Raw genomic sequence first — 106,239 nt, 5'->3', positions numbered from 1 at the left:
AAGGCTGGTGAAAAAGTCACTCATTTCTCTTCTCCCGTAGGTGGTTGATGGTGGAAGCCAGGACAGCCGATTCAGGTCAATGCGAGAGGACGTGGTGGTGTGAGTGGCACGGACGCGGTTTTCGGGGTGGGAGTCCCCGTGAGCCACGGCTTCGAGCCGGCCGTGTCGCTCATCGCAGGCGTACACTCGTACTCCCACCCAGCATACCGTTCGGTATGTCGGTAGACGTGGACGAGCCGTCCCGGGATGAAAACGGTGAGGAGCCGTGCGTCCCCGAGGAGGTGCTCGAGGCGATCGACGACCTCGCGGAAGGGAACACTGCTACCAAGGCTGATATCGAAGCCGTCCTGAAATTCTAGTCTCTATCTTCGTTGCGCTGTGGCATTTGTTCTGTTAGATGAATCTGAGGAGACACACCCAATCATCTTAACTTACTTACACTTCGGGCAGTTCATATCGGCTAGCTACCACCCCTTACACTCGCCACACACCATCCCCTCATCGTCGCGCCACCGTTTCTCCACCGTCTCCCCACACGCCTCACACTCGGTTCCCTCCGGCGACCAGTCGTAGGTCGGCTTCGCTGGCTCGACGGTCTCGGGTTCGGGTTCCTCGTCCGCCTTCGACTCGACGGTCTCCGGTTCTGGCTCGTCGTCCGGGTCTTCGCGCTCCTCGCCCGTGAACTCCGTGAGCGATCGGTCCATACCCCTACTCACTCGCGAAGCCATTAGAATCCCACCGGAACTCGAAGCGCGCCCCCCCGGAGTCGCTCTCGGTGAGCGAGAGGGTCCAGCCGTGGGCGATGGCGACTTCGTGGACGATGGCGAGGCCGAGGCCGATGCCCTCGGAGGAGGTGGTGTAGCCGTAGTCGAGGACGCGCTCGCGGAGGTCGTCGGGGATGCCGGGGCCGTCGTCGGCGACGTAGAAGCCGTCGGGGAGGGTGCCGACCTCGACGCGGGGTTCGGGGCCGGCGTGGCGGACGGCGTTCGAGAAGAGGTTGCCGAACAGCGACCGGAGGCGGGCGGGGTCCCCCTCGACGGTGGGGAGGTCGGCCACCACGTCGAGATACGCGCCCTCGATGTTCTGGTCGGCCCAGGCCTCGCGCACGAGCACGTCGAGCGAGCAGGGGACGCGCGCGGCCTCGCCCCCCTGGGCGAGCGCGAGCAGGCCGTCGATGAGGTCGCCGAGGCGTTCGAGCGCGGCGTCGGCGGCGATGACGTGCTCGACGGCCTCCTCGGGGTCCTCGTCGGTGACCGCGGCGTGTTTCGCGAGGGTGAGCCGGCCGCGGGCGACGGCGAGCGGATTGCGGAAGTCGTGGGCGATGATGCCGATGATGCGGGCCAGCCGGTCGTTCTGGCGGGCGAGTTCGTCCGTGCGCTCGCGGAGGTCGGCCTCGGTTTCGAGGGCGTCGATGGCGTAGCCGATGGTCTCGGCGAGCTCGGTGAGGACGGCGCGCTCGCGCGCGTCGAAGGCGTTCGGGCGGTCGGCGTAGATGGCGAGCAGGCTGTAGAGTTCGTCGTCGTGGAGGATGGGGAGGACGATGACGGAGCGGTAGCCGTACTCGTCGACGGCGTCGGTCCACGGCGCGAAGCGGGGGTCGGTCTGGAGGTCCGAGGCGACCTGCACGCGCCGGGTGCGGTAGGCGCGCCCGCCCGGCCCCTGTCCCCTGGGCGACTCGTCGAGCCGGATGGTGACGCGGTCGAGATACCCCGCGTCGTCGCCGGCGGAGACGCGGGGGACGAGCTTCTCTCCCGTGGCGTCGGCCTCGCCGAACCACGCGAATTGGTAGGGCTCCGAGTCGGTGAGCAGCTCACAGACGCGGCGTTCGAGCGCCTCGCGCGACTCCGCGTAGACGACGACCTGCTGGACCCGGCGGATGAGGTCGGTGATCCGCGAGAGGTCGGCGGCGTGGCCCCGCGCGCGGTTGGAGCGCACCGCGTCGTGCAGGCGCTCGACGAGCGCGTCGAGCCTCTCGGGGCCGTCCTGCCGGAGATACCCCGTCACACCGAGGCCGACGAGCGTCTCCGCGAGCGCCTCCGACCCCCGGCTGGTGAAACAGATGATGGGGATGTCCGCGTCCCGCTCGCGGACGGCGGCGACGAGCGTGCGGCAGTCGAACGCGTCGTCGTGGCCGGTGACGACGGCGTCGAACCGCTCGCGGTCGAGCAGCTCGATGGCGTCCGCTTCCGCTGCGACGTGGACGATGTCGAGGTCGGGGTAGCGTGCCGCGAGCTGCGTGTGCACTGGCTCACCGTCCGCCGTCCCGTCGACGTGAAGCACACGCACGTCCATTGAAATACGTAGACGCGCAGGAGGCTTAAGCAGGGTTGCTTCGACGGACAGCTACAAGTCACCCCACCTGTAACTCCGGGTATGGCAGAGGGAACGGCCAGCGGCGGGCTCCTCGAGAGCATCGTTCAGCTCCCGGTGGAGTTCGCGAAGATCGCAGCACAGAGCCCCGAGCAGGCGGCCCTGCTCGCCTCGGGGAGCATCATCATCGGCGTCGCCGTCGCCTACTTCGGCTACCTCCTCGCGGGTGCGACCCTCGAGGGGTTCGTCAGTCTCTTCCCGGCGAGCGAAGGGCCGCCCCAGCGAGGTCGATAGCCGACTCCAGCTCGGGGCCGAGCGGCGACCCCACGACGATGCCGTCCGCGTGTTCGAGCAGCTCCTCTACGCGCGCTTCGACCGCGTCCGGCGTGCCCGCAATCGAGAACGCGTCGAGCATCGCGTCCGTCACCAGCCCGAACGCCGCCCGGAAGGCCCCTCCCGAGATCTGCTCACCGATGGCCGACGCCCGCTCCGGGTCGACGCCGTGGCGGTCTAAGACGGGGGGTGCCGCCCCGCTCGCGATGAACGCGACGGGAGGCCGGGCCGCCTCCCGCGCCGCCTCGGCGTCCTCGGCGATGCTCACGCTCGCGTAGGCCACCAGCTCGAACGTTCCTCGCGAGTCGGGACGCTCCTCTAACCCGATATCGACCTGCTCGCGCGCCCACGCCAGGTCGTCCGGGTGTGAGCCATTAAAGAGGAGGCCGTCGGCGTGTTTCGCCGCCATCCGGCACATGTGCGGGCCTTCGCCCCCCACGTAGACGGGGATCTCGGAGTCGATCTCGTAGTTCAGCCCCGCGTCCACGGCCTCGAACGTGCCGTCGTGGCTCACGCGCTCGCCCGCCCAGAACCGCTGGGCAACCTTGAACGTCTCCAGCACGCGACTCAGCCCCTGCTCCCGGTCGATACCGAGGTTCCGCAGCGTCGAGGGGTCCCCCGGTCCGATGCCGAAGACGGCCCGGCCCCCGGAGGTCTCCTGCAGCGTCGCCACGCGGGACGCGAGCGCGACGGGATGCGTCTCGTAGGGGTTGGCGACCCCCGGGCCGACCCGAACCGAATCCGTGGCCCCCGCGATGCGGTCGAGCGCGACGAACGGGTCACGGTTGTTGTAGTGCGACGAGGCGAACACCGTGTCGAACCCCGCCTCCTCCGCTTTCTTGCCTAACGACTCGATTCGGTCGACCGGGTGTTCCGGCGTCAGCTCGATTCCTAGCATGGTGATCTTGTTTTCGTGTCTGGTTCGTTGTTTCTCGCCGTTCAGGGCTTCTCGCTGCTGTGACCGGGTGGGACGCTCTCTTTTGATTTGCTTTCGGGGCCGCACACACCTGCAAAGCCCTCTTTTGATTTGCTTTCGGGGCCGCACACACCTGCAAAGCCCTCTTTTGATTTGCTTTCGGGGCCGCACACACCTGCAAAGCCCTCTTTTGATTTGCTTTCGGGGCCGCACACACCTGCAAAGCCCTCTTTTGATTTGCTTTCGGGGCCGCACACACCTGCAAAGCCCTCGGGTGCTCGCGGTCGCTGCACGGGATATCCGCTTCGCGGATAGGGCCCGTGCAGACGACTCCCCTCCGGCGCGAGCCCCCTCGCCCTTTGCGATTCCGCCAGGGGCCGCACCGCACAGCACCGCAACCGCACCGCGCCAGCCCTTCCCCGAGGCCGCGCGCCCTCACTGCCGTTCGGGACGCGCGACCGGCCGTGTGGTTCGCTCATCTCACTCGCCAAACTCCCAGGCGCGGAGCGCCTGCCGGACGAGGTCGTCTTCCTCGCTCCGGAAGAGCTCGTTCGAGCCCTCGTGGTCGCCGAACTCGAAGCCGCGGACGACGACGGCGGGGGTCCCCCCGTCACCCTCGCCCGCGACGAGGTTCGCGGCGCCGGCGAGTTCGTCGACGACGGACTGGACGGTGACGCCGAGTTCTCTCCCATCTCTATCGTGCTCCCCGCGCCAGTCGCGCGAGGCGGGCATCCCGGCCCAGCCGAGGGCGACCCCGCGCTGGCCGTGGCGGAAGGGGCGCCCCGAGGTGTCGGTGACGATGACCGGGATGCCCAGCGCCTCGGAGAGGCGTTCGGCCGACGCGCCGGGATTCTCGGGCAGCAGGAGCAGGTCGTGGCCCGGGACGTTCGAGCGGTCGATCCCCGCGTTGACGGTGGTGTGGCCGAACCGCGTCACCGCGAGGATGAACGGGGCCTCGATGACCAGCTCCTCGCTCTCCTCCAAGACGGCCTGGGCGAACCGCGGGTCCTTCTCCTCGCCCGTGAGCTCCGCCAAGCGGGCCGCGATGGCCTCCGCCCGGTCGCTCGCCGGGAAGTCGGCGAGGTCTGCCGCCCGGCCCTCCGCCTTGGAGACGACGGTGGAGGCGACACACAGCACGTCCCCCGCCTCGAAGTCCGCGCGCTCGGCGATGAGGGCGGCGAGGTCGTCTCCCGCCCGAATCTCGGGGAGGTCCGGAACGGCGAACAGTTCCATACCCGAGTTCGCGCCCGCGAGGTGAAAAAGTCGCGCGTTACCGGAGATTCGTCGCGTGGGGGTCAGTCGCTCACGACGGGCGTCACGTCGATGGCCCCCTCGGCGACCTCGACGACCAGAATCGAGGTGTCGGGAGCCGGTTCCGCACCGGTCGCGCTCCCCGGGTTGAGCACGCGGTAGCCGCCCAACTCCCGGTCCGTCCGCTGGTGGGTGTGACCCGACACGCCGACCGTGAGCCGGTCGGGGTCCGCGTGCTCCGCGACCGTCTCCGCGACGCGGTCGTCGTACCCCTCCAGGTCGCCGGTGCCGTGGGTGACGACGAACCGGACGCCCTCGACGTCGAGGACGGCGACCTCCGGCAACCCCAGCTCGGGGTCGAGATTCCCCCGAACGGCGGTGAGCGCGGGCGCGAGGTCCCGGATCTCGTCGTACGCCTCCTGTGAGTCGAAATCTCCCGCGTGGATGACGTGGTCTGCCTCCCGGAGCTCCCCGCGTACCCACGTCGGGACCTCTGCGGCTCGCGACGGAATGTGGGTGTCGCTGACGATGACGACGCGCATACTTCCTCTCCGAGGCGACCCCCCAAAGTTTCCCCGGCGAGGGCGTAGGGAGACCATGATTCCGGTCGCCACCGTCTTCCTGCGCGAGGGTACGGAGGTGCTGCTCCTCAGGCGAAGCGACGAAGTCGGCTCCTATCCCGGGAGGTGGGGCGCGGTCTCGGGTCACGTCGCCGACCACGGCGACCCCGAGTCGGCCGCCCGCGCCGAGATTCGCGAGGAGACCGGTCTCGAGGACGCCCGCCTCGTCCGCGCGGGCGAGCCCTTCACCGTCGAGGAGTGGCAGGTCCACCCGTTCTTATTCGAGGTCGCGGGGCGGGAAATCCAGCCGAACTGGGAGACCGACGCGTGGGCGTGGGTCCACCCCACCGAGATGCTCCGGCGCGAGACCGTCCCCGACCTCTGGAAATCGTACGAGCGGGTCGCCCCCACCGTCGACACCGTGCAGGAGGACACGGACCACGGCTCCACCTATCTCTCCGTGCGCGCGCTGGAGTGTCTGCGCGACCGCGCGGCCGTCGCGCCCGAGACGGTCCCCGCCCTCGCCCGCGATCTCCTCCAAGCGAGGCCGAGCATGCGCGTCATCGAGAACCGCGTGAACCGCGTCATGCAGGAGGGGGGGACCGAGAAAGCCGCCCGGAACGGTATCGAGCGGTCGCTCGCCGCCGATTCGAAGGCCGCGCACAACGCGGCCGCGATGCTCCCCGAGCGCGTGCTCACGCTCTCGCGGTCCGGTACGGTGCTCGCCGCGCTCCGGGCGGCAGAACCGCACGTCTTCGTCGCCGAGTCCCGGCCCGCACGTGAGGGGGTGACCGTGGCCGAGGAACTCGCCGAGTCGATGCCCGTCACCCTCCACACCGACGCTGCCATCGCGCACGTGCTCGCCACCGAGGGGGTCGACGCCGTCCTCGTCGGGGCCGACGCGGTGCTCGCCGACGGCTCCGTGGTGAACAAGACGGGCACGCGAGGGGCAGCGCTCGCCGCGACCCACGAGGGGATCCCCGTCTACGTCGTCTGCGCGCGGGACAAGATCGCCGCGGACGAGACGGCGCACCTGGAATCCGGGCCCGACGAGGAGATTCATGACTCCCTCGACGTGCTGAATCCGACGTTCGACGTGACACCTCCCGAGGCGATTTCGGCCGTCGTCACGGAGGACGGGGCGCTCTCCGAAACGGATGTTCGGGCGGCCGCCCGCGAGCACGCGGCGCTCGCCGACTGGGACTGATTTCCCTCGCGGCGAACCGAACGGCCTTTTTCGGTCGCCCGGCTATCATCCTCCGGTGGCCGTGAGGAGATGTTACCCCCTCTGAGCCCCTTGTGATGAGGATTTCACACCGAGCCACCACCTCTCTGGCACCACGCGCGCCCAGCCGCGCCGTTCTCTTGTCGCTCGCTCGCGTACCCAACCTGTGAAGCGACGGCGCTATCTCGTCTCCCTCGGCGCAGTCGCCCCGCTCGCGGGCTGTGCGGGCTATCAGGGTGCCTCGACGCCGACCCCGGATTCGACCTCCATTGCGGAACAGGGGTTCCCCGCCACGGTCTGCGAGGAGCCGTTGCTCCCCGAACTGATCCGGGCTATCGCCTCTCCGTCGTTCGCCTCGGGCGGTGAGCTCGACCCGGACGAGCGCCTCGTCGTCGTGGAATCGGGGGGTGTCACCCGTGGCTACCCGCGCTCGATTCTCCGCGTCCACGAGGCCGTGAACGCGCCCGATGGATTGCTCGTCACCTTCTGTCCGCTCTGTAACAGCGGCGTCGTCGCGAGCCGCGTCGTCGAGGGCGAGGAAGCCACCTTTGGCGTCTCCGGCCAGCTGTGGAAACCCCCGGACGCCTACACCGCGGCGCGGGTCGCCGACGGGGACGCCTTCGCCGTGGGAGAGGGTGACGTGCGCGATACGGGGAATCTCGTGCTCTACGACCTCAATACAGAATCCAGATGGTCACAGCTGCTGGCCCGGGCCATCTGCGGCCCGCTCGACGGCACGAGACTGGATCTCCACCCCTCCACCGTGGTCACGTGGGCCGAGTGGCAGGCCGAGTACGACGGGGTCGTGCTCCAACCCCCGAGCGAGGCGGAGTTGCTGTAGGCGGTGGCGGTGCGGTGGCGGTGCGGAGGCGGTGCTGGGGCGGTGGCGGTGCGGAGGCGGTGCTGGGGCGGTGGCGGTGCGGAGGCGGTGGCGGTGCGGAGGCGGTGGCGGTGCGGAGGCGGTGGCGGTGCGGAGGCGGTGGCGGTGCGGAGGCGGTGGCGGTGCGGAGGCGGTGGCGGTGCGGAGGCGGTGGCGGTGCGGAGGCGGTGGCGGCGCGGAGGCGGTGGCGGTGCGGAGGCGGTGGCGGTGCGGAGGCGGTGGCGGCGCGGTGCTGGGGCGGTGGGCCGGGAGCGCATCCCGAGCGTGAGCGAGGGGGCGCGACCTCGGGGAAAGGCTGGTCTGTTGCGGTTGCGGTGCGGAGGGGCGGACCCGTCGCCGTACCGAATCAGCCCGGCGGGCTGATTCGGCCTTTTTGGTGGAGATTTTTCGAGGAGAGGTCCCCACAGCGCGCCGGAGGCGCGCGAGGAGACCCGACGAAGAAAAAGGTCCTCTAGAAGAACTTGAACAGGTCGTCCCGCTGCTGCGCGTGGAGATGCTCGCGGACGGCGTCGTTGAGCGGCTGAATCGAGCCGCGTTTCGCCGAGATGGGGGCGATGGTCTCGCGCCACTGCTTCCAGGGGGGATAGAGCCCCAACCGGTCACAGAGGGCGTTCAGGCGCTCGTCCTCGTCGTCCACCTTGTCCATCTTGTTGACGGCGACGACCGTGGGGATGTCCAGCTCCTGGAGGAAGCCGAACATCTCCACGTCGTGGGGGATCTCCTCCTCGTTGGTGTGGCGGTCGATGATGTCGATGACGGCTTTCCCGTCGACGACGAGGATGCCGACGAGGATCTTGTCGGCGTGCTCCTCGACGTAGCGGACCACGTCGGTTTTGATCTGCTCGCGGACGGCCTCGGGGACGCCGGACATGAACCCGAAGCCGGGGAGGTCGGTGACCATGAAGTCCTCGGCGGTCCAGTCGAAGTGGTTGGGCTTCTTCGTCACGCCGGGTTTCCCGCCGGTGGTGACCTTGTGGCCGGTGATCTCGCGCATCAGCGTCGACTTGCCGACGTTGGACCGCCCGACGAGGACGACCTCGGCGTCGCGGTTGGGGCGGTTCTCGAACATACCCGCCCTTGCTCGTCGGCTCGGATAAGGGGTGCGCTCTCCGCCTCCGCGCCTTCGAGTGACGCCCGCCGTGCCGGGAATCGAACGGCGACGACGAGAACGCCCAAAGACACTAGATATGTTAGTCCGTACGTCAACCCGAACATCGCGAGGATACCAGTCATGAACGAACCCATCCGGCTCGACCCGGACGGCCCGGCGCTCCCGGCGGACAGCACCCTCGACAGGGAGGAGTACCTGGAGATGCACACCGCGGTCGGTGACCCGCACCGATTCCGCATCATGCGCGTGCTGAATCAGGCCGCCGAGCAGGGCGCACGTCTCAGCGCGATCCAGCTCGCCGACGCGGTGGAGCTTCCCTCGAACAAGCTCCACTACCACCTCGACAAGCTCGTCCGCGTCGGGCTCGTCCGCCGGGAGAAGGCCCCTACCCGCGACGACGAGGGATACAGCAGCTACTACACCCCCTCCGCGATGGGCCGCAAAATCCTCTCACACGGCATCGAGGAGTTGATGCGCCGCGAGTGGGAATTCAGCCGCCGATACGCGGAGCCGTCCCCCGCGGAAAACACCGAATAGACGCTTCTTCTTACCGACCGTCTCGCACCGTCACCCGTAGATCCGAGTCTCGGGGTGCGCGTCGTGCCACGCGAACCAGAAGGCGACGACGGCGGGCAGGGGGTCGAGCGTCGTCCCCGCGTGGGGGCCGTCGAGCGCCTCGCCGGTTCGCGGGGACCACCGGGACCCGTCGGCCCGCAGCACCTCGCCATCGACCGAGAACCGGGGGACGCGCCCGCCGACGCGGGGGTCGAACGCCCGGAGCGCGCCGTCCGCGACGGTGACGAGCACGGCCGTCTCGCCCACCCGGTCGGTGATGATTTCCTCGCGCTCGACGACGGGCCGGGGGTAGGCGACGGCCTCCCCGCCCGACGCGAACCCCAGCACCTCCGTCTTCGGGTGGAGCGGGCCCTCCGGCTCCCGGTCCGAGAGCCCCACGCGGTCGCTGGTGACGTAGCCCCCGTACGGGAAGTCGGTGTAGTCGCGGAGCGCGACGCTTCCCCGCCCGACGACGGTCCTCGAAAATGGTGGAGGAAGCAGGACGACGGTGTCCGGGTGGGCCTCGCGCCACTCGCGCCAGGTCGTCAGGCTCGACGGCCGGAGCGTGAGCCGCGTCCCCGTCAGGGGCCCCCGAATCGCCACCGCGTGGAGCTGTGACCACAGCGAGTCCGTCTCGGCGTCGTACATGACGAGGTTGTCCTGGTGGAGGAGCCCCGTGACGCCGAAGGTGAGTTTCCGGCCGTCGATTTCGCGATCCGCGACCACCGCGGAGCCACACAGCGGGCAGAACGTCACCAGCAGGTCGTCGTTGACGATTTCGTGCCAGTCGAGCACCCGGAGGGGGTAGGCGCGCGGCTCCCCGTCCACGACGAGTCCAATCACGCGGTCGAAGGTCGCCAGCCGGGGGTTGATCTCGCGCACCCCGAACTCCGTGCGCGTGGTGAGTGAGACGCCGGACCAGTCGCGGGAGAATGCGGGCTCGGTGATGGCGGGCAGAGCGTCCCGGTTCGCCGCGCGCACGAGGTCCTCCTCGGGAACCGGAAGCGAGAGTGCCGGCTCCGGGTCGGTATCGTCGGAGGGGGGCCCCTGATAGCCGACACAGCCCGTGAGGGCACACAGCGCGAGGAACGCCCGGCGATGCATGGGTCGGATACGCACGCCGCGGGAAAGCAGCCACCCCGTCCGGGTGGGGGGAACGCACAGGCGCTTTGTGGGCGCTCCTCGAAGGGTGGATATGGACAAACAGGCCCTCCGCGAGCAGGTGTGGGACGCGCTGGAGGAGACGGGTGAGGCCCGGTTCCCGTTCCCGCCACACGGGCGGATTCCGAACTTCAACGGGGCGCGGGAGGCGGCCGAACGACTCGCTGAGACGGAGGCGTGGCAGGCCGCCGAGGCGGTCAAATCGAACCCCGACGCCCCACAGCTCCCGGTTCGGCGTGCGGCGCTCCACGCGGGCAAGACGGTGTACATGGCCGTCCCGCGACTCAGAGACGAGAAGTGCTTCCTCGAGCTGGACCCGGCTCGACTCGAACGCGAGGGTGTCGACCTCGACAAGGCGGCGACCATCGGCGGGTCGTCGGAGTTCGGGGTGCCGGTCCTCCCGAGCGAGATGCCCCACATCGACCTGATTCTCGCGGGGAGCGTCGCGGTTTCTGAGGCGGGAGGCCGTATCGGGAAGGGCGAAGGCTACTCCGACATGGAGTGGGCCGTGCTCGCCGCGTTCGAGAACGTGAGCGAGGCGACGACGGTGGCGACGACGGTCCACGAGCTGCAACTGCGAGAGGGAATCGAGACGGACGCCCACGACGTACCCCTCGACCTCGTCGTCACGCCCGAGCGGGTCGTCCGGACGGGCGCGAACCGGGCGGAGCGCCCGCGGGGCATCGACTGGGACGCGCTCTCGGCGGAACGTATCGCGGAGATTCCGATTTTAGAACGGTTGCGGCAGTCGTAGGTCAGCGTAGTGCTGGTGCCGGCCGGTGTGGTCGTTGTGCTCGCGGTGTGTGTCGCCGACCTCCACCGATAGCGCCTCGGCGAACCCCGGCCCGTCCGTGACGAACGTGTGGTACTCCCCGTTCTCGCCGCAGGGGTCCGCGTCCGGGGGGAGGTCGGCCCGGAAATCGGGGGAGAGCTCGCGCCCGAGGAACGCGGGCCCCAGACTGTCGTCGACGACGCAGGCGACGGCGCGGTACTCCGCGACGAACTCGTCGAACAGGGCCTCTGTATCGCGGCCCCACAGCGGCCACACGCCCTCGACGCCGCACCGAGCGAGCAGCCCCTCCCGGTACTCGCGGATCGGCTCGACGAACAGGTCGGCGTAGGCGATGCGGTCGATGTCGTGCTCGCCGAAGGCGTCGGCGAGCCCCTGCTCGTAGGCGTCGTTCGAGGGGTTCTCCGGCAGGTCGACGAACGCGACCCGAAGCCCGAGCGCGTCGGCCTGTGCGCGGATCAGCTCGGGCAGGAGCCGGTGGCCTCGCGTTCGACCGCCCGCGAGCACACAGAGCAGCAGGGGGTCCTCCAGCTCACGGAGGGCGAGCGCCGCGTCCTTCCCGCCGGACCACGCGAGAGCGTCCATACTTCTCCTCGGCGGAGGAGGCCGGTAACGCTTTCCCACGGCCCGCCGTCGGGCGAGTGTGCGACTCGTTCAGGTCATCATCCCCGCGGGGAAACGGGAGGCGGTCCTCCGCACGCTCGACGACGAGGGCATCGACTACGTCGTCACCGACGAGACGAGCGGCCGCGAGTACGTCGGCGTGGCCTACTTCCCCCTCCCCACCAACGCCGTGGAGCCGGTGCTGGCGAGCCTCCGCGAGGTCGGGCTCGATGACCAGGCGTACACCGTCGTGTTGAGCGCCGAGACCGTCGTCTCCCGGCGGTTCGAGGCGCTGAAACAGGAGTACGAGGAGAGCGACGACAACGGCACCCGCATCGCCCGCGAAGAGCTGAAAGCCCGCGCGGAGGACCTCGCCTCGTCGCTCCAGACGTACACGGCGATGACGGTCATCAGCGCGGTCATCGCCGCCGCCGGCCTGCTGCTCGACTCACCCGCCACGGTCGTCGGCTCGATGGTCATCGCGCCGCTCATCGGCCCCGCGATGGCCGCCGCGGTCGGCACCGTCGTCGACGACAGCGACCTCTTCGCACGGGGGGTCAAACTCCAGGCGTTCGGGATGAGCCTCGCCGTCCTCGCGGCCGCGGCGTTCGGCCTCCTCGTGCAAGTGCTGAACCTCGTCCCGCCCGGTATCGACCCGACCTCGATCGAGCAGGTCAGAGAGCGGCTCTCTCCGGATTTCCTCTCGCTGGCCGTGGCGCTCGGCTCCGGAACGGCGGGGGCGCTCTCGCTCACGACCGGCGTGTCGACGGCGCTCGTGGGCGTCATGATCGCCGTGGCGCTCGTCCCGCCCGCGGCCGCGGTGGGGCTCTCGCTCGCCTTCCAGCAGCCCGGCTCCGCCGTCTCCGCCGGCGTCCTGGCGGTCGTCAACGGCCTCTCCATCAACCTCGCGGCGCTCGTCGTCCTCTGGTGGCAGGGCTACCGCCCCGAGCACTTCTTCCGGACCGACGCGGCCCGCGCGGCGACGGTCAAGCGCGTCGGCGTCCTCGTCGCTGCCATCGCCGTCCTCTCGCTTTTTTTGGGTGGGGTCACCTACGACTCCTTCCAGACGGCCCGGACCGAACAGCAGGTACAGGCCGCCATCACGGACGTGATGGGTGAGGAGACCTACGCGGACCTCGTCGTCCTCGACACGGAGGTCCGGACGCGCGCGGTCGAACACCTCCCGCTGCTCAACCGCGCGGACGCGGTGGTCGTCACCGTCGGCGTCCCGCCCGGCGGGACCACGGACGGCCTCGCCGCCGCCCTCGCCGACCGCATCGAGGCCACGACCGGGCAGGACCTCGACGTGCAGGTCCGGTACGTCGCCGTCGAGCGCGCCTCGTAGCTCAAAGGCCCGTTTGAGCGTACGCCGCGGTTATGCTCTCATCGCACCTCTTACTGTCATGAACCGATTGCCGGTCATCCTCGCCGCACTGCTGGTCCTGCTCGCCGGCTGTTCGAGCGCCGTCCCCGTCCAGAACGCCTCCGCCGGCGACGGCGAGCCCCAGAACACCATCACCGTCGGCGCGGCCGGGCAGGTCACCGCCGCGCCCGACCTCGCCATCGTGAACGTGGCCGTCGAGCACACCGCCGACACCGCCGAGGCCGCGCGCGAGGGCGCCGCGACCGACGCGAACCGGATGCGTGCCGCGCTCCGTGACGCCGGTATCCCGGACGACGCCGTGACCACCTCGGGCTTCTCGCTGCACGTGCAGTACGACTACTCCAGAGAGACCCGCGAGGTCATCGGCTACCAGGCCGTCCACAGCTACCGCATCGAGGTGACCCCCGACCGCGCTGGTGAGGTCATCGACCTCGCGGTCGGCAACGGTGCCACCTCGGTGTACGGCGTCCAGTTCGGCCTCTCGGAGGAGCGCCAGCAGGAGCTCCGCGCCGAGGCGCTTTCCACCGCGATGGAGAACGCCCGCAGTGACGCGGACACCATCGCCGACGCCGCCGGCGTCGGTATCGTCGGCGTCTCCGCCGTCTCGACGTCGAACGCGCCCGTCTACACCCCGTCCCCGGTATTCGCCGAAGCCCGCGCTGCCGACGCGGCCGGTGCGCCCACCCAGATCGAGGCCGGTGACGTGACCGTCCGCGCGACGGTGCAGGTCACCTACGAGACGAACTGAGCGCAGAACGCGAACCGCGGCTAGTTCTCGAACGGCAGCTCGGGCTCGTAGCCCGACACGTCGACGGCGAGCGTGACCAGTTCGTCGACGCCCTCGCCCGTCTCGACGCTCATGTAGTGGTCCGCCTCCACGTCGCGCGACACGTCGCTTTTGTTGCAGACGGTGAGGACGGGGACGTCGAACTTCTCGACGACCTCGTCGCGCAGCTCCAGCTGGTCGGCGAGCGGGTAGCCGCAGTTCCCGCTGGGGTCGACGAGGAACAGCACCACGTCGGCGAGATGCGTCAACGCCGAGACGGCCTGGTTCTCGATGGCGTTGCGCTCCTCCGCGGGCCGGTCGAGGAGCCCGGGGGTGTCCACGAGCTGATACCGGATGTGGTCCACCTCGATGTGGCCCACGCGGAGCTGTTTCGTCGTGAACGGGTAGGAGGCGATCTCGTTGCGCGCGTTCGTCACCCGGTTCACGAACGAGGACTTCCCGACGTTCGGGTAGCCGGCGACGACGATAGTCGGCTCGTCCGGTCGGATATCGGGGAGCTTTCGGAGTTCCTCGCGGGCGTCCGCGAGCCGCAGGAGGTTCTCCTCCACGTCCTCGGTCACGTCCGCGAGCCGGGCGAACGCCTGCTGGCGGAGCTTCTTCGCCGTGTCCGGGTCCGCGTGGATGACGCGGCCGTGGTAGTCGTTCTTGATCTTCTCACACTGGCGGGAGGCCCACATGACCTCCGAGAGATGCTGACGGAGCGTGTCGACGTTCAGGTCCTCGTTGACGACGATGGCGTCCGCGAGCTCGCGGTAGAAGGGGTCGATATCGTCGAAGTCGGGCCAGGAGGTGACCACGTTCGAGAGGTTGTCCGAGAGGATGTTGGCCGCGGTCTGGAGCATCGACTCCTGGGCGTCCACGCCCTGCTTGGCGTGGCCCGCGCGGGCGGCCCGTGAGAAGGCCTTGTCGATGAGCTCCTCCGACCGGGGCACGGTGGGGAGGTTCTCGAAAATCATTACCGGCGCTATGTGACCGGTACATAAAAGCGCGTTCGTCCGCGTTTCACGCCCGCTCGCCCACGCTGCCGGCGGGTCAACCGTTTTGTGTCCTGCGTCCCCACGCACCACTATGACCGAGATCGACGCCGACGCGCTGCTCCCGAACGACCGCGTGAAACGGGCCGTCCTCGACGGGGAGATCACCCAGCTCACCCGCGGCGCGGGGACCCGCTACGCGGCGGAGGGTGACACCTTCGAACTCGGCGACGAGGCGTTCCGCATCACGAGCGTCACGGAGCGCACCCTCGGGGAGTTCACCGACGCGGACGCACGACGTGAGGGCTCCGAGTCGCTCGAGGCGTACAAAGCACGGATGAAACGCGTCCATCGAGGAGAGTTCGAGTGGGACGATACGGCTGAAGTCAGGACGTATCGGTTCGAACCGGCCGACTAACTCAGCGCCGCGCTTCCAGCTCCGCGCGCAGGTCGTCGAGGTCCATCCCCTTCATCGACAGCAGGACGAGCAGGTGATAGACCAGATCGGCGGACTCGGCGGCCAGCTCCTCCGTGTCGTCGTCCTTCGCCGCGAGGATGACCTCCGTGGTCTCCTCGCCTAACTTCTCGAGGACGTAGTTCTCCCCCTTCTCGTGGGTGAACAGCCGGGTGGTGTAGGAGTCCTCGGGCAGGTCGGCCTTCCGGGATTCGATGACGTCGAAGAGTTCGTCGAGCACGTCCATACCCACTCTCACCGGGGCTATCCCATAACCTCGCGGATATCCCGGAGCTTCGCGTACTCCGCGGGGTCGCTCCGGCCGACGGTGAACGCCTCCTCTTCGATCTCGATGGGGGCGTTCGTGCGCGCGGCGAGTGCGAGGCCGTCGGAGGGGCGGATGTCGACGACGGCGTCGTTCCGCGGCGTGTTCAGATGCAGGTCGGCGACGTAGGTCCCCTCCTCGAGCCCGGTGACGACGACGCGGTCGACGCGGCCGCCGAGCTCCTCGACGATGTCGAGCAGCACGTCGTGGGTGAGCGGGCGGCCGATGTCGATGGCGTCCATCCCCTGGGCGATGGAGCGGGCCTCCTCGAACCCGATGAAGATGGGGAGGACGTCCGTCTCACCCTCGGGGGCGAGTACCACCACCGGGACGGGTCCGTCGGGGGTGTCGGCCAGCCGAACCGCGTCGATGGATGCGTTCATACCCGTACGAGGGGCGCGAGGGAGAAAAGTGGCGACCTCTCAGGCGTGGACCTGCTCGAAGAAGGCGAGGTCGTGGATCCGGTAGTCGTCGGTGAGCTCCGGGTGGAAGGAGGTGGCGACGACGGGGCCGTCTCTGACCGCGACGGGGCGGTCGTCCCACTCGGCGAGCACCTCGACCCCTTCGCCCACGCTGTCGATGAGCGGCGCGCGGATGAAGACGGCCGGGAAGGGGTCGTCCAGTCCCGTCACCTCCAGCGGGGCCTCGAAGGAGTCGACCTGTCGCCCGAAGGCGTTCCGGTCGACCGTCACGTCCACCAGTCCGAGCGGGGAGACCCGGTCGTCCTTCGCGTCCGTGGAGGCGACGATGAGCCCCGCACAGGTGGCCAGCACGGGCTTGTTCGCGGCGACGTGCGCCTCGATTTCGGGGGCGATGCCCTCACGTTCGAGCAGGCGTGAGATGGTCGTCGACTCCCCGCCCGGCATGAGCAGCACGTCGCAGTCGGGCACCAGCCCGGACTCGCGGATCTCGATCACGTCCGCGTCCTCGCCGTGGCTCGCGGCGGCGCGACGGATGGCATCGGCGTGTTCGGAGACGTCGCCCTGCACGGCGATGACGCCGGCTCGCAGTGTCATACCGGAGAGAGGGGAGTGGGACCGAAAAAGGTCGCGGGACGTGTCGGCCCAGTGGCTCACGGACCGCGAAAACGGTGAGAAATTCGATTACGCGACGGCGTTCAGCACCTGCACGAGGACGCCGAACAGGATGCCGAAGGCGATGACCGTCTTGGGGTCGATGGTGGGCGCGTTGCGGTCCTCCGAGTCGAAGTAGCGGACCAGCCCGGCGCTGGACATCAGTCCGCCGGAGTTCTGTCCTTTGCTCATACGTCCCTTTCTCCCGGCTCACTCCCTAAGCCTTTCGACCGCGTCTCTTCGTTTCCGGTGCAAAAGTGGGAAACCCTTATGCGCCGCGCTTGGCTAAAATCGGATAGACATGCCTGTCACGCTCAAGGACTTCTACGCCGATTGGTGTGGCCCGTGCAAGACGCAGGACCCCATCCTCGAGGAGATCGCCGACGACTACCCCGACGTTGCCTTCGAGAAGGTGAACGTCGACGAGGAGCAGGACGTGGCCAACGAGTATCAGGTCCGCTCGCTCCCCACGCTCATCATCGAGAACGACGACGGCATCGTCAGCCGCTTCGTCGGCGTCACCCAGCGTGACGACATCGAGGGCGCGCTGCAGGAAGCCGGCGCATAATCCCGAGTTCTCGCCGTTTTTCACCGAGCGCGTAGCGGCGGCGCCGTCACTCGATGTGGATGCCCAAATCGTGCAGCCCGTCGTTGTTCGCCGCGACGTTGATGAGAAGCGGTGTGAGCGCCTCCACCTCCGCGGCGTTGGCGATGCCGCCTACGTCCAGCGCCCGGAGCCCCTCGATCTCGCCGGCGAGGGTCACGACGATGCTCTTCGCGTCCGCGTCGTCGCCGAAGACGAAGGTGTCCCACTCGAAGGTGGCATCCAGGTTGGCGAGTTTGCCGGCCGCGAGGTTGTGGAACGCGCCGACGACCGGGATGCCGTCGGGCGCCGCACCGGCCGCGAGCGCGGCCACGGAGCCGGCTTTCGGGCGGTTGTAGTGGAAGCCGTCGTCGTCGCGTTTCATCCCGACGGCCGGCGTGACGAGGATACAGTCGTCGAGCTTGTCGGCGACGGACTCGATGGTGTCGACGAGGTGGTACGCGGGGACGGCGAGGACGACCACGTCCGCGCGGTCCGCGGCCATCTCGTTCGTGAACCCCGTCACCTTCCGGTCGACGCCGCGGCTGTCGAGTTCGGTCTCGTACTCCTCGGCCTTGGCGCGGGCCTTCTCCGGGTCGCGCGAGCCGACGATGACCTCGTGGTCGGTGTCGTACGCCCAGCGCAGCGCCAGTCCCTCACCGATATCGCCGGTTCCGCCGAGTAACGCGATTCGCATACCCTCCCCTCGAAGCCCGGCCGCCTAAGCGTTCCGTGACCGGAGGCGCTTGCCGAACACCGCCCAGCCGTCGCGGTAGGAGAGCCACCACGCGACCACCGTGGCCAGCGGGACGAGCGAGGCGACGAGCGCCAGGTCGGGCCCCGTCGTCACCGCCATCGCCCCCACGATGGCGAGGATCCACAGCCCCAGCAGCGTCGTGACGAAATCCGCGTGCCCTGTCATTGGTATTCGGTAACACACCACGAGGTGAAAAAGCTTCTGTGCCCCCCGACGTGGGGCGCTCTCGCGACCCCCGGACTACTCCAGCTACTCCAGGATGTCGGGCAGGTCGTTCACGCTGTCGATGACCGCGACCGCCCCCGCCCGGTCGTACTTCTTCGTTCCCGCCTCGCCGGTGAGCCCGCCGGTGAGCACGCCGACACCGTAGTACTCTCTGTCGGGGTCGGCCTCGTTCGCGTTCACTGCGGTCTCGATGTCGTCCAGCGTGTCGCCGACGAAGACGACCGAGTCCGCGTCGAACCGCTCCGCGAGCGTCGTCAGCGCCCGTGGGTGGGGTTTCCCCTCCTCCCAGTCGTCCATCGTGAAGCGGTGCTCCTCGGAGATATCCAGCCCCACCCGGTCGAGCGCGATGAGCGCCTCCTCGCGCGGGCGACCCGTGACGACGCCCACGTCCCACGCCCGCAGTTTCTCGACCGTCTCGGGTTCGAGGATGACCGGCTCGTCGTGGATGAACCCCGCCGTCTCCATGTCGGGCTCGCTCCCTTCGAGTTCGCGGTAGAGCTCACTGCCGAGATAGAGCTGCTGGAACACCTCCCGCAGGCGCTCGCGGTCCCACGCGGCGTGGACGCGCTCGCGGGCCGCGGGGCCGAGTTGGTCGGCGACGACGGCGCGGGCACCTTCCAGTCCCCCGCCGGAGGCCGCGACGAGGTTCGTGAACTGCGCTACGTCCTCAGCCAGGCCCTCGCGCCGGGCGAGCAGGAACAGCGCCGCGGCGTAGGTGAGCTCCCAGTCGTTGTTGAACCCGCCCGCGTCCTTGAACGGCTGAATCTCGGCTTTCGAGATGGTCTCGCCGTACACGTGGTCGATGCTCTCGACGATGGCCCGTCGGTACGAGTCGGCCACGTCGACGAGCACGCCGTCGATGTCGAGGACGACCGCATCTACTCTCATTACTCCCCCCTCGTCACCGTGGCAGTAAAGAGCGTTTCATCCGGCAGCGTTTCCGGGGTCACGGGAACCGAGGCGGGGTCCCCCCCGAGCGTGGTGAAGTGAAAGACCGCCCCGACGCGCCGCGCGACCTCGAGGACGGGTCGGTGGAGCTCAGGCGGGAGGTTCCGGGCGAACACCGCGTCCGCGCCCTCGTACCGGGCGATATCTGGGTCGGTGATGTCGTCGACGACGAACGCCACCCCCTCCGGGACCGCCCGGGGGGAGAGATCCGTCGCGAGGACGTCGACGCCCCGCTCGGCGAGCCCTCCCGCCACGTCCGGGCGATTGCCCACGCCGACCTCGACCACGCGGTCGTAGCGCGCGAGCCGGTCGACGAGTCCCGTACTGTTCACGTCGGGATGTTTATCAACGGCGCTGTCTAAGGGTTTCGCATGCACGTTGATATCGTGCCGGTGGGGGACGTGCCGGCCGCCGTGAAGCGCGAAGCTTCCTCCGGTCTGCGGTCGGTCTACGACTGCGAGGTGACGATTCACGACGCCCAGTCCGTCCCCGACGGCTCCTTCGACCCCTCACGGAACCAGTACCGGGCGGAGGAGTTCATCGAACTCGCCTCCCGCATCGGGAGCGGCGAGAAGAACATCGCCATCACACCGCACGACCTCTACTACCGCCGGCGCAACTACGTCTTCGGTCTCGCGTACCTCTCCGGCAACGGCAGCGTCATCTCCACCTATCGGCTCCAGACCTCCTCCGACGGTGGCATCTCGAACAAGCCCGCCGCGGAGATCTTCTCCGACCGCGTCCGCAAGGAGGTGGTCCACGAGATCGGCCACACCCTCGGGCTGGAACACTGCGACAACAGCCGGTGTGTGATGAGCTTCTCCCCCACCGTCCGCGAGGTCGACACGAAGGAGGAGAACCTCTGTGGCAGCTGCCAGCGCACCGTTCTCTGAAGCGTGACCGGCTGGATCCCCGACGACGACTGGCGCACCATCGTCGCCCACACACCCATCGTCTCCGTCGACCTGCTGGTCCGCATCGACGAGGGTCTCCTGTTCGGCAAGCGCGAGAACGAACCCCTCAAGGGTGCGTGGTTCCTCCCCGGCGGTCGCGTCCACAAAGGTGAGACGCGCACCGAGGCGGTCCACCGCGTCGCCCGCGAGGAACTCGGTCTCGATGTCGAGATCGTCGAGTCGCTCGGCGCGTTCGAGCACATCTACGACACCGCGGACGTCGACGTCGCGGACGGCAAACACTACCTCGCCAACGGCTACGTCGTCGACGTGGTCGGCGGCGAGCTCCGGGTAGATGATCAGCACGCCGACCTCCGGGTGTTCGCGTCGCCACCCGAACCGGTCCACGAGTACCTGAAGAACTACCTGCACGCGGCCGACTCGCTCCCTGAGTGGCCCTGAGTTCTCCTTACCCCACCGGCTCCACGGTCTCCAGCCCGTGGAGCGCGACGAACTTCTCGAGCTCCTCCTTTCGTTCGCCGATGGCCTCGGGCTCGTGTGCGTCCGAGCCGAGGGTGAAGGCGATGTCGTATTCGGAGAGGACCGCCATGAACGCGGGGCTCGGGTGGAACTCCCCGTAGTCGCGGGTGACGCGCCCGGCGTTGATCTCCGGGATCGTCCGCGATTCCTCGAACGCTTTCGCGACGCGGTGGTACTGCTCGTCGGTCGCGAACCCGCGGAGCGCGGGGTTGCGCTCGATGAGATCGGGGTGGGCGGCGATGTCGAACAGCTCCGAGTCCACGAGCGCCACGAGCTTGTCGAAGTACTCGCTCACGAGCTCGCGGCGCTCGGCCTCGGATTTCTTCGCGAAGTAGCGTTCGAAGTGGACGTTCACGTCCTCGAGGGTGTGGACGCTGCCGATGGTGTAGTCGAACCCCACCTCGTCGAGGAAGGTCCCGATCTCGCTCTCGTCGCGGGGGTCGTAGTCCATCTCGACCGCGTCGAACACGCGGATGTCGTAGCGCTCGCGGACGCGCTCGATGCCCGCGCGCCGGCGCTCGTAGGTCAGATCGAGGTTGAACCCCATCGCCGCGGTCCACGTGCGGTCCTCCTCGCGCGGGGAGACGTTGCAGTGGTCGGCGAAGCCGATGCCCTCGAGGCCGGCCTGTTCGGCCGCGCGGACCATCCAGCCGAGGAACTCACCGTCCGAGTAGTTGGAGTGGGTGTGGTAATCGAAACGCACTGGTCGTCCATCGTGTGGTGGGATTAAAGGCTCTCTCCCGGTGTGTGACTCGATGACTCGGGTCACCGATGGCCCGCTCAGGTGTCGAACAGCCCTTTCACGTCCTCCTCCTTCGACGTGCGGCGCTGGACGTGCTGTTCGAGCCGCTGGAGGACGACGCCGTGGGCGCCACCGATGTAGTCCAAGAGGAGGGTGACGAACGGGCTGGAGACGGTGTCGTCGGCGAGGTCAGCCTCGGCGTACTCGACGGCCAGCGTGACCGTCTCCTCGTGCGGGTGGCCGTGGGCGAGCGCACGGGCCGCGATGCCGGCCGCGGGGAACCGGAGGTCGTCGAGCCGCGGAACCTCGCCCGCGACCTCGACCAGGGGTGGCTCCCCCTCCTCCCCTTCCCCCTCTCCCTCCCCCTCCTCGCGGAGCGAGGGATTCGTTTCCAGTCGAGCGAGATACTCCCTGATTTCGTCGGCGTTGACCCCCGCATCGTCGGCGCGCGCCCTGGCCTCGGTGAGGTACTCCGCCGCGCTCTCGGCGAGGTTCCGGGCTCCTTCAGAGTTCCCCCCGCCGGCGTGGTGGACCGCGGCGGCGTACTGGATGAGTCCCTGCAGGAGCGTCCGCTCCTCGCCCTCGCAGTCGAGCCAGCGTTCCTCCCACGCGTCGTGGGCGGCGTGGTGGTAGCCGGCGTTGAACACCGCGGCGCCGGCGCGGAGGTGGTCCATGCTCCCCCTTCGGGCGACGCGGGGTAAAACACGGCGAACCTTTTTCGTGTGGGACGGTGCATCACGGGTAATGCAGTACTACGAGGACGTCGAGGTCGGCGAGACCAAGGAGTTCGGCGCGTACGAGGTCACGAAAGAGGAGATCATCGAGTTCGCGGAGAAGTACGACCCGCAGCCGTTCCACGTGGATGAGGAGGCGGCCGAGGAGTCGATGTTCGGGGGGCTCATCGCCTCCGGGTGGCACACGGCCGCGATGACGATGCGGATGCTCGTGGAGCACACCACCCGCGATGCGGCGTCCACGGGCGCGATGGGGGTGGACGAACTGCGGTGGAAGAAGCCCGTTCGGCCGGGAGACACGCTCCACGTCGAGGTCGAGATCCTCGACAAGGAGCCGTTTCGTGAGGGGATGGGGCTGGTCCACTCGGGCACCTACGTCACCCGCGACGACGGTACCGAGGTGATGTCGTTCATCGGACTCGTGCTCTACGAGACGCGGGAGTAGGCGCGCTCGACGGCACGGCGGCGCTCCCGGCAGCGGTCGGCGAGCTCCGCGTAGGTCGCGAGCAACGGGTGGGCCACTGCGAGGTCCTGATAGCAGTAGGTCTGGACGTCGGGGAAGTCCTCACGCAGGCCCAGGTCGCTGTGCCGGTCGCGGATCTCGGCCTGTCGGTCGCGCGCCCACCCGTCCAGCTTCCCTTCGAGAACCTGCAACCGGGCGCGGTAGGCCTCCAGCGTGCCGTAGCGCTTCTCCGTGAACTCACCCGTGTACTCCGCGAGCTCGTCGAGCACGCGCTCGGCACGCGCGACGGTCTCGGCGAGCGACTCTCGCTCGGCGTCGACGGTGGCGATGAGTCGCCCCCGCTCGCGGTGGGACTCGCGAACCGCGGTCACGAGTCCCCGTTTGACCGTCTCGGTGAGTCCACCGTCGGTGAGCCCGCTCGCGAGTTCGGGGCCGAACTCGGCGGCGAGGCTCTCCTCGTAGCTGTCGCCGTAGTCCTCGTCGTAGTGCGGGACGGCCATCACGGTGGTCTCGTAGGCGTCCCGGACCGCGGCGGCGCTGGCGACGGGGCGGGTGTCGAGCACGAGCGGGCCGGTCTCTGGCGCGCCGTCGGTCGGCAGGTCGGCCACGCGGCGGGCGAAGGCGGCGAACGCCTCCCGCTCGTCGACGAGCCGGCGGCGTTCACGGCGGAGGGCCGAGTCAGCGGCCTCGAGGTGGGTCATTGGGCTTGGTAGGCCGTCGCGGCGAGGCGTTCGTCCGTGGCGAGCAGGTCGTCGAGCATGGCGTCGCCCGCCCAGTCCGCGATTGCGCGGCCGTGGGGCTTCCCGTCGCGCGCGGCGACGTAGGCCTCCTCCAGTCCCGCGCGGTCCGCCAGCGGGACGAGCGAGACGGTCGTTCCCGCCGTCCCCACGTCCACGATGAGATACGACTGCGGGAACGAGCAGATGGCCGGAGCGATGACCTCCTGGAGCGAGCCGTGGGTGCCGACCGCGGGCCAGTGGAGATGGCCCGACAGGACCAGCTCCACCGCGCCGTCGGTGAGCACGTCCCGGACTTCTCGTGCGTTGCGGACCTGATAGAGGTCCGCGTCGAGCAGTCGCTCGCCGTGTGCGGACGGGTGGGTGAGACAGTGATGGAGGAGAACGACGGGGTTCTCCAGTTCGGGCAGCGTCTCCGCGAGCCACGTCAGTTGGGCGTCGGAGACCACGCCCTCGTGGGTGTCGCGGAGTCGGCCATCCGGCGCACTCGCGGTGTTCACGCCGACGATGTCGAGGCCACCGACGCGTTCGACGAACGGGAGCGACCCCGCGGCGTAGCGCCACGCGAATCGCTCCGGGGAGGGCGCGTCGTACGGGTCCCACTTGGGCTTCGGCACGTCGTGGTTCCCCGGAACCCCGAGATAGGGTGCATCGAGGTCCCCCAGCAGCTCGTCCACGGCGTCGAACTCCGCGGGTCTCCCATCCTTCGTCAGGTCGCCCGCGAGGAGCACCGCGTCCACCCCGCGCTCGTTCGCGTCCGCGACCGCCGATCGGAGCCGCGATTCGGTCCGGTGGTAACACTTCCACGTCCCCTCGGCCTCCGTCGTGAGGTGCGAATCGGCGAACACGGCGACCGTCGTCCGCTCGTCGACCCGTGGCCGGTCGAACTCCGCGAGGAGCAGTCCCGCCGCCCCACACGACCGCGAACCGAGCGTGAATCCAGTCGTCATCGACACTCGCATCTCCTCTCGAATCCCGCATAAACATATCGGATATATTATATATTCCTCTCGAAAGCGGTCCGTTCGGGTATGGAGGGCTCGGGAGATGCCGACCGCTCGCTGTGCTCGCGGTGTGGTCTCGACAGAACCGTCCTGACGGAGTCCTCGCGAGCGATAGCGAGCGAGGGCCCGTCAGGGCGCTGAACGAGGAGTGACCTGACAAAGTCAGGTCACGACTGAAATGAACGTCCTGACGGAGATTTGAATCCACTCGCTGACGCTCGTTATTCAAATCTCCGTGCGTCGTTTCAACACGACGCCGACCGCTCGCTCCGCTCGCGGTGTGGTCCTGAACAGAACCGTCCTGACGGAGTCCTCGCGAGCGATAGCGAGCGAGGGCCCGTCAGGGCGCTGAACGAGGAGTGACCTGACGAAGTCAGGCCACGACGAAGTGAAGCGTCCTGACGGAGATTTGAACTCCGGTCCCTGGCTCCGCAAGCCAAGAGGATAGTCCACTACCCTACCAGGACTCAATCATTCCTACCCCGCAGGTATGTAAAGGGCTTGCGATTCGGCTCGCTGCCTGTGATATCCACCCTCGTACTTATGAGGCCACACGCAGAATGAAAATCAGATGTCTGTGGGTAACGCGATGGACGGCGACGCCGACGTTCGTGACCGCCTCGAGGGGTCGCTGAACGTCCTCGTCTACAGCTCCGGGATGGATACCGGCGCGAGCCAGGCGTATCTGGAGGAGCTGGTTCCGGACGAGCCGCTTCGCGTCCTCGGCGTCAACTACCTTCGGCGGCCCGAGGAGTGGCTGGAGCAGTGGCGCACCCACGTCCCGAACGCGGAGGAGTTCGCGTTCGTCGCGGTCTCGGACGGTCCCGCTCCGGAGGTCGACGTGCCCGCGTTCGCCCGGAACCCGAACGACCTCACCGGACTGGGGATCACGCTCGGCGAGCAGCTCGGTGACTGGTCGGGGGGTAACGTGACCCCGTTCCTCGATTTCCACTCGCTGACCGCGGCGCTGCAGTACGTCGACTTCCAGCGGGTCTACCGGTTCGTCCACGTGATGACCGCGCGGAGCGCGGCGCTCGATGCGCTCTCCTATTATCATATCGACCCCGAGGCGCACGACGAGCAGACCGTCGCGACGCTCACCTCGCTGTTCGACGCGGCGGTGCGGTACGACGACGGCGAGTGGCACGTCCGCACCCGATAGTTCAAGTAGGAAGCCGGGACCACGCGCCGTATGCGACAGGTGACGAAACCGGCCGATAGCGGCGTCCTCTCCGGACAACGACAACCATTAAGCGTGGGGCAACCTTGCCACGGATAGCAATGGGAGCCATCGAGGACACGTATGCGGATATCGAGGACCCCGACGTTTCTTTAGAGGAGTTCCGCGACGCCGTCGAACAGAAGGTGGAACAGATGGGCGGGCTGGCCGACGAAGAGACCGCGGCCATGCTGCTCGCCCACGAGCTCTCGGAGGGGGAGGTGAACGGCATCGCCGACATCGAACCCGGGATGGACGACGTGAAGTTCCTCGGCAAGGTGCTGAGCGTCGGCGACATCCGGACCTTCGAGCGCGACGAGGGCGAGGGGAAGGTCTGTAACATCGAGGTCGCGGACGAGACGGGCCGCGTCCGCGTCGCGCTGTGGGACGAGGACGCGGAGGCCGCCGTGAACGAGCTCGAACCCGGTGTCGTCCTTCGAATCTCTGGTCGCGCGAAGGACGGCTTCAACGGCCTCGAGGTGAGCGCCGACCGCGTGGAGGGCGACGAGGACGCCGAGATCGACGTGGAGATCGGCGACGCGGAGAGCGTCGAGGGGCTCTCACTCGGCCAGTCGGACGTGAACCTCACCGGGCGCGTGCTCGGTACGGATTCCGTCCGCACCTTCTCGCGTGACGACGGGTCAGAGGGGAAGGTCGCCAACTTCTCGCTCGGCGATTCGACCGGTCGCGTGCGGGTCACGCTCTGGGACGAGCAGGCCGACACCGTCGAATCGCTGGAGGAGGGCCAGTCCGTCGAGGTCATCGACGGCTACGTCCGCGAGCGCGACGGGAGTCTCGAACTCCACGTCGGCAATCGCGGAGCGGTCGAGGTCGTCGACATCGACGTGGAGTACGTCCCCGAGACGACGGACATCGCGGCCCTCGAGATCGGCATGACGGTCGACATCGCGGGCGTCATCCGGTCTGCGGACCCCAAACGTACCTTCGACCGCGACGACGGCTCGGAGGGGCAGGTCCGCAACATTCGCGTGCAGGACAAGACGGGCGACATCCGGGTGGCGATGTGGGGTGACCTCGCGGACAAGGAGCTCCACCCCGGCGACGAGGTGCTCTGTGCGGACGTGGAGATCAAGGACGGCTGGCAGGACGACCTCGAGGCCTCTGCGGGCTGGCGCTCCACCGTGACGGTGCTCGACGGCGGCGCGAGCGCGTCCGCTGGCGCCGGCGGCGAGGCGGACGAGACCGGCGGCTCCAGCGCGCAGGGGCTCGGCGCGTTCGCGGACGGCTCGGCGCCCGAGACGGGCAGCGACGACGCCGATACCGAGGAGCCGGCCGACGGTACCGAAATCGAGTTCACCGGCACGGTCGTCCAGACGGGCGACCCCGTGATGCTCGACAACGGCGAGGAGGCCGTCACCGTCGAGACCAGCGAGACGGTGCATCTCGGTCAGGAGATCACCGTCCGTGGCGAGCGCGTCGACGGGACGATCCGCGCCACCGACGTGTTCTGATCGGCACCCGTGGCTTCGGAGCGCCTCTCGTTCCAAGTGACGCCTTGACAAGAGTTAAGACCGTCTCGCACTCGCATGGTGCTATGAGCGTTGAGCTACCGTTCGCCCCGGTAGACACCATCATCCGTCGGAACGCGGGGAACCTCCGAGTGAGTGCCGACGCGGCCGAGGAGCTGGCCCGGCGGATCCAACAGCGGGGCGCGGCGCTGGCGGTCGACGCGGCGGAGCAGGCCACCGCCGACGGGCGCAAGACCCTGATGGCGGCGGACTTCGACGCCCCCGATGTCGACAAGGACGACCTCGAACTCCCCATCGCCCCGGTCGACCGCATCGCGCGACTCGATATCGACGACCGGTATCGGGTGTCGATGGACGCCCGGGTCGCGCTGGCGGCGGTGCTGGAAGAGTACGCGGACACGGTGGCCGCGGCGGCCGCGATCCTCGCCCGCCACGCGGCCCGGCGCACCGTGAAAGCAGAGGACATCGAGACCTACTTCGAACTCCAACCGTACTTCGAATGAGGTTCGGCTACCGCGAGGCCTGTTTGCGACACGACACCGGCCCCCGCCACCCGGAGACTGCGGACCGACTCCGGGCCATCCGCCAGGGCCTCTCCAAACAGCACGGCGTGGCCTACGAGGAGGGGACGCTCGCCTCGCGGGAGGCCGTCGAGGGCGTCCACGACCCCGAGTACGTCGCCGAGATCGAGTCGTTCTGTGCCGACGGCGGCGGCGAGTTGGACGCCGACACCGTCGCCGTCGAGGCCACCTGGGAGGCTGCCCTCGCCTCGGCGGGCCTCGCGCAGTGGGCTGCCGAGAGCGCCCTCGACGGTGCGGACGGCCGCGACACCCCCTTCTCCATCGGGCGCCCGCCGGGCCACCACGCCACCGGCGACAAGGCGATGGGGTTCTGCTTCTTCAACAACGCGGCCGTCGCCGCCGACTCGGCGCTCGACCGTGACGACGTGGAGCGCGTCGCCATCTTCGACTGGGACGTCCACCACGGCAACGGCACGCAGGACATCTTCTACGACCGCGGGGACGTGTTCTACGCATCCATCCACGAGCGCGGGCTGTTCCCCGGCACCGGGAACCTCAAACAGACCGGGACGGGGGAGGCGCAGGGGACCACGCTCAACGTCCCGTTCCCCGGCGGCTGTGGCGACGCGGAGTACCTCGACGCCGTCCAGACCGCCGTCGTCCCCGCACTCGAGCGGTACGACCCCGACCTCCTCATCGTGAGTGCGGGGTTCGACGCCCACCGGAAGGACCCCATCTCCCGGATGCGCGTCTCCACGGAGGGGTACGGCGCGATGACCGAGGAGTTCCGCGACCTCGCCGAGCGGGTCGACGCCGGCCTCGCGTTCGTCCTCGAAGGCGGGTACGGGCTGGAGGCGCTCGCCGAATCGGTCAGAATGGTCCACGAGGTGTTCGACGGCCGGGAGGCGCTCCGGCCCGAGGAGGCACCGAGCGAGCGCGGTGCCTCAGTCGTCGCGGACGTGCGCGAGACTCACGGCCTCGGCGAGACGTAGCGCGCGAGCTCGACGCCGAACGCGTCCGCCAACTCTCCTACCTCGTCCCCGGCGAGCACGTCGTACCCCTCTTCGCGCAGACACGTCGCCACCGTCGAGCCCAGTGCGACGGTGTAGAGGTCGTCGCTCGCGAGGAACGCCTCGGGGGTCCGGTGGTCGCGCTCGCGTTCCACGACGTACCGCCCGTCGGCGTCGATGTAGGGGCCGTACTCCTCCCCGTCGGCGTACTTCTCGTAGAACCCCGTCGCGTGCCCGCGGACGTGGACGGGCGGGCCGTCGTGACGCTCCACCGCGGGCCGGCGCGCGACCTCACACTCGAGAACGAGCACCGCGTGGGTCTCGTCGGCCCACCGCGCCGACCGGAGCACGTCGAACCCTCGCCGGTCGAGCTCCCCCTCGATGCCCGCGAGGGACCTGTCGAGCTGCGGGTAGAGCTGGTCCTCGACGATGTCGGGTGTCTCGAAGCGCACCGCGACGGGGTGGGTCCCCCGTGCATCGAACTCGGCTCGCACGTCTGCAGCAGTGAGCGGCTCCGGCTCCCACGGCTCGAACAGGTCGACACTCGGCTCGTCGAGGAGGGCTCTCGCGTAGTGGGTCACCCGCGCGACGTTCTCGGTCGAGAGGGAGGCCGCGACGTTCCGTTCGGGGTCGGTCGGGTCGATGACGACGAGCGCGTCGTCGAACGTCTTCTGCCCATGGTCCTCGGGGTCGTACTCGACGGGCGGGTGCCACTCGCTCGCCGCCTCGACGAACGCCCGGAAGCCGCCGTGTTCGAGCACCAGCAGCTCGACGAGATAGCCCGCGAAGCCCGCCGTCTTCAGGTCCGACCCGTACGCGCCGATCCCCTTCAGGAAAGCCTTCGCCACGCGCACGTCGTCCGCCAGCGCGGGGGTGAGCCGCGCCTCCAGATACTCGGTGTGGAACGGCGTGCGGTCCACGGCCGACCGGATATCCGAGGCTGTCGGCACGTCGTAACAGGGCACCAGATCCACGTCGAACCCCTCGAACGTCCCCTTCACGTACGGGTGTTCCGCGTACTCCTCGTGGCCGTCGGGGAGCACCGCGTGGCCCACCTCGAGCCCGTACTCCTGTAGCTGTGCGCGCTCGAGCGTCTCGGGGAACCGCACGAACACGTCGATGTCGCGGTCGCCCGCGAGCCACGTTCCTCGGGCCGTCGAGCCGACGGTGACCACCTCGGCCGCGACGGGGAGCTCGTCGACCGCCCCCTTGGTCCGGGCGACGACCCGCTCGCGGACCGCCTCCAGCCGCTCCCGCTCCGCCTCGTCCGGGACGACCCGCGCCCGTATCTCGTCCGTGACCGCCTCGAACGAACTCATTACCTCCCATCCGGGGGAGCGTCGGGAAAGCGTATCGGATGGGACTCGCCACTGGGTGGCGTACCGAGTCAGAAACGAAAGCCCTATGAATCAAATCGCACTACGACAGGACAGAGCCGCCGTAGCTCAGTTGGTAGAGCACCTCGCTGTTAAGGTGTCCGGGCGTCGGCCCACACCGCAGTCACGAGGTTGTCCCAGGTTCGAGCCCTGGCGGTGGCGCTTCTCGAATTCTCACTCAGGTAGCGAGGCGTTTCATCGCTGAGGGCTCGCTGTAATCGGTTAACGCCACGGGCTCGAGCCGACGAGAGGAAGTCCACGAGCGCAGCGAGTGGAAGCGTCTCGGCCCGTTCGAGCCCTGGCGGTGGCGCTTCTCGAATTCTCACTCAGGTAGCGAGGCGTCTCCTCCCGCGCAACACTCTTCCCGTCGACCCGAGAAGCCAGCTCGATGGCCGCCACGCTCTCGGAACCGCAGGTGCTCGCGCACACGAAACGACGGCTGTTCCCCGACACGGAGGGGTACGCCGTCTGCGACACGCAGTTCGCCCGCGAGACGTGGCTGGAGGGGGTCCCCGTCGACCCCGCAATTCAGGAGGTGCTCGCCCCGTTCAACCACGTCCGCGTGGGGTCGGGGTATCCGGACCTCGTCGGCGTGCGGGCGCTCGATTCGGACCTGCTCGCGGTCGAGCGGTTCGGCGACGACCCGCCGCTCGTCGCCGTGGAGGCGAAGGGGTACGCGCAGGGGGGTGTCGACGTCGAACGCGCCGTCGTGCAGGCGTACGACCGCCTCGGGGAGGCGAACGCCGTCTACGCGGCGGTCCCCGCGAGCGCGGTCACGCAGGGCACGCGGACGCTCGCTCGCGAGCTCAACGTCGGGCTGCTGGCGGTGGATCCCGGTGGGACGGTCGACCCCCTCGAACGCCCGCGGGTGGTCGGCAACCGCACCTCCACGGAGGGGCAGGCGATTCGCGTGCAGGCGAGCGCGCAGGGCGTCACCGAGCAGTCGTTCTCGCTGAACCACCCGAAGAACTACCTGGGGTATCCGCTGGCGTGCTACGCCGAGGGGGAGACGGACGCGCTCGTCGCGGAGCACGTCGTCGGCGCGGTGGCCGGCGCTCGGACGGGCGCGGTGATGCTCGGGCTGGTCGAGGACGGCGCGGGGCGCGAGCGGCTCACCGGCCTCGGCGCGGAGGTCGTCCGCTTCGCGCTCGCGGAGTACGGGGACGTGGACGCCGCGCTGGGGGCGTTCGACGACTGGCACGGTTCCCCGGCGCGGTTCACGTCGCTCGCACCGCGGTGGGCCCAGCTCGCCCGCCGCGTGGTCTACGAGCACCCCGCCGTCGCGCTCATCGCTCACGAGCTCCAGCGGTTCCACGACGACCACGGTCGCGGGGCCTCACTCCCCGAGCTGGTCACCTACCTCTACCACCAGCACCCCACGTTCGCCGTGGAGCTGTTCCTCCGGCGCGACGCCGACGTTCGCTCGCGGGCGTTCGACGCCGAGGACTCGCTCCGGCCCGAGGTCCTGCAGGAGGGCTCCGTCTACCACTCTCCGACGGTGTTCCAGCTGAAGGCGATACTCTACCACGTCGGGCTGGTGACGAGCCGGGGGTCGGAGCCGAGCACTCTCACCCCGAGCGAGGACAGCTGGGCGCTGGCGGACCCCCTGCGCCGGTTCCGGCCGTGTTGACCCGATAGACTGATTGTTCTCGGCAGAAAATCGCCCGATAGAGGGCCCTTAGCTCAGTCTGGTGAGAGCGCTCGGCTCATAACCGAGTGGTCACTGGTTCGAATCCGGTAGGGCCCATCGTTCACGCGAGCACAGCGAGCGGTGAACGTTGCCGCCGACGGATCCGAATGAGGGAGCGAAGTCGGATTCCTCCCACCCGTAAACGGGTGGGCTTCCTCCTCGCAGTCATGTGAGAAGGCGTCTACTCCTCGTCCTGCTGGCGGAGCTGTTTCAGTTTCGCCACCGCGTCGTCGTCGCTCGCGGCACGGGTGGTCTTCGGTGCCGGCTCCCCCTCGCCGTCCTCGTCCGCCTCACCCGCGTCGTCCCCGAACGCGATGTCGGTGGAGCCACAGAGGGGACACGCCTCGGTGCCGGGATCGACATCCGTCCCGCAGATGGCACAGACGCCGGATTCGGGCGTTGCGGTCTCCTCGCCTGCCTCCGGCTCGGCCGGCTGCGCGTCGGTGTCGCTTCCGAACCCGAACAGTCGCTTGAGTCGGTTCCAGAGGCCCATCTATCGGTAGTGTTTGAACAGCAGTCGGCGCACGTCGTCCTTCGTCCGCGCGGGCTTCGTCCCGCCGTCGGGGAGCGTCACCTCGTAGGGGGCGTCGCCACCGGATTTTGCCCACTTGTCGTCGTGGGTCTTGAGGAGGTTCATCATCGCCTGCAGCCGGTTCGGGCCGCCGTCGTTCTCCGAGGCGTTCGACGCCTCCTCGGGGTCGGGCTCGGCCTCGGCGTCTCCCGACTCCGGTTCGACCGCGTCCTCGACGATGTCCGTCGGTTCGTCGCTCGTCGGTGTCGCCGCGGCGTCCGCGCTCGCCTCCGGGGAGACGTCCGCCTCCTCGGGCGGGGTGTAGGTGTCGAGGAGATATTCGAGGGCGTCGACGGTTCGGACGGTCGCGTACTTCCCGGCGATAGCCGATTCCAGCTCCGCGCGGACCGATTCCAGCCGGTCGGCCTGTGACTCGGTGAGGTCGATAGATGGCATCTACCCACGGGTAGGCGCGACAGGAAATAATCCCTCCGCCGGTCAGTCGGCGCGCGAGCCGACGCCGTCACCGCGCTCGTGGGCGACGCCGGTCGCGGGGAGGCGGGCGGCGCAGGTTCCACAGAAGGCGTAGCCGGGTTCGTTCGTCGTCCCGCACTCCTCGCAGGCGACGGGTCCGGTGGCGCTTCCCCCCGAGGAACGCTTGCGCAGGTAGATGGCGAACAGGACGAGATGGGCGACGAACAGCCCGGCGAGGACGGCCACCGTCCCCAGCGGCAGCGAATCTATCATCGATCTTCCGTTGTTCCGCTCGTATCGTAAAAACACCGAAACCGGTGTGGGGAGTGGTCACATGGCACTCGGAACCGACCTTCTGTCCCTACGCGGCCAACGGATTTATCCGTCCGGCGACACTACGTCGAGACACCTACTCGCCTTCCTTTCGGGCGTGGTGATCCATCCATGCAACAGTTTACCCGTTCCCACGAGCGTAGCGAGACGCCAGCAGAGACCGACGCCCGCGACGAGGAGACGCTGTCGTGTCCCGAGTGCGGTGGCGATCTCACCACCGACGAGGCCCACGGCGAGACCGTCTGTGCGGACTGCGGGCTGGTCGTCGACGAGGACTCCATCGATCGCGGGCCGGAGTGGCGCGCGTTCGACTCCCGCGAGAAGGACGAGAAGTCGCGTGTCGGCGCCCCGACGACGAAGATGATGCACGACAAGGGGCTCTCCACGAACATCGGCTGGCAGGACAAAGACGCCTACGGCAACTCCCTCAACAGCTCCCAGCGCCAGAAGATGCAGCGACTGCGGACCTGGAACGAGCGTTTTCGCACCCGTGACTCGAAGGAGCGCAACCTCAAGCAGGCGCTCGGCGAGATCGACCGCATGGCCTCGGCGCTGGGCCTCCCGGACAACGTCCGGGAGACCGCCTCCGTCATCTACCGCCGCGCGCTGAGCGAGGACCTCCTGCCCGGCCGCTCCATCGAGGGGATCGCAACCGCGAGCCTCTACGCCGCCGCGCGGCTCGGGAACGTCCCCCGCTCACTGGACGAGGTGGCCGCCGTCTCGCGCGTGGAGGCGGAGCGGTTCAAGCGGGCGTACCGCTACATCGTCAGGGAGCTCTCGCTCGAGATCGAGCCGGCGGACCCCACGCAGTACATCCCGCGGTTCGCCTCGGAGCTCGGCGTCTCGCCGGAGACGGAACGTCACGCCCGCGAGCTCGTCGAGAGCGCGAAACGGGGGACCGTCATCTCGGGGAAATCCCCCGTGAGCATCGCCGCCGCGGCCCTCTACGCCGCTGGCCTGCTCACGAACGCCGAGGTGACCCAGAGCGAGGTCTCCGCGGTCGCCGACGTGAGCGAGGTCACCATCCGGAACCGGTATACGGAACTCCTGGAGGCCTCGGATTCCGGCTTCGGCGAGCAGGACGCCCGTGCGGTCTCCGCCTGAGCCGCCCGCCTCAGGTCGTGAACTCCCCGCCGTCGAACTCCTCTAGCACCCACTCCAGCTCCTCGATTGCCCGGAGCACGGCCACTTCCGCCTCGTCTTCGAGCGCCGAGACGGGTGGGTCGTGCCGGTCGTACTCCGCCTCCAGCGCCTCGATGCGCTCGCGGATCTCGGATTCAGTTCGCATACCCGTGCCAGTTCCTGCCAGGCCTTGATTGTATCGCCGCAACGCCGAAACCCCTCGCGGTCCAAGGAGGCCCATGAGCGACCAGCAATCCGACGACGCGGCGTGGCGCGAGAAGCTCACCGACGAGGAGTACCGCGTCCTCCGCGAGAAGGGGACGGAGGCGAAGTTCACGGGCGAGTACATCGGGAAGAACGACGCGGGCACTTACGCGTGTGCCGGCTGCGGCGCGGAGCTGTTCGACTCGGACACCAAGTTCGACACCGAGGGGAGCGGCTGGCCCTCTTTCTACGACGCCAAGCCAGAGGCCATCGACTTCGAGCGCGACACCTCTCACGGGATGGTCCGCACGGAGGTGCTGTGTGCGAACTGCGGCGGCCATCTCGGGCACGTGTTCGACGACGGGCCGGACCCGACCGGGAAGCGGTACTGCATCAACAGTGTGGCGTTGGAGTTTGAGGAAAGCGAGGACGACTGAAAGGAGTCCTCGAAAGAGCGAGCGGTGAGCGTAGCGAGCCGTGAGCAGCGAGTCCTCGGAGTCGGGCGAGTGACAAAGAGGGATGACGCCTACAAGTGGCGCAACAAGTATGCGCCACGAGCGTGTAGAGTCGCGTATGGCAACGGAGAACTCCCCGGAAGAGACAAAAGTGAGCGACAGCGGTGTCGTCACGGTTCCGGCGTCGGTTCGACGACGGCTCGACATCGAGCCCGGTGACAAGCTCCGCTGGAGTGTCGACGAGGAGGGGAGTCTCACCGTCGAGGTCGTTCGGCAGCGGTACGGGGCGTTCGAGGACTTCGAGCCAGTGTCGATGGGTGGCGACGGGCTCGAAACGCACGATCTCGCCGGATACGAGGAGGACTCCGCGTTTTCCGAGGAGTCGTAGATCCAGCTACGCTCGTCGATACTGGGGTTCTCATCGGCGCTGCCGATGCTGACGACCAGCATCACGCCGCCGGAATCGGTATCGTCCGAGCTATCGACCGTGGCGACCTGCCGACTGGTCGCATTCCGAACTACGTCGTTCTGGAAACACTGAACTGGATCCACGAGCGCAAGGAACACGACACCGCTGTCGACTTCTACCGTCGGCTCACGGCGTCCGCTGGCTTCGAAATCGTCCACTGTACCCAGAAGGATTATCACCGGGCCGTCGAGCTGTTCGAAACCTACGACACGCCCGCGTTTGGTGACGCGACCATCGCCGCGTACATGGAACGAATCCGGTGTCGAGTATCTCTATTCGTTCGACGATGATTTCGACCGATTCGACTGGGTGACGAGACTCGACACCCCCGACAACCCCTTTGCCTAATTCTCCGATCGCCTGATAACGGCCGTTTCGACGGTCACGTCCACACGACCAACTCACAGCGCGTCGGCCAGCGCGAACAGCGGCTCCACGTCGCTCCGGGCGTAGTCGGTGAGCAGCCGCTCCAGTTCGCGGAAGGTGAGCGTCCCCCTCGCGTCCACCTCGGCGAGGGCGAGATAGCGCTCGCCGAATTGGGGAATATCGCCGTTTTTCACCTCCTCGGAGCCGAAGTCCCGCGAGCGTCGCCAGTCGTCGGGCTCCATCCCGTGGTCGTAGTCGGCCCAGTGGGTCGCGGTGACGGGCACGTCCACGCGGGCGCAGGCCTGCTCGAAGGAGGGTTTCCCGCCCCAGCGCGCGACGGCGCGGGTCCGCAGGTCGTCGTGCTCCAGCGAGTCGAGGAAGCGCTCGACGCGGTCGGGAACCGCCGAATCTCCCACGGCCTCGGCCGCGCGGGCGGCGCGCCCCCGGAGGTGGAGCAGGTCGAACCGGTCGCCGTTGAAGGTGACGAGGGTGTCCGCGTCGCGCGAGGCACACCACTCCAGCACGCGCTCGATGAGGTCGAGTTCCGACTCGGGGGAGGTGCCGTCGCGGAAGAGCACGGTCGTCTCGACCCCCTCGGCGTCGTGGCCGAGCGCCACGGCGAGCAGCTCGAAGTCGTCGGAGTCCTCGAAGTCGGGCCACTCGTCGGGGGCGAGATGGGGGCTCACCGTCTCGATGTCGAGGGCGAGGCGCATACTGCCTCCAGCGCCCGGTGGGAAATAAATCACCACGAGGTGAGCGCGGCGTCCCCGTGGGCGACGCGGAGCACGCCGAGGAAGCCGACGGCGGCGGTGAAGGCCGTGAGCGCGCCGACGTAGAACACCCACGCCATCCCCACGTCGGTCATGAGGAATCCGCCCAAAAGGGGGGCGACGACGGAGCCGGGTCGCCAGACGAGCTCGCGGATGCCGAAGGAGGCGGCGACACCGCCGCCCTCCGCGTCCGCGCCCTCGTCCGCGAACAGCGCCATGCTCGCGGGCTCGCGGAAGGCGTCGGCCACGCCCAGCAGGGCGTTACAGGCGACGAGCGGGAGGAACGCCGGCGTCAGCGTCCCGAACCCGGCGACGAGGGTCGAGCCGCCGAGGGCGACGACGGGGGCCGTCCCCGCCAGCCACTCTGCGCCGGGGAGCCCCGGCGGGAGGCCCAGCGCCGTCCCGATGCCGGTGGTGAACGGGACGACGAGGGCGACGACTCCATACGAAAGCCCGCCGCCGAAGACGAACAGCGCGCGGCCGAAGCGGTCGGAGAGCCGCCCGGTGTGTGGCTGACAGAGCATGTTCGCGGCCTTCTCGGCGGTGAGGACGACGGCGACGGCGACGGCCCCGTAGGCCAACCCGCCCTTGGCGGCGGTGACGCCGGCGAAGATGGGGACCCACGTCCGGACGAGGGTGACGCTGACGGCGTACTGCGCGCGGAAGACGGTGAGCGCGCGGATGCGGTCGGAGAGCGCGAGGGCCGTAAATGGGAACCCGGAGATCCGCTCTTCGTCGCGCTGGACGAACAGCGTGACCCCGAGGAGGGCGAGCGCGAAGAGGGCGACGAGGACGGTGTAGAGCGTCTCGAACCCGTACGCCTCGTAGAGCACCCCGGCAGAGAGCCCCCCGCCGATGCCCGCGGCGAAGCGCGCGGCGTTGGCCTTCCCGATGCGGTTCGCGCGCTCGGCGGGCCCGGAGAGGTCGCCGACGAGCGAGAGGGTGATGAGCGAGGTGCCCGTCGCCCCGGCCCCCTGGAGCGCGCGGGCGGCGACGAAGGCGACCCCCGGCGCGAGCAGGACGAGGCCTGCGCCGTCACCGATGTAGTAGAAGACGGCGTACGAGAGCAGGGCGAGCGCGAGCGAGACCTGCAGGACGCGCTTCTTGTCGCCCGCGTCACCCCACCAGGCGAGGGGGACGACGACGAGCGCCTGCGCGAGGGTGAACCCGGTCGTGAACATCCCCAGGAGGAAGGCGTCGGGGTTGAACAGGTCGATGTATCTCGGCAGGAGCGTGGCGAGGGTGACGAGGCCGAACCCCCCCGCGAAGCGCGTCAGGTAGAGGGCGAGGAACTGGAGCCGCCGTTTCACACCCTCACTCCACGAACGAGCGGAAAGAGGCTACCGACTCGCCGTCGACTCAATCCGATAACCCTCTTTAGGAGGGGGGTCGAACCCCCGGGCATGTCAGGCAAACTCGGCCGTCGCGCGTTCATGCGTGCGGGGGCAGGCGCGGTCGCCGCTGCGGCCGCGAGCGCGAGCGTCACCGCACAGGAGACTGTCGACTACGGCGGCTGGTTCGAGAACGTCTCGAACTACGACGGCACCACGGAGGATATGACCGGCCAGTCGCAGGTCACGATCGAGGTCGGAGCCCAGGGCAACGGCGGGGCGTTCGCGTTCTCGCCGCCCGCGGTCCGCGTCGACCCCGGGACGACGGTCCAGTGGGAGTGGACGGGCAACGGCGGCACTCACAACGTCGTCGAGGCGTCGGAGTCCGGCGGGCACTACGAGTCCGAACTCATGAGCGAGGCCGGGTCGACGTTCACGCTCACCTTCGAGAGCGAGGGCATCTCGAAGTACTACTGCTCGCCGCACCGGAGCCTCGGGATGAAGGGGGCCGTCGTCGTCGGCTCCACGGAGGGTGACACCGCGGTCTCGGGTGCCGAGTCCGTCCCCGGCGGCGCGACACAGGGGACGCCGAGCGGGAACGGTGAGGGCGACGGAAACGGCGATGGTGGCGGAAACGGCGAGGGCGACGGAAACGCCGAGGAGACGCCCTCGGGGCCGACGTTCGACACCGAGACCCTCTCGCTGTTCCTCGTCGCCGCCGTCATCGCCGCGCTCTCCCCGCTGTTCTTCCTGCTGTTCATGGCGAAGCAGTACCGTCCCGACGAGGAGTGAGTCCCCCCGGCTCTCGCCCCCCGTGAGCGCACGACCGCCCGGACGCTTATGCTCGCCGCGTCGTAAGGACGGCCATGTCACTCTCGCTCGACCCCGAACAGCTCGACCGGTACTCCAGACACATCATCATGGACGAGGTCGGCCCCGAGGGGCAGGCGAAGCTCCTCGACGCGCGGGTGCTCTGTCTCGGGGCCGGCGGGCTCGGCTCGCCGGTCATCCAGTATCTCGCCGCGGCGGGGGTCGGCACCCTCGGCATCGCCGACGACGACGTGGTCGAGCGCTCGAACCTCCAGCGACAGGTCATCCACGGTGACGCGGACATCGGCCGACCGAAGGTGGAGTCGGCGAAGGAGTTCGTCGAACGCCAGAACCCCGATATCACGGTCGAGACACACGAGACGCGCGTGACGGCGGCGAACGTCGAGGAGCTCATCGCCGACTACGACCTGGTCGTCGACGGCACGGACAACTTCGCCACCCGCTATCTCGTCAACGACGCGTGCACGCTCGCCGGCGTCCCGTTCTGTCACGGCGCAATCCTCCGGTTCGAGGGCCAGATCGCCACCTTCGACGGGGAGGGGCCCTGCTACCGCTGTATCTTCCCGGAGGCCCCCGAGCCCGGCACGGTCCCCGACTGCGCCACGGCGGGCGTGCTGGGCGTGCTCCCCGGGACTGTGGGGTGTATCCAGGCGACGGAGGCCGTGAAACTCGTCCTGGAGTACGGCGAGCCGCTCACCGGCCGGATGCTCTTCTTCGACGCCGGCGACATGAGCTTCCGCGAGATTCCCGTCGAGCAGCGCGAGGACTGCCCCGTCTGCACCGAGGGCGGAATCAGTTCCATCCACGAGGTGGAGTACAGCCACACCTGCTCGATCAGCTGAGCTCGACGGGTTCCGGGACGAACGCGTTTCCGTCCCACATCCACGCGCCGAGCCACGGCTCCGGGCCGTCGAGCGCGAGAATCAGATACACGTGGTCGGGCCACGTCGCCAGCCGTTCGTCCGTCTCGGAGGGGGCGCGCGGCCCCCGGGGATGGGAGTGGTAGAACCCTACTACCTCCTCCCCCGCGTCCTCGATGGCTCTGAGAAGCGAGAGCTGTTCTGCGGGGGCCAGCTCGTATCTCGTCTCGGGAGTCGCCGCGACGTTCTCTGCCCGTTTTACGGTCGTCACCTCTCTCCCCTCCCCACCGAGCACCCCGCACACCTCTTCGGGGGCGCCCTCGCGGGCGTGGGCGACGATGTCGTCGTATACGGCTCGCGAGAGCTTCATAACTCCGCGAGGGGGCGAGCCACGTCTCGGGGGGCGGCGTCGTACACGTCTGGGTGGACCAGCCCCGCGAGGTACTCCATCGTGTCGACGACGCGGGGCCCCGGCCGGTTCACGTAGTGGTGGCCGTCCATCGCGTAGACGCGACCCTCTTTCACGGCCGTGAGGTCGTTCCAGCCATCGAGTTCGGTGAGGTCCCCGAGGTTCTCCCGGGTCTGGTCGAGGCCGAAACCGCACGGGGCGACGACGAGCACCTCGGGGTCGTACTCGCGTATCTCGGACCACTCGCGTGGCGTCGAGTGGTCCCGCGGGTCGGCGAGGCCGTACTCGCCACCGGCACCCGCCACGAGCTCGGGAACCCAGTGGCCCGCGACCATCACGGGGTTCGTCCAGTCGAGGACCGCCACACGCGGGCGCTCGATCGGGGCGCGCTCCTGGACGCGCTCGACGCGCTCGCGCAGGCCGGTGATGAGTTGGTCCGCGCGTTCCTCGCGGTCGAGCGCTCGTGCCACCGCGCGGATGTCGTCGTAGATGTCGCCCAGCGAGTGGGGATCGGTCGTGACGACCTCACAGTCGAGGCCGAGTTCGCGGACCGCGTCGGTGACGACGGCGGAGTCGACCGCACACACGTCACAGACGCCCTGCGAGACGACCACGTCCGGGTCCGCGGCGACGAGCGCCTCACGGTCCAGCTCGTAGACGCCGCCGTCGCTCGCGGCCTCCAGCACCTGCGCGTCGATCTCTCCCGAGGAGGCCCCGGCGTCCACCCGCGACCGGACGACGGCGGGCTGCTCGGCCGCCTCCGGCGGGAAGTCGCACTCGTGGGAGACGGCGACCGGCTCCACGCCGAGCGCGTAGACGATTTCGGTGGCCGACGGGAGCAGCGAGACGACGTTCATACCTCCTCATCGTGCGGGGGGTGCCTAACGATGGCGAACTGACGAGCATTTACGCCCCCGCTTCTATGTCCCGGTATGCAGCAGACGACGGCGGGCACCTACCGCGTGCTGGCGAGCCCCCGCGACCCCGACGAGTGGCTCCTCCTCGACACCGCGAGCGTCGACCCCACCTACGTCCCGGCCGGCGACGAGGACCTCCCCGAGCTCCACCCCGGCAACCGTGTCCACGCCGAGTTGGTCTGGGACGACGACACGCCACGCTTCTCCGAGCTCGACATCGAAACCGAGACCCGCTTTTTCTTCACCCGGACGGGCGCGTCGATGTTCGAGGTCGCGCTCGACTGCTGGTACGAGGCCGAAGCGGCGAACGAGCCGATGAACGCACAGGTCACCTACTCCACCGACAACGAGCCCAACGGCGTGGTCTACACCTTCGCGGACCAGCCCGGCCAGCGCGACCTGCTCGACGAGTTCCGCGACGGCGTGAACCCCCTCGAACCGCTCGTCGCGCGGGCCGCCGAGAACGCGGACCCTCCGTTCGACGTGTTCGTCATCGACCACACCGGCCACCCGTTCCTCGTCGTCTACATCGTGCTCGACCCCGACGGCATCCTCGCGGACACCGTGCGCGACACCTATTTCTGAGCGCTCTTCGCTCTCGGAGTATGCACCTCACCTACACGAACCGCGTGCGGTTCGCCGAAACGGACAAGCAGGGAATCGTCTTCTACGGCAACTACGTCACCTACCAGGACGAGGCCGTCAACGGCTATCTTCGGGAGGTCTACCCCTACGATTCGTTCGAGGGCTGGGACATCCACGTCGTCAACGTCGATCTGAGCTACCGCACGACCGCCAGCTTCGAGGACGAGCTGGAGAACCGCGTGGGGGTGGCCGAGATCGGCGAGAGCTCCATCACCTTCGAGTACGAGTGCTCGCGCGACGGGCAGGTCGTCGCCGAGGGGACGGTCACCCACGTCGCGGTGGACGAGGAGGGCCGCCCGACGCGCGTCCCCGACGACTTCCGGGCCGCGGTCGACGCCTTCGAATCCGACGGCGAATGAGCGACGAAAACTGGGTTTCTGGCGTTTCTATCGTGGAAATAACGCCGAATCGAGACAACTGATAAGAGGGTCGCCGGCGTACTCACGGTATCTGTCCACGCTGGACACAGGTGACCTCACATGACAATCGAACCGGTACGACCCCGCGGGGGACACGCATGAGTCAGCCGGCAGGCACGGGGACGGAGCAGGCCCTCCGGACGGACGACCTCTTCCGCGCGCTGGCGAACCAGCCGCGGCGCGTCGTCCTCTTCCATCTCCACCAGCATGGCGCGGCGACCATGGACGACCTCCTCGACGTCGTGCTCGACCTCATCGACATCGAGCGCGAGGTCGGGACTACCGGCGAACTGGCCCGAACCCGCATGCGCACCGCGCTCATAGCCTATCATCTCCCACTCCTCGAGCGCTACGGGCTCGTCGCCTACGACCGCATCCACGATGTCATCGAACTCGGCGTCGCCCCGGACGATCTGGGCGCGTGGCTCGATCTGGCCGTCCGCCGTGAACTCCGCTGGCGCGACCCCGAACCGGAGTCGGAGAAGGAGTCGGGTGAGGAGATCACCGTCCTCATCGTCGACGACGACCCCCACACCGTCGACCTCCTCGAACACTTCATCCCCGAGCGCCACGCCGACCTCGGCGTCGTCACCGCGACGAACGCCCCCGACGCCTTCTCCATCATGAAAGGCGGCGACGTGGACTGCGTCGTCTCCGACTACTGGATGCCCGCCATCGACGGCATCGAGTTCCTCCGGGCCGTCCGCGACGACTACCCGGAGATGCCCTTCATCCTCTTTACGAACAAGGGGAGCGAGGAGGTCGCCAGCCAGGCCATCGCGAACAACGTCACCGCCTACGTCCCCAAGGGCACCGGCCCCGAGCAGTACGACCGCCTCGCCCAGCAGATCCGCCGCGCCGTCACCCGGGGCAACCGTTAATTCCCTCTCTTCCCTTTTCGGGGTATGACCCTCGATTCGATGGCCGACGAACTGATGGCCCACGGGATCTACGTCGAACACCAGGACGTCCACGAGGGCGACCTCCACATCGAATACGAGACCACCCGTCCGGGCGAGGGCGTCCCCCGCCGCGAAGCCGGCCGCGTCTGTCAGTACCTCCGCGACGCCGACTGGGAGCCACAGGACGTCCACGGCTGGGTGGTCGATACTGACGGAAACGAACGCGGGAGCTGGCACGCGAAAGCCGGCTGGTTCGTGGCGCTCGAAGAGGAGCTGATCTCGGAGACGGACTTTTCGACGCTGTTGATCTCCTCGATTCGGTAGCACTATCGGGGTGTTTATGATTATTGACTATCTTCTGAAAACAGAAAACAGGTAGTCGTTTATCGTGTCAATCTACGCCTTCGGTGATGAGTCTGGAAATTTCCGTGCTGTCCTGAACGGCACGGATGGAGAAGTGTTCTCCATCGGTGTTGTTCTCGGCGACCTGAACGACTGTGGTGGGTGTGCAAAACGGGCCGTTCGTCGGGAGAGGTCGATGGACGAAGCGAAGTGGACATCCATGACCTCGGTACAGAAGCGTCGGGCAATCGAGTGTCTCAACGAACCGGACCGCAATGTTCGTCTCGGGTATCTCGTGTTAACACAGGAGCGAATAAACGCGCTCTCGAACAGTCACGAACTGTATCATGGCAGTAATCTCGACACACACGCCGACGTGACGTGTCTCGGCGTTGGGTATGCACATGTGCTTGAAACGTTGACCGAGACGCCCTCGCGGGTTCGCTTCACGTTCGACCAGTTCTACAGTCCCTCTCAGTCGAAAGCAATTAAACGAGTGCTCGACGACGAGGTCGAACTTTTTGACTCGAAATACGGGTCTTCGCACTCTGTTCGGGGTGTCCAATCTGCTGACTGCGTGGCCGGTGCGGTCTCAGAGAAGTATCGCGGCGGAACTGATTGGGAACGAGAATTTGACTCCAGTCGAGCGATTGACTGCACCGAATCGTTCTGTGAAGCGTTGGACAGATGGCTCTCGGGGTTATGAAATCCGAACCGTGGTTGGCCTCCCACCCACTCGCCTGAGGATGACGTGAGGCAAGGTGCTTTTAACACCAACGCAGGGTCATCGACCGTCCACGGCTTTATCGGTATTGTACTAGTCGTCGTGCTTGTATTAGAATCTTGTGGGAATTGTGGGAAATCCGGTAACCCAGCATGACAACCGTCTCTGGCAACCCTACGTTCCTCGCCGCTCAACACGTCGGTTTCGGGTCGAGGCCCAGCCCCTCCAGCGTCGCCGCGTACTCCTCGTAGATGAGCGCGATCGTCTCCTCGGCGGCCTCCCTCGCGCGGTCGTAGTCGTCGTCGCTCTCGCAGACGGCGTCCAGCGTCTCGACGCCGAGTGCGACGATCTCCTCGGTGTCCGCGCGGAGCTCGCGGAACACGTCGGCCGTGGACTCCTTCGCGTTGTTGACGAAGAAGTTCACCGTCTGGAGGAGGGTGCCGTCGGCGGCGAGCGCCCGCCCGATGAGGCCGGCGCCGACGCGTTCGGGGGTGCCCGAGAGTCCGCGGAGGTGGTCGTGGAGGGGGCCGGCCTCCGCCTCGATGTCCGCGCCGAGGATGCCGACGACGCGGGTGTAGTGGTCGCGTTCGGTCGCGGCGACCTGCTCGAACGCCTCGCGCGCGGTGTCGTCGTCCTCGTCGTCGGCCCACGCCTCGAACGTCGCGGCCGCGCGGGCCTCCGCGCGGGCAGCGGCGGCGAGCACTTCCTCACGGTTCAGCGTCGCTTCGGTCTCGGCGACCAGCGCCTTCCCCGACCCGAGTCGCTGGAGCTCCACCTGTTTCGACGCCCGGACCGCCTCGAGTACGTTCGCTCCGTCCATACGTGGTGAAGGTGTCGACGGGTCAAGGGTTTTCCCCGCGCTCGCCCAAAGAGGGGTATGGAACACACCCCCGAGGCCCTCCAGCGCGCCATCGACGCGGGCGAGCCGGTGTCGATACTCGACGTGCGGAACCGCGAGGAGTGCGAGGCGTGGGCCATCGAGGGGCCCGGCGTGGAGCGCACCCAGGTCCCGTACATGGAGTTCGTGGCGGCGAAAGCCAACGGCTCCGTCGGGGCGCTCGTCGACGGGGAGGACTACGTCGTCGTCTGCGCGGAGGGGGTGGCGAGCGCGGAGGTCGCGGAGAGCCTCCGGGAGGCCGGTATCCCCGCGGCGAACCTCGACGGCGGGATGGAGGCCTGGGGACGGCTCTACGACGCCCGGGAGTTCACGGCCGGCGAGGCCGCGGTCGTCCAGTACCGCCGGCCCGCGACGGGCTGTCTCGCCTACCTCGTCGTCTCGGGCGGGGAGGCGGCCGTGGTCGACCCGCTGCGCGCGTTCGCGGACCGCTACGCCACGGATGCCGAGGAACGGGGAGCCGACCTGAGATACGCCATCGACACGCACGTCCACGCGGACCACCTGAGCGGCCTTCGTGAGAGCGAGGCCACCCGGATCATGTCCCGGCAGGCCGTCGACCGCGGGGTCTCGTTCCCGGTCGAGACCGTCGGCGACGGCGACCGCCTCCCGCTCGGCGACACCGACCTCGAAATCGTGGCCACGCCCGGTCACACGACGGGCATGATTTCGATTCGCGTGGGGAACGCCCTGCTCTGTGGCGACACGCTGTTCGTCGAGGGGGTGCCGCGCCCCGACCTCGAACCGGGGGCAGACCCCGAGGCCGCGGCCCGAGAACTCTATCACACCGTCGTCGACCGGCTCGGCGACTTCGTCCCCGAGACGCGGGTCTGTCCGGGCCACTACACACCCGGCGACCCGCCGTCGCGCGACGGCAGCTACACCGCGGCGCTCGGGCCGCTGCGTGCCCGCATCGAGGGGTTCGGCTCGGCCGAGGCGTTCGCCGAGCGCGTCGCTCGCGCGACCGGCGACCCCCCGGCGAACGTCGAGCGCATCCTCGCGTCCAACCTCGGGACCGAGGAGATAGACGACGACACGGCTTTCACGCTCGAACTCGGTCCGAACAACTGTGCCGCGAGCCTCTGACGTCCGGGATTTCCTCCTCTCCGAGCACCGCGAGTTCGTGACGACGACCCTCGCGTGTGCCGATTCGGTCGCTGCGGGCTGGGACGGCGAGTCGACCACCGACCGCGCGCAGGTCGTCCCGCCGTTCGAGACGCTTCTGGAGCGAAGTGGTGTCCTCCCGGCCGCGCCATCGGTGCTCGCGGGGTGTGTCGCGGCCGCAGGGGAGCGACTGGGTGCCCAGCCGGTGGCCGCACCGCCTTACGTCGTCGTGACGGGCGAGGGGTTGCTCCTGCGCGCGACCCTCGATGAAAAACGGTTGCTCGTGCGGGTGCGGGCGTTCACGCTCGAGCGCGACCCCCCGCGCTACGTGCGCGGGCCGGAAGCCCCCGAGGATGCCCTCGAAATCACAGTCCGGTGAACTTCCCACGGTCGTAGATATCCAGCTCGGAGACCATCGACGGGGACTGCTTGGCGGCGAAGACGATGGACTCCGCGACCTCCTCCGGCTCGACGGCCTCGCCGGGCTCGAACAGCTCCTCGAACGGCGCGCCGGAGAAGTCGCTGTCGCCGCCGACGGTGAACTCCGTGCGGACCGCGGCGGGGTTGATGACGGTGACGCCCATGTCGGTGCCGACCTGCGCGGAGACGGACTTCGCGAAGCCGCGGGTCCACCACTTCGTCGCAGCATAGACGGGATTGAACGGCCGGGGGAACTTCCCCGCGAAACTGCCGAGGAAGATGAGCGCGCCCGACGACTCCCGGAGATGCGGAATCGCGGCGCGCGTCGCGTAGAACATCCCGTCGCAGTTGACGCTCATCATCGTCCGGTACTCCTCCGTCGTCATCGACTCCACGTCCGCGCCCTGCGCCAGCCCGGCGTTGTTGACGAGGACGTCGAGCCCGCCGAACTGCTCGACCGTGGCCTCGACGAGCGCCGCCACCGCGGCCTCGTCGGTCACGTCCGTCGGGACGACCTCGATGACGGTGTCGTAGCGCGCTTCGAGCTCGTCTTTCAACTCGTTCAGGCGGTCCTCGCGTCGCGCCGCGACCGCGACGTTCGCCCCCTCCTTCGCGAGCTGCGTGGCGGTGGCCGCACCGATCCCTGCGCTCGCGCCCGTGACGATCGCCGACTTGCCGTCGAGTGACTCCATGGCCGGGAGTCTCCTTCGGAGTACGTCGCTCTTTCGGCGGTTACAGTTCTTCGAGGTCCGCCAGGATCTCCTCGGCGTGGCCCTCCGGCGAGACACCCTCGTACGCGAGCACGATTTCCCCATCGGAAACGACGTAGGTGTTCCTGAAGACGCCCTCCACGACGTTCCCGAAGACGTTCTTCTCGCCGTAGGAGTCGTACTTCGATGACACCTCACCGGACTCGTCCGACAGGAGGTCGATGGGGAGGTCGTACTTCTCCTGGAACGCTTTCAGATCCGAGACGGGGTCGTCGCTGATTCCGAACACGTCGATATCGCGCGCCTCGTACTCGCTCCACGCGTCCCGGAAGGCACACGCCTCCTTGGTACAGCCGGGAGTGTCCGCGCGGGGATAGAAGTAGACGACGACGGTGCCCTCCGTGGGGAGCGAGACGGGCTCGCCGTCCTGATTCGGGAGGTCGAACTGCGGGGCCTTCGTGCCAGTGTCGAGCATGGTCGCTGGGTCGGTCGGCCGGAAGAAAGCGGTGACGGTCGCGGTCTCAGTCGTCGCTGACGCCGAGGTCACCGTCGGTGTCGTAAACGGTGACGCGGCCGAGGTCGACGTGTTCCGAGAAGACGTACGCCCCGCCGACGAGCAGCACGAGGCCGATGGCCAGCGCTGGGAACGCCGGCAGCCCGTAGCCGCTGGCGAGGAACAGCAGCGTCGCGATGAGCCCCGCGAGCACCGCGTAGGGTATCTGCGTGTTCACGTGGTCGACGTGGTCGCTGGCGGCGAACATCGACGAGAGCACTGTCGTGTCCGAGATGGGCGAGCAGTGGTCTCCGAACAGCGCGCCGGTGAGGATGGCCCCGATGGCCGACGGGAGCGGCGCGCCGAGATTGAACGCGAGCGGGATGGCGACGGGGAAGAGGATGCCCATCGTCCCCCACGACGTTCCGATGGAGAAGGAGATAACGACCGCGGCCACGAAGATGATAGCCGGAAGCATCGCGGCGCTGATGACCCCCTCGGCGATACCGACGATGAACGGCCCGACCCCCATCGCCTGCGACACCGCGCCGATGGACCACGCGAGCGAGAGCACCGCGACCGGGAACATCACCATCTTGAACCCCTCGAAGATGGCGTCCGAGATGGGCTCGAGGCCGATGCGGGCGTGGCCGACGAGGATGGTGAGGATGGTCGCCGCCCCCGTGAACGACGCCCAGAGGATGGCGTTCGCCGTCGACGCGTTCGAGATGGCGTCGACGAGCGCGTTCGAGAGCGCGCCGAGGCTGTCGGCCCCGAACACCGCATCCAGCGTGAGTCCACCGGTGTACAGCAGGCTGAACGCCGTCATCCCGACCAGCGCGACGATGGGGGCGGCGAAGTACCACCACTCGGGGTCGACGTGTTCCGGGGTGACGATGTCGTCCTCCTGCGTCTCGATGAGCGGATCGGCGTCGTCACGCAGCACCTTCCCGGTCTCCTCTGCCCGCCGTTCGGCGGTCTGCATCGGGCCGAAATCCCAGTCCGTGAGGATGACGACGAACACCAGCGCCATCGCCAGCAGGCTGTAGAACCGGAACGGGATGGACTGGAGGAACATCACGAACGGGTCGGCAGTGATGCCGAGCGCCTCGAACTGCTGCTGGATGAGTCCGACCTCGAAGCCCAACCACGTCGAGACGACGGCGACGGAGGCCGTCGGCGACGTGGTCGAGTCGAGGATGTACGCCAGTTTCTCCCGGGAGATGTCGAACTGGTCCGTGATGGGACGCATCACCGACCCCGTAATCATCGTGGAGGCGTAGGAGTCGACGAAGATGAGCATCCCAAGCCCGGCGGTCCCCAACTCGGCCCCTTTCCGGGTGCGAATCCGATCGGCGATGCGAGTCGCCAGCGCGGACATCCCGCCCGAGAGGAATATCATCCCGAGCATGGCCCCCACGAGGAAGGTGAAGAGGAGGAGCTTCATGTTCCACGTCGCGGTCACGTTGCTCACCACGAACTCGAGGGCTCTAGCTGCCCCGGCCACCGGGTTGTAGCCGACGATGATGGTCGCCCCCAGCCAGATGCCCGCGAACAGCGAGAGGAGCACCTGCCGGGTCGTCAGCGTCAATCCGATCGCGACGAGCGCGGGAAGCAGACTGATCAGCCCGTACGTCTCTGGTCCTGCCATACCGGATGGGCCTTGTGGCAACCACCGGAAAGAAGGTTGTGATTTCAAATACAGTCCGGGGTTTTTTACGATGATGTTCAACTTCTGTCTCGGTATGCTAATTGAACGTTCAGGACCAGTGGTGAGAGCGCGGATATCGCCATCGCACACCGGCGGACGCCCCTGCTCTGCTCTCGCCGGCGCCGAGTTACCAACGTAAGGGGGAACTAAGTATCGTGCTTGGGATGTACGCCCATGCGACTCGCTGACAAAACAGTGTTCGTCACGGGTGCCGGCTCCGGCATCGGACGGGCCACGGCGGAGCGGTGTGCCGAGGAGGGGGCGACGGTGCTCGTCACCGACATCGACCCTGATGGAGGAACGGAGACGGTCGACCGCATCGAAGCGTCGGGCGGGGAGGCCCACTTCCACGAACTCGACGTGACGGACGCCGAGGCGTTCGACGCGGCCATCGAGGCCACCGTCGACGAGTACGGCCTCGACGTGGTCGTGAACAACGCGGGCATCGGCCACCCGCCGGCCCTGACGGAAGACACCGAGCCGTCCACCTTCGAGTACGTGCTGGACGTGAACGTGAAGGGCGTCTGGAACGGCTGTCAGGCGGCGCTGCCCCACCTCAAAGAGCAGGAATCGGGCAACATCGTCAACGTCGGCTCGCTCGCGTCGGTGTACGGACTCCCCTACCAGGCGGCTTACTCGCTGTCGAAGGGCGCGGTGCTGAACTTCACCCGCGCGGTCGCCGCGGAGGCCGGCCGGAACGGGGTCCGCTGTAACGCCGTGCTCCCCGCGTTCGCGGATACCCCACTCGGTCGGCAGTTCTTCGAGACGCGGTCGGACCCGGAGAAGGCGAAAGAGGAGATGCTGAAGCGGTACCCCCTCGGCAGACTCGCCCAGCCGGAAGAGGTCGCCGACGCGATTCTCTTCCTCGCCTCGGACGAGGCGTCGTTCATCACGGGCGAGGGGCTGACGGTGGACGGCGGCTTTTCGACCTCGTAGCGCCGTTCCCCGGTCAGGCGAACGCCTGCCAGCCGAAGTACGCGCCGAGTGCCAGCACGGCCACGCCGAGCACGCGGAGGAGCCACAGCCACGTCGCCGGGGCGGTCCCATCCGTCCCGTACTCCCCGCGCCGGTCGCTCGGCAGTCGGCCGGCCGTCTGCACTCGAATCACGGCCTCGGGGGCGGCGATGAGCACCAGTCCGAAGCCGATGCCGAGGACGGCGGCCAGCAGCGTCCGGAGGTCCATCAGCCGCGCAGGCGCTCGATGCGCTTCTCGACGGGCGGGTGCGTGGAGAACAGCTTCGCGAGCCCGCTCCCCTCACCGAAGATACACAGCGCGTTCACCTGCTCGTCGACCGCGGAGTCGTTCGCCCGCCGGTTCCCACTCGAGATCTTTTCGAGGGCGCGAGCCAGCGGGTCGCCCCCGCCGATGGCCCGCTTCGCGTCGCTGTCGGCGACGTACTCCCGGTAGCGCGAGATGGCGAGGACGAACACCATCACGAGCAGCTGGACGACCTGCCCCACGACGATGGCGAGAAAGAAGTCCGCGAGCTCGTTGTCCCCCGTCAGAAGAACGACCCACTGCGCGGCGATGGCGACGATGGAGGCGATCCCCTGCCCGAGCACCATCGCCACCACGTCGCGGTTGGCGATGTGCGCGAGCTCGTGGGCGAGCACCCCGTCGAGCTCGTCGTCGTCGAGCAGCTGGATGAGCTCCTCCGAGACGACGACGACGCCCGCCCCCTTCCGCCCGACGGCGAAGGCGTTTGGGACGCCCATCCGGGCCACCTTCAGGGTGGGCTTGTCGATGCCCATCCCCGCCGAGAGCTGTTCCACCCGCTCGTGGATGCGGGGGTAGCGCGCCTCGGGCATGTCCTCCGCGCCGACGCTCCGGAGCGCGGCCCACTTGCCGACCTTGTACTGGACGCCGACGAACAGGACGCTCCCGACGAGGACGAGCGGGAGAACGCCCGTGCCGAACACCGCCATGATGCCGACGGCGGCCACCGCGTAGAACGCGAACAGGATGGAGCCGACGACGGCCATCCGTGCTTTCAGCCCGAGATGTCTCATCGCGCGGTACTACTGGGTCAGGACACTAAGGTCCGACGGCCGCGGCTGGGGGTCACGTTCGCGACCGGAACCTTCGGATGCTCGCGCGTCACCCGAATCGGGCAGGAGTCCGGCGCCTGCTCGTCGTCCTCGGGGAGCATGTACTGGTGCCACTCGCGGTCACCGTCGACCCCCCAGTCCCCGAGGTGTGGGTGGGGTGGGTGGCCGTCGTAGCCGCGCAGGCGGTCCTGGATGACCTCGCGGGCCCGCTGGCCGAACTCGGTCTCGGCGGTGACGCCGACGGTCTCGAACAGCGTCCGGGGCTGGAACGTGATCTCGAGGCCGACGGGGCAGTACCGCGACTTGCGCTGTTCATAAAAGGGCGCGCGGCAGGTGGGGAACATCGGTTCGCCGGCGTAGGAGAACTCCCACGTCTCCGTGTCGGGGTCGGTGGGGATGTCCGCGGGCCACGGTTCGGGGTCGTGGACGTGGAGGAACTGGAGGATGTGCCAGAGCGCCTCGTGCCACTCGCGTTCGGAGAGCGGAACCGCCGAGGGAGCGAAGAAGGTGACGAGGGAGGCCCGGTCGGCGTGGTCCTCGTAGGTGGCGAGGTACTCCTGGAGGGTCTCGCCGAGCTGGAGCAGGTGCTCGGGGTCGTCCATCGAGGGGCAGACCGTAAAGAGGGGTTCACCCGCGCGCAGCGACTCCGCCGCGAAGAAACAGGGGAACGGAGTCTCGTTTCGCCGGCCGAGGATGCCCCCCTCGAACGTCTCCCAGTGGCGCTGGACCCAGCCGGGGGCGCCGGGGACCCGCGCTTCGAACGTCCGCTGGTCCATCAGGACCTGTAGCCCGGGTTCGTTCATACCACAGATGAGGACTCCCGGAAAATGAACCCTCCCCTTCCGGTCGAATCCACAGGGCTTTACCGGGGGAGCGAACACTCACACCCATGACTGCGGGCGGCATCGTCGGGGAGTATCTCGCGCTGAAGGAGGAATCCGAAGCGGACCTCCTGGCGATGCAGATGGGTGATTTCTACGAGTTCTTCCACGAGGACGCCGAGACGGTGGGCCGCGAACTCGACTTGAAGGTCTCCGAACGCTCCTCGGGCGGCGAGCTGTACAAGATGGCCGGGGTTCCCGTCGCCGATTTGACCCCCTACCTGAAGGCACTCGTCGAACGCGGCTACCGGGTCGCGGTGGCCGACCAGCACGAGATCGAGGGGGGCCACGAACGCCGCATCTCGCGGGTCGTCACCCCCGGCACGCTCGTCGACCCCTCCGGCGACGACGCCCAGTATCTCGCGTCGGTGGTCGGCTCGGGCGACACCGTGGGCCTCGCCTTCCTCGACATCACCACCGGGCGGTTCCAGGTCACCTCGCTGTCGGGCCCCGATTCGATGTCGCGGGCGCTCACCGAACTCTACCGCTTCGCCCCCACCGAACTCCTCCCCGGCCCTGACCTCCGAAACGACGACGACTTCCTCGGCCGGGTGCGCGAGCGGGTCGACACGAAACTCACCCTCCACGGCGCCGAGGCGTTCGCCCCCGGCCGCGCCCGACACACCCTGCAATCCCAGTTCGGGGAGGCCGCCGAGTCGGTGGGTCTCGACAGCGAGGTCGCGGTCCAGGCCGCGGGTGCGGCGCTCGCGTACGTCGAGGACACCGGCGTGGGGGCGCTCGCCTCCGTCACCCGCCTGCAGGCCTACTCGGCCGACGACCACGTCTCCGTCGACGCCACGACGCAACGGAACCTCGAACTCACGGAGACGATGACGGGCCAGGGCGTCTCGCTCTTCTCGACTATCGACCACACCGCGACGAGCGCCGGGCGACGGCTGCTGAAGGAGTGGCTCGGGCGCCCCATCCGCCAGCGCGGAGAGCTCACCCGCCGGCAGTCGGCCATCGCCGCCTTCGCCGAGGACGCGATGGCCCGCGAGGGGCTGCGCGACCTCCTGGCCGACGCGTACGACCTCGAACGCCTCGCCTCCCGCGCGGTCTCGGGGAGTGCTGACGCCGACGCCCTCCTTCGCGTCCGGGATACCCTCGCGCTCGTCCCGGAACTCACCGACGCCGTGGCGAACGCCCACCGGCTCTCCGACTCGCCGATCACGGACCTGCTCGACCGCCTCGACCGCGAGCGGGCCGCGGAGCTCCACGACGCGCTCGCCGACGCGTTGGCGGAGGACCCTCCGAACACCCTCACCGAGGGCGGCCTGATCCGGAAGGGGTTCGACGACGAGCTCGACGACCTCATCGAGCGCCACGAGTCCGCCGTCGAGTGGATCGACACCCTCGCGGAGCGGGAGTCCTCGAAATACGGCGTCTCCCGGCTCTCCGTCGACCGGAACAAGACGGACGGCTACTACATCCAGGTGGGGAAATCGCAGGCGGATTCGGTGCCGGAACACTACGAGGAGATCAAGACGCTGAAGAACTCCAAGCGGTTCGTCACCGACGAACTCGCGGCGAAGGAACGGGAGATCCTCCGGCTCGAAGAGCGGCGCGGTGACCTGGAGTACGAGGTCTTCCGTGGGCTTCGCGAGCGGGTCGCCGCGAACGCCGACATCCTCCAGGACATCGGGCGCGTCCTCGCCGAGATCGACACCCTCTGTTCGCTCGCAGTCCACGCGGTGCGCAACGACTGGTGTCGCCCCGAGCTCTCGGAGGGGGACGAACTCGTCGTCGAACAGGGCCGTCACCCCGTCGTCGAACAGTCCACGGAGTTCGTCCCGAACGACCTGCGGCTCGACAGCGAGCGACGATTCCTCATCGTCACCGGGCCGAACATGTCGGGGAAATCCACCTACATGCGACAGGCCGCGCTCATCACCCTGCTCGCGCAGGTGGGGAGCTACGTCCCCGCGCGCTCCGCGCGGGTGGGGCTCGTCGACGGCATCTTCACCCGCGTCGGCGCGCTCGACGAACTCGCACAGGGCCGCTCGACGTTCATGGTCGAGATGCAGGAGCTCTCGAATATCCTCCACAGCGCCACCGAGGACTCGCTCGTCATCCTCGACGAGGTGGGGCGAGGGACGGCGACGTACGACGGCATCTCCATCGCGTGGGCCGCGACGGAGTACCTCCACAACGAGATCCGCGCGAAGACGCTGTTCGCGACCCACTACCACGAGCTCACGGGGCTGGCCGACCACCTCCCCCGCGTCGAGAACGTCCACGTCGACGTGAACGAGGACGGGGGTGAGGTGACGTTCCTCCGGACCGTGGTCGAGGGCGCGACCGACCGCTCGTACGGGGTCCACGTCGCGGACCTCGCCGGGGTCCCGGGTCCGGTCGTCTCCCGCGCACGCGACGTGCTCGACCGGCTGCGCGAGGAGAAGGCCATCGAGGCGAAAGGCGGCTCCGGCGAGAGCGTCCAGACCACCTTCGACCTCGGGTCGGGGTCGTTCACGAGCGCGGCGGACGGCGGTGAGCGAAGCGACGAGGCCGCCCCCGCGCTGGACCCCGACACGGAGGCCGTCCTCGACGAACTCCGGGCGACGGACGTGAACTCGGTTCCGCCGGTGGAACTCATGGCGAAGGTGCAGGAGTGGCAACAACAGCTGGGCGAGTGATGCCACGCAACACAGTTTTCTCCCCCCGCGACGAGCCACGCGCATGGACCACATCCCCGGCGACGTAGAGGAAGTGGAGGTCGAAGACGGCGTCTACCTCGCCCAGCTCGCCATCGGCGAGGAGATGAGCATCCAGCACCTCCGGATGGCCCCCGGCGCGCGTGTCCCCGAACACAGCCACCACCACGAGCAGGTGGGGTTCGTCTATCAGGGCGAACAGACGTTCGTGCTGGAGGACGGCGCGATTCCCGTGGGCGAAGGCGGCTCCTACTGGCTCAAGAGCCACGAAGTCCACGCGGCCGAAAATCGAGGAGAGGAGGAGCTGCTGGCCATCGACGTGTTCTCCCCGCCACGCCCGAATCCAAGTTGGCTTGACTAGGCTGAGTGGTCGGTTTTTGAATCCTGTTTTTAGATGCGTGTGGGCCTGCTACCGGGTCCGCCACGAACACGTAGAAAGCCCCCGTCGCCTCGTGGCCTGCGGCTCGCTGCGCGCTTCGCTCCCTTCGGTCGCTCCAGTGCTTACGTCGCCTCGGCTCACGACGCGACGGCCCCTTTCAGTCCCACCCCCACGATGGCTTCTCGACCGGCCGACCCACGGTGGCTGGCCGGCCAGCCGACTCGGGAGGGACTTTCTACGTGTTGTTCGTAACCGTTGTCACCGTCAAACAGCAAATCGGGACTTTCTACGTGGTGTTGGCGGACCCGGTAGCAGTCTTCGACTCGGGAACTCCTGCCCTGTCTCACAACAAATCATCTCACAATTCTCAAAAAGCAGGCCGAAAAAACGGGTATCTCGAACGCTTATCACCCACCCGACTGTGTTCCCGGGTAGCATGCGCGCAGCACGTCTACACGAGCACGGTGGGCCGGAGGTACTGACTGCAGAGGAGGCCGAGCGACCCGAACCCGATCGAGGAGAAATCCTCGTCGAGGTGGCCGCGGCGGGCGTCAACCCCGTGGACACGTACTTCCGGGAGGGATCGTATCCGGTCGTCGACCTGCCGTTCACGCCGGGGGTCGACGTCTCGGGCACCGTCGCGGCCGTCGGCGAGGGCGTCGAGGGGTTCGAGGTCGGCGACCGCGTGATGGGCACCGGTATCGGGAGCATGAACGACCAGGGGGCCTATGCCGAATACGCAACGGTCCCCACCGACCGCGTGGTCACCATTCCCGACGCCGTGTCGCTCCAGGAGGCCGGGGCGGCCGGCGTCGCGGCGCTCACCGCGTGGCGCGCGCTCATCGAGCACGCGTCGCTCGACCCCGCGGAGTACGTCCTGATCCACGGCGGGTCCGGTGGCGTCGGCCACGCGGCGGTCCAGCTCGCCGCCGCGGTGAACGCCCGCGTCATCACCACCGCGGCCCCGAGGTACCACGACCGGCTCTCCGAGTTGGGCGCGGAGACGGTCATCGACTACAACGAGGAAGACCTCGCAGGGGCCATCACCGAGGCCTCGAACGGCGGTGTCGACGTGATTCTCGACCACCGGCTGGACGACTACCTCCAGCTGGACGCCGACGTGGCCGCGGACGGCGCGCGCGTCGTCGGCATCGGGGAGAACAGCCCCGACCCCGGCTTCACCAACGACGGGGCCGCCCGCTCGAAGGACGTGAACTACCAGTTCATGAGTATGTTCAACACGCCCGACATGCGCGTCGGGCTGCACGGCATCGCCCACCTCATGGCGACTGACGGGATGGGGATCGAGATCGCCGAGTCCTACGCGCTCGACGACGCCGCGCAGGCCCAGCGCGACGTGCTGTCGGAGAGCTTCTTCGGGAAGCTCGTCATCGAACCCTAGAACCGGTCGGCGCGGAAGCGGTCGACCGGGTGGTCGGTCTCTCCATCCACCGCTAAATCGGCGAGGATCTCGCCGACGACGGGGGCGAACTTGAACCCGTGGCCGCTGAACCCGCAGGCGACGAGGACGTTCTCTTTCTGGGGATGCCGGTCGATGATGAAGTGCCCGTCCGGGGTGTTCGTGTAGAGACACGTCGAGAGCCGCAGCACCGGGCCGTTTGCGTCGGGCAGACAGTCCCCGAGGAACGCGCGGAAGGCGTCCTCGTCCGCGCGGCGGGGCTCGCGGGCCATCGTCTCGGGGTCGACCGTCTCGTCGAAGTGGTGGTGGATGCCGACCTTGATGCCGGGGGCGTCGAACCGGGGGAAGCCGTAGTCGGGGTTCGCGTGCTCGTGGTCGACGATGAACACCGGGAACGTCTCGGGGGTGAAATTCTCAGGTCGCGACGGCTGGAACCACCCCATCACCTGCCGCTGGGGCTCGAGCACGTCCGCGAACGCCGGGAGGAGCTTCGGGGCCCACGCACCGCCGGCGACGACCAGCGTTCCGGCGGTGTAGCTGCCGCGGTCCGTCTCGACGCGCACTCCCGTCTCGGTGGCTTCCCACCCGGTCACCCGCTCGCGGGCCCGCACCGTCGCCCCCGCGCGGTGGGCCGCGTCGACGTGCGCGATGGTGCACTGCTCGGCCGCGAGGAACCCCCCGTCGGGCTGGTAGACCGCCTCGTACTCTTCGGGGAGGTCGAACCCGGGGAACCGCTCGTGGAGCGCGGCGCTGTCGTACGTCTCGTGGTCGAGGCCGTGGGTCTCGCAGGCCGCACGGGCGCCGGCGACCAGCTCCGAGTCGGGGGGCCCGGCCGCGACCGACCCCGTCCGATACAGGAGCTGTTGCCCGTGGTCGGCCTCGAGTTCGCCCCACAGCTCGTAGGCCCGGTCGAGCAGCGGGAGGTACGCGGGGCTCTCGTGGTACGCCTTCCGTATCATCCGGGTCTCGCCGTGTGAGGAGCCCATCGCGTTCGGCACGTCGTACCGCTCCAGTCCGAGCACGTCGAGGCCGCGGCGCGCGAGATGATAGGTCGCGGCGCTCCCCATCCCCCCGACCCCCACCACGATGGCGTCGTACGCGTGATTCGGCATGGCTGTCGATTGCCAGTGTCACGCATAAGCATACCGGGTACACGGGCGGCGAGGGTTTTTCTCCCCGGCGGGAGAGGGGACGGTGATGATCGTTCAGTACGCAGTCGTGCCCATCCGTCCCGACGCCCGCGAGGAAGCCATCGACGCCCTCTCCGACCTCGGTGAGGCCTCTCGCGAGGAGGACGGGGTCATCGAGTACCGCGTGAACGCCGACATCGACGACGAGAACACGGTCCGCATCTTCGAGGTGTACGAGGACCAGGAGGCGGTGGACGCCCACATGACGAGCGACCACTTCGAGGCGTTCCAGGCGCAGGTGCCCGAGTTCGCCGGCGGGGAGGTGACGCTCATGAAGTACGAGGTGAGCGACGCCACCCAGCTCATGTAGCCCGGGGATTCATACCCCGCCACCGCTTCCCACCGGTGATGAGTGTCGACTGGGGTGGGGTTCGTGAGTGAGCCGATGACCGCCGTCGTGAGCCAGAAGGCCGTGCTCTTCTCGAACGACGAGGTGCTGCTGGTCCGCGACCCCGACGGGACGTGGGAGTTCCCCGGCGGCCGCATCGACCGAGGGGAAGCCCCCATCGACGCGCTCCACCGCGAGCTCGCGGAGGAGACGGGGCTGGACGCCGAGATCGGCCGCCCGGTCCACACCGCCATCCGGCGACACGAACGGAAACGCGCGAAGTTCTTCGTCTACTACCGTGGGCGGGTCGACGACCGGTCGGTCGCGCTCTCGGAGGAGCACGACGCCTACCGGTGGGTCACTCCCGACGAGGCCGAGCCGCTCCTCTCTGAGCGGCACGCCACGGCGCTCTCCGAGGCGCTCTCCCGGACACTCGGGGAGTAGCCGACTCAGGGCGTGATGACCGCCCGCCCTTCGATCTCGCCGTGTTCGAGCGCCTCCGCGACCTCGTTGATTTCCTCTAAGGGATAGCGGCTCGTTCGCAGTTCCACGTCACCGCGGTCGACGAGCGCGACGAGCTCCTGCAGCTCGGTGTAGCGTCCGACGAGCGTCCCGCGGTAGGCGAACTCCCCGTCGACGAGCGTCTGGGAGGGCTGGTGGACGTGGCCGCCGTAGCCGACGACGTGGTGGTCGCCGCCGGGAGCGGCGATCTCGGGGCCGAGCGCCGTCGTCTCGTCCGCGCCGACGAAGTCGATGATCTGCTGGGCGCCGCGGCCGTCCGTGAGCGCCTCGACCTCTGCGGGGATGTCGTCGCTCGCGGGGTCGAACGCCTCCCGGGCGCCGAGTTCGCGCGCGAGGTCACGGGCGCTCGATTTCAGGTCGAGCGCGACGATGTCGGCCGCGCTCATCGCGTCGAGACACTGGATGCCGATGTGGCCGAGCCCCCCGACGCCGATGACGACGGCGGTGTCACCGGGGTTCAGCTCCCGGGTGGCCTTCTTCACCGCGTGGTAGGCCGTGATGCCCGCGTCGGCGTGCGGCGCGATGTCGGCGGGGTCCACCTCCCCGGGGAGGGGGATGACCGCCCGGTCGTTCGTCTTCAGATACTCCGCGAAGCCGCCGTCGTGGGTGAGCCCCGGGAACGCGACGTTCTCGCAGTACATGTCCTCCCCCTGCCGGCAGGGGCGACACGTCCCACAGGTCATCACCGGGTGGCAGATGACCCGGTCGCCCGTGGAGACGGTGGTCACCTCTTCGCCCACCTCGACGACGGTGCCCGCGTTCTCGTGGCCGAGGGTCAACGGGAGCTGTTGGGGGACGTAGTCCGTCCACATCCCCTCGACGACGTGGTTGTCGGTCTGACACCAGCCCGCGCCCTCGATCTCGACGATGACGTCGTGAGAGCCCGTCGCCGTCGGCTTGTCTACGTCGTCGATGCTGAGCGCCTCGCTCATGTCGTCTGTGTACTCGTGGAGTCTCGCGGCACGCATGGTAACGTGACACACTCGGGGGAGCGAGCACAAAAAACCGGCTGGTTGTCTGAAAATAAACAACTCTCGAGTTTCGAAGAAACTGATAAGTTGGTGTGTTCCTCGTTACCACACATCATGTATAATCATGATGGAGAGGATATCTTCGTGATAGACTCCCACACGCACCTCTGGGACGCGTCGACAGAGAACATCACTCACGAGGGTGGCGAGCAGTTCATCCAGTGTTTCTACGACTACCACACCGGGTTCACTCCCGAGGAGCACCAGTGGACGCTCGAGGAGTATCGCAAGTACAGCGCCGAACGGATGACCCAGGACCTCTTTTCGAACGCCGCAGTCGACATGGCGATCTTCCAGCCGACGTATCTCTCGGATTTCTACGCGAACGGGTTCAACACCATCGAGGACAACGCCGAACTCGCGAACCAGTACCCCGGACGGTTCGTCCTGAACGGGCGGTTCGACCCCCGTGACGGGGAAGCGGGGAAGGAGGAACTCCGACGCCAGAAGGAGAAACACGACATCTCCGGTGTGAAACTCTACACGGCGGAGTGGAACGGCGACTCGAAGGGCTGGCGACTCGACTCCGACGCCGCCTTCGAGTTCCTCGAACTCTGTTCGGAGCTGGGGATCGAGAACATCCACCCGCACAAGGGGCCGACCATCCGCCCGCTGAACCGCGACGCGTTCGACGTGGCCGACGTGGACGACGCGGCCACCTCGTTTCCGGAGCTCAACTTCGTCGTCGAACACGTCGGGCTCCCGCGGCTCGACGACTTCTGCTGGATCGCCGCACAGGAGCCGAACGTCTACGGTGGGCTCGCGGTCGCCGCACCGCTGGCCGTCCACCGTCCCCGGAAGTTCGGGGAGATCATGGGTGAACTACTGTTCTGGCTCGGCGAGGACCGCCTGCTGTTCGGCTCCGACTACGCGCTGTGGGACCCCGACTGGCTCGTCGAGACGGTGATGAACGCCGAACTCACCCAGGAGCAGCGCGACGAGTACGGCGTCGAGCTGTCGACCGACGTGATGAAGAAGATCATGGGGGAGAACGCGGCGGAGCTGTACGACATCGATATCGAAGCGAAGAAACAGGAGTTCCAGTCGGACGACATCACGGCGGAGTTCGGGCTGGAATCGCACTACGGGGCTGGAACTGCCCCCGCTGACGACTGATGGCGACGCGCCACCAGTCCCCCGACTCGCTCACCGTCGCGGCCGTGCGGGACCGGCTCGACCGCGTGACGGACCCCGAACTCGACGAGTCCATCGTCGCACTCGAGTACGTCGACGAGATCTCCATCGACGGCAGTCACGTCAGCGTCGTGTTCACGCTCCCGACGGCGTGGTGCTCCCCGGCGTTCGCGTGGATGATGGCGACGGACGCCCGCGACGAGGTGGAGGCGCTCCCCGGGGTCGAGCGCGCGACCGTGACCCTGCGCGAGCACATGCACGAGGACGAGATCACCGAGGGTGTCACCGAGCGCAAACGGTTCGGCGAGGTGTTCCCCGACGCGGACGGTGGGGTGGCGAGCATCCGCGCCACGCTGGACGCGAAGGCCCGGCTCGCCCGCCAGTACGACGCCGTGGAGGCCCTGCTGGAGGCGGGGCTCACGGGTGAGCAGGTCGCCGCGCTCACCCGAGAGGACTGCCGACTCGAGGACGGTGCGGTCTTCGTTCGCGACGGAAGCGTCGGCATCCCCATCGACCCGGCCCCCGTCGAGGCGTACCTCGAGAAGGCGCGCGTCACCGGCCTGCTCGACGACGGCCAGGACGCGCTGTTCCGGACGCCGGAGGGTGAGCCCATCCCCGCCGAGTCGTTCGAACTGGTCCACCGCCGGGCGCGGCTCGCCAGCGTCAACATGAGCGGGCAGGGGAGCGTCTGTGACGCGCTCAACCGGGCGCGCCACGCGCCCGGCCGTCCCCCGCTCTCCTGAGCCACAGTCCCGGTCTCAGATCCCACGCAGGCCATCGGGCCCCGGCGGTGGCCCACCGCTTCCTCCCGTGTCTTCAGGCTCGCCGTGCCCCTCCTTCGAGAGCCCGTGCCGTCCCCGTTTCCGGAACGCCGCCGGGTCCCAGCCACACTCCGGACACTCCCCCTCCTGGTAGTCGATGTCGATACCACAGCCGAGACACTCGCCGGTCATGCCCATAGCTACCGTGGAACGTACGTGGACTAAAACGCTCCCCCGCCCTACCGGCCCCAACCCCTTTCGCCCCGCGTCCCCTTCCCCGCCCATGGACGACTCGCCAACCGTCGCGGAGTTCGTCGACTACTGTGAGCTCAACGCGGGGCTGCTCGCGGGCCGCGCGGAGACCATCGGCGAGGAGGCAGCAGCCCTGCTCGACGACCTCGACGAGGAGCTGGCAGCCGCCCGCGAGGGGCTCGACGAGCAGCGTAGCGCGGCGAGCACGGAGACCCCGCCCTCACCGGATATCCCTGCGAACGAGGACCGCGAGGCGGTCGATTCGGTGGCCGACCTGGAGTCGGAGCTGGGGGAGAAACAGGCGCTCGTCGCGGCGAAGCAGGCGCGGATGGCGGCGTTTCAGGACCTCGCCGAAGCGTACACCGACCTCGCGGGTGAGGTGGCGGGGCTCGACGACCCGAGCGCCGCGCTCGAACGCATCGTCGAGTTCGAGAAAGCGCACGACGCGCCGACGTACTTCGACGAGCGGGAGACCCTGCTGGAGGCGGTCGCCCGCGAGTCCGAGTAGCCGTGCCCCGAGCGCGGGATTCATAGCGTTCCCGACGAACTCCTATCCAGATGACGGACATCCGGCAGCTCGACGCCGCGACGGTGGACCGCATCGCGGCCGGTGAGGTCGTCGAGCGACCCGCCTCCGCCGTGAAGGAACTGGTGGAGAACAGCATCGACGCCGACGCCTCGCGGGTCACCGTCGCCGTCGAAGACGGTGGGCGCGAGGGGATCACCGTCCGCGACGACGGCGAGGGGATGACCGAGAGCGAGGTCCGGCTGGCCGTGCAACAGCACACCACCTCCAAGATCCGGGATATCGAGGATCTGGAATCCGGGGTCGGAACCCTCGGCTTCCGGGGCGAAGCGCTCCACGCCATCGGTTCCGTGGCGAAGCTGACCGTCACCACGCGCAAGCGCGGGACGGACACGGGCACGGAACTCCGCATGGAGGGCGGCGAGGTCGTCTCGGTGGAGCCCGCGGGCTGCCCGGAGGGGACCCGCATCGACATCGAGGAGCTGTTCTACAACGTCCCTGCGCGACGGAAGTACCTCAAACAGGCGAGCACGGAGTTCTCGCATGTAAATAGCATCGTGACGGGCTACGCGCTCGCCAACCCCGACGTGGCGGTGACGCTGGAACACGACGGGCGCGAGACGTTCGCGACGACCGGGCAGGGCGATTTGCGCTCGGCCGTCATGGCCGTCTACGGGCGGGAGGTCGCGGCGAACATGATCAGCGTTCCGCCGGCGGTGGAACGAGACGGAGGCGGCCCCGCCGCCGGAGCCGCCGAGTTCTCGGGAGAGGGGGTTCTGGATGGTGGTTCCGCGAGCGATGCGAGCGGAACGTCGGTGAGCGGTCCGCTCACCGGTATCTCGGGCCTCGTCTCCCACCCCGAGACGAACCGCGCGGGCCGTGAGTACATGAACACCTTCGTCAACGGCCGGTACGTCACCGCGCGGGCCGTCCGCGAGGCCATCGTCGACGCCTACGGGGGACAGCTCGCGCCCGACCGGTTCCCCTTCGCCGTCCTCGACCTCTCGCTCGACCCGGCGACCGTCGACGTGAACGTCCACCCCCGGAAGCTCGAGGTGCGGTTCGCCGACGAGGAGCAGGTGAAAACCCAGGTCGAGAAGGCCATCGAGTCCGCGCTCTTAGAAGAGGGGCTGATCCGCAGCTCCGCCCCCCGTGGCCGGTCGCAGGCCGCCCAGACCGAGATCGCGCCGGAGCGTTCGGAGTCCGGGGACGACTCCCCCGACGCTAGCCCCGACACCGCGAGCGACCCTGAGTCGCGGTCGGCCGCGAGCCAGTCGCGGGATTCGAGCGAGAGTACTGATTCGAGCGAGAGTACTGACTCCACCCCGCGCACGCGGGAGCGCGCTCGCGAACGCTCGGGCGCAGCGAGCGAGGTGACGAGCGACACCCAGAGCGAGTCGACGGACGACGAACCGACCGAATCCCGCGCCCCGACGTGGGCCACCGACCCCGACCGCAAGTTCCGAACCGAGCCCGAGCAGGCGACGCTCACCGACGAGGCTCCCGAGCCGGCGTACGACCGCCTGCCCGCGATGCGGGTGCTCGGCCAGCTCCACGACACCTACATCGTCGCGGAGACCGCGGATGGGCTCGTCCTCATCGACCAGCACGCGGCGGACGAGCGGGTGAACTACGAACGTCTCCGCGAGAAGTTCGCGGGGAGCGTGACGACGCAGGCGCTCGCCGAACCGGTGGAGCTCTCGCTCACCGCGCGAGAGGCGGAGCTGTTCCGCGAGGCGGGCGAGGCGCTCTCCCGGCTGGGGTTCCACGCGTCGCTCACGGACGACCGGACGGTCCGTGTCTCCACCGTTCCGGCGCTGCTCGCCGACGCTGCCGGCCCCGAACTCATCCGCGACCTCGTGGGAGATTTCGCCGATGGGGACCCCGGCGACACCGTCGCGGCGCACGCCGACGAGCTGCTCGGCGACCTGGCGTGTTACCCCTCGATTAAAGGAAACACCTCGCTGACGGAGGGGAGCGTGGTGGACCTGCTGGCCGCGCTCGACGACTGTGAGAACCCCTACGCCTGCCCGCACGGGCGGCCCGTCGTCATCGAACTCGCGCGCGGCGAACTGGAGGACCGATTCGAGCGGGACTATCCGGGGCATTCGGGTCGCCGGCCCGAGTGACTAAGCCGCTGCCTCGCGCAGGAAGGGTATGCTCGCCACGTTCGGAGAGACGGTCCTCCAGCTCTCCTCGCCCCGTGACCGACTCGCCGCGGCCCACCGGCTCCGGGTCGCCGCCACCGGCCCCGAGAGCAACGCGGCTATCGCGGCCCGCGCGCTCGGCACCGACGCCCGCTGGTACTCCGTCCTCCCCGACTCTTCCCTCGGAGAGCGGGTCGTCCGGGAGCTGCGGGGGTACGACATCGACACCCGCGTGACCTACCGCGCGGGACGACAGGGGCTCAGCTTCGTCGAGCCGGGGGCGGCCCCCCGTGAGCCGGAACGCGTCGAGGACCGGGCGGGGAGCGCGCTCGCCCGCGCCGAGGAGGGGGACCTCACCTTCGAGTCGCTGGAGGCGGCGACGGGCGCGTACGTCACCGGCGCGACGCCCGGCATCTCCACGCCGCTCGCGGCCGCGACCGCACGGTTCCTGAAGGGTGCGCACGACGCCGGCGCGCACACCGCGTTCGGCCTCCACTACCGCCCCGAGCGCTGGGCGCCCGAGGAGGCCCGCGAGACGCTCTCGGGGCTGTTCCCCGCCGTGGACACCTTCATCGCGCACCGCGCGGACGTGGCGACGGTGTTCGACCGCGACGGCCCGCCGGCGGAGGCCGCGAACGCGCTGGCCGCGGCTCACGGCTTCGACACCGTCGTCCTCGTCGGTCGGGGTGACGTGACCGCGCTCGCCGCGTCCACACTGTACGAGGCCTCGATTCCGGAGGGGGAGGTCGTCGACACCACCGGCGCGGACGACGCGCTGGCGGGGGCGTTCCTCGCCGCGCGACTGCAGGGGGCCGGCGTGGAACGCGCGCTCCGGCACGCCGCCGCCGCGTGCGCGCTCGCCCGGTCGCTCGCGGCCCCGGTCCCGGACCTCTCGCGCGCCAGCGTCGAACGGGTCGCACGCGAGCTAGAATAACTCGGGTATCTGATACCAGGTGTGTCGGCCCCGCTGTTCGTGGCCGTCAGGTGTGTCGGCCCCGCTGTTCGTGGCCGTCAGGTGTGTCGGCCACGCTGTTCGTGACCGTCAGGTGTGTCGGCCACGCTGTTCGTGACCGTCAGGTGTGTCGGCCACGCTGTTCGTGGCCGTCCATGCGTCGCCCGCACTCACCGCACCAAGGGCTAAACCCCTCGCCCGTCTCGGCTCCGGTATGCACGTAGTCATCATCGGCGCGTACGGGAGCGCGGGCGTCACCGTGGCCGGGGACCTCGCGGACGAGGAGGGTGTCGAACTCACGCTCATCGACGACGGCGAACCGGGTGGCGGGCTCTGTATCCTCGACGGATGTATGCCCTCGAAGGAGGTGCTCTCCGCGGGTGCCCACCGCTTCCAGGCACGCCACGACGACCGTATCGAGGGGACGCCGTCCGTGGACCTCGAACGGGTCGTCGCCACGAAGGACGAGCATATCCACTCCTTCGCGGCCCACCGGCGGAGCGCGGTCCACGACCTCGCGGAGCGCGAGAACGTGGAGTTCATCCACGACCGGGCGCGGTTCGTGGACGACCACACCGTCGCGGTCAGCGACCGGGTCATCGAGGCCGACTACGTCGTCGTCGCCACCGGCTCCGTCCACAACGTCCCCGATTTACCAGGAATCGACGAGGTGGACTACTGGACGAGCGACGACGTGCTCGACGCGACGGCGTTCCCGGACTCGGGCATCGTGATGGGGTTCGGCTACATCGGCGCGGAGCTCGCCCCCTACATCGCCGAGGCCGGTGACTGTTCGCTCACCGTCATCGAGCACGACGACCGCCCGCTCGACGAGGCCGACCCCGCCTTCGGCGACGCCCTCCTCGACATCTACGAGGACAGCTTCGACCTCGAGGTCCTCACGAACACCTACGAACGGCGGCTCGAATCGACCGACGAGGGGGTCAGACTCACCGTCGAACGCGAGGACGGCCGCGAGGAGACCATCGAGGCCGAGGCGCTGTTCCTGTTCACGGGTCGACGGCCGAACGTGGACGGACTGGGGTTCGAACACACTCCCATCACGCCCGAGGGGGAGTGGGTCCGCGACACGATGCAGGCCGAGGCCGACGACCGGACCTTCGTCGTCGGCGACGTGAACGGCAAGGAGCCCATCCTCCACGTCGCGAAAGAACAGGGGTTCTGTGCGGCCGACAACATCCTCGCGCACGCTCGCGGCGACCCCCTCACCGAGTACGAGAACGTCCACCACCACGTCGTCTTCTCCGGGCTGGCGCTGTACCCCTACGCGCGGGTGGGCCACTCCGCGGCCTCCGCCGAAGCCGAGGGGCTGGAGTTCGTCCACGTCTCCCGGCAGGCCGCGGACGACGGCGTGTTCAAGACGAAGGCGCACCCCGAGGGGCTGGCGTCGCTCGTCGTCGGCACGGACGGGACGGTGCTGGGGTATCAGGGGCTCCACTACCACGCGGACGTGATGGCGAAGACGATGCAGGTCGTCGTCGAGCTGGGGCTGGACGTGCGCGAGCTCCCCGACCGGGCGTACCACCCGACGACCCCCGAGATCCTCGACGGACTGTTCCGGGACGCCAGCGCGGCGCTGGAGTAGTCGGTCCGTTGTCGGGTTCCTCAAAAACTAATTAACCGTCGGGTGGTTCTACCAGCGTATGCGACCCGCCCCGATTCTCGTCGTCCTGTTGCTCCTCGTCGCGGGCGTCGGCCCGGTCACCGCCCAGGAGTCACCGGTGACGCTCACCGTCTCCGTCGTCGACCAGCAGGGGTCGGCCGTCGGTAACGCGGAGATCACCGCGAGCTGGAGCGACGGCGAGACCACGGCCACGACCGCGAGCAACGGGAAGGCGTTCGTCGACGTCCCCGAGGGCGCCGACGTGACGCTCACCATCAGACACCCCTCCTACACCCGGAACAAACCCGTCATCGTCCAGAACGCCCAGACCGAGAGCGTCACGGTCCGCGTCGCGGAAAAGGGCTCCGTCACCATGCGACTCACCGACACGGACGGGGCCGTGGCGAACGCGAACGTCGTCCTCGCGCGCGACGGCGTCGGCATCGCCACCGGCACCACCGACAGCTCCGGCACGTTCGAGACGGGCGTCATCGAGCAGGGGGCGTACACCGTCCGGTTCGAGAAGCCGGGCTACTACACGAACCGCACCACCGTCGACGTCACGGGTGATATCATCCGGCGCTACGAGATGCGTCGCGGCAGCGTGACCGTCCAGTTCCGCATCGTCGACGACCACTTCACGCCCGCACAGCCCGTCTCCGACGCGCGCGTCGAGGTCTCGGACGTGGGCTCCCAGCGAACCACCTCGGGCACCGTCACGTTCACCGTCCCCGTCAACACCGAGCATCAGGTGACGGCGACGAAGGACGGCTACACGACGGCGACCACGTCGCTCTCCGTCGGCGAATCCGACTTCCAGCGTACTCTCACCATCCAGCGCGAGGCCTCGCTCACCGTCTCGCCCGCGAACCAGCGGGTGGTCGTGGGTGAGACCGTGCTGGTCACGGTTACGAACGCCTACGGCGAGCCCGTCACCGGCGCGACGGTCCTCGTGAACGGGAACGAACGCGCCAGCACCAACTCGCAGGGCGAAGCCCGCGTCACCATCCAGCAGGCGGGTGACCGGACCATCGTCGCCGAGGCGAACGGCGTCCAGTCCGCTGGAGTGACGGTCACCGGTATCGAGGTGCAGGAGGACACCCCCACCCCCGAACCGGAGCCGACGCCGACGGCGACCCCGACGGCCGAACCGGAGTCGACACCGACCGACACCGAACCCGAGGAGGGGCCCGCGGTGCCCCTGCCCGGCTTCGGCCCGCTCGTCGCCATCATCGCCCTGCTCGCGGTGGCGCTCCTCCTCGGGCGCCGCTGACCCGCGGATACTTTTTAACCGTCTGACACCCTACCGTGGGTATGGACCTCACGGACCCCGTCACGCTGTTCGTCCTCCTCGGGTTCGTGGTCTTTTCGATCCAGCAGTGGCTCCAGTGGCAGTCGCGGCAGGCGTGGTTCGACCGCGTCTGGCTCGAACACGCGGACGAGTCGCCGGAACGTGAGGAGTAAAGTCGTTCCCGGACACACCCCCGCACATGTCGGAGTCGGAGCGTCCCAGTGCGCGCGCCCTCCTCAGACGGACCCTCGCGCTCGAACGCGACGTGCTCGTGCTCTCGGCGGCGATGTTCGCGTTCTCGCTCGGCTTCCAGGCGACCGGGCGGTACATGCCCCGGTATCTCTCGATTCTCGGGGCGAGCGGGCTCGCCGTGGGGCTCTACGGCTCGCTCGGCAACCTGCTCGGGGCGGTCTACCCCTACCCGGGCGGCGCGCTCTCCGATCGCATCGGCTCCCGGCGGGCGCTCACGCTGTTCGGGCTGGCCTCCACCCTCGGCTTTCTCGTCTGGCTCGCGGCCCCCGCGTTCGGCACCGTCTCGCTCCCGCTCGCCGGCACTGTCCCAATCGGGATTTTCCTCGGCCTCCTCCTGGTGCAGTCGTGGAAGTCGCTCGGGCTGGGGGCCACCTTCGCCGTCGTGAAGCAGGCCGTCCCCCCCGAGCGGCTCGCGGCGGGGTTCGCAGCCACCGAGACCGTCCGCCGGCTCGCCTTCCTCCTCGGCCCGCTCTTCGCCGCGGCGGCCATCGGCGCGTTCGTCTTCGAGACGGGGTTCCGGCTCGTGCTCGCGGGCGCGGCCGTCGCCGCGCTCGTCGGCACCGTCGCCCAGCACGTCCTCTACACGCCCTCGGACCGGCTCGGGAAGTCGTTCGCCGGAGTCGCGAGCGTCGTCGAGGACCTGCGGTCGCTCCCCGAGGAACTCCCTCCGCTGCTCGCCGGCGACACGCTCGTCCGGTTCGGCAACGGGATGGTCCACGTGTTCGTCGTGCTCGTCGTCACCGAGGCGAAGCCCGTGAGCGCCACCCTCCCGGTCGTCGGCACCCTCTCGCCGGACGCCTTCTTCGGCGTCCTCCTCGCGGTGGAGATGGCCGTCGCGCTCGTCTCGATGGTCCCCGTCGCCCGCCTCGCGGATGCGTGGGGGCAGAAACCCGTCGTGGCGCTGGGGTTCCTCGTCTACGCCACCTTCCCCGCGCTGCTCGTGCTCGCGCCCGCCTCCGCGGGGGTGTACCTCGCGCTGTTCGCCTTCTCCGGGCTCCGGTTCGCGGGGCTGCCGGCGCACAAGGCGCTCATCGTCGGCCCGGCGAGAGCGAACGAGGGGGGCCGCGTCACGGGCTCGTACTACCTCGCGCGCAACACGATCGTGATCCCGAGCGCCGCCCTTGGGGGCGTCCTCTACGAGCTGAGCCCGACGCTCGCCTTCTCGACGGCGACGGTGGTCGGCCTCCTCGGGGTGGTGGTCTTCGCCGTCTTCGGAAAACGGTTCGAGACCTAGCCCAGCCGCTCGTACAGCGCCTCGGCGGTCTCCGCGGTCACCAGCTCCGCGCTCTCGTCCTCCCCATCGAAACAGGCGAACCGCTGTGTCGGCGCCGTCTCCCGAACGTCGACGAGCCCCTCGCTCAGTTCCCCGCCGACGCCGAAGTGGACCGTCTCCCCGTCGGCGACGGCGACGTCCTCGTTCCCCATCGCGTAGGGGGTCGCCCCCGCGACCGGTCGCTCCAGCGCGGTCGCGAGCGCGCGGACGCTCGCCCGCAGGTCCTCGCGGGCGGCCTCGTTCCGGAGCGCCGCGAGATGATGGACCGCACCCGGCCCCTGCCCCACGTCGTGGGGGTAGCGCACGGCCCGCTGCATGAACGAGACGGAGTGGCCGACGGCCTCGCGCAGCGGCTCCCCGGTCGCGAGCCGGGCCGCGATGGCCGCGGAGAGCGTACAGCCGGAGCCGTGGGTCGCGTCGGTGTCGACCCGCGGGTGCTCGGCGGTTTCGATGTACTCCGCCGTGACGAGGGTGTCCCGTACCGTCTCACCCTCGACGTGCCCGCCCTTCACGAGCGCGGCGTCGGCGCCCATCACGAGCAGGCGCTGGCCGGCCAGTCTAGCCCCGGCCTCGTCCGTGGGTTCCACGTCGGTGAGGACGGCCGCCTCGTCGGCGTTCGGGGTGACAAGCGTCGCCTCCGCGACGAGCGCCTCGTAGGCCTCCTCCGCCTCGGGAGAGAGGAGGCGGTCGCCCGACGTGGCGACCATCACGGGGTCCACGACCACCGGAACCTCGCGGTCGCGGACGAACGCGGTGACGAGCTCCACCACCTCGCGGGTGGCGAGCATCCCCGTCTTGACCGCGCGCACGTCGAAATCCGCGATAACCGCCTCCAGCTGGGCCTCGATCTCCTCCGTGGGAAGCACGTGCGAGGAGCTCACTCCGGTCGTGTTCTGGGCGGTGACCGCGGTGACGGCGCTCGTCCCGAACGCGCCGTGGGCCTCCATCGTCTTCAGGTCGGCCTGAATCCCCGCGCCGCCTCCCGAGTCCGAGCCGGCGATGGTGAGCGCGACGGGGCGCTCCTCGGGGAGGGGCTCACGCATCGGCACCACCTCGCAGGGCAGAGAGCGCGGGCCAGAACGGGTCCGCTCCGGGGTGGGGCGTCGCCTCGCCGTCCATCACGAGCCCGCTCCCCGCCTCGACGGTGCCGACCTCGGCGGCGGGGATCCCCTCGCTTGCGAGGGCCGCGAGCACGTCGTCGGCGCCCTCGGGGCGAACGGTGACGAGGAGCGTCCCCTCCGAACTCGCCGCGAAGGGGTCGATACCGAGGTGCTCGCACACCTCGTGCACCCCGGGGAGGACGGGAAACCGTTCCGTCTCCACGTCGATGCGGACCCCGGCGGAGTCGGCCATCTCCCAGAGCCCGCCCGTGATGCCCGCCTCCGTGGCGTCGTGCATCGCGGTGACGGGGCCGGCAGCGGCCGCGACGAGGGCGTCCCGGACGGGCGAGCAGTCCGCGAACCGCTCCTGCGCGGCCTCGACGACCGAGTCGGGGAGGTCCTCGCGGAGCGCCTCCGCACAGAGAACCCCCACCGTCGCGACGGACTCGATGGCCGGCCCCTTCGTGGCGAGTACGCGGTCACCGGGCCGGGCGCCGTCCGGTCTGACGACGGCATCGTGGTCGCCGACGGCGAGACAGGTCCCCCCGCCGAGCATCGGGTACGAACAGCCCTCGTAGCGCGCGGTGTGGCCGGTGGCGATGCTCACGCCGAATCTCTGGGCCTCCTCGGAGAAGACGCGCTGGATGGTCTCGAACTCCTCGTCCGGGGTGCCGGGCGGGAGGTTGAAATCCACCGCGAGATGACTGGGCGGGATACCCGACACCGCGGCGTCGGACAGCAGGATGTGGACGCCGAACCAGGCCGCGCGTTCGAGTCCCAGCTCGCGGAGGACGTAGACGGGGTCCGTCGCCAGCACGACGGCTTGCCCCCCGATATCGAGGACGCCGAAGTCGACGCCGTGGCGGGGGCCGATACGCACGTCCTCCCGACTCGCACCGGTGTACGGCTCGATGTGGCGGTGGAAGAACGCCGAATCCACCTTGCCGTGATCGCTCATACTCGGTTATACGACCGAGTGATGATAGGGTTGGCCCTTCTACTCGGTTCGCGCGCGTCGCTCCCACCGCGGGCCCGCGCGTCGCGCGAGCACCCAGCCGACCGCCCCCGCGGCGGCCGCGAGGGCGACGGCCGCGACCGAGAGCTCGAACTCGGCGAGGGGGTAGGCGATGGCGAGCACCACCAGGGGGAGGAGGACGGCCATCATGGCGACCGTGAACAGCGCGAAAATGGGCGTGTCGAACAGCAGCTCGGTGGGGCGTAAGCCGGCGACGTAGGCGGTGACGCCGAAGACGTAGAGGGACAGGGGGAGGTAGACGAGTCCCCCGACGAGGAGCGTTCCCGACCCGAACACCCACGCACCGAGCGCGAGGTAGAAGAGGCCGGTGGGGGTGGCGAGGAGGAGATACCCCAGCAGCTTCGCGCGGAAGACGCGCGGCAGCGACACCGGATACCGGAGGTAGAACGTCTCGTCTTCGAACTGGCAGAGCCAGTTGTAGGTGGTAAAGGCGCCGAGTGCGAGCACCGCCGAGAGCGAGAGCCCCGGCGAGGGGCGCACGGGGACGATGTTCGGGATGTATCTGAGCAGCACGGCGATGACGCCGAAGACGAGCCCCTGTGAGAAGACGACCTTCCACAGCCCACCGGACGAGCGGGCCACGTCGAGCAGCGACTTGGCGAGGCTCCCGTGGTCGTCGAGGCCCCCGAGCCGTCGATGGAGGGCCCGGAACTGGTTGTCCGCGGTGCGGACGGGGACGTGGCGGTCGAACTCGAAGCGCCACGCGCCGAGCGCGCCGAGCGCGAGGGGGAGGAGTAGCGACCCTGCGAACGCCGGCAGCGAGGGCGACTCGTAGAGCCCGAAGGGGGTCAGCCCGACGACGATGTCGGGATACAGGACGCCGACGGCGAGCACGGCGAGGGCGAACCCGAGCGCGAGCAGCCGGGAGTCGGTCGCCAGCCCCACGAGCGCGAGCGAGAGGCCGACGCCGAGGGCGAACGCGAGCCACGCCGTGACGAGAAGCAGGGGGATCGCCGACACCGGCATCGTCCCCAGCAGCGCGAGCGGGAGCGTCCCCACGACGAGGGGGGCGATGAAGAGAATTGCATAATAGGCCACGTCCTTCACGATGAACACCAGGAGAAGGCGGCGCTCGGAGACGGGGAGGGTGCGCGCGGCGTAGATGAGCAGCGTGGTGTCGCCGAGGAGGTTCTCGAGGGCGTCGCGGCCGACGAGGCCGATGCTCCCGACCTGCAGGCCGACGAGCAGGACGACGACGTGTAACCCCCCCAGGAGCGCGGTCTCCGAGGCGCCCGCGTAGGCGAAGAACGCCGCGGTGCCGGCCGCGAGCAGGGTCAGGAACGCCGGAAAGAGGGCGAACCGCGTTCCACCGAAGAGCCGGGAGTGGAGCCGCCACTCCTCGCGGACGAGCTGGTCGAACAGGAACCGGTAGGAGACGCTCATGCCTCCGCGGGGTCCTCGGTCATCGCGTCGGTCTCGACGGTGTCGAAGAAGCGGTCGAGGAGGCTCTCACCGTCGAGTTCGCGGGGGTCGAGCTCCGCGAGCAGGCGACCGCGGGAGACGATACCGACCTGGGTACACACCTCCTGGGCGGTGGCGATGAAGTGCGTGGAGAGGAAGACGGTGTTGCCGGCGTCGGCGTAGGTGCGGAAGAAGCGCTTCGCGCGCTCCTGCATGATCGGGTCCAGATTGGTGAGCGGTTCGTCGATGAAGACGACCGGGGGTTCATGCAGGAACGCCTGCGTGATCATCACCTTCTGGCGCTCGCCCTGCGAGAGGTCCGTACAGAGGGTGTCGAGTTTCGCCTCGAAGGAGAGGCGGTCGGCCCACTGCGCGACGCGCTCGTCGACCGTCTCGTCCGAAAGCTCGCGGGCCGCCGCGACGAAGTCGAAGTACTCGCGGACGGTGAGAAACGAGGGCGGGCGGCCGTTCTCGGGGAGAATCCCCACCTGCTCGCGCGCCTGCACGGGGTTGGCGACGGGGTCGACGCCCGCCACCCGCGCGGTGCCGGAATCGGGCTCCAGCTGCCCGGTGAGGACGTTGATGGTGGTGGATTTTCCCGCGCCGTTGGGGCCGAGGAAGCCGAACAGCTCTCCTCGGGGAACGGTCAGGGTGAGATCGTCGAGCGCCACGACCTCGCCGTACCCCTTGCGCAGCCCTGCGGTCTCGATGGCGGGTGGCCTGTCGGTCATCGCTCCGGAGTACTCCCCTGACGACCGTATAGCCTGCGGCGATTCGCCGTCGGTCTCGGCGTGTCGGCCCGAACCGGGCAGAATCTCCCCGAAAGGGTCACCACAAGGGATACCCCGAGGTGCCCTACCCGTGGTATCCAGTGGCGGGACCTGCGTCGGGTGGCCGGTCCGGGTGTGGCGACCCACTCTCGTGGTCGACCCGGACGCATCTCGTGGTCGACCCGGACGCATCGCGCTCCGGACCGCACTGGACGGCGAGCGTACCGCGGCACACCGACCACGGTGCCCCGCGCTCGTGTACGGCGACGGCACGCGCCCACTCCCCTTTTGTACGCCGCTCCCCTTCTCCCGATGATGAGCGACAGCATCACCGTCTTCTCGGACTACGTCTGTCCGTTCTGTTATCTCGGACGGAAATCACTCGACCAGTACCAGGCCGACCGCGAGGAGGAGTTGGAGATCGACTGGCACCCGTTCGACCTCCGGAGCCAGAAGCGCCGTCCCGACGGCTCCATCGACTTCTCCGTCGACGACGGGAAGGACGACGACTACTACGCGCAGGCGAAGGAGAACGTCCGGAAGCTCCAGGCGAAGTACGACGTGGAGATGGAACTCGACCTCGCGACGGATATCGACTCGCTGCCCACGCAGGTCGCCTCCTACTATCTGAAAGAGCACGCGGACTACGAGACGTGGCTGGCGTTCGACGAGGCCGTCTTCGAGGCGCTCTGGCAGGAGGGCCGTGATATCGGCGACCGCGAGGTCATCCTCGAACTCGCCGAGGAGGCCGGCGCCGACCCCGACGAGGTCGCCTCGGCGCTGGACGACGACACGCTTCGGGAGGAGCTGACCGCGCAGTTCACGGAGGCGCAGCAGCTGGGCGTGACGGGCGTCCCCACCTTCGCCTACGAGGGGTACGCCGCGCGCGGGGCGGTCCCGCCGGAGCACCTCGACCGGCTCGTCGAGGGGACGTAACCCCGATATCGGCGGTCCCCGTCCCCGTTCTCGACCGGACCTCCCCCGTCTCCACCGAACCCACCCGTTTCACCCCGGTTCGTCGGCGTCGGCTTTTACTCCTCTACGCCATCTGAGCGGCCAGACTGCCGTCTCCGACGGCGACCAGCTCATGGCACCAACACGACTCCTCATCCTCGTGGTCGCCATCCTCGCGTGGACCGGGGGTGCGCTCGCGACCTCGCTCACCGACCCGGTCTCGGTCACCGTCAGCCCCGACCCTGTCTCCGCGGGGAACACCGCCCTCTCCGTCGCGGTCGGCTTCGCCGCCGACCCCGGGCCGGGCACCGTCACCGTCACCGTGAGCGACGCCGCGGGCGGGTCGGTCACGAACAGCGCGGCCGCGAGCGGCGTCACCACGACGGTCCCCGTCGACGTGGCGAGCCTCGCGGACGGCACCCTCACCGTGAGCGCCACGTTCACCGACGGGACCGGAGCGACGGGCGCCCCCGCGACGACGCAGGCCTTCAAGGACACGGTCGCGCCCACCGTCACGCTGAACGCCACGGGCGGGCAGGCCGCGACGGTCACCGTCACGAGCGACGAACCCCTCGCGTCGCTGTCCGTGCAGGCCGGCCCGGAGACGCTCTCGCTCGCCGACTTCACCGGCGACACCGCCACCGTCCAGCTCCCCGACGGCACCCACGAGATCGCCGTCGTCTCGGCGACCGACGGGGTCGGCAACGCCGCGGGCGCGGTTCCCGCGACGAGCGTCGCCGTCGACGCCACGCCCCCGAGCGTGACCCTGCTCGCGCCCACCGACGCGCTCCTGACGGACGCCTCCCCCACGGTGTCGGCGACCGTCACGGACACCATCGCCCTCGCGAACGTCTCGCTCACCGTCACCGACGCGACGGGGGCGACGACGCTCGTCCCCGGCGACGCGGGCGTCACGCTCGACGGGAGCAGCTTCACCGCCGACCTCGCCGCCGCCGGTGTCACCATCACCGACGGGAACGCGAGCCTCACGCTGGCCGCGACGGACACGACCGGTAACGTCGCGAGCGCGAGCCACGCCTTCGAGATGGACGCGCTCGGCCCGGCCGTCTCCACCTTCGACTTCCGGTTCACCAACGGCGAACTCCGGCTGGAGGTCGACGCGGGCGAGCCGCTCTCCACGCTCCGGGTGGACGTGGACGGCCCCGAAGGCTACGTCCTCACGAAGGAGGACTTCACCGTCGCCGGCACCCGCTACACCGTCTACCGCACCCCCATCCAGGGGACCTACCGCGTGACGCTCCTGGAGGCGACCGACGCGGTCGGGAACCCGATGCAGGCGCCCCGCACCGCGACGGCGACTACCGACGTCATCTCCCCGTTCATCGAGGAGTTCGCCGTCCGCACCACCGACTCCACGGTGACGGTGACGGTCGTTTCCAGCGAGCCGCTCGACACGTTCACGGTCCAGCTCGTCGGCGACGGCCGGCGGACGCTCGACGAGAACGACTTCCGCGGGTTCCGGAGCTACAGCTACACCCTCCCCAACGCCCGCCCGGGTGGCTACCGCGCGACCCTGCTCGACGCCACCGACGCCGCCGGCAACGCGGCGACGGTCGGGCACACCGCGAGCGCCATCATCGAGGAGCCCCCGGCCCCGACGCCCGTGCCGACGGCCGTCCCCGCCACGCCCGTCCCGACGGTCGCGACTCCGGAGCCGCTTCCGGAGACGGCGGCTCCGCCGATGGCTCAGTCGTCGGTCCAGCCGTCCGCGTCGTCGCTCGCCCCCGTCGTCGTCCGGGCCGCGGTCGACACCGCGGGCGTCACCGCCGGCGAGGAGCTCGCCGTCTTCGCGACGGTGTACAACCCCGCGCCGACGGAGGCCGAGCTCGCGGTGAAGCTCTACGTCGACGGGGTGCCCGTCGAGACCGTCCTCGTCGTCGTCCCCGGCGAGACCGCCACGGAGCTCCTGCTCACCGAGACGTTCGTGCTCCCCGGCGAGTACACCGTCCGCGTGGGGGAGGTCGACGCCGGCACGGTGACGGTGTGGCCCGCCGGCGAGACGCCCGCCGCGGACCCCGCGCCCGCCTCCGCCGGGGCCTCGGGCGGTGGCCCGGACCTCGCCATCGCGACCGGGGTGGCCGTCCTCACGCTCCTCGGTGGCGCCGTCGCCCTCTCGATGCGGATGCGGGGCTGACCGGGGTCTCGGCCGTCGCTCGTCGGGACACTGGACTCGCGGACGCGTCGCTCACGGAGTAAGGACAGGGCGGCCCGTGAGGGCCGTCACGTGGGTGTGACAGAGGTGGGGTTATTATTCTTTGGCACGCGCCAACCGCGTGGCCCGATCACGCCGTGTGCTCGTCTAAGAACGCCACCACGTCGCTCGCGCCCTGGAACCCTTCTGCCTTCCGGGCGATCTCCTCCCCGTCGCGGACGAGGACGAGCGTCGGCACGGAGCGCACGTTCCACTCCTCCACCAGCTCCATGTCGTGTTCGGGGTTCACCATCGCGACCGTGACGTCCCGGGCGCGGGCGACGTTGCCCAGCACGGGCTCCATCGCCTGACACATCGAACACCCCTTCGTGTAGAACTCCACGAGCACCTCGTCGTGGTCGGCGAGTACCGATTCCAGCGCCGCGCGGTCCCCCGGTCTGAGGGGTTTCTGTGAGAGACGCATACCCCTCCTTTGGGGCCCCGCCTTTTCCCCTTCACGCCCGTTGCGCGGGTCGCACACGACCCCTTCTCACTCCCTCTCGCGCCACTCCCGCTCTAAGAGCCCGAAGTGGTGGGTGTCGACGTACGCCCCGTCGACGAAGTCGTCCTCGCGGTGGACGCCCTCCTCGCGGAAGCCGGCGGACTCGAGGAGCTCCCGGGAGGCCTCGTTGAAGCCGAACACCTCGGCCTGTAGCCGGTGGAGCCGACACTCGTCGAAGACGTACGCACAGACGAGCTCCAGGGTCTCGCGGGCGTACCCCTCGCGCCGGTGGTCGCTGGCGATCCAGTAGGCGACCGTCGCCGTCCCCGTCTCCCGGTCGAGGGGGTCGAGCTCGACGGCGCCCACCCGCTCGCCGCCCGCCTCGATGATGAGGTGGACCGCGGTCGGGTCCTCCGTGGCGTCCGTCCAGTACTCCCGTTCGGCGTGGAGGTTGGTGGGGAAGCTCTGGCCGCCGGCCGCACGACGAATCTCGGGGTCGTTCGCGCCGTCGCGGACGAACGCGAGGTCGTCCTCCTCGACGGGTCGCAGGACGACCCGGTCACCCTCGATGAAGCTGGTCATACCCCCTTCTCGTCCGCCCACCCCTTCAACGGTCCTCCCCGGACTCGGGCAATCGTGACCGCTATACCCGACGAGGCGCAGGAGGAGATATGGACGACGCGTTGGGCGCGCCGGCGAAGATGGCGGAGCGCCGCGAGGACCTGACGCCGATGCTCTCGCAGTATCTCGAGCTGTGTGAGCGCTACGACGACTGTCTCGTACTGTTCCAGGTGGGCGACTTCTACGAGGCGTTCTGTGAGGCCGCGGAGACCATCGCCCGCCTCCTGGAGATCACGCTGACGAAACGCGAGGACTCCACGGGTCGCTACCCGATGGCCGGCATCCCCATCGACAGCGCGGAGTCGTACATCGAGACGCTGCTGGATGCGGGCTACCGCGTGGCCGTCGCGGACCAGGTGGAGGACGCCACCGCGGCCTCGGGGCTCGTCGACCGCGCGGTGACGCGCGTGGTCACCCCGGGGACGCTCACCGAGGACGAACTCCTTCCAGGAGATGACAACACCTTCGTCGCGGCCCTCGCCGGTCCGGACCCCTACGGCCTCGCCATGCTCGACGTCTCGACGGGGGATTTCTACGTCACCGGCTCCGACTCGGGGGAGGCGATCCGCGACGAGATCGGCCGGTTCGGCCCCGCGGAGGCCGTCATCGAGCCCAGGCTCTCCTCGGGACTCTTCGACCCCGAGACCATGGTCACCCCGTTCCGACCGGACGCCTTCGAGCGGTCCGGGCTCGTGGACAGCTACTTCGGCGACCCGGAGACCCTGCTCGCCACGGAGGCCGAGATCCGGGCCTGTGGCGCCCTGCTGGCCTACGCGGAGTACACCCGCGGCGCGGAGGGGGACGGCGAGGTCGACAGACTGGACTACCTCACCCACCTCACGCGCTACGACCCGCGCGAGTACATGCTGCTCGACCCCGTGGCCATCCGCTCGCTGGAGGTGTTCGAGCGCCGTGGCATCGGGGGGGAGGCGGACGCCACCCTCGCCGGGGTGACCGACGAGACGGCGTGTGCGCTCGGGCGGCGTCGGCTCACCGACTGGCTCCGCCGACCCCTCCTCGACCCCGAGCGAATCGCGGGCCGGCACGACGCCGTGGGCGAACTCGCCCGCTCACCCGCGACGCGCGAGACGGTTCACGACCTGCTTCGGGACGTGTACGACCTCGAACGGCTCATCTCCCGCGTGTCGCGGGGGCGCGCGAACGCCCGCGACCTGCGCTCGCTCGCGGCCACGCTGGGGGTCGTCCCCGACGTGCGCGAGGCGCTCGCCGACTGCGAGTGTGCCCGTCTCCGGGAGCTCCACGACAATCTCGACCCGGTCACCGAGGTCCGCGAGCTCGTCGACCGGGCCATCGCGCCCGAACCGCCCATCGAACTCACGGAGGGCGGCCTGATCCGGGAGGGGTACGACGGCGACCTCGATACCCTTCGCGCGACCGAGCGCGAGGGGAAGGCGTGGATCGATTCCCTCCAGGAGCGCGAACGCGAGCGCACCGGCATCGACTCGCTGAAAGTCGGCTTCAACCAGGTGCACGGCTACTACATCGAGGTCACCAACCCGAACCTCGATGCGGTGCCCGAGGACTACCAGCGTCGCCAGACCCTGAAGAACTCCGAGCGGTTCGTCACGCCCGAGTTGAAGGAGCGCGAGGAGGAGATCGTCCGGGCCGAGGGCCGCGCGGACGAGTTGGAGTACGACCTGTTCTGCGAGGTGCGCGAGCGGGTGGGCGAGGCCGTCGAACGCGTCCAGCGGCTCGCGGACGCCCTCTCGCGACTCGACGCGCTCCAGTCCTTTGCCACCGTCGCGGCGGAACACGGCTACGCGCGCCCCGAGTTGGGCCACGACGGCGTCCACATCGAGGGGGGTCGCCACCCCGTCGTCGAGCGTACCCAGCCCTCCTTCGTCCCGAATCCGACGGACCTCTCGCAGGGTGCGCTCGCCGTCATCACCGGGCCGAACATGGCCGGCAAGTCGACCTACATGCGGCAGGTCGCACTCATCCAGATCCTCGCGCAGGCGGGGGCGTTCGTCCCCGCGAGCGAGGCCCGGCTTCCCGTCGTGGACCGCGTCTTCACGAGGGTGGGTGCCTCCGACGACATCGCGGGTGGCCGCTCGACGTTCATGGTCGAGATGTCCGAGCTCTCCACCATCCTCTCGCGGGCGGACGAGGACTCGCTCGTCCTCCTCGACGAGGTCGGGAGAGGCACGTCCACCGCCGACGGCCTGGCCATCGCCCGCGCGGTCACGGAGTACCTCCACGACGAGGTGGGCGCGACCACCCTCTTTGCGACCCACCACCACGCGCTCACCGAGACGGCCGAGCGACTTCCCCGCGCCACCAACCTCCGGTTCGAGGCCGACGGGACGGGTGAGACGGTCACCTTCGACCACCGGGTCGAGGAGGGCGCGGCGACCGGTTCGTACGGTATCGAGGTGGCCCGGAGCGCCGGGGTTCCCGACGCGGTCGTGGCACGGGCTCGGGAACTGCTGGAGGGGAATCCGAGAACGAACGGGCACCGCGAGAACGGCCATCGGGACGACGTTCGTGAGCGACTCGATGATGTAGACCTCGCGGAGACGACACCCCTGGAGGCGTTCGAGATCCTGCGCGACCTGAAAAATTAGGGTTCCAGCGCGACGAACTCCAGCCCCTTCTCGGCTAAGAGCTCCCGCGCCCGGTCGGTGACGCTCGGGGCGACGAGAATCCCTCTGAGTTCGGTACCCTCGGGCAGGTCGCGTTCCAGCGCCTCGACGTACCGGGAGAGCTGTCCCACCGCGTCCGGGCCGACCCGCCGGCGTTTCAGCTCCACGACGACCGTTCTGCCCTCGTCGTCCTCGCCGTAGATGTCCACCGCGCCGGCGGGGGTCTCGCGCTCGGTAGCGAGCGGCTGGAAGCCCGCCTCGACGAGCGCGGGGGTATCGAGGATGCGGCCCCGGAGGTCTTCCTCCGTCCCTTCCAGCGAGAGCTCCTCCTCGTCCGTGACCTGGAAGACGGCGGCGTGGTCGAGACTGGAGAAGGCGACGTGGAGGTGTTCTTCGGGGGTCGTGCGCTCGGAGCGGAGATGGAGCTCCCCGTCTTCGACCGCGACGAACTGCTCGCTGCCGGGGGGTTGCCAGTTCACGGGCTGGTGGCCCGCGTCGGTGTGGACGAGGACGGTCCCGTCGGGTTTGCACATGACGTGGCGGTCGCCGGGGCCGAGCGTGGAGCTGGCGCGGCCCTCGTAGTCGACGGTACAGCGACCGAACAGCGTGACGAGGCCGTCCGAGTCGAGCCCGTCGAGGACGAGCCGGTGGGCAGCGTCGGCGTCCGGGTCGGAGAGCACGCGTGGCATGCCCCTCCGTTTCCGGTGGAGGGGGAAAACGACACCGGGTCACACCCGATAGGTTTCCCTGTCGCCGGCGAAGCGTTCGATCCTCGATTGCAGATAGTCGCTCGCCGTCTCGGGGTCGGCCAGCCCACAGCGCAGGCCGTCGGCGACGGTCGATTTCACCCCTTCGACCCAGCCGACGGCGTAGTCGGTCTCGTGTGCCTCGACGGGGAGGAGCACTCCCGAGTCGTCGATGGGGCAGTCGACGCGCACGGAGAGGTCGAGCGAGACGACGCGGTAGCGGGTGACGGTCCAGTCGTCGTGAACGCGAAAGAGCCAGTCGTCCTCCCGGGCGTCGACGGCGGCGAGGACCCCCTGCCAGTCGAGGCTCGTCGCGACCGGGTCGGCGTGGACCTCGGGGTGGTCGCCGTCGGGGTCGAACGCGCGGATACCGAGCGCGCGGAGGCGGGCGCGGACCCGTGCGGGGAACGTGTCCTCCCGACCGAAGGGGTGGGCCGGCGAGAGCTGCGGCTCGCCGTGTGCGCGGTGGAGGGTGAAGCCGTCGTCGTGGGCGTAGGCGACCAGCGTCCGGGCGGGCATGGGGACGCTGGCCGCGGCTTCGTATATGAAGGGCCGGGTCAGCGGGGGGTGTTCGCCACGCGACTGAACGAACAGTCAATTCCTGTTACGAGAGGCACATATGTCTTCTGGTCACCGACCGGGGGCTTCTTTGTCGTCGCTATCGGTGAACGGGTATGAGTAACGCCCGTTCGGAGACGCAGGTCGCCATCATGGAGGCGACCTACGAGGCGCTGGCGGAACACGGCTACGCCGATCTGACGATTCAGGCGATCGCGGACGCCTTCCCGAAGAGCAAGTCGCTGCTCTACTATCACTACGAGACGAAAGACGCCATCCTCACCGACTTCCTCTCGTATCTCCTGGACCTCTTCTTCGAGGAGGTGACGCTCGACGACGAGGCGCCCCCCGTGGAGGCCATCCAGTCGTTCATCGAGCAGCTGCTCGCGCCGGAGCTCACCGAGGAGGAGCGGTCGCTGTGGGTCGCCCTCATCGAGTTGCGCACCCGGGCGGCCCACAACGACGCCTACCGCGAGCGGTTCGACGCGCTCGACGCCGGCGTCATCGACGCGCTCGCCGCCATCATCGAGCGGGGCATCGAGAGCGGCGAGTTCCGCGACGTAGACGCCCACCGCGAGGCCGAGTTCCTCATCGACACCATCAACGGCGCGGTCATCCGGCGCGTGACGACGGACGACACGGTCGCCGCGACCGCTCGCGAGGCGCTCGACGACTACATCGACCGCGTCCTCGTCGCCTGATACCTCCCTCTCCCGGCGACGTTATCCCCGCCGAACGCTTACTTTTGGTAAGTGCACCCCTGGTTCTCCACCGACGACCCCGTGGACCTCGGCCCCGTCGAGGGGGACCCGCTCGCGCGGCTCCTCCGGCAGTACGGGCGCGCCGAGTGGCCGCTGTTCCTCGCGGGGCTGGTCGGGAGCCTGCTCGGCCGGACCACGGGGCTCGTCCCCCCGCTCGTGCTGGGGGTGACTATCGACGCCGTGCTCTCCGGACGGACGCCCTACGCGCTCCCGCTCGTTCCGAGCGGGTGGCTCCCCACCGCGAGCCTCGACCAGCTCTATCTCTCCTTCGGCCTCATCGTCGCCGCCTTCGCGCTCGGGGTCGGCTTCACCTGGCTGCAGGGGGTGGGGATGTCCGTCTTCTCCAACCGCGTCCAGCACGCGGTCCGGGTCGACACGTACGCCGCGATGCAGCGGCTCGACATGGCCTTCTTCGACGACAAACAGACCGGCCAGCTGCTCTCCGTGCTCAACAACGACGTCCGGAACCTCAAATCGTTCCTCGACTCCACCGTGGGCGGGGCGATCCAGCTCGTCGTCACCGTCGTCGGCATCGCCGGCGTGCTGTTCTGGCTGAACGCCCAGCTCGCGCTCGTCACGCTCGTCGCCGTCCCCCTCCTGACCGTGTTCACGCTCTGGTTCATGCGTCGTATCCGGCCGCTGTACCGCGACCTCAGAGGCGCCGTCGGCGAGCTGAACACCCGGCTGGAAGCCAACATCGGCGGGATGGAGGTCATCAAGACGACCACCGCCGAGGGGTACGAGGACGCCCGTATCACCGAGGCCTCGAAGGGATACTACGACGCCGCGCTCGCCGTCGTCCGCCTCGATTATCTCTATAATCCGACGATGGACCTCCTCGCGGGCGTCGCGTTCGCCGCCACGTTCCTCATCGGCGGCGTCTGGCTCGTCTCGGGGCCACCGGGCCCGTTCACGGGTGAGCTGCTCGTCGGCGAGTTCGTCACGTTCCTGTTCATGACCCAGCGGTTCGTCGACCCCCTCGCCGGCGTGGGCCGTATCGTCAACGCCTACGAGAACGCCCGCGCGAGCGCCGAGCGCATCGTCGGGCTCGTGGAGACGCCGGTCACCGTCACCGAGGACCCGGCGGGGGTTCCCCTGCCGACCCCGACCGGACGAATCGCCTTCGAGGACGTCTCCTTCGCCTACCGCGAGGGCGTCCCCGTCCTGGAGGGGGTCTCCTTCGTCGCCGAACCGGGCGACACCGTCGCGCTCGTCGGCTCGACGGGTGCCGGCAAATCCACCGTCGCGAAGCTACTGGTGCGGCTCTACGACGTGGGCGAGGGGCGAATCACCGTCGACGGCCACGACGTGCGTGACCTCCGGCTCTCCGATTTGCGGCGGGCGGTCGGCTACGTCGGCCAGGACGTGTTCCTCTTCGACGGCTCGGTGCGGGAGAACGTCGCGTACGGGGCGTTCGACGCCTCTGAGGAAGATATCGAGGCCGCAGCACGCGCCGCGGAGGCACACGGGTTCATCGCTGAGCTGCCGGAGGGGTACGACACCCGCATCGGCGAACGCGGCATCAAGCTCTCGGGTGGCCAGCGCCAGCGGGTCTCCATCGCCCGGGCGATGTTGCAGGACCCCGACATCCTCGTGCTGGACGAGGCCACCTCCGCGGTCGACACCGAGACCGAGGGAGCCATCCAGCGGGCGCTCGCCCGGCTCACGGACGGGAAAACGACGCTCGTCATCGCCCACCGGCTCTCCACGGTTCGGGACGCGGACACGGTGCTCGTCATCGAGGACGGCACCGTCGTGGAGTCGGGGAACCACGACGAGCTGTTGGCGCTCGGGGGCCGGTACGCGACGCTCTGGAACGCGCAGGCCGACCTCGCGCCGCTCCCGTTCGACGTGGTGCTCACGGCGACGGAGGACTGAATCGCCCCGAACCGGCCTGATTCGGGCGGATACCGCCCGATACGCTCCGCGCTGTTTTCGCCGGTGGTCCCGTCTCTGACACTATGGCAACCGAGATTCGGACCCCCACAGGTGTCGACCATCCCCTTCCGAACGGCGTGCTCTCGCGCCGCGGGCTCGTCGCCTTCGTCGCGGCGATGCTCTCGGTGCTCGTCGCCCGCGCACTCATGGGCCAGCTCGCGCCCGCCGCGGTCGCGGGCGACCCGCTCGCGTACCCGTCAATCTTCCTCGTCGTCACGGGGGCGACGGTCGTCGCTACGCTCGTCTACGCGGCTATCGACCGCTACACGGACGAACCGGCCCGCTACTTCGTCGGTGTCGGGCTGCTGGTGCTGGCGCTCTCGTTCGCACCTATCGTCCTCACCGCACCCGCACTCGGGGTCACGAGCGACGGACAGCTGCTGCTCGCGATCCTCCACATCATCGCGGCGGTCGCCATCATGGGGCCGCTGGCGTACGAGCCCTGATCACTCCACCCGGTACCCCTCTTCTTCGAGCAGCGTCCGGAGCCGCGTGCGGTGGTCCCCCTGGATGACGACCGTGCCGTCCTCGACGGTGCCACCGGCCCCGAGCCGGCGCTTCAGCCGCGAGGCGAACGCCTTCAGGTCCGTCAGGTCGGTGTCGAGCCCCTCGACGATGGTCACCGGCTTCCCGTAGCGACGGCGTTCCATCCGGAGGTGGAGCGTCTCCGCCGACCGCGCGAAGTCCTCGTCGATACCCAGCTCTTCGGGGAGCCCCGCGATGGAGGCGATGCTGTCCCGTTTCATCGCGTCGGCTTGGTAGTCGGCAGGCAAAAGCTAGCGCCGTCGTCCCGGGCGGGTTCCGCACAGCACTGCCGCTATCCGGGTGAAAACGCGAAGAAACGGGGTGGTTAGTTGCTGTGACGGCCGCTGGCGTTGTTGGAGGGACGCGCGTTCTCCGCACCGGTGCCGCGGTTGCGGAGGCCACGACCCTTCAGGCCGGCGCCGGTCTTGCCACGGAAGGCGCGACCGCGCTGGCTGTCGTCGCAGATCCAGTTGAGGTCGTCGTCGCTCTGGATGGCGCCGTGCTCCGGGTCGACGAGGATCACTTCGAACCACTTGCGCGAGCCGTCCTGCCCGACGTGGTAGGAGCTCAGCGTGCGGAGGTTCTTGAAGCGCCGCGAGGCGCGCTCCTCGGCGATGCGCTGGATGGATTTCCGACGAGTGATCTTGTTCACACCCTGGCGCTTCGACCGGCGACCGGCCTTGAAGCGCTGTTTCCGGGCGGAGCCCTTGCGGACGGCGACGCGGGCGACGACGATGCCCTGCTTCGCCTTGTAGCCGAGCGAGCGAGCCTTGTCGAGGCGGGTCGGGCGCTCGACGCGCTCGATGGCGCCCTGCTTGCGCCACTCCTGCTGGCGCTGCCACTGGAGCTCGGCCAGTTTGCCTTCCTTCGGGTTCTTCCACGCTTCGCGGATGTGGGAATAGAAGCTTCGTGCCATAGTTGTACCGCGGGCGTTCGTGGTTCAGCCGTCCCGTGGTCGGTGACTCGAGTCACAGCCCACGCCGGCCACATTCCGACCTGCCGTAGCAGGTGCCCGTCGGTGCCCGCACCTCCGACGTGCTTGTGCTCAGTTCTCGACTGGGCTTCAAAAGGCCGTCGAAACGGGGCGGCGCTTTTGGCGTGACTCCCCGCCCTCCCGAGAAAACGACGATTCGAGGATTTGTTATCGCAGTATCTGGTTTATCAGGTCCCCACGACGGCAATCGCTCCCGACCGCGAGCACACGAGAAAACAGCCGAAGGGGGCGAAGAAAGCCGATTCAGGCCTCGAACGCCCGCACCGTCTCGAACTCGCCGTCGCGGACGGCCGTCGCGAGCGCCTCGATGTCGACTTCCGGGGTCTCACGGGGGTACTTCCGGCTGAAGTACTGGACGAGGTTCCGCAGGTCGCGGGTGAGAAACTCGTCGGCGTTCTCGTGGTCGGTGGGGACCGACTGGGGCCAGTCGAACACCAGCACGCCCTCGCTCGACACCGCGACGTTGTACTCCGACATATCCGCATGCACGAACCCCTGGTCGTAGGCGGTCTGGAGCTCGTCGACGATGAGATCGAGGACGCCGACGGCCTGGGCTGACTGGAGTTTCGCCCGCGCGAGTTCGACCCCCTCGAACTTCTCCATCACGATGGCGTGGCGGTTGTGGTCGATGGGCCGAGGCACGGAGACCTGGGGGAACACCGTTTCGAGGGCCTCGTACTCCCGTTCAGCGGCCTTCCGGGCCGTGTAGAACCACGAGACGTGGTTCTTATCGGAGGTGTAGTCCCGCTCCTTTTGCACCTCACGGAAGTTCGTGTACCCCTCGCGGTGGAACTTCAGCGCGAGCGGCTTGTAGGACATCGCCTCGTAGACGTCCGACTCCTTGCCCACGCCCAGGGGTGAGCCGACGCCCTCGATGGTGTCCCGCTCGGAGAAGGTGTGGAGCGCGAGTGCGTCGTACCCCTCGTAGGTGAGCCGATAGCCGGTGTACTGGATCGTCTTGCGCGTGATGAGCTCCCGGCGTTCACAGCGGTCGATGCGGTGGTCGACCTCCTGGGCGTCGAGCCGCGAGAACTCGGGGATCTTCTCCGCGGCGACCCACCGCGAGAAGCGCATCCCCTGCTCGATGCCGGAGAGGAGATAGAAGTCCTCCGGCTCGAGTTCCGCCATCACCGGCGCGATGTTCTGGACCATTACAGGCCCGTAGCGGGCCTGCGGGTAAAAACCGCCCGCGTCGGGGATTCAGAGTGATAAACTTCATGTGGCGATACGAAATTCTCCTACCGGTCCGCGAGCCACGCCGCGATCTCCCCCATCGCCTCGTCCGCGCGGTCGACCGACTCCGTGAGCGAGAGAAAGCCGTGCGGGAGCGCGGGTTCGTGGTGGTGCTCCACGGGGACGCCCGCGCTCTCGAGCTTCTCCGCGTACGCGACCCCCTCGTCGCGCAGGGGGTCGAACCCCGCGGTGACGACGCAGGCGGGGGCCGTCCCCGCCACGTCGGCCCGGAGCACCGAGGCGTAGGGGTTCGCGCCGTCGACGGGCGACCGGCAGTACTGCTCCCAGAACCACCGCATGTCGTCGCGGGTGAGCAGCGGACCATCCGCGTTCGCCCGGTACGACTCGGTGTCGAACGCGTAGTCCGTGATGGGGTAGGCGAGGAGCTGTCCCGCGAGGTCGATACCCGCGTCTCGGGCGTGGAGCGCGGTCGCGGCCGCGAGGTTCCCGCCGGCGCTCGTCCCCCCGACGAACAGCGGTCCCTCGCCGCCGAACGCTTCCCGGTTTTCGCCCACCCACTCCAGCGCGGCGAACGCGTCGTCCACCGCCGCGGGGAAGGGGTGTTCTGGCGCGAGTCGGTAGTCCACGGCCGCGACGACGAGATTCGCTCTCGTGGCCAGTTCCCGGCAGATGTTCTCCACGGAGTCGAGGGTGCCGAGTGTCCAACCCCCGCCGTGGTAGAAGACGAGCGTTCCCTCCGGGGATTCGGGGATGAGTACGCGCACGGGGACCTCCCCGCCGGGCCCGTCGAACGCGACGTTCCGGACCACCTCGACGGCGGGTGGGTTCCCCCCGGAGAACACCTCGTCTTCGACCCGGCGGGCGCTCTCGACGCTCATCGTGTGCCACGCCGGAACGCCGAGGGAGTCGATCTCTTCGACGACGCTCCGGGCCTGTTCGTCCATCGCGGGGGCACGTTCGGGCATGCGACGGGCTTCTCCCCGCCGGCGCGTTAAGCTTGGCTTCCCCTGCGATGGGGGATTTCATATCCCGATATTTGATTTATCGGCTGTGTCGAAAAGCCCCTTATCCCGGCCCCCTTCTTCGACCCATGAAGGTCCCAGACACCACGCGAGCGGCCGCTCGGGCGGCCGACGACTCCGACCCGCTCGCCGAGTTCGCCGAGCGGTTCGACGTGCCCGGTACGTACATGGACGGCAATTCGCTTGGCCCCATCTCCGACGCCGCGGAAGCGCGGGTGGAACACGTCTTAGAGGAGTGGCGCGACCACGCCGTTGAGGGGTGGACCGAGGGGGACCCGGACTGGTTCCACTACGGGGAACGGCTCGGCGACAGACTCGCCCCGCTCGTGGGCGCACGGGAGGGGGAAGTCGTGGCCGCGAACGCGACGACGGTGAACATCCACTCGCTCGTCGCCACGTTCTACGATCTTGCTGATGGGGAGGGGACGGTGCTCGTCAACGACCTCGATTTTCCCACCGATCACTACGCCATCCGCGCCCAGCTCCGCCAGCGTGGGCTCGACCCGGACGAGCATCTCACCGTCGTCGAATCGCGTGACGGGAGGACTATCGACGAGGCCGACGTGGAGCGAGCGCTCGAGCGCGAGGACGTCTCAGTGCTCTTCCTCCCGAGTGTCCTCTACCGCTCGGGCCAACTGCTCGACATCGAGCGGCTGACCGAGGCCGCCCACGACGCAGGCGCGTACGCGGGGTTCGACCTCGCGCACTCCGTGGGTGTCGTCCCCCACGACCTCCATGCTCGTGACGTGGATTTCGCCACCTGGTGTCACTACAAGTATCTCAACGCGGGGCCGGGGGCGGTCGCCGGCCTCTATCTCCACGAGGACCACTTCGGCGTCACCCCCGCGCTCGCGGGCTGGTGGGGCCACGAGAAGGCCACGCAGTTCGAGATGCGACACGAGTACACCCCCGCGGAGCGCGCGGGGGCGTTCCAGATCGGGACGATTCCCATCCTCGCCGCCGCGCCCCTCGACGGGGCGCTCGACATCCACGAGACCGCCGGCATCGACCGGATCAGGGAGAAATCGGTCGCGCTCACGGAGTACCTGATCCACCTCGTGGACGAACTGGAGGGGTACACGGTGGGGACGCCGCGAGCGCCGGCCCACCGCGGGGGCCACATCGCCGTCGAACATCCGGAGGCGTATCGGGTGACGCAGGCGCTGAAATCACGGGACGTCGTGGTCGATTTCCGGCCGCCGAACGTCGTCCGCGTCGCCCCCGCACCGCTGTACACGGGGTTCGAGGACGTCTTCGACGTGGCCACGCACCTCCGCGATATCCACGAGAACCGGGCCTACGAGGGGTTCGAGCCCCAGTCCGGCGGCGTCACGTAGCGAGATCGCTGTTTTCGGAGGATAGCACCTGTCTACCCTCTGCTCACTGAGCCGCAGGTTCCCCGCGCCGGCTAGAATTTGCTATCGCAGTATGCCATTTATAGATCGGTGTCTCGAACAGTCGAATTCGGCCCAAACCCGCGCACAGGACCGATTTCTCACCTGAACACGCACACTCATGGCCACGGCCCGCGCATTCGAAGTATGAACATCGAGATCGCGCTTTACGACGGGTTCGACGAACTGGACGCCATCGCGCCGTACGAGGTGTTCGCCAACGCGGTTCGCTTTTCAGAGGAGGGGTCGGTGCGGCTCGTCACCGCCGACGCTCGAGAGGAAGTCACCGCGAGCCACGGGCTCCGGGTGGGGGTCGACGGTGAACTCGGCACGCCCGACCTGCTTCTCGTCCCCGGGGGTGGGTGGAACGACCGCTCGCGTGCGGGGGCGTGGTCGGAGGCCGAGTCGGGGGTGCTCCCCGAGGAGATCGGGCGGCTCTACGAGGCGAGGACGACTCTCGCCGGGGTCTGCACCGGGGGAATGCTGCTCGCGACGGCGGGGGTCCTCGATGGCGTCCCGGCGGTGACCCACGCCTCGGCGCTCGACGACCTCCGCGAGACGGGGGCGGACGTGCGCGATGCACGGGTGGTCGATACTGGTAGGGTCCTCACCGCCGGTGGGGTCACCTCGGGGCTCGACCTCGCGTTCCACGTCGTTGCCCGGGAGTGGGGTCCGGAGGTCGCCGCGCGAGTAGCCTCGGAGATGGAGTACACCCCGAGCGACGACGTGCTGGTCGTCTGAGGGCGAATTCCGAAGAACGGGCGCTTCTCGCTGGGGAACTCTACGGATGGAGCTGTCGCGCCGCTCGGCCGGTATACACTGTATATCGCGATATGAAATTTCGGTGTCCGGGGCGTGGTCAGTCGGCCAGCTCGGTGTCGATGGCGCCGATCTCGGGCGCCTCGTCCGTTCTGATCGCGGTCTGGAGTTTGCCGAGCAGGACGGCGACCGCGTAGATGGCGACGGCGACGAGGACGATGACGCCTCCCGCCGTGGCCTCGCCGTAGTAGGCCGCGCCGATGCCGAGCAGGACGGCGAGTTCGGCGAGCACGACGGAGACGAGCAGCGACTCCGTGAAGCTTCGGGACACCTGTGCCGCCCCCGCGACGGGGACGACGAGCATCGCGGCGACGAGGATGACGCCCATGATCTGCATCGCGCCCACGACGACGAGCGCGGTGAGCATCACCATCACGCGGTTGTACCAGCTGACGGGGATGCCCGCCACGGCCGCGGCCGTCTCGTCGAAGGTGACGTACAGGAGCTGATTGCGGGTGACGCCGACCACGCCGACGATGACGGCGAACAGCACGAGCAGGATGGCCGCGTTCTCGGCCGAGACGGTCGAGAGGTTCCCGAACAGGTACTGATTGATGCCGACGGCCAGTCCCCCGGCGTTGAGGCTGATGAGGACCGTCCCGAGCGCGAACCCGGTGGAGAGGACGATGGCCATCGACACGTCGTTGTACGCGCCGGTCGCCTCCGAGATGAGCTCGATGAGGAGCGCGGCGATGACGGCGACGACCACGGCGGTGAGATAGGGCGAGACACCGAGCTCGAGGACCCCGTTGAGAAAGAGGCCGACGGCGACCCCCGCGAACGCGGTGTGTGCGAGCGCGTCACCGATGAGCGCCAGCTGTCGGTGGACGAGGAACGTCCCGATGAGGGGGGCCATCACCCCGATACAGAGCCCGACGAGGATCGCGCGGTGCATGAACGGGTACTGGAGCAGTTCGAGGCCGGTGACGCCCCCGAGCCAGCCCAGCAGTTCGGACCACAGCGCGAGCAGCCAGTAGAGGGGGCCGAGTACGGCGTCGAGGGCGCTCGTCTGGAGGAACATCAGGCGTCACCCCCGACGGCCATCGCGGTGCCGAATGCGCGAGCGAGCGCGTCGCTCTCGACGAACGCCCCGGCGGGGCCGTCGAAGTAGAGCTCGCGGTTGAGACAGACCACGCGCTCCGCGTGGTCGGTGACGGCCCGCAGGTCGTGTTCGATGAGGAGGACGGTGATTCCATCCTCGTTGAGCGCGTCGAGCAGGTCGTAGAACGCCTCGACCGACTCGGCGTCCACCCCAACCGTGGGCTCGTCGAGGACGAGCAGGTCCGCTTCGCCGGCGAGCGCGCGGGCGATGAACGCCCGCTGGCGCTGCCCACCCGAGAGCTGGGTGACCCGGCGGTCCGCGAACGCGGTCATCCCGACGGTCTCCAGCGCCTCGTCGACGATGGCGTGGTCCGCGGCGTCGAGCCGGCCGAAGCCGACGTGGGGGAACCGCCCCATCGCCACGACCTCGCGGACGGTGATCGGCATCTCCTTCGCGGCGCTGGCCTGCTGGGCGACGTAGCCGACGCGTGCCCCGTCGTCGAACTCGTGGGCCGGCTCGCCGAACAGCCGTACCGTCCCTTCGTCGGGGCGGTGGAGCCCGAGGATGAGCTGCATGAGGGTCGACTTCCCCGAGCCGTTCGGGCCGACGATGGCGACGTACTCGCCCGCGTCGATGGCGAGCGAGACATCCTCGAGTACGGGCGAGCTGGTGTAGCCGAAGGTCACGTCCGTGACCTCGATGACGCGACTCATTCGAAGTTCCTCCACTGCTCGGCCCAGCCCTCCCCGCCGACCTCCTCGGGGGATTTGTTCCCGAGGACGACCTCGAAGGTGGGCATGTTGATGTTGTAGGCGATCTCCTCGTACCCCCAGTCGTTGGCGACCCACTCCTCGCGGACGCCCGCGTAGGGCGTGACGGGGAAGTAGGCGCTCACGGCGGTCTCGGCGACGAGCTGTTTCGCGGGCTTGCGCGTCTCGAAGACGCCCGCGCCGATGTACTCGATGTCGTGCTCGTCGATGACGGCCTTCGCCTCGGTGATGTCGGAGGGTTTCACGTCGCCGGAGGCGGCGAGGTTCACGACGAGCGGGCGCATCTCCACGCCGTAGCGCACGCCGATGTACTGGAAGGCGTTGTGCGCGGCGAGCTGGACGACCTTCCGGTCGGCCGCGTCGAAGATGGCCTGATAGTCGGCGTCGATGCGCGCTAACACCTCGGAGTTGTAGGTCTCGGCGTTCTCGCGAACGGTCGCCTCGTGGTCGGGTGCGAGTTCGGCGAGCCCGTCGGCGATGTTGTCCACCGAGGTCTTCGCGCGCCGGGGGTCGAGCCAGAAGTGGGGGTCCTTCCCGCGGCCCTGCCCAACGCCCTCCTCGTCGGGGTCGAGGCTGGCCGCGAGTTCGACCAGCTCGACGCCCTCGCGAACGTTGATGAGCTGGGTGTCCACGTCGTCGTCCTTCAGCGTCTGGATCGCGCGGTCGGCCCACGGCTGGAAGTCCTTCCCGACGTGGATGAACGCGTCCGCCTCGATGATGTCGCGCGTGACACTCGCGTTCGGCTCCCAGCCGTGGCCGTGGAGCCCGGTCGGGACGAGGTTCTTCACCGTGATGGGCGTCCCGTCGGCGAGCTCCCGGGCGAAGTCGTAGAAGCTGAAGAAGGAGGCGACGGCGACGGGGCCCTCGGACCCACTGTTCTCCTCGGAGTCGTCGCTGGACGTCGACCCCGTCAGCCCGGTACACCCGGCCAGCCCCGTGGCGAGGAGCCCCCCGCCGGTCGCGAGCGCCTGCCGGCGCGAGATGGTTCGTTCGGTCTCGGTTCCAATTTCGTAGTCGTCCATACGTTGTTTTGTCGCGGACTAGCACAAGTAGATTGTGGTCTAAAGTAAAGATTAGATATATCTAATCTCTCACGAGTGTGGGACGGAACGAGGGGTTTTACTCCGGGGACTGCCTCGCCGTGTGTATGCGAATCGAGAACTCCTTCATCCCGGTCCGGGGGGTCGGCGAGGGGACGGAACGGAAGCTCTGGCGACAGGGGGTCACCCACTGGGACGCGTTCGACCCGAGCGCGGTGGGGGCGAAGACGGGTGAGCGTATCCAGGACTTCATCGACGCGGGTCGCGAGGCGCTCGACACCGGCGACGCCCGGTTCTTCGGGGAGCGGTTCCCCTCGAACGAGCGCTGGCGGCTCTACGAGAACTTCCGCGACGAGGCCGTCTTTTTCGACATCGAGACCACCGGCCTCTCCGCGGACCGGGACGTCGTCACCACCGTCTCCTTCCACCAGGGCGACGAGACGACGACACTCGTGCGCGACGACGACCTCACCCGCGAGCGCGTCGCCGACCTGCTGGATGCCCCCCTGCTTCTCACCTTCAACGGGGCCTCCTTCGACATCCCCTTCTTAGAGCAGTCGTTCGACCTCTCGCTCGACGCGCCCCACCTCGACCTCATGTACCCCGCGAAGCGCGTCGGGCTCTCGGGCGGCCTGAAGGCCATCGAACCCGAGGTCGGCATCGAGCGCGACCGCCCCGACATCTCGGGGATGGACGCCGTCCGCCTCTGGCGCGAACACGAACGCGGCGTCGACGGCTCGCTGGAGACGCTCATCTCCTACAACCGCGAGGACACCGTCAACCTCCGGACGCTCGCGGACCACGTCACCCGAGAGCTCCACCGCGACGTGTTCGAGGCCGCTGTAGAGTAACCCCTTTCTTGCCCCCCTCGCTACCCCACCCATGAACGGCGAGTGGCGGCTCATCCGCGAGGAGGTCCGCGACGGCGCGACCAACATGGCCCTCGACGAGATCGCCGCGGAAACCGCGGCGAACGGCGGCCCCCGCACCGTCCGGGTGTATCAGTGGGAGCCCTCCTGTCTCACCCTCGGCTACCGGCAGGCCCCCGACACCGTGGACTGGGCATTTTGTGAGGAGTCCGGCATCGACGTGACCCGCCGCCAGACCGGTGGCGGTGGCATCTACCACGACCACTATGGGGATATCGCCTACTCCATCATCGCCCCGAAGGACGAACTCCCCGGTGACCTGATGGCGACCTACGACCTGCTGTGTGAACCCATCCTCGCGTTCCTCCGCGCGATCGGCGTGGACGCCCGGTTCGTCGAGCAGGAACACGACGCCATCTACCACCCCGCGTGCTATCTTCGGGATCTGCATCCCGCCCACGACATGGTCGCCGGCGCCGGCCGGAAGATCGCCGGGAACGCCCAGTACAGGAGGAAAGACAGCGTCATCCAGCACGGCTCCATCACGTTCTCCGTCGACGCGCCAAGCCATCTCGGCGTGTTCACCGACGGCCCCTCGGAATCCCGGTTCCGCGAGCGCGTGACGGGCATCGACGAGCAGGTCGATATCGACCGGGCGGACGCCGTCGACGCGCTGGAAGCCCACCTCGAATCGTGGGCCGACGCCGACGAGGGCGGGTGGACCGACGACGAACTGGCTCGCGCACGCGAGCGCGCGAAGACCAAGTACCGGAGCGATAGCTGGAACCGCGAGCGCACCGACCCGACGGACTGATCTTTCTTCCCGGGCGCGCGCAGCGCTCGCCCCGTGCGAGCGCGAGCGCGCGAGGGATGACTGAGTGAGGCGAAGCCGAACGAAGGAATCGGCTGGGGAGGTGTGTGGATGCGGTGCTGTGTGGTGTGGTCCTGGTGGAATCGCAAAGGGCGAGTGTTCTCGACGAAGGAACGGACGAGTGAGCACCGCAGGCCGGAGGCCGAGGAGCGCGCTCGCCGTACCGAGTCGAGAGCGCGAGGGCTTTGCAGGTGTTTTCGTCCTCGGAGTTGACTCAAGTGAGGGCTTTGCAGGTCGTCGCTCCAAAGAGAAAAAATCGGCTCTGTTGAAATCCTCAGAATTTGATACGTACGGCGTGCACCACACAGAGAGTCTATTCAGCAGACAGATATCGTTGGTTTCGCACCGTTCTCGGCGTTTTGCTGAACTCCTCGCGTGGGATAACCTACGCGATGCATCCTCCTCGATCTACCAAATCTGAACCCTACTCAGTAGTGACCCCGCGTTGGCACACAATTATATGGGCGGATAGTCATCGTAGGACAAATGGCAGAACTCTTTATTTTCACCATCTTTGCGACCATCATCGCCATCTATAGCGTCCTCCCCCCTTACCGTCAACTGCGGATTGGATACAGTCTCTACAAACGGGGCATTCTAGCTCTGACGTGCGTTTTCCTCCTACTCACAGTTGCGACGTACATCGCTAATCTGTATTTACAACACCGGGAGGTCGAGTCTCTCGGCGGCTATCCAACACCATACCTGGTTGTGAATCTCGATCCGCTCGCCATCAACCTCATCCAACTTGTCAGCGTGAGCGCTATTTTCGCCATGTTTGTCACAACAATAATGAAGTCGAACGTTCGAATCCGAAATGAAGAATACCTGCTCTCAACCCTACGGGGCCTCTACAACCGGTCAGAATTTGCTACGTTAGTTGAAGTCATCGGAGACAATTACAAACCGCTAATTGACCACCCGACAAAACCTCAACCGCCAGCTGCTTTCGGAAATGCCTCAATTGCTGAAATACTGTCTGAAGAAGACGATCCATACCCAAATCGGGAGGTACATAAAATAGAAGGTGTGGATAGATTTACCGCAGGAGCCAGTGATTGGTTGAAAAACCACCTTCCTGAGCGGTGGGTTGAACGGTTCCGAGAGCCATACAACAGAACCACGAAACAACTCAATTATCGATGGCGGTTATTGCGCTACCATGCACAAGAAACAGCCGAAGATGCTAGTGATTACACCGAAACGCTTCTTCTAGACCCGGTGTTCCGCCAAGAGCACCCGCTAATTGATCCATATTTCGGTATCGATATCATATCGGATCAGGACATCAATTTCCCGCGCGAAAAGTTCATAGAGGGTTATTTGAGCACGATGCTTCGCGCCGAGAACAGCCTCCTATACCGAAATGTTTCAGATAACATGTCCCTCGATGGGATGTATCGATACCATATTGATCCAGATAATCAGTTGATCCACGCGCTCTTTTCCGATTGTGAGGTCGCTAAAAACCTCAATGTGTACCGGCCCATAGGAGAGACTACAAAGACGATTCTCCGGGAACAAGCCGGTAAGGACCACGACCAGTATAATGGACGGCAGTTTACGGATTCCGAATTTATTGGGAATTCTGAATCAGAAGAATCGGAAACACATGTTTTCAGTGACCCGCTCTACGTCGCCATCATGTTTTTCGATATAATGATCCGTGAGTCATTCGCTCAGGAGATGAAGTGGCATATGTGGTTGTACTACTACGAGTCTTTCACACGACAGATTTGCGATAATTACGAGCTCACTGATGAAGCTGATCGGGCGGCTGAGTGGCCGAACGATTACTCACGGCTGCTTTATGAGATGACGAGCAATATGCGGGAATGGTTGAACCTCTTGGAGCACATGATTTTGGAAGACGATGGTGAATTGAAGACAGTGAACGATGATGGTGAGGAGGTATATAAGGACTTTATCCGCCTGGACGAGGATAATATTGATGACGACCGAGCTAGAGAGAATCTCCCGAAAGCTGCAGTGATTTGTTTGATTTCGTGTCTGAAGTCGATAGTACTAGCTGATGAGATTCCTATGCAGTTCAAGGAGTACATCACTGAACAGATTTTCATTACCGGTGTTGAGCTTAGCCAACATGGAGACGACTCGCTGCCGAATCGATACAGCCAGTTGATGTTGGCGAATTTACGGGCGAATATCGAAGACAGGAGAAAGGGCGCTGAATTCCAGTCCGAATTGCGGAGAGTGTATAGTGGAGATGTTCGACATGAGGTGCGAGTTCAGGCTATGACGGGTGGGGGGATTCATGATGAGTTGGACGATATCATTCTCTGAGCCCTCATTAGGGAGGGAATAGTAGCGCGAATGGTGGATTTAGGCCCCTCGTAGCTATCCTTGGTCGTTTAGTCTCCCATCCTATGACCGATGACGCCACCCCCTAAACCGCTGCATATGCGCTCTGTATTCAGCACGCCCTCGAGAACATCTCACCGATTGAGGATTTCAACAGAGCCAAAAAACCAACAAACACACCGAAGCCGCTTTCCCGAATCCACTCAGAGAACGCACCATATGCTCAAAGTCGGTGCGCACACCTCCATCGCGGGTGGCGTCTACAACGCCGTTGAGGACCAGGTCGAGTACGGTGGCAACTGCGGGCAGATCTTCTCCCATTCCCCGCAGGTGTGGCAGGACCCCTCCATCTCGGAGGACGACGCGGAACGGTTCATCGAACTGTCGGAGGAGCACGACATCGGGCCGTGGGTCATCCACACCTCGTATCTCGTGAACCTCTGTACGCCCAAAGACGGCCTCAGACAGAAATCCCTCGACTCGATGCAGACGGAGGTCGATGTCGCGGACCTCCTCGACATCCCGTACGTGAACGTCCATCTGGGCGCGCACACCGGCGCGGGCGTGGAGGGTGGCCTCGAGAACGCGGCCTCCGTCCTCGACGACATCGACGTCCCGGAGGGGGTCCAGATTCTCATCGAGTCGGACGCGGGGTCGGGCACGAAACTCGGCGGGCAGTTCGAGCATCTCGCGACGGTGATGGACGAGACCTCGCAGGAGATCGGCTTCTGTATCGACACCGCCCACGCGTGGGCCGCGGGGTACGACATCTCCACCGAGGAAGGGGTCGCCGACACCTTCGCGGAGTTCGACGAGGTGGTCGGCCTCGAGAACCTGAAATACGTCCACCTGAACGACTCCAAGCACGGCTGTGGGACGAACAAGGACGAGCACGCCCACATCGGCGAGGGGGAGATCGGCGTCGAGGGGATGCGGGCGTTCATCAACCGCAGCGTCGAGGAGGGGGTGCCGATGGCGCTCGAGACGCCCACGGAGGACGGGAAGTCGTTCGCGTGGAACATCGAGAGAGTCCGCGAACTCTGCGAGGCCGAGTAACGCGAGGCCTCGGGGTTGCGAGCGGCGAAGCCGCGAGCCCAGGGGTGAGCGGACTGGACGGTGAGCGGCGAAGCCGTGAACGCGTTCGCGAACTCTGCGAGGCCGAGTAACGCGAGGCCTCGGGATTGCGAGCGGTGAAGCCGCGAGCACAGGAGCGAACGGCGTTCCGAATTACACCATCTCTTCGAGGTCGACCGGGTCCTCGGTCGCCACCCATGCGTCCGCTGCGGCCGCGTCGTACAGCGTCGTCACGTCCTCGTCGGCGAAGACGCGGACGGTCGGCTCCTCGTCGGTCGTGTTGCTGGACATACCTCGGGGTTCGCAGGCATCGACGGTAAAAGGGGGGTGTCACCCCGGTGCGACCGGTCCGACAGCGTTTTTCCACGCGACCCACCAAGCGAGTTCATGCGCCGGTTCTCCGCGGAGTATCTCAGTCGCACGCGGGCGGGGATGTGGAGCGACCGCAGCGCGCTCGCCCCCCTCCGACTGGGGGAGGCCGACTCGGTGCTCGACGTGGGCTGCGGGAACGGCGAGCTGACGCGGGTGCTCGCCGAGGAGTGTCCCGGCCGCGTCGTCGGCTGTGACCGCGACCCGGCGCTGCTCGCGGAGCTCCCCGTGGAGGGGGTCCGGGGTGACGCGCTCTCTCTGCCGTTCCCGGACGACGCGTTCGACGTGGTCGTCTGTCAGGCGCTGCTCATCAACCTCCCCGACCCGTCGCTGGCGATCGAGGAGTTCGCGCGGGTGGCGCGCGAGCGGGTGGCGGCCGTGGAGCCGGACAACGCCGCCGTCGCCATCGAGTCGAGCGTCGACGCGGAGCCCGTCCTCGCGAAGCGCGCGCGGGTCCGGTATCTCGCGGGCGTCGGCACGGACGTGGCGCTCGGGTCGAACGCACGGGCGCTGTTCGAGGCGGCGGGACTGGGCGACATCGAGGTGCGCCGGCACGACCACACGCGCGTCACGGAGCCACCGTACTCCGAGGCAGACCTGCAGGCCATCTCCCGAAAGGCCAGCGCCGAGGACCTCCGTGCCCGCCGGGGGGATATGGAGGGGACCGAGGAGGAGCTCGACCGGCTCCGGAGCGAGTGGCGCGAGATGGGCCGGGCGGTCGCCGAACAGGCGCAGGCCGGCGAGTACCGACGGAGCGAGACGGTTCCCTTCTACGTCACCGTCGGGTCAGTGTAGTTACAGAAATAGCGTTCCGCGAACCCTTTAGTGCGTTGTCGTGTGAGTGGGGCTATGGACCCCCGCATCCGCGACCACGCGAACGTGCTCGTCGACCACTCCACGAAGATCCAGCCGGGAGACGAGGTGCTCGTCTCCGGGTCGCCCGACAGCGAGGAGCTGGTCGTCGCCGTCGCCGAACGCCTCGGTGAGATCGGTGCCGTCGCCAGCATCTCGCTCGGGTCGGAGCGTGCCCAGAGCGCGTATCTGCAGGCCATCGACGCCGACGACATCGTCATGAGCGAGGCCCAGAAGGCCCGGATGGAGCACCTCGATGCGCTCATCTCCATCCGTGGCGGCGAGAACATGTACGAGTCGAGTGACGTTCCCCCGGAGAAGAACGCGGCGCGCGCGCAGGCGATGCAGCCCGTCCGCGAGGTCGTGATGGACAAGCGCTGGGTCGGGACGCAGTTCCCCTCGACGGGCTACGCACAGAAGGCCGAGATGAGCTCCGAAGCGTACGAGGAGTTCGTCTTCGACGCCGTCCTCAAAGACTGGGACGCAGTGCGCGACCACCAGCAACAGCTCGTCGACATCCTCGAGGACGCCGACGAGGTGCACATCAGGTCGGGCGAGACCACCGACATCCGGCTGTCCATCGCGGGCAACGTCGTGAAGAACGACCACGGTGAGCACAACCTTCCTGGGGGAGAGGTGTTCACGGCGCCCGTCCCCGACAGCGTGGAGGGTGAGGTGCTGTTCGACAAGCCCGTGATGGTGCAGGGTCGTGAGGTGAACGGTGCCCGCCTCGTCTTCGAAGGTGGGGAGGTGGTCGAGCACTCGGCGGAGAAGAACGAGGACGTGCTCACCTCGCTGCTCGAGACGGACGCCGGCGCGAAGCGCCTCGGCGAGCTCGGCATCGGCATGAACCGCGATATCGACCGGTTCACCTACAACATGCTGTTCGACGAGAAGATGGGCGACACCGTCCACATGGCCATCGGGATGGCCTACGAGGACACCGTCGGCGAGGGGAACGAGCGGAACGACTCGGCCGTCCACACGGACATGATCGTCGACATGAGCGAGGACTCTCACATCGCGGTCGACGGTGAGGTCATTCAGCGCGACGGCACCTTCCGATTCGAGGACGGGTTCGAGGCGTAGCCCTACGAGAATCTTTCTCCGCTGGCGACGCTGCAACCGAATTTGGGTGAGACTCTGGAAAACCGATTTTTATCCCCGCCTGCTCTCTCCGGCCGGGGAGCATCTCCACCGTCCCCCTGCCATGGTGGGCCCCCCGAGGTACCCCGTCCCGGGCTGACCGCGGCTCCCCCCTCCGCGGTTACACCACGTCCCCTCTGACCGTCGCCCCCTCCTGTCCTGCTCTGTACGCGCGGAGCGCGTCGGCTGCCTCCTCGGCTTCCGCCTCCTCCAAGCCGAGCATCTCCAGTGCGCCCGGGAGCGTCGGCATGACGAACTCACCCGCCCGGAGTTTCGCGAACGCTTCCTCGCTCCGCTGGCCGTCCACCCACAGACAGACCCCGCGGGGGTCGAGGATCTGCTCGTAGGCGCCCCGCGCTTTCGCTCCCTGGAGCCGCTGGGTGACGTTGTTCTCGAAGCCCGTGTTGCAGACCTCCAGGTGGACGGGTTCGCCGTCTTCGAGGAGATGCGCCGCGAGACACTTCTCAGGCGCGGCGTGCCCGCTCGCGTTCGCGCGGAGGTACTCGGGATGCGCGTCGGCCCACGCTGCGGAGACGGTCTTCCCCACGCCTTTCACGCCGTGTGACTTTTCGAACTCCTCCTCTCGCTCCGGGGAATCCTTGAACAGCAGGTCCTTCGTGACGTACACATCGAGGCGGTCGATGGGGTCCAAGCCGAGGGCGATGTCGCCGAACACCCACACCTCGCGGACGGGGACGGGCATCTCCTCGTCCTCGACGGTGGCGACGATCTCCTCGACGCGGGCGACGGCCGCGTCGCGGTCCATGGTCATGGGTGGGCTTAGAAAGGCGAACGCAAAACGGTTTCAGTCCGAACAGGCCACGAGCACCGGGTCGTCGAACCGCGGCTCGTCACCGGTCGAGAGGTCCCCGTCGCCCGCCTCGTCACGAACGGCGAACCGCGGGGTGACGTAGTACCACGCCCGTTTCGGGGCAGTCCCGAAGGGGGCCTGTGTCGCGGGTGGGGTGGTCTCGTTGTCGCCGTATTTCAGGGTGACGTTGACGCCGACAGCGTAGCCGGTTCCGTCCTCGAACACGGCCCAGTCCGGGACGCCTCCCTCCGTGAGCACCGTATCGTAGCCGGAGCGGTCGGCCTGCGGGAGAAACTCGTTGTGCCGGTACGCCCGCTCGAACTCGGTGACGAACGCGTCCACCGATGGAGGGCTCAGCTGGCTCGGAATCGACGGGTACGGTTTCGGTTCGAGCCCGCTGTCCGTGGCTGTCGGCTCCGGTACCGACAGCTCCCCACAGTCCTCCGATGAGGGTGTCGTGATGTCGTAGCCCGTAGCCCCCGACCCGATTCGGCCCTGCGTACAGCCAGCGAGTGCGGTTATGCCAGCCGCAACACCAGCCAGCGCGTCGCGTCTGGTGTGGAGGGACATACGTTCTCGCTGTCTGCCAGGACAAAATACTTTCTGCTCGGTTCCTCACTCGTCTTCTCTGATGTAGAGCGTCTTCTCGCAGGTGGCGTGGACGGTGCCGTCTTCGTCCACGAGGGCAACGTCGTACACCCGGTCGAGCGACTCGCCGGGTGACAGCTCCTCGCGGATGGACGCCACCTCGTCGTCGGGGACCTGAAACTCCGCGTACAGCGTCTCCTCGCCGGGTTTCTTGAACCGAATCTCGGCGGCCTTGTCCCAGACGGTGTAGTCGTCGCCGAGGCGTTTCATCAGCATCACCATGTAGAAGGGGTCGACGGCGCCGTAGAGCGACCCACCGAAGATGGTGCCGACGAGGTTCCGGGTGCGCCACGAGAGCGGCAGCCGAATTCGGACCGTCGACCAGTCGGCGGCGATGTGGGTGACGCGGCCACCGGTCCCACGGTAGGCGGGAAAGAGGTTGAAGCCGTGTCGCCACACCCGTGTCCGGAGCGATTCCTCGCGCATGGGGAGACTGCCCACTCACGGGGGATAACCGTTCGGCTCGGAGACGAAACGGCTACCCGCCTGCACCCGCTTTCTCCCCCATGGACTGCGACAAGTGCGGCTCGTCCGCGGTGATGCACGCCGCCTACTCCGGCCTGCACATGTGCGAGTCGTGTTTCACCCGCTCGGTCGAAAAGCGGGTGCGCCGACGGGTCCGCGAGGACGGTCTCGTCCCGGACGACGCCACCCCCGAGGAGCCGGTGACGTGGCTCATCGGCCTGTCGGGCGGCAAGGACAGCGTCGTCCTCACCCAGATCCTCCACGAGACGTTCGCGCAGGACCCCCGTATCGAGCTGGTGGCGCTCACCATCCACGAGGGGATCGCGGGCTACCGCGACGAGTCGGTCGACGCCTGCGTCGAGCTGGTGGAGGAACTCGATATCAGACACGAGGTCGTGGGCTACGCCGAGGAGTTCGGCCTGGAGATGGACGACGTGGCCGCGGACGACCCGATGAACATGGCACCCTGCGCCTACTGCGGGGTGTTCCGCCGCGACCTGCTCGCCAAATATGCCGACGAGTACGAGGCCGACCTGCTGCTCACGGGCCACAACCTCGACGACGAGGCCCAGACGGCGATGATGAACTTCCTCGAAGGCGACGTGGCACAGGTGGCGAAGCACTTCGACGCCTCGCTGGGTCCCCTCGACGAACGGAGCGAGCAGGACACCTTCGTCCCGCGGGCGAAGCCGCTGCGCGACGTGCCCGAGAAGGAGGTGGCGCTCTACGCGCACCTGCGTGACCTGCCCGCGCACATCACCGAGTGTCCCCACTCCAGTGAGGCGTTCCGCGGGGAGATCCAGCAGTTGCTCCTCAAACTGGAGGAGGACCACCCCGGTACGCGCCACTCCATCCTCGCGGGCTACGAGGAGCTGGCGAGTATCGTCTCCGACCGCTACGGCGACGGGACCGCCGACCTGGGCGAGTGCGAGGAGTGCGGCGCCGCCACGACGCGCGAGCAGTGTCGCAAATGCCAGCTGGTCGAGGCCATCACGTCGTAATACACGCTGCCTGACCCGCTTCTTGGGGTAAGCTATCAGTTGACGTAGTCTGAAAGCTCCGAAAATAATTGGCCACAGAAAAGCGGTTGAGAACTATTCGAAATCCGATGTGTCGTTATCGGATGACGTCGAGGCCGTTGTTCTGCTCCAGCTCCGAGGTACCGCCGTCGGTCTCGCTGACCGTGCCGGGCTCCGAGATGGCGTTGCCGCTCTGGGTGTTCCGGGAGTCGATGGCCTCACGCGAGGCGTTGGCCTGCTTCTGCGTCGTCGGGCCCAGGATCTGGGCCGACTGGACGCCGGTCATGATCGCCATGACGCGGACCTTCCCCTTGTACTCGTCCTGGATGCGGGCGCCCCAGATGACGTTCGCCGAGGCCTCGAGGCGCTCGGTGATCTTCTGGGCGATACCCTCGGACTCCTTCAGCGTCAGGTCCGGGCCGCCGGTGATGTGGACGAGTCCGCCCGACGCGCCACGGTAGTCGACGTCGAGCAACGGATGATTCATCGCGTCGTTGACGACCTCGTCCGTCTTGTTCTTGTCCTGGGTCTCCCCCACGAGCATCACGGCCACGCCACCCTGGTTCATGATGGCGCTCATGTCCGCGTAGTCGAGGTTGATGAGCGACGGCTGGGTGATGGTCTCCGAGATGCCCTTCACCGTCTCGGCGATGATCTGGTCCATCACGGAGAACGCCTTGCCGATCGGGAGGTTCGGGACGTAATCGAGCAGGCGGTTGTTGTCGAGGACGATGATGGAGTCCGCCTCGTTGCGGAGCTTCTCCAAGCCCTCCTCGGCTTTCACCGTGCGGGCGCGCTCGACGTTGAACGGCGTCGAGACCATGCCCACCACGATGGCACCCTGCTCTTTGGCGATTTTGGCGACGACCGGGGCCGCACCGGTGCCGGTCCCGCCACCCATCCCGGCGGTGACGAACACGAGGTCCGCGTCGCCGAGCACCTCCTTGATGGTGCCCTGCGCCATCTCCGTGGCGCGCTCACCCATCGAGGGGTCACCGCCCGCGCCGAGCCCCTGCGTCAGGGACTTGCCGACGAGGATCTTGGTGTCCGCCTCGATCATCTTGAGGTGCTGTTTGTCCGTGTTGATGGCGATGGTGTCGGCACCGTCGACGCCGATGTTGTACAGGCGGTTGACGGTGTTGTTGCCGGCCCCACCCGCGCCGATGATGGCGATGCGGGGGTCGCCGAACTCGTCGCCATCGCTGCTGGCGTCGGACAGGTCTCGGGCTTCCTTCTCCGCGTTCTCGAGTGCGGAATTGACGAGGTCCTGCATCGTTAGACCTTCGCCCACGGGCGGCGGCTCTCGTGGTCACGCCCCTCCGTCTGTTCGTTGATCATGTCTCGAACGGCCGACCGGATCGCTTCCGACCGGTTCGGAAACTCGCCGGTGTCGACCATTCGCTCGACCTCCTCGATCTGCTGTTTCGGGATTCGTAGTGTCACACGCTCCATTGTATTTCCCCTGTTGGTAGGTAAGACGACGTGCGGCACACACCCGCACACGCGTCTTACAGCGTAAAACCGCCGGAAGGCGGCCGGTTCTGCACCGATGCACACACGCTGTAAGACGACCGTCTTACGCAAACGTATGCACAGACTGAGGTATTATAAATGTTTGCATGGGTGTCATACACATGGGTAAGACGCGGAGTATACGGGCTCTATCGCCGAAATACGGCGTTTACGAGTCACCGAGTACGTCGGCTGCGGGGGTCCGACGGCCGCAACTCGGGCAGAATCCCCAGTCCGATCGGAGCTCGTCCCCGCAGTCACAGAACAGCCTGTGTGACGTCTTGTTCCCGCAGTTCGAGCAGTAAACGGCAGAGGGCTCGAGGGTCTCCCCGCACTGTTTACACGGTTGGCCCCCCTCGTCGGACGCGTTTTCACGCTGCGCGGTGTTCGTCTTACGCGTCTCACGCGCGCCCGCCGACTGTTCGGCGGAAACGTCGGATTCGCCGTCGAGAGAGATGTTTACGTTGATATCCTGTGTCTCACGCGGCGTAAACGCGCCGTCGAGCCGCTCCGCGATGAGCGCGTCGATGCGTTCGACGAGCATGTCGTCTAACGTCCCCTCCGGGTCCACGCTCGCCTCCCGCGCGGGCGTGCCCGACGACTCCTCGTCGAGGTAGGCACGCAGCGCCTCGCGC

Annotated in this window: 123 protein-coding genes and 3 tRNA genes (1 of these 126 running past the window's edge); 63 read left to right on the top strand and 63 right to left on the bottom strand. The window is 68.1% G+C overall.

Going from position 1 to position 106,239, the window contains the following annotated elements; all coding sequences use genetic code 11:
- The first annotated feature begins 215 nt into the window (after positions 1-215).
- The gene (locus tag ACQUQR_RS09015) at positions 216-359 is read left to right on the top strand and encodes a hypothetical protein (protein ID WP_435196130.1); all 144 of its coding nucleotides are present in this window, start codon (positions 216-218) and stop codon (positions 357-359) included.
- A 105-nt stretch (positions 360-464) separates the two neighbouring features.
- Here ACQUQR_RS09015 and ACQUQR_RS09010 read toward each other — a convergent pair whose 3' ends face one another.
- Positions 465-704, bottom strand: coding sequence for a DUF7573 domain-containing protein (locus ACQUQR_RS09010; RefSeq protein WP_435196129.1), 240 nt, complete (start codon positions 702-704; stop codon positions 465-467).
- 4 nt (positions 705-708) lie between these two features.
- On the bottom strand, positions 709-2,292 hold the full coding sequence (locus ACQUQR_RS09005) for a GAF domain-containing protein (RefSeq protein ID WP_435196128.1): 1,584 nt from the start codon (positions 2,290-2,292) through the stop codon (positions 709-711).
- An 81-nt stretch (positions 2,293-2,373) separates the two neighbouring features.
- Between ACQUQR_RS09005 and ACQUQR_RS09000 the strand changes: the two genes are divergently transcribed.
- Positions 2,374-2,604, top strand: coding sequence for a hypothetical protein (locus tag ACQUQR_RS09000; protein ID WP_435196127.1), 231 nt, complete (start codon positions 2,374-2,376; stop codon positions 2,602-2,604).
- On the opposite strand, the gene ACQUQR_RS08995 is transcribed toward ACQUQR_RS09000, so the two are convergent.
- The 3 genes from ACQUQR_RS08995 to ACQUQR_RS08985 all read right to left on the bottom strand — a co-directional run bounded on the left by ACQUQR_RS08995 (position 2,558) and on the right by ACQUQR_RS08985 (position 5,352).
- Positions 2,558-3,541: a 5,10-methylenetetrahydromethanopterin reductase gene (locus ACQUQR_RS08995; RefSeq protein ID WP_435196126.1), complete on the bottom strand. Its 984-nt coding sequence runs from the start codon at positions 3,539-3,541 to the stop codon at positions 2,558-2,560. The two genes, ACQUQR_RS09000 and ACQUQR_RS08995, sit on opposite strands and share 47 nt — an antisense overlap.
- Before the next feature lie 498 nt (positions 3,542-4,039).
- A complete protein-coding gene (locus ACQUQR_RS08990) occupies positions 4,040-4,792 on the bottom strand; it encodes a coenzyme F420-0:L-glutamate ligase (protein ID WP_435196125.1) in 753 nt (250 codons plus the stop codon).
- A 62-nt stretch (positions 4,793-4,854) separates the two neighbouring features.
- A complete protein-coding gene (locus ACQUQR_RS08985; RefSeq protein WP_435196124.1) occupies positions 4,855-5,352 on the bottom strand; it encodes a metallophosphoesterase family protein in 498 nt (165 codons plus the stop codon).
- 55 nt (positions 5,353-5,407) lie between these two features.
- Between ACQUQR_RS08985 and ACQUQR_RS08980 the strand changes: the two genes are divergently transcribed.
- Both ACQUQR_RS08980 and ACQUQR_RS08975 read left to right on the top strand, forming a co-directional pair.
- Positions 5,408-6,577 (top strand): NUDIX domain-containing protein, encoded by a 1,170-nt coding sequence (locus tag ACQUQR_RS08980; protein WP_435196123.1) that lies wholly within the window; start codon positions 5,408-5,410, stop codon positions 6,575-6,577.
- 184 nt (positions 6,578-6,761) lie between these two features.
- Positions 6,762-7,436 (top strand): DUF3179 domain-containing (seleno)protein, encoded by a 675-nt coding sequence (locus ACQUQR_RS08975; protein ID WP_435196122.1) that lies wholly within the window; start codon positions 6,762-6,764, stop codon positions 7,434-7,436.
- A gap of 490 nt (positions 7,437-7,926) precedes the next feature.
- Here ACQUQR_RS08975 and engB read toward each other — a convergent pair whose 3' ends face one another.
- Positions 7,927-8,544, bottom strand: a complete 618-nt coding sequence (gene engB / locus ACQUQR_RS08970) for a GTP-binding protein EngB (protein WP_435196121.1) — start codon at positions 8,542-8,544, stop codon at positions 7,927-7,929.
- 162 nt (positions 8,545-8,706) lie between these two features.
- Between engB and ACQUQR_RS08965 the strand changes: the two genes are divergently transcribed.
- On the top strand, positions 8,707-9,123 hold the full coding sequence (locus tag ACQUQR_RS08965; RefSeq protein ID WP_435196120.1) for a helix-turn-helix domain-containing protein: 417 nt from the start codon (positions 8,707-8,709) through the stop codon (positions 9,121-9,123).
- A 30-nt stretch (positions 9,124-9,153) separates the two neighbouring features.
- On the opposite strand, the gene ACQUQR_RS08960 is transcribed toward ACQUQR_RS08965, so the two are convergent.
- Positions 9,154-10,245 carry a DUF3179 domain-containing protein gene (locus ACQUQR_RS08960; protein WP_435196119.1) on the bottom strand — a complete coding sequence of 364 codons (1,092 nt, stop codon included), beginning with the start codon at positions 10,243-10,245 and terminating at the stop codon, positions 9,154-9,156.
- Positions 10,246-10,336: 91 nt separating this feature from the next.
- Between ACQUQR_RS08960 and ACQUQR_RS08955 the strand changes: the two genes are divergently transcribed.
- Positions 10,337-11,056, top strand: a complete 720-nt coding sequence (locus tag ACQUQR_RS08955) for a 5-formyltetrahydrofolate cyclo-ligase (RefSeq protein WP_435196118.1) — start codon at positions 10,337-10,339, stop codon at positions 11,054-11,056.
- On the opposite strand, the gene ACQUQR_RS08950 is transcribed toward ACQUQR_RS08955, so the two are convergent.
- Positions 11,033-11,677 carry an ATP-binding protein gene (locus tag ACQUQR_RS08950; RefSeq protein WP_435196117.1) on the bottom strand — a complete coding sequence of 215 codons (645 nt, stop codon included), beginning with the start codon at positions 11,675-11,677 and terminating at the stop codon, positions 11,033-11,035. The genes ACQUQR_RS08955 and ACQUQR_RS08950 overlap by 24 nt on opposite strands.
- A gap of 58 nt (positions 11,678-11,735) precedes the next feature.
- Here ACQUQR_RS08950 and ACQUQR_RS08945 point away from each other — a divergent pair, with 58 nt between their 5' ends.
- Together ACQUQR_RS08945 and ACQUQR_RS08940 are read left to right on the top strand one after the other, a co-directional pair.
- Positions 11,736-13,040 (top strand): TIGR00341 family protein, encoded by a 1,305-nt coding sequence (locus ACQUQR_RS08945; RefSeq protein WP_435196116.1) that lies wholly within the window; start codon positions 11,736-11,738, stop codon positions 13,038-13,040.
- A gap of 58 nt (positions 13,041-13,098) precedes the next feature.
- On the top strand, positions 13,099-13,827 hold the full coding sequence (locus tag ACQUQR_RS08940; RefSeq protein ID WP_435196115.1) for an SIMPL domain-containing protein: 729 nt from the start codon (positions 13,099-13,101) through the stop codon (positions 13,825-13,827).
- A 20-nt stretch (positions 13,828-13,847) separates the two neighbouring features.
- On the opposite strand, the gene ACQUQR_RS08935 is transcribed toward ACQUQR_RS08940, so the two are convergent.
- The gene (locus ACQUQR_RS08935) at positions 13,848-14,822 is read right to left on the bottom strand and encodes an NOG1 family protein (protein WP_435196114.1); all 975 of its coding nucleotides are present in this window, start codon (positions 14,820-14,822) and stop codon (positions 13,848-13,850) included.
- Positions 14,823-14,934: 112 nt separating this feature from the next.
- On the opposite strand from ACQUQR_RS08935, the gene ACQUQR_RS08930 reads away from it, so the two are divergent.
- A complete protein-coding gene (locus ACQUQR_RS08930; RefSeq protein ID WP_435196113.1) occupies positions 14,935-15,258 on the top strand; it encodes an ASCH domain-containing protein in 324 nt (107 codons plus the stop codon).
- A 1-nt stretch (position 15,259) separates the two neighbouring features.
- Here the strand turns inward: ACQUQR_RS08930 and hisE are convergent, their stop codons facing one another.
- The 4 genes from hisE to ACQUQR_RS08910 all read right to left on the bottom strand — a co-directional run bounded on the left by hisE (position 15,260) and on the right by ACQUQR_RS08910 (position 16,884).
- Positions 15,260-15,541, bottom strand: coding sequence for a phosphoribosyl-ATP diphosphatase (gene hisE, locus ACQUQR_RS08925; protein ID WP_435196112.1), 282 nt, complete (start codon positions 15,539-15,541; stop codon positions 15,260-15,262).
- Between the two features lie 17 nt (positions 15,542-15,558).
- Positions 15,559-16,002 (bottom strand): bifunctional nuclease family protein, encoded by a 444-nt coding sequence (locus ACQUQR_RS08920; RefSeq protein ID WP_435196111.1) that lies wholly within the window; start codon positions 16,000-16,002, stop codon positions 15,559-15,561.
- 39 nt (positions 16,003-16,041) lie between these two features.
- Positions 16,042-16,635 carry a pyridoxal 5'-phosphate synthase glutaminase subunit PdxT gene (pdxT, locus tag ACQUQR_RS08915; RefSeq protein WP_435196110.1) on the bottom strand — a complete coding sequence of 198 codons (594 nt, stop codon included), beginning with the start codon at positions 16,633-16,635 and terminating at the stop codon, positions 16,042-16,044.
- 87 nt (positions 16,636-16,722) lie between these two features.
- On the bottom strand, positions 16,723-16,884 hold the full coding sequence (locus tag ACQUQR_RS08910) for a preprotein translocase subunit Sec61beta (RefSeq protein ID WP_435196109.1): 162 nt from the start codon (positions 16,882-16,884) through the stop codon (positions 16,723-16,725).
- 109 nt (positions 16,885-16,993) lie between these two features.
- Between ACQUQR_RS08910 and ACQUQR_RS08905 the strand changes: the two genes are divergently transcribed.
- On the top strand, positions 16,994-17,260 hold the full coding sequence (locus ACQUQR_RS08905; protein WP_435196108.1) for a thioredoxin family protein: 267 nt from the start codon (positions 16,994-16,996) through the stop codon (positions 17,258-17,260).
- Positions 17,261-17,306: 46 nt separating this feature from the next.
- Here the strand turns inward: ACQUQR_RS08905 and npdG are convergent, their stop codons facing one another.
- The 4 genes from npdG to ACQUQR_RS08885 form a co-directional block, all read right to left on the bottom strand.
- Positions 17,307-17,972, bottom strand: a complete 666-nt coding sequence (npdG, locus tag ACQUQR_RS08900) for an NADPH-dependent F420 reductase (protein ID WP_435196107.1) — start codon at positions 17,970-17,972, stop codon at positions 17,307-17,309.
- 24 nt (positions 17,973-17,996) lie between these two features.
- On the bottom strand, positions 17,997-18,197 hold the full coding sequence (locus ACQUQR_RS08895; protein WP_435196106.1) for a DUF7534 family protein: 201 nt from the start codon (positions 18,195-18,197) through the stop codon (positions 17,997-17,999).
- 84 nt (positions 18,198-18,281) lie between these two features.
- Positions 18,282-19,145, bottom strand: coding sequence for a TIGR01548 family HAD-type hydrolase (locus tag ACQUQR_RS08890; protein WP_435196105.1), 864 nt, complete (start codon positions 19,143-19,145; stop codon positions 18,282-18,284).
- Positions 19,145-19,537: a UPF0146 family protein gene (locus tag ACQUQR_RS08885; RefSeq protein ID WP_435196104.1), complete on the bottom strand. Its 393-nt coding sequence runs from the start codon at positions 19,535-19,537 to the stop codon at positions 19,145-19,147. Before ACQUQR_RS08885 ends, ACQUQR_RS08890 begins: the two co-directional genes overlap by 1 nt.
- Before the next feature lie 39 nt (positions 19,538-19,576).
- On the opposite strand from ACQUQR_RS08885, the gene ACQUQR_RS08880 reads away from it, so the two are divergent.
- Positions 19,577-20,098, top strand: a complete 522-nt coding sequence (locus ACQUQR_RS08880; RefSeq protein ID WP_435196103.1) for an archaemetzincin family Zn-dependent metalloprotease — start codon at positions 19,577-19,579, stop codon at positions 20,096-20,098.
- Between the two features lie 3 nt (positions 20,099-20,101).
- Entirely contained in the window at positions 20,102-20,560 is a 459-nt protein-coding gene (locus ACQUQR_RS08875) for an NUDIX domain-containing protein (RefSeq protein WP_435196102.1), read from the top strand.
- Positions 20,561-20,567: 7 nt separating this feature from the next.
- On the opposite strand, the gene ACQUQR_RS08870 is transcribed toward ACQUQR_RS08875, so the two are convergent.
- Complete coding sequence (locus ACQUQR_RS08870) at positions 20,568-21,341, bottom strand: PHP domain-containing protein (RefSeq protein ID WP_435196101.1); 774 nt, start codon at positions 21,339-21,341, stop codon at positions 20,568-20,570.
- 77 nt (positions 21,342-21,418) lie between these two features.
- Positions 21,419-22,054 carry a DUF309 domain-containing protein gene (locus ACQUQR_RS08865; protein ID WP_435196100.1) on the bottom strand — a complete coding sequence of 212 codons (636 nt, stop codon included), beginning with the start codon at positions 22,052-22,054 and terminating at the stop codon, positions 21,419-21,421.
- A gap of 70 nt (positions 22,055-22,124) precedes the next feature.
- On the opposite strand from ACQUQR_RS08865, the gene ACQUQR_RS08860 reads away from it, so the two are divergent.
- Positions 22,125-22,559: a MaoC family dehydratase gene (locus ACQUQR_RS08860; RefSeq protein ID WP_435196099.1), complete on the top strand. Its 435-nt coding sequence runs from the start codon at positions 22,125-22,127 to the stop codon at positions 22,557-22,559.
- On the opposite strand, the gene ACQUQR_RS08855 is transcribed toward ACQUQR_RS08860, so the two are convergent.
- The 3 genes from ACQUQR_RS08855 to ACQUQR_RS08845 all read right to left on the bottom strand — a co-directional run bounded on the left by ACQUQR_RS08855 (position 22,541) and on the right by ACQUQR_RS08845 (position 24,785).
- On the bottom strand, positions 22,541-23,278 hold the full coding sequence (locus tag ACQUQR_RS08855) for a DUF7260 family protein (RefSeq protein WP_435196098.1): 738 nt from the start codon (positions 23,276-23,278) through the stop codon (positions 22,541-22,543). The genes ACQUQR_RS08860 and ACQUQR_RS08855 overlap by 19 nt on opposite strands.
- Entirely contained in the window at positions 23,275-24,264 is a 990-nt protein-coding gene (locus tag ACQUQR_RS08850; RefSeq protein WP_435196097.1) for a metallophosphoesterase family protein, read from the bottom strand. The genes ACQUQR_RS08855 and ACQUQR_RS08850 overlap by 4 nt, the downstream gene beginning before the upstream one ends.
- Positions 24,265-24,712: 448 nt before the next feature.
- Positions 24,713-24,785: transfer RNA gene (locus ACQUQR_RS08845), tRNA-Arg, on the bottom strand.
- A gap of 104 nt (positions 24,786-24,889) precedes the next feature.
- On the opposite strand from ACQUQR_RS08845, the gene ACQUQR_RS08840 reads away from it, so the two are divergent.
- The 4 genes from ACQUQR_RS08840 to ACQUQR_RS08825 all read left to right on the top strand — a co-directional run bounded on the left by ACQUQR_RS08840 (position 24,890) and on the right by ACQUQR_RS08825 (position 28,540).
- Positions 24,890-25,480: a DUF7504 family protein gene (locus ACQUQR_RS08840; protein WP_435196096.1), complete on the top strand. Its 591-nt coding sequence runs from the start codon at positions 24,890-24,892 to the stop codon at positions 25,478-25,480.
- Between the two features lie 119 nt (positions 25,481-25,599).
- Complete coding sequence (locus tag ACQUQR_RS08835) at positions 25,600-27,009, top strand: single-stranded DNA binding protein (RefSeq protein WP_435196095.1); 1,410 nt, start codon at positions 25,600-25,602, stop codon at positions 27,007-27,009.
- Between the two features lie 83 nt (positions 27,010-27,092).
- The gene (locus ACQUQR_RS08830) at positions 27,093-27,530 is read left to right on the top strand and encodes a histone family protein (RefSeq protein WP_435196094.1); all 438 of its coding nucleotides are present in this window, start codon (positions 27,093-27,095) and stop codon (positions 27,528-27,530) included.
- On the top strand, positions 27,527-28,540 hold the full coding sequence (locus ACQUQR_RS08825) for a histone deacetylase family protein (RefSeq protein WP_435196093.1): 1,014 nt from the start codon (positions 27,527-27,529) through the stop codon (positions 28,538-28,540). Before ACQUQR_RS08830 ends, ACQUQR_RS08825 begins: the two co-directional genes overlap by 4 nt.
- Here the strand turns inward: ACQUQR_RS08825 and cca are convergent.
- Positions 28,519-29,877: a CCA tRNA nucleotidyltransferase gene (gene cca, locus ACQUQR_RS08820; protein ID WP_435196092.1), complete on the bottom strand. Its 1,359-nt coding sequence runs from the start codon at positions 29,875-29,877 to the stop codon at positions 28,519-28,521. The two genes, ACQUQR_RS08825 and cca, sit on opposite strands and share 22 nt — an antisense overlap.
- A gap of 115 nt (positions 29,878-29,992) precedes the next feature.
- On the opposite strand from cca, the gene ACQUQR_RS08815 reads away from it, so the two are divergent.
- From ACQUQR_RS08815 to ACQUQR_RS08805, 3 genes are all read left to right on the top strand, one after another.
- Positions 29,993-30,096 (top strand) — tRNA-Asn (locus tag ACQUQR_RS08815).
- Between the two features lie 226 nt (positions 30,097-30,322).
- Positions 30,323-31,564, top strand: coding sequence for a hypothetical protein (locus ACQUQR_RS08810; protein WP_435196091.1), 1,242 nt, complete (start codon positions 30,323-30,325; stop codon positions 31,562-31,564).
- A 42-nt stretch (positions 31,565-31,606) separates the two neighbouring features.
- Positions 31,607-31,681: transfer RNA gene (locus ACQUQR_RS08805), tRNA-Ile, on the top strand.
- A gap of 124 nt (positions 31,682-31,805) precedes the next feature.
- Here the strand turns inward: ACQUQR_RS08805 and ACQUQR_RS08800 are convergent.
- From ACQUQR_RS08800 to ACQUQR_RS08790, 3 genes are read right to left on the bottom strand one after another with little or no spacing between them, the layout of a single operon-like run.
- The gene (locus ACQUQR_RS08800; protein WP_435196090.1) at positions 31,806-32,117 is read right to left on the bottom strand and encodes a hypothetical protein; all 312 of its coding nucleotides are present in this window, start codon (positions 32,115-32,117) and stop codon (positions 31,806-31,808) included.
- Positions 32,118-32,591 (bottom strand): hypothetical protein, encoded by a 474-nt coding sequence (locus ACQUQR_RS08795; protein ID WP_435196089.1) that lies wholly within the window; start codon positions 32,589-32,591, stop codon positions 32,118-32,120. It abuts the gene before it with no gap.
- 42 nt (positions 32,592-32,633) lie between these two features.
- Positions 32,634-32,882, bottom strand: coding sequence for a DUF7577 domain-containing protein (locus ACQUQR_RS08790; protein ID WP_435196088.1), 249 nt, complete (start codon positions 32,880-32,882; stop codon positions 32,634-32,636).
- A gap of 171 nt (positions 32,883-33,053) precedes the next feature.
- On the opposite strand from ACQUQR_RS08790, the gene ACQUQR_RS08785 reads away from it, so the two are divergent.
- Complete coding sequence (locus ACQUQR_RS08785; protein ID WP_435196087.1) at positions 33,054-34,046, top strand: transcription initiation factor IIB; 993 nt, start codon at positions 33,054-33,056, stop codon at positions 34,044-34,046.
- Between the two features lie 10 nt (positions 34,047-34,056).
- On the opposite strand, the gene ACQUQR_RS08780 is transcribed toward ACQUQR_RS08785, so the two are convergent.
- Positions 34,057-34,230 (bottom strand): hypothetical protein, encoded by a 174-nt coding sequence (locus tag ACQUQR_RS08780; RefSeq protein WP_435196086.1) that lies wholly within the window; start codon positions 34,228-34,230, stop codon positions 34,057-34,059.
- A gap of 73 nt (positions 34,231-34,303) precedes the next feature.
- On the opposite strand from ACQUQR_RS08780, the gene msrB reads away from it, so the two are divergent.
- The 3 genes from msrB (at position 34,304) to ACQUQR_RS08765 (ending at position 35,482) form a co-directional block, all read left to right on the top strand.
- Positions 34,304-34,705 (top strand): peptide-methionine (R)-S-oxide reductase MsrB, encoded by a 402-nt coding sequence (gene msrB, locus ACQUQR_RS08775; protein WP_435196085.1) that lies wholly within the window; start codon positions 34,304-34,306, stop codon positions 34,703-34,705.
- A 136-nt stretch (positions 34,706-34,841) separates the two neighbouring features.
- Positions 34,842-35,111 (top strand): AbrB/MazE/SpoVT family DNA-binding domain-containing protein, encoded by a 270-nt coding sequence (locus tag ACQUQR_RS08770; RefSeq protein WP_435196084.1) that lies wholly within the window; start codon positions 34,842-34,844, stop codon positions 35,109-35,111.
- Entirely contained in the window at positions 35,075-35,482 is a 408-nt protein-coding gene (locus ACQUQR_RS08765; protein ID WP_435196265.1) for a type II toxin-antitoxin system VapC family toxin, read from the top strand. The genes ACQUQR_RS08770 and ACQUQR_RS08765 overlap by 37 nt, the downstream gene beginning before the upstream one ends.
- Positions 35,483-35,593: 111 nt before the next feature.
- On the opposite strand, the gene ACQUQR_RS08760 is transcribed toward ACQUQR_RS08765, so the two are convergent.
- Both ACQUQR_RS08760 and ACQUQR_RS08755 read right to left on the bottom strand, forming a co-directional pair.
- The gene (locus ACQUQR_RS08760; RefSeq protein WP_435196083.1) at positions 35,594-36,271 is read right to left on the bottom strand and encodes a hypothetical protein; all 678 of its coding nucleotides are present in this window, start codon (positions 36,269-36,271) and stop codon (positions 35,594-35,596) included.
- Between the two features lie 29 nt (positions 36,272-36,300).
- A complete protein-coding gene (locus ACQUQR_RS08755; protein WP_435196082.1) occupies positions 36,301-37,638 on the bottom strand; it encodes an MFS transporter in 1,338 nt (445 codons plus the stop codon).
- 93 nt (positions 37,639-37,731) lie between these two features.
- Between ACQUQR_RS08755 and ACQUQR_RS08750 the strand changes: the two genes are divergently transcribed.
- Both ACQUQR_RS08750 and ubaA read left to right on the top strand, forming a co-directional pair.
- On the top strand, positions 37,732-38,451 hold the full coding sequence (locus ACQUQR_RS08750) for a halocyanin domain-containing protein (RefSeq protein ID WP_435196081.1): 720 nt from the start codon (positions 37,732-37,734) through the stop codon (positions 38,449-38,451).
- A 74-nt stretch (positions 38,452-38,525) separates the two neighbouring features.
- On the top strand, positions 38,526-39,332 hold the full coding sequence (ubaA, locus tag ACQUQR_RS08745; RefSeq protein ID WP_435196080.1) for an SAMP-activating enzyme E1: 807 nt from the start codon (positions 38,526-38,528) through the stop codon (positions 39,330-39,332).
- Here ubaA and ACQUQR_RS08740 read toward each other — a convergent pair.
- Both ACQUQR_RS08740 and ACQUQR_RS08735 read right to left on the bottom strand, forming a co-directional pair.
- The gene (locus tag ACQUQR_RS08740; protein WP_435196079.1) at positions 39,325-39,720 is read right to left on the bottom strand and encodes a desampylase; all 396 of its coding nucleotides are present in this window, start codon (positions 39,718-39,720) and stop codon (positions 39,325-39,327) included. The genes ubaA and ACQUQR_RS08740 overlap by 8 nt on opposite strands.
- Positions 39,717-40,616 carry an ABC transporter substrate-binding protein gene (locus ACQUQR_RS08735; protein WP_435196078.1) on the bottom strand — a complete coding sequence of 300 codons (900 nt, stop codon included), beginning with the start codon at positions 40,614-40,616 and terminating at the stop codon, positions 39,717-39,719. Before ACQUQR_RS08735 ends, ACQUQR_RS08740 begins: the two co-directional genes overlap by 4 nt.
- A 75-nt stretch (positions 40,617-40,691) precedes the next feature.
- Between ACQUQR_RS08735 and ACQUQR_RS08730 the strand changes: the two genes are divergently transcribed.
- The 5 genes from ACQUQR_RS08730 to ACQUQR_RS08710 all read left to right on the top strand — a co-directional run bounded on the left by ACQUQR_RS08730 (position 40,692) and on the right by ACQUQR_RS08710 (position 43,690).
- Positions 40,692-41,261, top strand: a complete 570-nt coding sequence (locus ACQUQR_RS08730; RefSeq protein WP_435196077.1) for a DUF6663 family protein — start codon at positions 40,692-40,694, stop codon at positions 41,259-41,261.
- 20 nt (positions 41,262-41,281) lie between these two features.
- Complete coding sequence (locus tag ACQUQR_RS08725) at positions 41,282-41,680, top strand: acyl-CoA thioesterase (protein WP_435196076.1); 399 nt, start codon at positions 41,282-41,284, stop codon at positions 41,678-41,680.
- Between the two features lie 158 nt (positions 41,681-41,838).
- Positions 41,839-42,621, top strand: a complete 783-nt coding sequence (locus ACQUQR_RS08720) for a response regulator (RefSeq protein WP_435196075.1) — start codon at positions 41,839-41,841, stop codon at positions 42,619-42,621.
- Positions 42,622-42,645: 24 nt separating this feature from the next.
- Complete coding sequence (locus tag ACQUQR_RS08715; RefSeq protein ID WP_435196074.1) at positions 42,646-42,966, top strand: hypothetical protein; 321 nt, start codon at positions 42,646-42,648, stop codon at positions 42,964-42,966.
- A 64-nt stretch (positions 42,967-43,030) separates the two neighbouring features.
- On the top strand, positions 43,031-43,690 hold the full coding sequence (locus ACQUQR_RS08710; protein ID WP_435196073.1) for a DUF3800 domain-containing protein: 660 nt from the start codon (positions 43,031-43,033) through the stop codon (positions 43,688-43,690).
- 208 nt (positions 43,691-43,898) lie between these two features.
- On the opposite strand, the gene ACQUQR_RS08705 is transcribed toward ACQUQR_RS08710, so the two are convergent.
- Complete coding sequence (locus tag ACQUQR_RS08705; RefSeq protein WP_435196072.1) at positions 43,899-44,528, bottom strand: hypothetical protein; 630 nt, start codon at positions 44,526-44,528, stop codon at positions 43,899-43,901.
- Between the two features lie 57 nt (positions 44,529-44,585).
- Between ACQUQR_RS08705 and ACQUQR_RS08700 the strand changes: the two genes are divergently transcribed.
- Together ACQUQR_RS08700 and ACQUQR_RS08695 are read left to right on the top strand one after the other, a co-directional pair.
- Positions 44,586-45,689, top strand: coding sequence for an MBL fold metallo-hydrolase (locus tag ACQUQR_RS08700; RefSeq protein WP_435196071.1), 1,104 nt, complete (start codon positions 44,586-44,588; stop codon positions 45,687-45,689).
- Positions 45,673-46,086 (top strand): hypothetical protein, encoded by a 414-nt coding sequence (locus ACQUQR_RS08695; protein WP_435196070.1) that lies wholly within the window; start codon positions 45,673-45,675, stop codon positions 46,084-46,086. The genes ACQUQR_RS08700 and ACQUQR_RS08695 overlap by 17 nt, the downstream gene beginning before the upstream one ends.
- On the opposite strand, the gene ACQUQR_RS08690 is transcribed toward ACQUQR_RS08695, so the two are convergent.
- Genes ACQUQR_RS08690 through ACQUQR_RS08680 form a run of 3 tightly spaced genes read right to left on the bottom strand, consistent with a single transcriptional unit; the run spans position 46,073 to position 48,981 of the window.
- On the bottom strand, positions 46,073-46,819 hold the full coding sequence (locus ACQUQR_RS08690) for an SDR family oxidoreductase (protein WP_435196069.1): 747 nt from the start codon (positions 46,817-46,819) through the stop codon (positions 46,073-46,075). The genes ACQUQR_RS08695 and ACQUQR_RS08690 overlap by 14 nt on opposite strands.
- 40 nt (positions 46,820-46,859) lie before the next feature.
- Complete coding sequence (locus tag ACQUQR_RS08685; RefSeq protein WP_435196068.1) at positions 46,860-47,312, bottom strand: peroxiredoxin; 453 nt, start codon at positions 47,310-47,312, stop codon at positions 46,860-46,862.
- 46 nt (positions 47,313-47,358) lie between these two features.
- Positions 47,359-48,981 carry a Na+/H+ antiporter NhaC family protein gene (locus tag ACQUQR_RS08680; protein ID WP_435196067.1) on the bottom strand — a complete coding sequence of 541 codons (1,623 nt, stop codon included), beginning with the start codon at positions 48,979-48,981 and terminating at the stop codon, positions 47,359-47,361.
- A 234-nt stretch (positions 48,982-49,215) separates the two neighbouring features.
- Between ACQUQR_RS08680 and ACQUQR_RS08675 the strand changes: the two genes are divergently transcribed.
- Positions 49,216-49,977, top strand: coding sequence for an SDR family NAD(P)-dependent oxidoreductase (locus tag ACQUQR_RS08675; RefSeq protein WP_435196066.1), 762 nt, complete (start codon positions 49,216-49,218; stop codon positions 49,975-49,977).
- Between the two features lie 13 nt (positions 49,978-49,990).
- Here the strand turns inward: ACQUQR_RS08675 and ACQUQR_RS08670 are convergent, their stop codons facing one another.
- The 3 genes from ACQUQR_RS08670 to ACQUQR_RS08660 are packed head-to-tail and all read right to left on the bottom strand — an operon-like array spanning position 49,991 to position 51,893.
- Entirely contained in the window at positions 49,991-50,224 is a 234-nt protein-coding gene (locus ACQUQR_RS08670; RefSeq protein WP_435196065.1) for a hypothetical protein, read from the bottom strand.
- Positions 50,224-51,024 carry a M48 family metallopeptidase gene (locus tag ACQUQR_RS08665; protein ID WP_435196264.1) on the bottom strand — a complete coding sequence of 267 codons (801 nt, stop codon included), beginning with the start codon at positions 51,022-51,024 and terminating at the stop codon, positions 50,224-50,226. Before ACQUQR_RS08665 ends, ACQUQR_RS08670 begins: the two co-directional genes overlap by 1 nt.
- 44 nt (positions 51,025-51,068) lie before the next feature.
- The gene (locus tag ACQUQR_RS08660) at positions 51,069-51,893 is read right to left on the bottom strand and encodes a YqcI/YcgG family protein (protein WP_435196064.1); all 825 of its coding nucleotides are present in this window, start codon (positions 51,891-51,893) and stop codon (positions 51,069-51,071) included.
- 86 nt (positions 51,894-51,979) lie between these two features.
- On the opposite strand from ACQUQR_RS08660, the gene mutS (ACQUQR_RS08655) reads away from it, so the two are divergent.
- From mutS (ACQUQR_RS08655) to ACQUQR_RS08645, 3 genes are all read left to right on the top strand, one after another.
- Complete coding sequence (mutS, locus tag ACQUQR_RS08655) at positions 51,980-54,604, top strand: DNA mismatch repair protein MutS (protein ID WP_435196063.1); 2,625 nt, start codon at positions 51,980-51,982, stop codon at positions 54,602-54,604.
- A 43-nt stretch (positions 54,605-54,647) separates the two neighbouring features.
- The gene (locus tag ACQUQR_RS08650) at positions 54,648-54,983 is read left to right on the top strand and encodes a cupin domain-containing protein (RefSeq protein ID WP_435196062.1); all 336 of its coding nucleotides are present in this window, start codon (positions 54,648-54,650) and stop codon (positions 54,981-54,983) included.
- 454 nt (positions 54,984-55,437) lie between these two features.
- Positions 55,438-56,403 carry an NADPH:quinone reductase gene (locus ACQUQR_RS08645; protein ID WP_435196061.1) on the top strand — a complete coding sequence of 322 codons (966 nt, stop codon included), beginning with the start codon at positions 55,438-55,440 and terminating at the stop codon, positions 56,401-56,403.
- Here ACQUQR_RS08645 and solA read toward each other — a convergent pair.
- Positions 56,400-57,533 (bottom strand): N-methyl-L-tryptophan oxidase, encoded by a 1,134-nt coding sequence (solA, locus tag ACQUQR_RS08640; RefSeq protein ID WP_435196060.1) that lies wholly within the window; start codon positions 57,531-57,533, stop codon positions 56,400-56,402. The two genes, ACQUQR_RS08645 and solA, sit on opposite strands and share 4 nt — an antisense overlap.
- 85 nt (positions 57,534-57,618) lie before the next feature.
- On the opposite strand from solA, the gene ACQUQR_RS08635 reads away from it, so the two are divergent.
- Positions 57,619-57,921 (top strand): putative quinol monooxygenase, encoded by a 303-nt coding sequence (locus ACQUQR_RS08635; RefSeq protein WP_435196059.1) that lies wholly within the window; start codon positions 57,619-57,621, stop codon positions 57,919-57,921.
- A gap of 75 nt (positions 57,922-57,996) precedes the next feature.
- Positions 57,997-58,383 (top strand): NUDIX hydrolase, encoded by a 387-nt coding sequence (locus tag ACQUQR_RS08630; RefSeq protein ID WP_435196058.1) that lies wholly within the window; start codon positions 57,997-57,999, stop codon positions 58,381-58,383.
- A gap of 5 nt (positions 58,384-58,388) precedes the next feature.
- On the opposite strand, the gene ACQUQR_RS08625 is transcribed toward ACQUQR_RS08630, so the two are convergent.
- Positions 58,389-59,429: an NAD(P)-dependent alcohol dehydrogenase gene (locus ACQUQR_RS08625; RefSeq protein ID WP_435196057.1), complete on the bottom strand. Its 1,041-nt coding sequence runs from the start codon at positions 59,427-59,429 to the stop codon at positions 58,389-58,391.
- Positions 59,430-59,546: 117 nt separating this feature from the next.
- On the opposite strand from ACQUQR_RS08625, the gene ACQUQR_RS08620 reads away from it, so the two are divergent.
- Positions 59,547-60,608 (top strand): amidohydrolase family protein, encoded by a 1,062-nt coding sequence (locus tag ACQUQR_RS08620; RefSeq protein ID WP_435196056.1) that lies wholly within the window; start codon positions 59,547-59,549, stop codon positions 60,606-60,608.
- Entirely contained in the window at positions 60,608-61,369 is a 762-nt protein-coding gene (locus ACQUQR_RS08615; protein WP_435196055.1) for an iron-sulfur cluster assembly protein, read from the top strand. Before ACQUQR_RS08620 ends, ACQUQR_RS08615 begins: the two co-directional genes overlap by 1 nt.
- A gap of 15 nt (positions 61,370-61,384) precedes the next feature.
- Here the strand turns inward: ACQUQR_RS08615 and ACQUQR_RS08610 are convergent, their stop codons facing one another.
- The gene (locus ACQUQR_RS08610) at positions 61,385-61,585 is read right to left on the bottom strand and encodes a hypothetical protein (RefSeq protein WP_435196054.1); all 201 of its coding nucleotides are present in this window, start codon (positions 61,583-61,585) and stop codon (positions 61,385-61,387) included.
- 85 nt (positions 61,586-61,670) lie between these two features.
- On the opposite strand from ACQUQR_RS08610, the gene ACQUQR_RS08605 reads away from it, so the two are divergent.
- From ACQUQR_RS08605 to ACQUQR_RS08575, 7 genes are all read left to right on the top strand, one after another.
- Positions 61,671-62,147, top strand: coding sequence for a hypothetical protein (locus ACQUQR_RS08605; RefSeq protein WP_435196053.1), 477 nt, complete (start codon positions 61,671-61,673; stop codon positions 62,145-62,147).
- Positions 62,148-62,197: 50 nt separating this feature from the next.
- The gene (gene mutL, locus ACQUQR_RS08600) at positions 62,198-64,294 is read left to right on the top strand and encodes a DNA mismatch repair endonuclease MutL (RefSeq protein ID WP_435196052.1); all 2,097 of its coding nucleotides are present in this window, start codon (positions 62,198-62,200) and stop codon (positions 64,292-64,294) included.
- 28 nt (positions 64,295-64,322) lie between these two features.
- Positions 64,323-65,246, top strand: a complete 924-nt coding sequence (locus ACQUQR_RS08595; protein ID WP_435196051.1) for a PfkB family carbohydrate kinase — start codon at positions 64,323-64,325, stop codon at positions 65,244-65,246.
- A gap of 232 nt (positions 65,247-65,478) precedes the next feature.
- A complete protein-coding gene (locus ACQUQR_RS08590; protein ID WP_435196050.1) occupies positions 65,479-66,870 on the top strand; it encodes a dihydrolipoyl dehydrogenase family protein in 1,392 nt (463 codons plus the stop codon).
- 58 nt (positions 66,871-66,928) lie between these two features.
- Positions 66,929-68,161: a carboxypeptidase-like regulatory domain-containing protein gene (locus tag ACQUQR_RS08585; protein WP_435196049.1), complete on the top strand. Its 1,233-nt coding sequence runs from the start codon at positions 66,929-66,931 to the stop codon at positions 68,159-68,161.
- A gap of 41 nt (positions 68,162-68,202) precedes the next feature.
- Positions 68,203-68,352, top strand: coding sequence for a hypothetical protein (locus tag ACQUQR_RS08580; protein WP_435196048.1), 150 nt, complete (start codon positions 68,203-68,205; stop codon positions 68,350-68,352).
- 26 nt (positions 68,353-68,378) lie between these two features.
- Positions 68,379-69,665 (top strand): MFS transporter, encoded by a 1,287-nt coding sequence (locus tag ACQUQR_RS08575; RefSeq protein WP_435196047.1) that lies wholly within the window; start codon positions 68,379-68,381, stop codon positions 69,663-69,665.
- Here ACQUQR_RS08575 and thiD read toward each other — a convergent pair.
- From thiD to ACQUQR_RS08555, 4 genes are read right to left on the bottom strand one after another with little or no spacing between them, the layout of a single operon-like run.
- Complete coding sequence (gene thiD, locus ACQUQR_RS08570; RefSeq protein ID WP_435196046.1) at positions 69,662-70,747, bottom strand: bifunctional hydroxymethylpyrimidine kinase/phosphomethylpyrimidine kinase; 1,086 nt, start codon at positions 70,745-70,747, stop codon at positions 69,662-69,664. The genes ACQUQR_RS08575 and thiD overlap by 4 nt on opposite strands.
- A complete protein-coding gene (locus ACQUQR_RS08565; RefSeq protein ID WP_435196045.1) occupies positions 70,740-71,762 on the bottom strand; it encodes an AIR synthase family protein in 1,023 nt (340 codons plus the stop codon). The genes thiD and ACQUQR_RS08565 overlap by 8 nt, the downstream gene beginning before the upstream one ends.
- A 39-nt stretch (positions 71,763-71,801) precedes the next feature.
- On the bottom strand, positions 71,802-73,223 hold the full coding sequence (locus ACQUQR_RS08560; RefSeq protein WP_435196044.1) for a hypothetical protein: 1,422 nt from the start codon (positions 73,221-73,223) through the stop codon (positions 71,802-71,804).
- Entirely contained in the window at positions 73,220-73,972 is a 753-nt protein-coding gene (locus ACQUQR_RS08555; RefSeq protein WP_435196043.1) for an ABC transporter ATP-binding protein, read from the bottom strand. The genes ACQUQR_RS08560 and ACQUQR_RS08555 overlap by 4 nt, the downstream gene beginning before the upstream one ends.
- A gap of 354 nt (positions 73,973-74,326) precedes the next feature.
- Here ACQUQR_RS08555 and ACQUQR_RS08550 point away from each other — a divergent pair, with 354 nt between their 5' ends.
- Together ACQUQR_RS08550 and ACQUQR_RS08545 are read left to right on the top strand one after the other, a co-directional pair.
- Positions 74,327-74,947 (top strand): DsbA family oxidoreductase, encoded by a 621-nt coding sequence (locus ACQUQR_RS08550; protein WP_435196042.1) that lies wholly within the window; start codon positions 74,327-74,329, stop codon positions 74,945-74,947.
- 151 nt (positions 74,948-75,098) lie between these two features.
- Entirely contained in the window at positions 75,099-77,120 is a 2,022-nt protein-coding gene (locus ACQUQR_RS08545) for a hypothetical protein (protein WP_435196041.1), read from the top strand.
- Positions 77,121-77,268: 148 nt separating this feature from the next.
- Here the strand turns inward: ACQUQR_RS08545 and ACQUQR_RS08540 are convergent, their stop codons facing one another.
- Positions 77,269-77,601, bottom strand: coding sequence for a thioredoxin family protein (locus ACQUQR_RS08540; protein ID WP_435196040.1), 333 nt, complete (start codon positions 77,599-77,601; stop codon positions 77,269-77,271).
- A gap of 66 nt (positions 77,602-77,667) precedes the next feature.
- Positions 77,668-78,201, bottom strand: coding sequence for a GNAT family N-acetyltransferase (locus ACQUQR_RS08535; RefSeq protein ID WP_435196039.1), 534 nt, complete (start codon positions 78,199-78,201; stop codon positions 77,668-77,670).
- A gap of 89 nt (positions 78,202-78,290) precedes the next feature.
- Between ACQUQR_RS08535 and mutS (ACQUQR_RS08530) the strand changes: the two genes are divergently transcribed.
- Positions 78,291-80,825 (top strand): DNA mismatch repair protein MutS, encoded by a 2,535-nt coding sequence (mutS, locus tag ACQUQR_RS08530; RefSeq protein WP_435196038.1) that lies wholly within the window; start codon positions 78,291-78,293, stop codon positions 80,823-80,825.
- Here mutS (ACQUQR_RS08530) and nucS read toward each other — a convergent pair.
- Both nucS and ACQUQR_RS08520 read right to left on the bottom strand, forming a co-directional pair.
- On the bottom strand, positions 80,822-81,532 hold the full coding sequence (gene nucS, locus ACQUQR_RS08525; protein WP_435196037.1) for an endonuclease NucS: 711 nt from the start codon (positions 81,530-81,532) through the stop codon (positions 80,822-80,824). The genes mutS (ACQUQR_RS08530) and nucS overlap by 4 nt on opposite strands.
- Positions 81,533-81,571: 39 nt before the next feature.
- Positions 81,572-82,108, bottom strand: coding sequence for a DUF6735 family protein (locus ACQUQR_RS08520; protein WP_435196036.1), 537 nt, complete (start codon positions 82,106-82,108; stop codon positions 81,572-81,574).
- Positions 82,109-82,263: 155 nt separating this feature from the next.
- Here ACQUQR_RS08520 and ACQUQR_RS08515 point away from each other — a divergent pair, with 155 nt between their 5' ends.
- The 3 genes from ACQUQR_RS08515 (at position 82,264) to ACQUQR_RS08505 (ending at position 85,292) form a co-directional block, all read left to right on the top strand.
- Positions 82,264-82,848 (top strand): TetR/AcrR family transcriptional regulator, encoded by a 585-nt coding sequence (locus ACQUQR_RS08515; protein WP_435196035.1) that lies wholly within the window; start codon positions 82,264-82,266, stop codon positions 82,846-82,848.
- Positions 82,849-82,899: 51 nt separating this feature from the next.
- Positions 82,900-84,786 (top strand): ABC transporter ATP-binding protein, encoded by a 1,887-nt coding sequence (locus tag ACQUQR_RS08510; protein ID WP_435196034.1) that lies wholly within the window; start codon positions 82,900-82,902, stop codon positions 84,784-84,786.
- 83 nt (positions 84,787-84,869) lie between these two features.
- The gene (locus tag ACQUQR_RS08505; RefSeq protein WP_435196033.1) at positions 84,870-85,292 is read left to right on the top strand and encodes a DUF6069 family protein; all 423 of its coding nucleotides are present in this window, start codon (positions 84,870-84,872) and stop codon (positions 85,290-85,292) included.
- On the opposite strand, the gene yciH is transcribed toward ACQUQR_RS08505, so the two are convergent.
- From yciH to ACQUQR_RS08485, 4 genes are all read right to left on the bottom strand, one after another.
- Positions 85,293-85,592, bottom strand: a complete 300-nt coding sequence (gene yciH / locus ACQUQR_RS08500; protein ID WP_435196032.1) for a stress response translation initiation inhibitor YciH — start codon at positions 85,590-85,592, stop codon at positions 85,293-85,295. It lies immediately after the preceding gene.
- A gap of 104 nt (positions 85,593-85,696) precedes the next feature.
- The gene (locus ACQUQR_RS08495) at positions 85,697-86,287 is read right to left on the bottom strand and encodes a 50S ribosomal protein L15e (protein ID WP_435196031.1); all 591 of its coding nucleotides are present in this window, start codon (positions 86,285-86,287) and stop codon (positions 85,697-85,699) included.
- A gap of 321 nt (positions 86,288-86,608) precedes the next feature.
- A complete protein-coding gene (locus tag ACQUQR_RS08490) occupies positions 86,609-87,517 on the bottom strand; it encodes a serine/threonine-protein kinase RIO2 (RefSeq protein WP_435196030.1) in 909 nt (302 codons plus the stop codon).
- Positions 87,518-87,603: 86 nt separating this feature from the next.
- The gene (locus ACQUQR_RS08485) at positions 87,604-88,524 is read right to left on the bottom strand and encodes an alpha/beta hydrolase (protein ID WP_435196029.1); all 921 of its coding nucleotides are present in this window, start codon (positions 88,522-88,524) and stop codon (positions 87,604-87,606) included.
- A 125-nt stretch (positions 88,525-88,649) separates the two neighbouring features.
- Here ACQUQR_RS08485 and kynU point away from each other — a divergent pair, with 125 nt between their 5' ends.
- On the top strand, positions 88,650-89,918 hold the full coding sequence (gene kynU / locus ACQUQR_RS08480) for a kynureninase (RefSeq protein ID WP_435196028.1): 1,269 nt from the start codon (positions 88,650-88,652) through the stop codon (positions 89,916-89,918).
- Between the two features lie 204 nt (positions 89,919-90,122).
- On the top strand, positions 90,123-90,716 hold the full coding sequence (locus ACQUQR_RS08475; RefSeq protein WP_435196027.1) for a DJ-1/PfpI family protein: 594 nt from the start codon (positions 90,123-90,125) through the stop codon (positions 90,714-90,716).
- Between the two features lie 118 nt (positions 90,717-90,834).
- On the opposite strand, the gene ACQUQR_RS08470 is transcribed toward ACQUQR_RS08475, so the two are convergent.
- The 3 genes from ACQUQR_RS08470 to ACQUQR_RS08460 are packed head-to-tail and all read right to left on the bottom strand — an operon-like array spanning position 90,835 to position 93,628.
- Positions 90,835-91,815 (bottom strand): metal ABC transporter permease, encoded by a 981-nt coding sequence (locus tag ACQUQR_RS08470; RefSeq protein ID WP_435196026.1) that lies wholly within the window; start codon positions 91,813-91,815, stop codon positions 90,835-90,837.
- Positions 91,815-92,549: a metal ABC transporter ATP-binding protein gene (locus ACQUQR_RS08465; RefSeq protein ID WP_435196025.1), complete on the bottom strand. Its 735-nt coding sequence runs from the start codon at positions 92,547-92,549 to the stop codon at positions 91,815-91,817. The genes ACQUQR_RS08470 and ACQUQR_RS08465 overlap by 1 nt, the downstream gene beginning before the upstream one ends.
- Positions 92,546-93,628 (bottom strand): metal ABC transporter substrate-binding protein, encoded by a 1,083-nt coding sequence (locus tag ACQUQR_RS08460; RefSeq protein ID WP_435196024.1) that lies wholly within the window; start codon positions 93,626-93,628, stop codon positions 92,546-92,548. Before ACQUQR_RS08460 ends, ACQUQR_RS08465 begins: the two co-directional genes overlap by 4 nt.
- 125 nt (positions 93,629-93,753) lie before the next feature.
- Here ACQUQR_RS08460 and ACQUQR_RS08455 point away from each other — a divergent pair, with 125 nt between their 5' ends.
- The 4 genes from ACQUQR_RS08455 (at position 93,754) to ACQUQR_RS08440 (ending at position 98,764) form a co-directional block, all read left to right on the top strand.
- Positions 93,754-94,497, top strand: a complete 744-nt coding sequence (locus tag ACQUQR_RS08455; RefSeq protein ID WP_435196023.1) for a ribonuclease H-like domain-containing protein — start codon at positions 93,754-93,756, stop codon at positions 94,495-94,497.
- A 31-nt stretch (positions 94,498-94,528) separates the two neighbouring features.
- Positions 94,529-95,329, top strand: a complete 801-nt coding sequence (locus ACQUQR_RS08450) for a lipoate--protein ligase family protein (protein ID WP_435196022.1) — start codon at positions 94,529-94,531, stop codon at positions 95,327-95,329.
- 543 nt (positions 95,330-95,872) lie between these two features.
- Positions 95,873-97,690 carry a hypothetical protein gene (locus tag ACQUQR_RS08445; RefSeq protein ID WP_435196021.1) on the top strand — a complete coding sequence of 606 codons (1,818 nt, stop codon included), beginning with the start codon at positions 95,873-95,875 and terminating at the stop codon, positions 97,688-97,690.
- A 237-nt stretch (positions 97,691-97,927) separates the two neighbouring features.
- On the top strand, positions 97,928-98,764 hold the full coding sequence (locus ACQUQR_RS08440) for a deoxyribonuclease IV (protein WP_435196020.1): 837 nt from the start codon (positions 97,928-97,930) through the stop codon (positions 98,762-98,764).
- 171 nt (positions 98,765-98,935) lie between these two features.
- Here the strand turns inward: ACQUQR_RS08440 and ACQUQR_RS08435 are convergent, their stop codons facing one another.
- Complete coding sequence (locus ACQUQR_RS08435; RefSeq protein WP_435196019.1) at positions 98,936-99,073, bottom strand: hypothetical protein; 138 nt, start codon at positions 99,071-99,073, stop codon at positions 98,936-98,938.
- A gap of 96 nt (positions 99,074-99,169) precedes the next feature.
- Here ACQUQR_RS08435 and ACQUQR_RS08430 point away from each other — a divergent pair, with 96 nt between their 5' ends.
- Together ACQUQR_RS08430 and ACQUQR_RS08425 are read left to right on the top strand one after the other, a co-directional pair.
- Positions 99,170-99,946 (top strand): methyltransferase domain-containing protein, encoded by a 777-nt coding sequence (locus ACQUQR_RS08430; RefSeq protein WP_435196018.1) that lies wholly within the window; start codon positions 99,170-99,172, stop codon positions 99,944-99,946.
- Between the two features lie 54 nt (positions 99,947-100,000).
- Positions 100,001-101,092, top strand: a complete 1,092-nt coding sequence (locus tag ACQUQR_RS08425; protein WP_435196017.1) for an aminopeptidase — start codon at positions 100,001-100,003, stop codon at positions 101,090-101,092.
- A 178-nt stretch (positions 101,093-101,270) separates the two neighbouring features.
- On the opposite strand, the gene ACQUQR_RS08420 is transcribed toward ACQUQR_RS08425, so the two are convergent.
- The 3 genes from ACQUQR_RS08420 to ACQUQR_RS08410 are packed head-to-tail and all read right to left on the bottom strand — an operon-like array spanning position 101,271 to position 103,034.
- The gene (locus ACQUQR_RS08420; protein ID WP_435196263.1) at positions 101,271-101,915 is read right to left on the bottom strand and encodes a DUF7095 family protein; all 645 of its coding nucleotides are present in this window, start codon (positions 101,913-101,915) and stop codon (positions 101,271-101,273) included.
- Between the two features lie 39 nt (positions 101,916-101,954).
- A complete protein-coding gene (locus ACQUQR_RS08415; RefSeq protein WP_435196016.1) occupies positions 101,955-102,530 on the bottom strand; it encodes a hypothetical protein in 576 nt (191 codons plus the stop codon).
- Between the two features lie 45 nt (positions 102,531-102,575).
- Positions 102,576-103,034 carry a DUF4442 domain-containing protein gene (locus tag ACQUQR_RS08410; protein WP_435196015.1) on the bottom strand — a complete coding sequence of 153 codons (459 nt, stop codon included), beginning with the start codon at positions 103,032-103,034 and terminating at the stop codon, positions 102,576-102,578.
- Between the two features lie 80 nt (positions 103,035-103,114).
- On the opposite strand from ACQUQR_RS08410, the gene ncsA reads away from it, so the two are divergent.
- Positions 103,115-104,074, top strand: coding sequence for a tRNA 2-thiolation protein NcsA (ncsA, locus tag ACQUQR_RS08405; protein WP_435196014.1), 960 nt, complete (start codon positions 103,115-103,117; stop codon positions 104,072-104,074).
- A 115-nt stretch (positions 104,075-104,189) separates the two neighbouring features.
- Here ncsA and ftsZ read toward each other — a convergent pair whose 3' ends face one another.
- The 3 genes from ftsZ to ACQUQR_RS08390 form a co-directional block, all read right to left on the bottom strand.
- The gene (gene ftsZ / locus ACQUQR_RS08400; protein WP_435196013.1) at positions 104,190-105,365 is read right to left on the bottom strand and encodes a cell division protein FtsZ; all 1,176 of its coding nucleotides are present in this window, start codon (positions 105,363-105,365) and stop codon (positions 104,190-104,192) included.
- Positions 105,366-105,367: 2 nt separating this feature from the next.
- Positions 105,368-105,544 carry a ribbon-helix-helix domain-containing protein gene (locus ACQUQR_RS08395; protein ID WP_435196012.1) on the bottom strand — a complete coding sequence of 59 codons (177 nt, stop codon included), beginning with the start codon at positions 105,542-105,544 and terminating at the stop codon, positions 105,368-105,370.
- A gap of 229 nt (positions 105,545-105,773) precedes the next feature.
- Positions 105,774-106,239, bottom strand: partial view of a double zinc ribbon domain-containing protein gene (locus tag ACQUQR_RS08390; RefSeq protein ID WP_435196011.1) — the 3' portion only. Its footprint extends 80 nt past the window's final position; only the last 466 of its 546 coding nucleotides appear in the window; its start codon lies off the right edge, out of view — the gene reads right to left on this strand; the stop codon is at positions 105,774-105,776.

The organism is Natronomonas sp. EA1 (assembly GCF_051195035.1).
Taxonomy (GTDB): domain Archaea; phylum Halobacteriota; class Halobacteria; order Halobacteriales; family Haloarculaceae; genus JBNTJV01.
The sequence above is the reverse complement of the archived record's forward strand: the minus strand, read 5'-3'. Positions and strand labels throughout refer to the sequence as shown.

Coding starts and splice junctions, on each gene's coding strand:
- ACQUQR_RS08910 (WP_435196109.1), bottom strand. CDS start 16,884: ATGAGCAAAGGACAGAACTCCGGCGGACTGATGTCCAGCGCCGGGCTG.
- ACQUQR_RS08565 (WP_435196045.1), bottom strand. CDS start 71,762: ATGAGCGATCACGGCAAGGTGGATTCGGCGTTCTTCCACCGCCACATC.
- ACQUQR_RS08890 (WP_435196105.1), bottom strand. CDS start 19,145: ATGAGAGTAGATGCGGTCGTCCTCGACATCGACGGCGTGCTCGTCGAC.
- ACQUQR_RS08740 (WP_435196079.1), bottom strand. CDS start 39,720: ATGAAGCTCTCGCGAGCCGTATACGACGACATCGTCGCCCACGCCCGC.
- ACQUQR_RS08795 (WP_435196089.1), bottom strand. CDS start 32,591: ATGCCATCTATCGACCTCACCGAGTCACAGGCCGACCGGCTGGAATCG.
- ACQUQR_RS08735 (WP_435196078.1), bottom strand. CDS start 40,616: ATGAACGTCGTCTCGCTGCTCCCGTCGGCCACCGAAATCGTCTACGCG.
- hisE (WP_435196112.1), bottom strand. CDS start 15,541: ATGGACGTGCTCGACGAACTCTTCGACGTCATCGAATCCCGGAAGGCC.
- engB (WP_435196121.1), bottom strand. CDS start 8,544: ATGTTCGAGAACCGCCCCAACCGCGACGCCGAGGTCGTCCTCGTCGGG.
- ACQUQR_RS08425 (WP_435196017.1), top strand. CDS start 100,001: ATGGACCCCCGCATCCGCGACCACGCGAACGTGCTCGTCGACCACTCC.
- ACQUQR_RS08610 (WP_435196054.1), bottom strand. CDS start 61,585: ATGGGCATGACCGGCGAGTGTCTCGGCTGTGGTATCGACATCGACTAC.
- ACQUQR_RS08470 (WP_435196026.1), bottom strand. CDS start 91,815: ATGTTCCTCCAGACGAGCGCCCTCGACGCCGTACTCGGCCCCCTCTAC.
- ACQUQR_RS08485 (WP_435196029.1), bottom strand. CDS start 88,524: ATGCCCGAACGTGCCCCCGCGATGGACGAACAGGCCCGGAGCGTCGTC.
- ACQUQR_RS08495 (WP_435196031.1), bottom strand. CDS start 86,287: ATGGCACGAAGCTTCTATTCCCACATCCGCGAAGCGTGGAAGAACCCG.
- ACQUQR_RS08700 (WP_435196071.1), top strand. CDS start 44,586: ATGGAACACACCCCCGAGGCCCTCCAGCGCGCCATCGACGCGGGCGAG.
- ACQUQR_RS08995 (WP_435196126.1), bottom strand. CDS start 3,541: ATGCTAGGAATCGAGCTGACGCCGGAACACCCGGTCGACCGAATCGAG.
- ACQUQR_RS08540 (WP_435196040.1), bottom strand. CDS start 77,601: ATGCGTCTCTCACAGAAACCCCTCAGACCGGGGGACCGCGCGGCGCTG.
- ACQUQR_RS08630 (WP_435196058.1), top strand. CDS start 57,997: ATGACCGCCGTCGTGAGCCAGAAGGCCGTGCTCTTCTCGAACGACGAG.
- ACQUQR_RS08685 (WP_435196068.1), bottom strand. CDS start 47,312: ATGCTCGACACTGGCACGAAGGCCCCGCAGTTCGACCTCCCGAATCAG.
- ACQUQR_RS08950 (WP_435196117.1), bottom strand. CDS start 11,677: ATGGACGCTCTCGCGTGGTCCGGCGGGAAGGACGCGGCGCTCGCCCTC.
- ACQUQR_RS08985 (WP_435196124.1), bottom strand. CDS start 5,352: ATGCGCGTCGTCATCGTCAGCGACACCCACATTCCGTCGCGAGCCGCA.
- ACQUQR_RS08760 (WP_435196083.1), bottom strand. CDS start 36,271: ATGCGCCTCGCCCTCGACATCGAGACGGTGAGCCCCCATCTCGCCCCC.
- ACQUQR_RS08445 (WP_435196021.1), top strand. CDS start 95,873: ATGGCAGAACTCTTTATTTTCACCATCTTTGCGACCATCATCGCCATC.
- ACQUQR_RS09000 (WP_435196127.1), top strand. CDS start 2,374: ATGGCAGAGGGAACGGCCAGCGGCGGGCTCCTCGAGAGCATCGTTCAG.
- ACQUQR_RS08430 (WP_435196018.1), top strand. CDS start 99,170: ATGCGCCGGTTCTCCGCGGAGTATCTCAGTCGCACGCGGGCGGGGATG.
- mutS (WP_435196038.1), top strand. CDS start 78,291: ATGGACGACGCGTTGGGCGCGCCGGCGAAGATGGCGGAGCGCCGCGAG.
- ACQUQR_RS08840 (WP_435196096.1), top strand. CDS start 24,890: ATGTCTGTGGGTAACGCGATGGACGGCGACGCCGACGTTCGTGACCGC.
- msrB (WP_435196085.1), top strand. CDS start 34,304: ATGAGCGACCAGCAATCCGACGACGCGGCGTGGCGCGAGAAGCTCACC.
- ACQUQR_RS08580 (WP_435196048.1), top strand. CDS start 68,203: ATGGACCTCACGGACCCCGTCACGCTGTTCGTCCTCCTCGGGTTCGTG.
- ACQUQR_RS08730 (WP_435196077.1), top strand. CDS start 40,692: ATGCAGCAGACGACGGCGGGCACCTACCGCGTGCTGGCGAGCCCCCGC.
- ACQUQR_RS08835 (WP_435196095.1), top strand. CDS start 25,600: ATGGGAGCCATCGAGGACACGTATGCGGATATCGAGGACCCCGACGTT.
- ACQUQR_RS08980 (WP_435196123.1), top strand. CDS start 5,408: ATGATTCCGGTCGCCACCGTCTTCCTGCGCGAGGGTACGGAGGTGCTG.
- ACQUQR_RS08410 (WP_435196015.1), bottom strand. CDS start 103,034: ATGCGCGAGGAATCGCTCCGGACACGGGTGTGGCGACACGGCTTCAAC.
- ACQUQR_RS08490 (WP_435196030.1), bottom strand. CDS start 87,517: ATGGTCCAGAACATCGCGCCGGTGATGGCGGAACTCGAGCCGGAGGAC.
- ACQUQR_RS08450 (WP_435196022.1), top strand. CDS start 94,529: ATGAACGGCGAGTGGCGGCTCATCCGCGAGGAGGTCCGCGACGGCGCG.
- ACQUQR_RS08415 (WP_435196016.1), bottom strand. CDS start 102,530: ATGTCCCTCCACACCAGACGCGACGCGCTGGCTGGTGTTGCGGCTGGC.
- ACQUQR_RS08665 (WP_435196264.1), bottom strand. CDS start 51,024: ATGGCCGTCGTCGGCTCCATCCTGTTCGCGTTCTACGCGGTGGCCGCC.
- solA (WP_435196060.1), bottom strand. CDS start 57,533: ATGCCGAATCACGCGTACGACGCCATCGTGGTGGGGGTCGGGGGGATG.
- ACQUQR_RS08420 (WP_435196263.1), bottom strand. CDS start 101,915: ATGGACCGCGACGCGGCCGTCGCCCGCGTCGAGGAGATCGTCGCCACC.
- ACQUQR_RS08650 (WP_435196062.1), top strand. CDS start 54,648: ATGGACCACATCCCCGGCGACGTAGAGGAAGTGGAGGTCGAAGACGGC.
- mutL (WP_435196052.1), top strand. CDS start 62,198: ATGACGGACATCCGGCAGCTCGACGCCGCGACGGTGGACCGCATCGCG.
- ACQUQR_RS08855 (WP_435196098.1), bottom strand. CDS start 23,278: ATGACCCACCTCGAGGCCGCTGACTCGGCCCTCCGCCGTGAACGCCGC.
- ACQUQR_RS08520 (WP_435196036.1), bottom strand. CDS start 82,108: ATGCCCGCCCGGACGCTGGTCGCCTACGCCCACGACGACGGCTTCACC.
- yciH (WP_435196032.1), bottom strand. CDS start 85,592: ATGAAACGGGACAGCATCGCCTCCATCGCGGGGCTCCCCGAAGAGCTG.
- ACQUQR_RS08810 (WP_435196091.1), top strand. CDS start 30,323: ATGGCCGCCACGCTCTCGGAACCGCAGGTGCTCGCGCACACGAAACGA.
- ACQUQR_RS08920 (WP_435196111.1), bottom strand. CDS start 16,002: ATGAACGCATCCATCGACGCGGTTCGGCTGGCCGACACCCCCGACGGA.
- nucS (WP_435196037.1), bottom strand. CDS start 81,532: ATGCCACGCGTGCTCTCCGACCCGGACGCCGACGCTGCCCACCGGCTC.
- ACQUQR_RS08790 (WP_435196088.1), bottom strand. CDS start 32,882: ATGATAGATTCGCTGCCGCTGGGGACGGTGGCCGTCCTCGCCGGGCTG.
- ACQUQR_RS08750 (WP_435196081.1), top strand. CDS start 37,732: ATGTCAGGCAAACTCGGCCGTCGCGCGTTCATGCGTGCGGGGGCAGGC.
- ACQUQR_RS08935 (WP_435196114.1), bottom strand. CDS start 14,822: ATGATTTTCGAGAACCTCCCCACCGTGCCCCGGTCGGAGGAGCTCATC.
- ACQUQR_RS08930 (WP_435196113.1), top strand. CDS start 14,935: ATGACCGAGATCGACGCCGACGCGCTGCTCCCGAACGACCGCGTGAAA.
- ACQUQR_RS08955 (WP_435196118.1), top strand. CDS start 10,337: ATGGACAAACAGGCCCTCCGCGAGCAGGTGTGGGACGCGCTGGAGGAG.
- ACQUQR_RS08645 (WP_435196061.1), top strand. CDS start 55,438: ATGCGCGCAGCACGTCTACACGAGCACGGTGGGCCGGAGGTACTGACT.
- ACQUQR_RS08595 (WP_435196051.1), top strand. CDS start 64,323: ATGCTCGCCACGTTCGGAGAGACGGTCCTCCAGCTCTCCTCGCCCCGT.
- ftsZ (WP_435196013.1), bottom strand. CDS start 105,365: ATGCAGGACCTCGTCAATTCCGCACTCGAGAACGCGGAGAAGGAAGCC.
- ACQUQR_RS08690 (WP_435196069.1), bottom strand. CDS start 46,819: ATGGAGTCACTCGACGGCAAGTCGGCGATCGTCACGGGCGCGAGCGCA.
- ACQUQR_RS08505 (WP_435196033.1), top strand. CDS start 84,870: ATGGCAACCGAGATTCGGACCCCCACAGGTGTCGACCATCCCCTTCCG.
- mutS (WP_435196063.1), top strand. CDS start 51,980: ATGACTGCGGGCGGCATCGTCGGGGAGTATCTCGCGCTGAAGGAGGAA.
- ACQUQR_RS08785 (WP_435196087.1), top strand. CDS start 33,054: ATGCAACAGTTTACCCGTTCCCACGAGCGTAGCGAGACGCCAGCAGAG.
- ACQUQR_RS08560 (WP_435196044.1), bottom strand. CDS start 73,223: ATGAGCGTCTCCTACCGGTTCCTGTTCGACCAGCTCGTCCGCGAGGAG.
- ACQUQR_RS08575 (WP_435196047.1), top strand. CDS start 68,379: ATGTCGGAGTCGGAGCGTCCCAGTGCGCGCGCCCTCCTCAGACGGACC.
- ACQUQR_RS09010 (WP_435196129.1), bottom strand. CDS start 704: ATGGACCGATCGCTCACGGAGTTCACGGGCGAGGAGCGCGAAGACCCG.
- ACQUQR_RS08635 (WP_435196059.1), top strand. CDS start 57,619: ATGATCGTTCAGTACGCAGTCGTGCCCATCCGTCCCGACGCCCGCGAG.
- ACQUQR_RS08960 (WP_435196119.1), bottom strand. CDS start 10,245: ATGCATCGCCGGGCGTTCCTCGCGCTGTGTGCCCTCACGGGCTGTGTC.
- ACQUQR_RS08550 (WP_435196042.1), top strand. CDS start 74,327: ATGAGCGACAGCATCACCGTCTTCTCGGACTACGTCTGTCCGTTCTGT.
- ACQUQR_RS08725 (WP_435196076.1), top strand. CDS start 41,282: ATGCACCTCACCTACACGAACCGCGTGCGGTTCGCCGAAACGGACAAG.
- ACQUQR_RS08780 (WP_435196086.1), bottom strand. CDS start 34,230: ATGCGAACTGAATCCGAGATCCGCGAGCGCATCGAGGCGCTGGAGGCG.
- ACQUQR_RS08455 (WP_435196023.1), top strand. CDS start 93,754: ATGCGAATCGAGAACTCCTTCATCCCGGTCCGGGGGGTCGGCGAGGGG.
- ACQUQR_RS08590 (WP_435196050.1), top strand. CDS start 65,479: ATGCACGTAGTCATCATCGGCGCGTACGGGAGCGCGGGCGTCACCGTG.
- ACQUQR_RS08675 (WP_435196066.1), top strand. CDS start 49,216: ATGCGACTCGCTGACAAAACAGTGTTCGTCACGGGTGCCGGCTCCGGC.
- ACQUQR_RS08620 (WP_435196056.1), top strand. CDS start 59,547: ATGTATAATCATGATGGAGAGGATATCTTCGTGATAGACTCCCACACG.
- ACQUQR_RS08905 (WP_435196108.1), top strand. CDS start 16,994: ATGCCTGTCACGCTCAAGGACTTCTACGCCGATTGGTGTGGCCCGTGC.
- ubaA (WP_435196080.1), top strand. CDS start 38,526: ATGTCACTCTCGCTCGACCCCGAACAGCTCGACCGGTACTCCAGACAC.
- ACQUQR_RS08465 (WP_435196025.1), bottom strand. CDS start 92,549: ATGAGTCGCGTCATCGAGGTCACGGACGTGACCTTCGGCTACACCAGC.
- ACQUQR_RS08860 (WP_435196099.1), top strand. CDS start 22,125: ATGCAGTACTACGAGGACGTCGAGGTCGGCGAGACCAAGGAGTTCGGC.
- ACQUQR_RS08990 (WP_435196125.1), bottom strand. CDS start 4,792: ATGGAACTGTTCGCCGTTCCGGACCTCCCCGAGATTCGGGCGGGAGAC.
- ACQUQR_RS08440 (WP_435196020.1), top strand. CDS start 97,928: ATGCTCAAAGTCGGTGCGCACACCTCCATCGCGGGTGGCGTCTACAAC.
- ACQUQR_RS08515 (WP_435196035.1), top strand. CDS start 82,264: ATGAGTAACGCCCGTTCGGAGACGCAGGTCGCCATCATGGAGGCGACC.
- ACQUQR_RS08670 (WP_435196065.1), bottom strand. CDS start 50,224: ATGGACCTCCGGACGCTGCTGGCCGCCGTCCTCGGCATCGGCTTCGGA.
- ACQUQR_RS08720 (WP_435196075.1), top strand. CDS start 41,839: ATGAGTCAGCCGGCAGGCACGGGGACGGAGCAGGCCCTCCGGACGGAC.
- ACQUQR_RS08585 (WP_435196049.1), top strand. CDS start 66,929: ATGCGACCCGCCCCGATTCTCGTCGTCCTGTTGCTCCTCGTCGCGGGC.
- cca (WP_435196092.1), bottom strand. CDS start 29,877: ATGAGTTCGTTCGAGGCGGTCACGGACGAGATACGGGCGCGGGTCGTC.
- ACQUQR_RS08705 (WP_435196072.1), bottom strand. CDS start 44,528: ATGGACGGAGCGAACGTACTCGAGGCGGTCCGGGCGTCGAAACAGGTG.
- ACQUQR_RS09005 (WP_435196128.1), bottom strand. CDS start 2,292: ATGGACGTGCGTGTGCTTCACGTCGACGGGACGGCGGACGGTGAGCCA.
- ACQUQR_RS08435 (WP_435196019.1), bottom strand. CDS start 99,073: ATGTCCAGCAACACGACCGACGAGGAGCCGACCGTCCGCGTCTTCGCC.
- ACQUQR_RS09015 (WP_435196130.1), top strand. CDS start 216: ATGTCGGTAGACGTGGACGAGCCGTCCCGGGATGAAAACGGTGAGGAG.
- ACQUQR_RS08475 (WP_435196027.1), top strand. CDS start 90,123: ATGAACATCGAGATCGCGCTTTACGACGGGTTCGACGAACTGGACGCC.
- ACQUQR_RS08605 (WP_435196053.1), top strand. CDS start 61,671: ATGGACGACTCGCCAACCGTCGCGGAGTTCGTCGACTACTGTGAGCTC.
- thiD (WP_435196046.1), bottom strand. CDS start 70,747: ATGCGTGAGCCCCTCCCCGAGGAGCGCCCCGTCGCGCTCACCATCGCC.
- ACQUQR_RS08965 (WP_435196120.1), top strand. CDS start 8,707: ATGAACGAACCCATCCGGCTCGACCCGGACGGCCCGGCGCTCCCGGCG.
- pdxT (WP_435196110.1), bottom strand. CDS start 16,635: ATGACACTGCGAGCCGGCGTCATCGCCGTGCAGGGCGACGTCTCCGAA.
- kynU (WP_435196028.1), top strand. CDS start 88,650: ATGAAGGTCCCAGACACCACGCGAGCGGCCGCTCGGGCGGCCGACGAC.
- ACQUQR_RS08545 (WP_435196041.1), top strand. CDS start 75,099: ATGGCACCAACACGACTCCTCATCCTCGTGGTCGCCATCCTCGCGTGG.
- ACQUQR_RS08830 (WP_435196094.1), top strand. CDS start 27,093: ATGAGCGTTGAGCTACCGTTCGCCCCGGTAGACACCATCATCCGTCGG.
- ACQUQR_RS08715 (WP_435196074.1), top strand. CDS start 42,646: ATGACCCTCGATTCGATGGCCGACGAACTGATGGCCCACGGGATCTAC.
- ACQUQR_RS08865 (WP_435196100.1), bottom strand. CDS start 22,054: ATGGACCACCTCCGCGCCGGCGCCGCGGTGTTCAACGCCGGCTACCAC.
- npdG (WP_435196107.1), bottom strand. CDS start 17,972: ATGCGAATCGCGTTACTCGGCGGAACCGGCGATATCGGTGAGGGACTG.
- ACQUQR_RS08880 (WP_435196103.1), top strand. CDS start 19,577: ATGCACGTTGATATCGTGCCGGTGGGGGACGTGCCGGCCGCCGTGAAG.
- ACQUQR_RS08660 (WP_435196064.1), bottom strand. CDS start 51,893: ATGAACGAACCCGGGCTACAGGTCCTGATGGACCAGCGGACGTTCGAA.
- ACQUQR_RS08625 (WP_435196057.1), bottom strand. CDS start 59,429: ATGCGTGCCGCGAGACTCCACGAGTACACAGACGACATGAGCGAGGCG.
- ACQUQR_RS08770 (WP_435196084.1), top strand. CDS start 34,842: ATGGCAACGGAGAACTCCCCGGAAGAGACAAAAGTGAGCGACAGCGGT.
- ACQUQR_RS08395 (WP_435196012.1), bottom strand. CDS start 105,544: ATGGAGCGTGTGACACTACGAATCCCGAAACAGCAGATCGAGGAGGTC.
- ACQUQR_RS08460 (WP_435196024.1), bottom strand. CDS start 93,628: ATGGACGACTACGAAATTGGAACCGAGACCGAACGAACCATCTCGCGC.
- ACQUQR_RS08895 (WP_435196106.1), bottom strand. CDS start 18,197: ATGACAGGGCACGCGGATTTCGTCACGACGCTGCTGGGGCTGTGGATC.
- ACQUQR_RS08940 (WP_435196115.1), top strand. CDS start 13,099: ATGAACCGATTGCCGGTCATCCTCGCCGCACTGCTGGTCCTGCTCGCC.
- ACQUQR_RS08800 (WP_435196090.1), bottom strand. CDS start 32,117: ATGGGCCTCTGGAACCGACTCAAGCGACTGTTCGGGTTCGGAAGCGAC.
- ncsA (WP_435196014.1), top strand. CDS start 103,115: ATGGACTGCGACAAGTGCGGCTCGTCCGCGGTGATGCACGCCGCCTAC.
- ACQUQR_RS08615 (WP_435196055.1), top strand. CDS start 60,608: ATGGCGACGCGCCACCAGTCCCCCGACTCGCTCACCGTCGCGGCCGTG.
- ACQUQR_RS08825 (WP_435196093.1), top strand. CDS start 27,527: ATGAGGTTCGGCTACCGCGAGGCCTGTTTGCGACACGACACCGGCCCC.
- ACQUQR_RS08680 (WP_435196067.1), bottom strand. CDS start 48,981: ATGGCAGGACCAGAGACGTACGGGCTGATCAGTCTGCTTCCCGCGCTC.
- ACQUQR_RS08535 (WP_435196039.1), bottom strand. CDS start 78,201: ATGACCAGCTTCATCGAGGGTGACCGGGTCGTCCTGCGACCCGTCGAG.
- ACQUQR_RS08555 (WP_435196043.1), bottom strand. CDS start 73,972: ATGACCGACAGGCCACCCGCCATCGAGACCGCAGGGCTGCGCAAGGGG.
- ACQUQR_RS08850 (WP_435196097.1), bottom strand. CDS start 24,264: ATGACGACTGGATTCACGCTCGGTTCGCGGTCGTGTGGGGCGGCGGGA.